Source organism: Streptosporangium oxazolinicum, from assembly GCF_039537505.1.
Lineage (GTDB): Bacteria > Actinomycetota > Actinomycetes > Streptosporangiales > Streptosporangiaceae > Streptosporangium > Streptosporangium oxazolinicum.
Genome location: NZ_BAABAQ010000005.1, coordinates 1 through 115,343 on the forward strand (window position 1 = coordinate 1; position 115,343 = coordinate 115,343).

General features: G+C 71.3%; 92 protein-coding genes, 7 tRNA genes and 1 riboswitch (1 of these 100 running past the window's edge). Of the genes, 48 read left to right on the forward strand and 51 right to left on the reverse strand.

The features are described from left to right. Nucleotides 1-34 precede the first annotated feature (34 nt). The 8 genes from ABD817_RS15485 to ABD817_RS15515 form a co-directional block, all read right to left on the reverse strand. Nucleotides 35-430: a CHAP domain-containing protein gene (locus tag ABD817_RS15485; RefSeq protein ID WP_344918604.1), complete on the reverse strand. Its 396-nt coding sequence runs from the start codon at nt 428-430 to the stop codon at nt 35-37. A gap of 103 nt (nt 431-533) precedes the next feature. Continuing rightward, on the reverse strand, nt 534-851 hold the full coding sequence (locus ABD817_RS15490) for a hypothetical protein (RefSeq protein ID WP_344918605.1): 318 nt from the start codon (nt 849-851) through the stop codon (nt 534-536). Further along, complete coding sequence (locus ABD817_RS39580; protein ID WP_425583376.1) at nt 848-985, reverse strand: HNH endonuclease signature motif containing protein; 138 nt, start codon at nt 983-985, stop codon at nt 848-850. The genes ABD817_RS15490 and ABD817_RS39580 overlap by 4 nt, the downstream gene beginning before the upstream one ends. Before the next feature lie 720 nt (nt 986-1,705). Further along, nucleotides 1,706-1,780 (reverse strand) — tRNA-Val (locus tag ABD817_RS15495). A 14-nt stretch (nt 1,781-1,794) separates the two neighbouring features. Next, nucleotides 1,795-1,866, reverse strand: a tRNA-Gly gene (locus ABD817_RS15500). Between the two features lie 74 nt (nt 1,867-1,940). Next, nucleotides 1,941-2,011: transfer RNA gene (locus ABD817_RS15505), tRNA-Cys, on the reverse strand. Between the two features lie 25 nt (nt 2,012-2,036). Continuing rightward, nucleotides 2,037-2,108, reverse strand: a tRNA-Gly gene (locus tag ABD817_RS15510). A gap of 89 nt (nt 2,109-2,197) precedes the next feature. Further along, nucleotides 2,198-4,390 (reverse strand): N-acetylmuramoyl-L-alanine amidase, encoded by a 2,193-nt coding sequence (locus ABD817_RS15515; protein ID WP_344918606.1) that lies wholly within the window; start codon nt 4,388-4,390, stop codon nt 2,198-2,200. A 153-nt stretch (nt 4,391-4,543) separates the two neighbouring features. Between ABD817_RS15515 and ABD817_RS15520 the strand changes: the two genes are divergently transcribed. The 6 genes from ABD817_RS15520 (at nt 4,544) to ABD817_RS15545 (ending at nt 12,817) form a co-directional block, all read left to right on the forward strand. Then, on the forward strand, nt 4,544-4,819 hold the full coding sequence (locus ABD817_RS15520) for a hypothetical protein (RefSeq protein ID WP_344918607.1): 276 nt from the start codon (nt 4,544-4,546) through the stop codon (nt 4,817-4,819). 43 nt (nt 4,820-4,862) lie between these two features. Continuing rightward, a complete protein-coding gene (gene glmS, locus ABD817_RS15525) occupies nt 4,863-6,683 on the forward strand; it encodes a glutamine--fructose-6-phosphate transaminase (isomerizing) (protein ID WP_344918608.1) in 1,821 nt (606 codons plus the stop codon). Between the two features lie 234 nt (nt 6,684-6,917). After that, on the forward strand, nt 6,918-7,937 hold the full coding sequence (locus tag ABD817_RS15530) for a tripartite tricarboxylate transporter substrate-binding protein (RefSeq protein WP_344918609.1): 1,020 nt from the start codon (nt 6,918-6,920) through the stop codon (nt 7,935-7,937). A 4-nt stretch (nt 7,938-7,941) separates the two neighbouring features. Then, nucleotides 7,942-8,144: riboswitch (cobalamin riboswitch) on the forward strand. 116 nt (nt 8,145-8,260) lie between these two features. Continuing rightward, a complete protein-coding gene (locus ABD817_RS15535) occupies nt 8,261-10,555 on the forward strand; it encodes a ribonucleoside-diphosphate reductase subunit alpha (protein WP_344918610.1) in 2,295 nt (764 codons plus the stop codon). Nucleotides 10,556-10,608: 53 nt separating this feature from the next. Continuing rightward, complete coding sequence (locus ABD817_RS15540; RefSeq protein ID WP_344918611.1) at nt 10,609-11,604, forward strand: ribonucleotide-diphosphate reductase subunit beta; 996 nt, start codon at nt 10,609-10,611, stop codon at nt 11,602-11,604. Nucleotides 11,605-11,665: 61 nt separating this feature from the next. Next, on the forward strand, nt 11,666-12,817 hold the full coding sequence (locus ABD817_RS15545) for a mechanosensitive ion channel family protein (RefSeq protein WP_344918612.1): 1,152 nt from the start codon (nt 11,666-11,668) through the stop codon (nt 12,815-12,817). 195 nt (nt 12,818-13,012) lie between these two features. Here the strand turns inward: ABD817_RS15545 and glgC are convergent, their stop codons facing one another. After that, entirely contained in the window at nt 13,013-14,239 is a 1,227-nt protein-coding gene (glgC, locus tag ABD817_RS15550; RefSeq protein WP_344918614.1) for a glucose-1-phosphate adenylyltransferase, read from the reverse strand. Nucleotides 14,240-14,287: 48 nt separating this feature from the next. Between glgC and glgA the strand changes: the two genes are divergently transcribed. Continuing rightward, nucleotides 14,288-15,478 (forward strand): glycogen synthase, encoded by a 1,191-nt coding sequence (gene glgA / locus ABD817_RS15555; protein WP_344918615.1) that lies wholly within the window; start codon nt 14,288-14,290, stop codon nt 15,476-15,478. 28 nt (nt 15,479-15,506) lie between these two features. Here glgA and ABD817_RS15560 read toward each other — a convergent pair whose 3' ends face one another. After that, nucleotides 15,507-15,872 (reverse strand): PH domain-containing protein, encoded by a 366-nt coding sequence (locus tag ABD817_RS15560; RefSeq protein ID WP_344918616.1) that lies wholly within the window; start codon nt 15,870-15,872, stop codon nt 15,507-15,509. Nucleotides 15,873-15,968: 96 nt separating this feature from the next. Here ABD817_RS15560 and pgeF point away from each other — a divergent pair, with 96 nt between their 5' ends. Beyond that, nucleotides 15,969-16,655 carry a peptidoglycan editing factor PgeF gene (pgeF, locus tag ABD817_RS15565; protein ID WP_344919031.1) on the forward strand — a complete coding sequence of 229 codons (687 nt, stop codon included), beginning with the start codon at nt 15,969-15,971 and terminating at the stop codon, nt 16,653-16,655. A gap of 58 nt (nt 16,656-16,713) precedes the next feature. Here the strand turns inward: pgeF and ABD817_RS15570 are convergent, their stop codons facing one another. From ABD817_RS15570 to ABD817_RS15590, 5 genes are all read right to left on the reverse strand, one after another. Continuing rightward, entirely contained in the window at nt 16,714-17,121 is a 408-nt protein-coding gene (locus ABD817_RS15570; RefSeq protein WP_344918617.1) for a nitroreductase family deazaflavin-dependent oxidoreductase, read from the reverse strand. A gap of 66 nt (nt 17,122-17,187) precedes the next feature. After that, entirely contained in the window at nt 17,188-18,003 is an 816-nt protein-coding gene (locus tag ABD817_RS15575; protein ID WP_344918618.1) for a sirohydrochlorin chelatase, read from the reverse strand. 283 nt (nt 18,004-18,286) lie between these two features. Beyond that, complete coding sequence (locus ABD817_RS15580; protein WP_329083457.1) at nt 18,287-18,844, reverse strand: GNAT family N-acetyltransferase; 558 nt, start codon at nt 18,842-18,844, stop codon at nt 18,287-18,289. 225 nt (nt 18,845-19,069) lie between these two features. After that, the gene (locus tag ABD817_RS15585) at nt 19,070-20,098 is read right to left on the reverse strand and encodes an SPFH domain-containing protein (protein WP_344918620.1); all 1,029 of its coding nucleotides are present in this window, start codon (nt 20,096-20,098) and stop codon (nt 19,070-19,072) included. 240 nt (nt 20,099-20,338) lie between these two features. Continuing rightward, entirely contained in the window at nt 20,339-21,697 is a 1,359-nt protein-coding gene (locus ABD817_RS15590; RefSeq protein WP_344918621.1) for an MFS transporter, read from the reverse strand. 124 nt (nt 21,698-21,821) lie between these two features. Here ABD817_RS15590 and ABD817_RS15595 point away from each other — a divergent pair, with 124 nt between their 5' ends. Both ABD817_RS15595 and ABD817_RS15600 read left to right on the forward strand, forming a co-directional pair. Further along, nucleotides 21,822-22,508 (forward strand): GntR family transcriptional regulator, encoded by a 687-nt coding sequence (locus ABD817_RS15595; RefSeq protein ID WP_344919033.1) that lies wholly within the window; start codon nt 21,822-21,824, stop codon nt 22,506-22,508. 28 nt (nt 22,509-22,536) lie between these two features. Then, the gene (locus ABD817_RS15600) at nt 22,537-23,850 is read left to right on the forward strand and encodes an alpha/beta hydrolase (protein WP_344918622.1); all 1,314 of its coding nucleotides are present in this window, start codon (nt 22,537-22,539) and stop codon (nt 23,848-23,850) included. Between the two features lie 167 nt (nt 23,851-24,017). On the opposite strand, the gene ABD817_RS15605 is transcribed toward ABD817_RS15600, so the two are convergent. Continuing rightward, a complete protein-coding gene (locus ABD817_RS15605) occupies nt 24,018-24,443 on the reverse strand; it encodes an Lrp/AsnC family transcriptional regulator (RefSeq protein WP_344919034.1) in 426 nt (141 codons plus the stop codon). Between the two features lie 149 nt (nt 24,444-24,592). On the opposite strand from ABD817_RS15605, the gene ABD817_RS15610 reads away from it, so the two are divergent. Further along, nucleotides 24,593-25,447 carry a tryptophan 2,3-dioxygenase gene (locus ABD817_RS15610; RefSeq protein WP_344918623.1) on the forward strand — a complete coding sequence of 285 codons (855 nt, stop codon included), beginning with the start codon at nt 24,593-24,595 and terminating at the stop codon, nt 25,445-25,447. 166 nt (nt 25,448-25,613) lie between these two features. On the opposite strand, the gene ABD817_RS15615 is transcribed toward ABD817_RS15610, so the two are convergent. Continuing rightward, entirely contained in the window at nt 25,614-26,423 is an 810-nt protein-coding gene (locus ABD817_RS15615) for an Fpg/Nei family DNA glycosylase (RefSeq protein ID WP_344918624.1), read from the reverse strand. Nucleotides 26,424-26,456: 33 nt separating this feature from the next. Next, complete coding sequence (locus ABD817_RS15620) at nt 26,457-26,984, reverse strand: ribosomal maturation YjgA family protein (protein WP_344918625.1); 528 nt, start codon at nt 26,982-26,984, stop codon at nt 26,457-26,459. Between the two features lie 189 nt (nt 26,985-27,173). Here ABD817_RS15620 and ABD817_RS15625 point away from each other — a divergent pair, with 189 nt between their 5' ends. From ABD817_RS15625 to ABD817_RS15645, 5 genes are all read left to right on the forward strand, one after another. Further along, nucleotides 27,174-27,875: a response regulator transcription factor gene (locus ABD817_RS15625; RefSeq protein WP_344918626.1), complete on the forward strand. Its 702-nt coding sequence runs from the start codon at nt 27,174-27,176 to the stop codon at nt 27,873-27,875. After that, nucleotides 27,872-29,326, forward strand: a complete 1,455-nt coding sequence (locus ABD817_RS15630) for a sensor histidine kinase (protein WP_344918627.1) — start codon at nt 27,872-27,874, stop codon at nt 29,324-29,326. Before ABD817_RS15625 ends, ABD817_RS15630 begins: the two co-directional genes overlap by 4 nt. A 92-nt stretch (nt 29,327-29,418) precedes the next feature. Continuing rightward, nucleotides 29,419-30,336 (forward strand): polyphosphate polymerase domain-containing protein, encoded by a 918-nt coding sequence (locus ABD817_RS15635; protein WP_344918628.1) that lies wholly within the window; start codon nt 29,419-29,421, stop codon nt 30,334-30,336. 6 nt (nt 30,337-30,342) lie between these two features. Beyond that, on the forward strand, nt 30,343-31,020 hold the full coding sequence (locus ABD817_RS15640) for a DUF4956 domain-containing protein (protein WP_344918629.1): 678 nt from the start codon (nt 30,343-30,345) through the stop codon (nt 31,018-31,020). Between the two features lie 9 nt (nt 31,021-31,029). Next, nucleotides 31,030-32,688 carry a CotH kinase family protein gene (locus ABD817_RS15645; RefSeq protein ID WP_344918631.1) on the forward strand — a complete coding sequence of 553 codons (1,659 nt, stop codon included), beginning with the start codon at nt 31,030-31,032 and terminating at the stop codon, nt 32,686-32,688. Nucleotides 32,689-32,724: 36 nt separating this feature from the next. Here ABD817_RS15645 and ABD817_RS15650 read toward each other — a convergent pair whose 3' ends face one another. From ABD817_RS15650 to ABD817_RS15685, 8 genes are all read right to left on the reverse strand, one after another. Continuing rightward, the gene (locus ABD817_RS15650) at nt 32,725-33,894 is read right to left on the reverse strand and encodes a zinc-dependent alcohol dehydrogenase (protein ID WP_344918632.1); all 1,170 of its coding nucleotides are present in this window, start codon (nt 33,892-33,894) and stop codon (nt 32,725-32,727) included. A gap of 32 nt (nt 33,895-33,926) precedes the next feature. Next, on the reverse strand, nt 33,927-34,571 hold the full coding sequence (locus tag ABD817_RS15655; RefSeq protein WP_344918633.1) for an SRPBCC family protein: 645 nt from the start codon (nt 34,569-34,571) through the stop codon (nt 33,927-33,929). Between the two features lie 534 nt (nt 34,572-35,105). Next, a complete protein-coding gene (locus tag ABD817_RS15660) occupies nt 35,106-35,420 on the reverse strand; it encodes an L-rhamnose mutarotase (protein WP_344918634.1) in 315 nt (104 codons plus the stop codon). Nucleotides 35,421-35,474: 54 nt separating this feature from the next. Next, nucleotides 35,475-36,767 carry a M1 family metallopeptidase gene (locus tag ABD817_RS15665; RefSeq protein WP_344918636.1) on the reverse strand — a complete coding sequence of 431 codons (1,293 nt, stop codon included), beginning with the start codon at nt 36,765-36,767 and terminating at the stop codon, nt 35,475-35,477. Nucleotides 36,768-36,792: 25 nt separating this feature from the next. Then, nucleotides 36,793-41,001 (reverse strand): Pls/PosA family non-ribosomal peptide synthetase, encoded by a 4,209-nt coding sequence (locus tag ABD817_RS15670; RefSeq protein WP_344918637.1) that lies wholly within the window; start codon nt 40,999-41,001, stop codon nt 36,793-36,795. 252 nt (nt 41,002-41,253) lie between these two features. Continuing rightward, nucleotides 41,254-42,018, reverse strand: coding sequence for a HoxN/HupN/NixA family nickel/cobalt transporter (locus ABD817_RS15675; protein ID WP_344918638.1), 765 nt, complete (start codon nt 42,016-42,018; stop codon nt 41,254-41,256). Further along, the gene (locus ABD817_RS15680) at nt 42,015-42,671 is read right to left on the reverse strand and encodes a hypothetical protein (protein ID WP_344918639.1); all 657 of its coding nucleotides are present in this window, start codon (nt 42,669-42,671) and stop codon (nt 42,015-42,017) included. The genes ABD817_RS15675 and ABD817_RS15680 overlap by 4 nt, the downstream gene beginning before the upstream one ends. A 167-nt stretch (nt 42,672-42,838) precedes the next feature. Next, nucleotides 42,839-44,512, reverse strand: coding sequence for a purple acid phosphatase family protein (locus tag ABD817_RS15685; protein WP_344918640.1), 1,674 nt, complete (start codon nt 44,510-44,512; stop codon nt 42,839-42,841). Nucleotides 44,513-44,808: 296 nt separating this feature from the next. Between ABD817_RS15685 and ABD817_RS15690 the strand changes: the two genes are divergently transcribed. Then, entirely contained in the window at nt 44,809-45,330 is a 522-nt protein-coding gene (locus ABD817_RS15690) for a hypothetical protein (RefSeq protein WP_344918641.1), read from the forward strand. A gap of 149 nt (nt 45,331-45,479) precedes the next feature. On the opposite strand, the gene ABD817_RS15695 is transcribed toward ABD817_RS15690, so the two are convergent. The 5 genes from ABD817_RS15695 to ABD817_RS15715 all read right to left on the reverse strand — a co-directional run bounded on the left by ABD817_RS15695 (nt 45,480) and on the right by ABD817_RS15715 (nt 50,320). Beyond that, complete coding sequence (locus ABD817_RS15695; protein ID WP_344918642.1) at nt 45,480-48,665, reverse strand: amidase family protein; 3,186 nt, start codon at nt 48,663-48,665, stop codon at nt 45,480-45,482. Between the two features lie 579 nt (nt 48,666-49,244). Then, nucleotides 49,245-49,319: transfer RNA gene (locus tag ABD817_RS15700), tRNA-Val, on the reverse strand. A gap of 17 nt (nt 49,320-49,336) precedes the next feature. Further along, nucleotides 49,337-49,407, reverse strand: a tRNA-Cys gene (locus tag ABD817_RS15705). A 25-nt stretch (nt 49,408-49,432) separates the two neighbouring features. Beyond that, nucleotides 49,433-49,504: transfer RNA gene (locus ABD817_RS15710), tRNA-Gly, on the reverse strand. A gap of 153 nt (nt 49,505-49,657) precedes the next feature. After that, nucleotides 49,658-50,320, reverse strand: a complete 663-nt coding sequence (locus ABD817_RS15715; protein ID WP_344918643.1) for an ACT domain-containing protein — start codon at nt 50,318-50,320, stop codon at nt 49,658-49,660. Between the two features lie 91 nt (nt 50,321-50,411). Here ABD817_RS15715 and dusB point away from each other — a divergent pair, with 91 nt between their 5' ends. The 4 genes from dusB (at nt 50,412) to ABD817_RS15735 (ending at nt 56,015) form a co-directional block, all read left to right on the forward strand. Continuing rightward, entirely contained in the window at nt 50,412-51,533 is a 1,122-nt protein-coding gene (gene dusB / locus ABD817_RS15720; protein ID WP_344918644.1) for a tRNA dihydrouridine synthase DusB, read from the forward strand. Nucleotides 51,534-51,820: 287 nt separating this feature from the next. After that, nucleotides 51,821-53,782, forward strand: a complete 1,962-nt coding sequence (locus ABD817_RS15725; protein WP_344918645.1) for a TRAP transporter permease — start codon at nt 51,821-51,823, stop codon at nt 53,780-53,782. Beyond that, the gene (locus ABD817_RS15730; RefSeq protein WP_344918646.1) at nt 53,779-54,750 is read left to right on the forward strand and encodes a TAXI family TRAP transporter solute-binding subunit; all 972 of its coding nucleotides are present in this window, start codon (nt 53,779-53,781) and stop codon (nt 54,748-54,750) included. Before ABD817_RS15725 ends, ABD817_RS15730 begins: the two co-directional genes overlap by 4 nt. Nucleotides 54,751-54,950: 200 nt before the next feature. After that, nucleotides 54,951-56,015 (forward strand): sulfite oxidase, encoded by a 1,065-nt coding sequence (locus ABD817_RS15735; protein WP_344918647.1) that lies wholly within the window; start codon nt 54,951-54,953, stop codon nt 56,013-56,015. Nucleotides 56,016-56,138: 123 nt separating this feature from the next. On the opposite strand, the gene ABD817_RS15740 is transcribed toward ABD817_RS15735, so the two are convergent. After that, nucleotides 56,139-58,394 carry an excinuclease ABC subunit UvrA gene (locus ABD817_RS15740; RefSeq protein ID WP_344918648.1) on the reverse strand — a complete coding sequence of 752 codons (2,256 nt, stop codon included), beginning with the start codon at nt 58,392-58,394 and terminating at the stop codon, nt 56,139-56,141. Nucleotides 58,395-58,457: 63 nt separating this feature from the next. On the opposite strand from ABD817_RS15740, the gene ABD817_RS15745 reads away from it, so the two are divergent. Then, nucleotides 58,458-59,420 (forward strand): helix-turn-helix transcriptional regulator, encoded by a 963-nt coding sequence (locus ABD817_RS15745; protein WP_344918649.1) that lies wholly within the window; start codon nt 58,458-58,460, stop codon nt 59,418-59,420. On the opposite strand, the gene ABD817_RS15750 is transcribed toward ABD817_RS15745, so the two are convergent. The 4 genes from ABD817_RS15750 to ABD817_RS15765 form a co-directional block, all read right to left on the reverse strand. Next, nucleotides 59,387-59,905 carry a DUF2087 domain-containing protein gene (locus ABD817_RS15750; protein WP_344918650.1) on the reverse strand — a complete coding sequence of 173 codons (519 nt, stop codon included), beginning with the start codon at nt 59,903-59,905 and terminating at the stop codon, nt 59,387-59,389. The two genes, ABD817_RS15745 and ABD817_RS15750, sit on opposite strands and share 34 nt — an antisense overlap. Before the next feature lie 80 nt (nt 59,906-59,985). Further along, nucleotides 59,986-62,478, reverse strand: a complete 2,493-nt coding sequence (locus ABD817_RS15755; protein ID WP_344918651.1) for a DEAD/DEAH box helicase — start codon at nt 62,476-62,478, stop codon at nt 59,986-59,988. Nucleotides 62,479-62,600: 122 nt separating this feature from the next. Then, entirely contained in the window at nt 62,601-63,341 is a 741-nt protein-coding gene (locus ABD817_RS15760; protein WP_344918652.1) for an SDR family oxidoreductase, read from the reverse strand. Nucleotides 63,342-63,412: 71 nt separating this feature from the next. Next, nucleotides 63,413-64,756, reverse strand: coding sequence for an acyltransferase family protein (locus tag ABD817_RS15765; RefSeq protein WP_344919035.1), 1,344 nt, complete (start codon nt 64,754-64,756; stop codon nt 63,413-63,415). Nucleotides 64,757-64,972: 216 nt separating this feature from the next. Between ABD817_RS15765 and ABD817_RS15770 the strand changes: the two genes are divergently transcribed. The 3 genes from ABD817_RS15770 (at nt 64,973) to rbsK (ending at nt 67,841) form a co-directional block, all read left to right on the forward strand. Next, nucleotides 64,973-66,223, forward strand: a complete 1,251-nt coding sequence (locus tag ABD817_RS15770) for a sensor histidine kinase (protein WP_344918653.1) — start codon at nt 64,973-64,975, stop codon at nt 66,221-66,223. Then, entirely contained in the window at nt 66,214-66,861 is a 648-nt protein-coding gene (locus ABD817_RS15775; RefSeq protein WP_344918654.1) for a response regulator, read from the forward strand. Before ABD817_RS15770 ends, ABD817_RS15775 begins: the two co-directional genes overlap by 10 nt. A 77-nt stretch (nt 66,862-66,938) precedes the next feature. Then, on the forward strand, nt 66,939-67,841 hold the full coding sequence (gene rbsK, locus ABD817_RS15780) for a ribokinase (protein ID WP_344918655.1): 903 nt from the start codon (nt 66,939-66,941) through the stop codon (nt 67,839-67,841). 161 nt (nt 67,842-68,002) lie between these two features. Here the strand turns inward: rbsK and ABD817_RS15785 are convergent, their stop codons facing one another. Then, nucleotides 68,003-68,146: a hypothetical protein gene (locus ABD817_RS15785; RefSeq protein ID WP_344918656.1), complete on the reverse strand. Its 144-nt coding sequence runs from the start codon at nt 68,144-68,146 to the stop codon at nt 68,003-68,005. Nucleotides 68,147-68,288: 142 nt separating this feature from the next. Then, a complete protein-coding gene (locus ABD817_RS15790; RefSeq protein ID WP_344918657.1) occupies nt 68,289-68,708 on the reverse strand; it encodes a GlcG/HbpS family heme-binding protein in 420 nt (139 codons plus the stop codon). 305 nt (nt 68,709-69,013) lie between these two features. Here ABD817_RS15790 and ABD817_RS15795 point away from each other — a divergent pair, with 305 nt between their 5' ends. Then, nucleotides 69,014-69,880: a class I SAM-dependent methyltransferase gene (locus tag ABD817_RS15795; RefSeq protein ID WP_344918658.1), complete on the forward strand. Its 867-nt coding sequence runs from the start codon at nt 69,014-69,016 to the stop codon at nt 69,878-69,880. Nucleotides 69,881-69,989: 109 nt separating this feature from the next. Next, complete coding sequence (locus ABD817_RS15800) at nt 69,990-70,991, forward strand: phosphotransferase enzyme family protein (protein ID WP_344918659.1); 1,002 nt, start codon at nt 69,990-69,992, stop codon at nt 70,989-70,991. 341 nt (nt 70,992-71,332) lie between these two features. Here ABD817_RS15800 and ABD817_RS15805 read toward each other — a convergent pair whose 3' ends face one another. Then, nucleotides 71,333-73,171, reverse strand: coding sequence for a tetratricopeptide repeat protein (locus ABD817_RS15805; protein ID WP_344918660.1), 1,839 nt, complete (start codon nt 73,169-73,171; stop codon nt 71,333-71,335). A 503-nt stretch (nt 73,172-73,674) separates the two neighbouring features. On the opposite strand from ABD817_RS15805, the gene ABD817_RS15810 reads away from it, so the two are divergent. The 8 genes from ABD817_RS15810 to ABD817_RS15845 all read left to right on the forward strand — a co-directional run bounded on the left by ABD817_RS15810 (nt 73,675) and on the right by ABD817_RS15845 (nt 81,127). Further along, complete coding sequence (locus ABD817_RS15810; RefSeq protein WP_344918661.1) at nt 73,675-74,601, forward strand: Ppx/GppA phosphatase family protein; 927 nt, start codon at nt 73,675-73,677, stop codon at nt 74,599-74,601. A 43-nt stretch (nt 74,602-74,644) separates the two neighbouring features. Continuing rightward, nucleotides 74,645-75,463, forward strand: a complete 819-nt coding sequence (locus ABD817_RS15815; protein WP_344918662.1) for a DUF1206 domain-containing protein — start codon at nt 74,645-74,647, stop codon at nt 75,461-75,463. Between the two features lie 164 nt (nt 75,464-75,627). After that, nucleotides 75,628-76,068 carry an ATP-binding protein gene (locus ABD817_RS15820; RefSeq protein WP_344918663.1) on the forward strand — a complete coding sequence of 147 codons (441 nt, stop codon included), beginning with the start codon at nt 75,628-75,630 and terminating at the stop codon, nt 76,066-76,068. Nucleotides 76,069-76,083: 15 nt separating this feature from the next. Next, nucleotides 76,084-76,890, forward strand: coding sequence for an STM4013/SEN3800 family hydrolase (locus ABD817_RS15825; RefSeq protein WP_344918665.1), 807 nt, complete (start codon nt 76,084-76,086; stop codon nt 76,888-76,890). Further along, nucleotides 76,887-78,173, forward strand: a complete 1,287-nt coding sequence (locus tag ABD817_RS15830; RefSeq protein ID WP_344918666.1) for an STM4012 family radical SAM protein — start codon at nt 76,887-76,889, stop codon at nt 78,171-78,173. The genes ABD817_RS15825 and ABD817_RS15830 overlap by 4 nt, the downstream gene beginning before the upstream one ends. A 34-nt stretch (nt 78,174-78,207) precedes the next feature. After that, nucleotides 78,208-79,176 (forward strand): STM4011 family radical SAM protein, encoded by a 969-nt coding sequence (locus ABD817_RS15835; protein WP_344918667.1) that lies wholly within the window; start codon nt 78,208-78,210, stop codon nt 79,174-79,176. 194 nt (nt 79,177-79,370) lie between these two features. Continuing rightward, nucleotides 79,371-80,321: an ATP-binding cassette domain-containing protein gene (locus ABD817_RS15840; RefSeq protein ID WP_344918668.1), complete on the forward strand. Its 951-nt coding sequence runs from the start codon at nt 79,371-79,373 to the stop codon at nt 80,319-80,321. Next, nucleotides 80,318-81,127 (forward strand): ABC transporter permease, encoded by an 810-nt coding sequence (locus ABD817_RS15845; protein WP_344918669.1) that lies wholly within the window; start codon nt 80,318-80,320, stop codon nt 81,125-81,127. The genes ABD817_RS15840 and ABD817_RS15845 overlap by 4 nt, the downstream gene beginning before the upstream one ends. Before the next feature lie 115 nt (nt 81,128-81,242). Here the strand turns inward: ABD817_RS15845 and ABD817_RS15850 are convergent, their stop codons facing one another. The 11 genes from ABD817_RS15850 to ABD817_RS15900 form a co-directional block, all read right to left on the reverse strand. Beyond that, nucleotides 81,243-84,494: an AfsR/SARP family transcriptional regulator gene (locus ABD817_RS15850; RefSeq protein WP_344918670.1), complete on the reverse strand. Its 3,252-nt coding sequence runs from the start codon at nt 84,492-84,494 to the stop codon at nt 81,243-81,245. A 174-nt stretch (nt 84,495-84,668) separates the two neighbouring features. Next, nucleotides 84,669-85,949 (reverse strand): DegT/DnrJ/EryC1/StrS family aminotransferase, encoded by a 1,281-nt coding sequence (locus tag ABD817_RS15855; protein ID WP_344918671.1) that lies wholly within the window; start codon nt 85,947-85,949, stop codon nt 84,669-84,671. Further along, nucleotides 85,946-87,037: a GNAT family N-acetyltransferase gene (locus ABD817_RS15860; RefSeq protein WP_344918672.1), complete on the reverse strand. Its 1,092-nt coding sequence runs from the start codon at nt 87,035-87,037 to the stop codon at nt 85,946-85,948. Before ABD817_RS15860 ends, ABD817_RS15855 begins: the two co-directional genes overlap by 4 nt. 283 nt (nt 87,038-87,320) lie before the next feature. Further along, nucleotides 87,321-88,475, reverse strand: coding sequence for a DegT/DnrJ/EryC1/StrS family aminotransferase (locus tag ABD817_RS15865; RefSeq protein WP_344918673.1), 1,155 nt, complete (start codon nt 88,473-88,475; stop codon nt 87,321-87,323). A 75-nt stretch (nt 88,476-88,550) separates the two neighbouring features. Beyond that, nucleotides 88,551-89,918 (reverse strand): lipopolysaccharide biosynthesis protein, encoded by a 1,368-nt coding sequence (locus ABD817_RS15870; protein ID WP_344918674.1) that lies wholly within the window; start codon nt 89,916-89,918, stop codon nt 88,551-88,553. A 493-nt stretch (nt 89,919-90,411) separates the two neighbouring features. Further along, nucleotides 90,412-91,692 (reverse strand): M20/M25/M40 family metallo-hydrolase, encoded by a 1,281-nt coding sequence (locus ABD817_RS15875; RefSeq protein WP_344918675.1) that lies wholly within the window; start codon nt 91,690-91,692, stop codon nt 90,412-90,414. Nucleotides 91,693-91,838: 146 nt separating this feature from the next. Continuing rightward, nucleotides 91,839-92,222 carry a histone-like nucleoid-structuring protein Lsr2 gene (locus tag ABD817_RS15880; protein WP_344918676.1) on the reverse strand — a complete coding sequence of 128 codons (384 nt, stop codon included), beginning with the start codon at nt 92,220-92,222 and terminating at the stop codon, nt 91,839-91,841. 1,011 nt (nt 92,223-93,233) lie between these two features. Then, a complete protein-coding gene (locus ABD817_RS15885; RefSeq protein ID WP_344918677.1) occupies nt 93,234-93,545 on the reverse strand; it encodes a hypothetical protein in 312 nt (103 codons plus the stop codon). Then, the gene (locus ABD817_RS15890) at nt 93,538-93,981 is read right to left on the reverse strand and encodes a DUF1622 domain-containing protein (protein ID WP_344918678.1); all 444 of its coding nucleotides are present in this window, start codon (nt 93,979-93,981) and stop codon (nt 93,538-93,540) included. The genes ABD817_RS15885 and ABD817_RS15890 overlap by 8 nt, the downstream gene beginning before the upstream one ends. Nucleotides 93,982-94,045: 64 nt before the next feature. Further along, nucleotides 94,046-95,167, reverse strand: a complete 1,122-nt coding sequence (locus ABD817_RS15895; RefSeq protein ID WP_344918679.1) for a DUF5925 domain-containing protein — start codon at nt 95,165-95,167, stop codon at nt 94,046-94,048. A gap of 173 nt (nt 95,168-95,340) precedes the next feature. Then, nucleotides 95,341-96,222 (reverse strand): LysR family transcriptional regulator, encoded by an 882-nt coding sequence (locus tag ABD817_RS15900; protein WP_344918680.1) that lies wholly within the window; start codon nt 96,220-96,222, stop codon nt 95,341-95,343. A 106-nt stretch (nt 96,223-96,328) separates the two neighbouring features. On the opposite strand from ABD817_RS15900, the gene ABD817_RS15905 reads away from it, so the two are divergent. Further along, nucleotides 96,329-97,258 (forward strand): DMT family transporter, encoded by a 930-nt coding sequence (locus tag ABD817_RS15905; protein WP_344918681.1) that lies wholly within the window; start codon nt 96,329-96,331, stop codon nt 97,256-97,258. On the opposite strand, the gene ABD817_RS15910 is transcribed toward ABD817_RS15905, so the two are convergent. Beyond that, the gene (locus tag ABD817_RS15910) at nt 97,224-98,708 is read right to left on the reverse strand and encodes a serine/threonine-protein kinase (protein ID WP_344918682.1); all 1,485 of its coding nucleotides are present in this window, start codon (nt 98,706-98,708) and stop codon (nt 97,224-97,226) included. The two genes, ABD817_RS15905 and ABD817_RS15910, sit on opposite strands and share 35 nt — an antisense overlap. A 360-nt stretch (nt 98,709-99,068) precedes the next feature. Between ABD817_RS15910 and ABD817_RS15915 the strand changes: the two genes are divergently transcribed. The 12 genes from ABD817_RS15915 to ABD817_RS15970 form a co-directional block, all read left to right on the forward strand. Further along, nucleotides 99,069-99,839: a peptidoglycan recognition protein family protein gene (locus ABD817_RS15915; protein WP_344918683.1), complete on the forward strand. Its 771-nt coding sequence runs from the start codon at nt 99,069-99,071 to the stop codon at nt 99,837-99,839. Between the two features lie 111 nt (nt 99,840-99,950). Continuing rightward, nucleotides 99,951-101,804 carry a methylmalonyl-CoA mutase family protein gene (locus tag ABD817_RS15920; protein WP_344918685.1) on the forward strand — a complete coding sequence of 618 codons (1,854 nt, stop codon included), beginning with the start codon at nt 99,951-99,953 and terminating at the stop codon, nt 101,802-101,804. Continuing rightward, the gene (scpA, locus tag ABD817_RS15925; RefSeq protein WP_344918686.1) at nt 101,801-104,014 is read left to right on the forward strand and encodes a methylmalonyl-CoA mutase; all 2,214 of its coding nucleotides are present in this window, start codon (nt 101,801-101,803) and stop codon (nt 104,012-104,014) included. The genes ABD817_RS15920 and scpA overlap by 4 nt, the downstream gene beginning before the upstream one ends. Beyond that, nucleotides 103,998-104,984: a methylmalonyl Co-A mutase-associated GTPase MeaB gene (meaB, locus tag ABD817_RS15930; protein WP_344918687.1), complete on the forward strand. Its 987-nt coding sequence runs from the start codon at nt 103,998-104,000 to the stop codon at nt 104,982-104,984. Before scpA ends, meaB begins: the two co-directional genes overlap by 17 nt. Nucleotides 104,985-105,488: 504 nt before the next feature. Next, nucleotides 105,489-106,883 carry a cytochrome P450 gene (locus tag ABD817_RS15935; protein WP_344918688.1) on the forward strand — a complete coding sequence of 465 codons (1,395 nt, stop codon included), beginning with the start codon at nt 105,489-105,491 and terminating at the stop codon, nt 106,881-106,883. Next, complete coding sequence (locus tag ABD817_RS15940; protein WP_344918689.1) at nt 106,880-107,854, forward strand: terpene synthase family protein; 975 nt, start codon at nt 106,880-106,882, stop codon at nt 107,852-107,854. Before ABD817_RS15935 ends, ABD817_RS15940 begins: the two co-directional genes overlap by 4 nt. Then, nucleotides 107,851-109,536, forward strand: a complete 1,686-nt coding sequence (locus ABD817_RS15945) for a prenyltransferase/squalene oxidase repeat-containing protein (protein ID WP_344918690.1) — start codon at nt 107,851-107,853, stop codon at nt 109,534-109,536. The genes ABD817_RS15940 and ABD817_RS15945 overlap by 4 nt, the downstream gene beginning before the upstream one ends. Nucleotides 109,537-109,749: 213 nt before the next feature. Next, nucleotides 109,750-112,440, forward strand: a complete 2,691-nt coding sequence (locus ABD817_RS15950) for a sensor histidine kinase (RefSeq protein WP_344918691.1) — start codon at nt 109,750-109,752, stop codon at nt 112,438-112,440. A 99-nt stretch (nt 112,441-112,539) separates the two neighbouring features. After that, entirely contained in the window at nt 112,540-112,971 is a 432-nt protein-coding gene (locus tag ABD817_RS15955; RefSeq protein WP_344918692.1) for a roadblock/LC7 domain-containing protein, read from the forward strand. Further along, entirely contained in the window at nt 112,968-113,354 is a 387-nt protein-coding gene (locus ABD817_RS15960) for a DUF742 domain-containing protein (RefSeq protein ID WP_344918693.1), read from the forward strand. The genes ABD817_RS15955 and ABD817_RS15960 overlap by 4 nt, the downstream gene beginning before the upstream one ends. Further along, the gene (locus tag ABD817_RS15965) at nt 113,335-113,976 is read left to right on the forward strand and encodes a GTP-binding protein (RefSeq protein WP_344918694.1); all 642 of its coding nucleotides are present in this window, start codon (nt 113,335-113,337) and stop codon (nt 113,974-113,976) included. The genes ABD817_RS15960 and ABD817_RS15965 overlap by 20 nt, the downstream gene beginning before the upstream one ends. A 295-nt stretch (nt 113,977-114,271) precedes the next feature. Continuing rightward, nucleotides 114,272-115,343, forward strand: partial view of a CehA/McbA family metallohydrolase gene (locus ABD817_RS15970; RefSeq protein WP_344918695.1) — the 5' portion only. 929 nt of this gene lie beyond the right edge of the window; the window shows 1,072 of its 2,001 coding nt (coding positions 1-1,072); its start codon is at nt 114,272-114,274; the stop codon falls past the right edge of the window.

Consider the following 115,343-nt stretch of genomic DNA (forward strand, 5'->3'; position numbering starts at 1 on the left):
ATTGCTGCTGAGACTGAGTCCAGGAGTAGGGGACTCAGGCCCAATATCCGTAGCCGACGATGCTGCTGGTCCGGTGGACCCGCTGCACCCGGCCGCTTGAGTTGCCCTCGATCGAAGTGATCGAGCCGTCGCTGTGGACCTTCTCGACGATGCCCGCGTGGTCGATCCTGCTGCGGCTCTTGCCGCCGCTCCAGTCGAAGAAGACAATCGCCCCCGGCCGGGGCGCAGTGCCCCAACGGCCCCTGCCGGCATACCAGGCGGCCCAGGTGGGCGTGTAGGCGTCGGTGCCAACCTTGGCCCGTACACCGGCCCGCTCCGCGACCCAGGCAACATAGATGGCGCACCAGGGCGCGGTGAGGAAGTAACTCCCCTTGCCCAGACTGGAGGCGTACCACTGCGTGTACTTGTTGGGCACCCCGGAGATGCCCATCTCCCCAGCGGCGATGCGGAGAAAGGCGCTGACGCTGCTCGTCGCCGTAGTCGGCCTTGGCGTTGGCGTTGGCGTTGGCTTGGGCGTCGGCTTCGCGGTCGGCTTAGAAGTAGGCGTCGCCTTCGGCGGCCCAGGGGTCGCCTTCGAGGTCGGCGTAGCTGGAGTACTTCTCGAAGCAGAAGTAGTTGCTGATGCAGGACTCGATGTCGCACGTGGCGCGGGAGTCGTCCCAGCGCGCACAGCCGAGCGCGACGGCGTCGGAGTCGAACTGGGCGTCGGCGAGGCCGACGTAGTCGAAGTCGAGCGGGCCGCGAGCGACGAGGGCGTCGAAGGAGTCTGAATCAAGAGGCTGGCAAGGAGCGGCACAAGAACCGCAACTGCTGCTTGGGCAGTTGCCCGAGGGGTAATTTCCATCGCTCATCGGTGACGCGCCCTCCCCCGCGCGGCCTCCTCACTGGATTTCAAGTTGTGGCAGGCGGGGCAGATGCAGGCGAGGTTCGACAGCTCCCAGGAGCCACCGTCAGCGACGGCTTTGACGTGGTCGACTCTGCCCAGGGCCGCCGCAGACGTAGCAGCGGTCGTGGTCTCGGCGCCTCGCGCGGCGCATCAAGGTCGCGGCGTTACTCGGCCGCGTGAGGTTGCGGGGGCTCGTCTGTGCCCAGGGCACGTAGTGCCCGTCGCACCGCCCCTTGGTGATGGCTGGCCTACGGCAGCCATCCTCCAGGCACTTCTTGGGAGCCCTGGGCATGGTGAAGCACCCCCAGGAGTCGGAGACGTGGTGGGGGTGAGAAGGAAGAAGTATCTCTAGGGGGCCTGTATGGGCCCCCCGATTCCTTCAGAGGATCGGCCTATAGGCCGATCCGTAGGAGTTGGTAGTTGTCGACTAGAGCCGCTTCAAGGCGGCTCGTAGGACTAACCAGGTCGGTAGGAGTCTTGGGGACTCCTGAACCGGTAGGAGCGGGACCCCAACCCCCTCTACCCCCTTCCCCGCAGGTATCGGGCGGACTTTCCTGGAAGGGTCCGGGCAGGGGCCGGGATGAGTCGAGGGAGGGAGAGATCATACTTCCCCTCCCCGTTCACCCATCTATCGGGCGAACTCTCAGGTCCGGTCTGTGCGCTTGCAGGGGCGTCGAGGGTCAGCACAATGTCAGCACCGGTACTGACAACAACCCGGAACAACCGACATCAACCCGGAAAGCCAGAAGGCCGCCAAGGCCCCTGAGCTGGGACTTTGGCGGCCGTTTGACCTGGTCAGCCCATAAGTGCTATGGACGGTGGTGGACGATACAGGGATTGAACCTGTGACCTCTTCCGTGTCAGGGAAGCGCTCTCCCGCTGAGCTAATCGTCCTCGGGTGGAACCAGAGCGGAAGACGGGATTCGAACCCGCGACCCTCACCTTGGCAAGGTGATGCTCTACCACTGAGCCACTTCCGCGTATTCGCTTCGGGTTTCCCCTCGGCGCTCGCACCACTTTACCGGATCCCGGAGGGTCCGATGGTCGTGCAATGAGGTGGAGACGGGATTTGAACCCGTGTAGACGGCTTTGCAGGCCGTTGCCTCGCCTCTCGGCCACTCCACCGGTCAGGCCCCTGCGGGCCCGCCGGAGCGGAAGACGGGATTCGAACCCGCGACCCTCACCTTGGCAAGGTGATGCTCTACCACTGAGCCACTTCCGCGTGAACCCCGGAAACGACTCCGGGGCACGTGAAAACTCTAGCGCCTCCGCGGGGCGGATGTGCGCAACGAGCCGGACCGCCGGAGATCCTCACCTGGTGACCGGCTGGACGTCGGAAGCCCGGACGAACATGATCCGGTGCCCGAACTGGATCTGCCGGTAGTGGATCCCGCCCGTGACGACGCGGTGTTCCGACGGGTCGAAGGCGGACGCCCTGAGGTACGAGGCCCGGGTCGACGGGCCGGAGCTGTACGCCTGCCCGGCGGGTATCGAGTACTGCAGCGGGGTCAGGGCCTGCACGGGAACGCCTCCCGGGTAGGCGGGTGCCTTCGGGTAGGCCCTGCCGTACACCCTGACCGGGGAACGGCCCGGCCTGGGCGTCACCAGGGGGCCGGACGCGCGCACGGAGGTGGGGGCCGCGGCCGGGTCGTGGAACCACGCCTTCTGGCCGAGGTACCAGATCGCGGTCCAGTCGCCCCTGCGCTCGGCGAGCGCGTACCGCTGGCCGGTGGAGGCGCGGGCGGCGTGGTCGTAGACGCTGTACGTGGAGTCGCCGGTGGGGTGCTTGCCGGCGTCTTTGACCAGCGGCGCGGTGACGGAGGGGCGCGTGCGCAGCCAGACCGAGGCGGCGCCCAGGTTGCGGCACCCCCCGGTACAGCCGGTGAAGCCCGGCCGGTTGGTGCCGTAGTCGGGCCTGATCAGCACCGAGAGCGCGGCGTCGCCGCCCGAGGGGCGCAGCGGCCTGCCGAGCAGTTCGAAGTAGTGGGCCCAGTCCCAGTAGGGGCCGGGATCCTCGTGCATGCCGCCCACGGTCTCCGGGGTGGTGCCCGGCACGTTGTCGTGTCCCAGGATGTGCGCCCGGTCGAGGGGGATGTCGTACTTGGCCGCGAGGTGGCGGACCAGCCTGGCCGAGGCCAGGTACATCGCCTCGGTGAACCAGGCGCCGCCCCTGGCCAGGTAGCCCTCGTGCTCCAGGCCGATGGAGCGGGAGTTGACGTACCAGTTTCCCGCGTGCCAGCCGATGTCCCTGGCCCGCAGGTGCTGGGCGATGTGGCCGTCGGCGGAGCGGAGGGTGAAGTGCCAGCTCAGATAGGCGGGATTTTTGACCAGGCGGGTCATGGCGTCGTAGCTCGTCTCCCCGTCGTGGATCACGATGTAGTCGATCTCCCGGGGGCCGTCGGAGCGGTCGTGGTTGCCGTACCCGCCGCCCGGGAGTCGCTTGTACGCGGCGGGGAGCCACTCGCAGGAGACGCTCTTCGGGCAGTCGGGTCCCGGCGCGGGGGCGGGTCGCTTGGCGCGCATCATGGGGATCTTCTTGGCGGGGGTGGGCGTGGGAGCGGGCGCGGGCACCGGGGTGGGGGTGGGTGCCGCGAGGGGTGGTTCGGAGGGCGAGGCGCGCCGTTCCAGGGGGAGCGGTCCCCGCGGCCCGGACGCCTCGGACGGCCCGGACGGGCCCGAGGATCCAGAGGGTTCCGGGCGCCCGGACGGGCCCGAGGGGCCATGGGGGTCTGAGCGTCCGGACGACTCGGACGGCCCGGAGGGTTTGGGCACGTCCGGTGTGGCGGGGAGGGTGACCCGCTCGCCGTCGTCGGTCACCCGGGAGGCGCCGGTCCTCATCGTCGCGTAGACCTCGTCGGCGAAGGACAGCGACGCCTCCTTCCCCGCCGCGCCCCTCTCCCAGGTGCCGGGGTAGCGGGCCACGGCGTCGTACCAGCTCGCCGGGTCGTCGAGGGGGCCTCCGCCGGTGCGGCGCCGGTGGTCGGCGAGCAGCGCGGCGCCGCCCATGATGTTGGCGGAGGTGTCCTCGCGCAGCCGGACGGGGGACAGGCCGGTCAGCTCCGAGGCCCGTCGCAGGGTGTCCTCCGGCGGGTCCGCCGCCATGGGCGGGAGGGCGATCACGCGAGGCCGGGTCTCGTCGCCGCGTGGATCCTCCCCGGCGCCGTGGGGCCGTCCGGGTTCGGCCCGGCCGTCGACCAGGTGCATCGGGCCGTATCCGGCGGAGACGCTGGGCAGCCCGTCGTGGCCCTCCCAGCGGGATTCCAGGTAGGAGACCGCGAGCAGCACGCTCTCCGGCACCCCGTACGCCCGTGCCGCCTCGGTGAAGGCGGCCTGCCTGCCGGACCGCGGCCCCGTCACCGTACCGGGTGGTGCCGTGGTCCCGGAGAGGGCCGGGGGCGTCCGGAGCCGCGCCGGGCGATCCCCGGGACGGGCCGCCTCCGCCGGGACGACCGAGGCCAGGACGGCGAGAGCGGCGACGACGGTGATCCCCGGCAGGCGGCGCATAGCGGTTCCTCCCCCTCTGGTAACTACCTAGAGTTATCAGAGATTACCGACTGTCGCGCATTGCGGCGGGGTTGAGATGTTGAAGAGATTCTCTGCCCGAAATCGGGCAGGAAACTTGGTGTGTTCTCTCCTGGATGCGTATGGTCCTGCTCTGTGTCCACGGCGCGGAATCCGCATGAGGATCTGATCACCCACCTGACCCGGACGAGCGCGCTCGGTCCCGGCGAGGCGGCACGGGTCGTCGCGGACGTGCTGGCCTACTTCTCCGAGCCCGTCGACGAGTTCGTCCGGCGGCGCCACACGGAGCTCAAGGCCAGGGGGCTGGTCAACGACGAGATCTTCCCCAGGATCGCCGCCGAACTGGCGGTACGCCGTGTCGCGGCACCCGAACTCTCCCTGCGACAGCTTCGCCGGATCGTCTACGGGTAACAGACGACGGCACCTCGATCATTTATGGATAAGGAGTGGCTACATGTGCGGAATCGTGGCCTATGTAGGGCCCAAGGACGCGGCACCCATCCTGCTGGAGGGCCTGCAGCGTCTTGAGTACCGGGGCTACGACTCGGCCGGTGTGGTCGTCTCCAACAAGGGCCTCAGGATGCGCAAGGTCAAGGGCCGGGTGGCCGACCTGGCGGCGGTCGTGCCCGCGCGGTTCAAGGGCGGCCTGGGCATCGGCCACACCCGCTGGGCCACCCACGGCGCGCCCAGCGACATCAACGCCCACCCGCACCTGTCCGGTGACGAGCGCATCGCCGTCGTGCACAACGGCATCATCGAGAACGCCGACGAGCTGCGCGCCAAGCTGGAGGCCGACGGCGCGATCTTCCTGTCGGAGACCGACACCGAGGTGCTGTCACACCTGATCGCCCGTACGGTCAAGGAGGCCGACTCGCTGGAGGAGGCCGTCAGGACCGCGCTCAAGCGGGTCGTCGGCACCTACGGGATCGCGGTGATCGACTCCGAGCGTCCCGGCGAGGTGGTCGTGGCGCGCAACGGCAGCCCCATCGTGCTGGGCATCGGCGAGAAGGAGATGTTCGCCGCGTCCGACGTCGCCGCGCTGGTCCGCTACACCCGCCAGGTGGTCCACCTGGAGGACGGCGAGATCGCCGTGCTGCGAGCCGACGGGTTCAACACCTTCGCCAGCGACGCGCGGGAGACGGCCAAGGAGACGCTGACCGTCGACTGGGAGGCCGGGCACTACGACACCGGCGGCTACGAGCACTACCTGCTCAAGGAGATCTCCGAGCAGCCCGACACGGTGGCCAGGACGCTGCGCGGGCGACTGGACGACCGCTTCCACATCGCCCACCTGGGCGGTCTCAACATGGACGCGCGGGAGACCCGCTCGTTCCGCCGGGTGAAGATCATCGGCTGTGGTTCCGCGTACTACTCGGGCCAGATCGGCGCGCAGCTCATCGAGGAGCTGGCGCGCATCCCGGCCGACGCGGAACCGGCGAGCGAGTTCCGCTACCGCAGCCCGGTGGTGGAGGCCGACACCCTCTACGTGGCGATCAGCCAGTCGGGGGAGACCTACGACACCCTCGCCGCCGTCCAGGAGCTCAAGCGCAAGGGCGGCAGGGTGCTCGGCATCGTCAACACCGTGGGCAGCGCGATCGCCCGCGAGTGCGACGGCGGCGTCTACCTGCACGCGGGCCCCGAGGTCTCGGTGGCGAGCACCAAGGCGTTCACCTCGACCGCCGTGGCCTTCGCGCTGCTCGCGCTGCACCTGGGCCGGGTGCGTGACCTGTCTCCCGCCGACGGCCGCAGGATCTGCGACGGCCTGCGCAGGCTGCCGGACCAGATCAAGGAGATCCTGGCGCTGGAGCCGCAGATCAGGGAGCTGGCGGGCAAGTACGCCGAGTCGCCGAGCATGATGTTCGTGGGCCGGGTCAGGGGCTATCCGGTGGCCCGCGAGGGCGCGCAGAAGCTCAAGGAGATCTCGTACGTGCACGCCGAGGCGTACCCGGCGAGCGAGCTCAAGCACGGGCCGCTGGCGCTGATCGGCCCGGACATGCCGACGGTGGCGATCGTCCCCGACGACGAGCTGCTGGACAAGAATCTCACCACGCTGGGCGAGATCCGTGCCCGGGGTGGCCGGGTGCTCATGGTGGGCCACCGCACGACGGACCCCAAGCTGGCCGACGACTGCGTCGTGGTGCCCAAGAACGAGACCGAGCTGGACCCGATCCTGCTCTCGATCCCGCTCCAGCTCTTCGCCTACCACGCCGCCGTGGCGCTGGAACGGGACGTCGACAAGCCCAGGAACCTGGCCAAGAGCGTCACGGTGGAGTGAGGCCCCGCAGCTCCTGACCCTCAGCCCCTGCCTCTCGCCCCCGCGCCCCCGGTGCCCCGGCCTCGCTCCGGCCTGCCGGGGGCGCTGTGGGCACCGGGGGGCTCTTCGGGCTCCCGCGCGGTCCGATGACTCATGTCCGAGTGCGGGCGACATTTCCACATACCCCCGCTTCGTCACAGAAAGTGAGTAAGAAGTAACCTTTGGTGTGAGGGTTTCCTGGGGGAAGGGGCGCTTATGCGCCGCAGGGGGTTTTTCGCACTGGCGGCGGGGGTCCTGGTCGCCGCGGGGTGTGACGCGGGCGGCGGTGCCGGTCCGGCGGTGAAGCGCCTGTTCATCCTCGAACCGACCGCCGACGGCCACGGCTGGGACGGGATCGCGGGCAGGCTGGCGACCGTCCTGGTCCAGTCGGGACTGGCGCGTACCGCCATGGCCGTCGAGCGGCGGGGTGCCCTGGGCTCCGCCCCGCGCGACGCGTTCGGCGCCTTCCACGGCCCCTTCGCGCGCGAAGGCAGGCTGCTCGTCACCGCGATGCCGATGGTGGCCGCCGCGGAGATCGCCAACACCACCGCCGTGGTGAACGCCGCCACCCCCATCGCCCGCCTGGTCGGCGACTGGGCGGTCCTGGTCGTCCCCTCCGACTCCCGCCTGCGTACCTTCGAGGACTTCGCCGCGCGGCTGCGCGGGAACCCGGCGGGGCTGACGGTCGGCGGCGGGGCGGAGGGCGGCTCCGACCACGTGCTCTACGGGATGATCGGCAAGTGCCTCGGGGTGGACACCCGGCTGCTGGAGTACGCCGGATACCTCGCCCCCGAGGATGCCGCCGAGGCGCTCCAGGTCGGCCGGGTGGCGGCCCTGCTGGGATCGGCGCGCGCCCTGCGGCCTGAAATCAGGGCGGGCCGTCTGCGGCCCCTGGTGGTCTCCTCCGGCGGCCGGATCGACGGGATCGACGCGCCGACGCTCATGGAGGTCGACGTCCGGCTGGAGTACAGCGACTGGTGCGGCCTGCTGGGCCCCAAGGACATGAGTCCGGGGGACCGGGACGCCGCGATCGACCTGTGTGACAGGATCGACGCCGCGCCGCGCTGGCGTTCCCTGTGCGCTGCCCACGGCTGGAGCCGGGTCTATCTCAGTGGCGACGAGTTTCGCCAGTGGCTCTTCACCGAGACGGCACGCACCCGCGGTGTCCTCCACGAGCTCGGGCTGTTGAAGTCCTCCGACACAACCTGTTGGGGTAGTTGCGTCAGACGCCCCTAGATGTAGGATCCTGCTCGTTGCTGGTTCGCCCCGCGAGGGGCGAGGCAAGAGGGAACCCGGTGAGATTCCGGTGACTGCCCCGCAGCGGTGAACGGGAACGAAAGCCGTCAGTCAAGCACTGGGCGAACCATGCCTGGGAAGCGACGGCCGGTAGGCATGTGCGGTGCGCCCGTGAGTCCGAAGACCTGCCGGTGACGTGACTGTCCAGGGCCTCGTGGGAGGGCCCGCGGAACGAGGCGATCCGGCGTGCCCGGGATCGCTCGCGGACGCGTGCCCCTCCGGCGGAGCCGTACGGGGAAGTTCGAGCGAGCGAGGGGCACTACGTGACACAGGCATTGGCGGAGACCACCACGGGGAGCGCCGGAACCACCGGGAACACCGGGAACACCGGGAACGCGGCGGCGGCCACGATGGGCACCGGGAGCACCGGAAACACCGGGAGCGCGGCGGACGATCGCAGGCTGGCCATCGACGAGGCGGCCGCCCGGGTGATCACCGATCCGGAGAACTCCAGGGTCGCCGCCGCGATGCTGGCCGAGCTGATCGCCGACGAGGCCGCCGAGCACGGCGTCCGCCGCTTCTCCGAGTCCGTCGCCGCGACCCACGAGGCGGGGCTGATCCAGGACGGGCTCGCGGAGTTCGTGGCCGCCCACGCCGGGGTCCTGGACGCGCTCGTCGACCCGGAGGCCGACGCCAGGTTCGAGTACTTCGGGCTGCGTACCGTCTACGACCGCTACCTGCTGCGCCACCCGCGAACCCGCAAGGTCCTGGAGCGCCCGCAGCACTTCTTCCTCCGGGTGGCCTGCGGCCTGTCCGAGACCGTCGAGGAGGCCGCCGAGCTGTACGCGCTGATGGCCACCCTGTCCTACCTGCCCAGCTCGCCCACGCTGTTCAACTCCGGCTCCCGCAGGCCCCAGCTCTCCTCGTGCTTCCTGCTCGACTCGCCCCGCGACGAACTGGAGTCCATCTACGAGCGCTACGGGCAGGTCGCGCGGCTGTCGAAGTACGCGGGGGGCATCGGGATCGCCTGGACCAGGGTCCGCTCGCGGGGCTCGCTGATCCGGGGCACCAACGGCCACTCCAACGGCATCGTGCCCTGGCTGCGCACGCTCGACTCCAGCGTCGCCGCGGTCAACCAGGGAGGCCGCCGCAAGGGCGCGGCCTGCGTCTACCTGGAGCCCTGGCACGCCGACGTCGAGGAGTTCCTGGAACTGCGCGACAACACCGGCGAGGAGGCCCGCCGCACGCACAACCTGAACCTGGCCAACTGGATCCCCGACGAGTTCATGCGCCGGGTCGAGGCCGACGGCGTCTGGTCGCTGTTCGACCCCAAGGAGGTCCCGCACCTCACCGACCTGTACGGCGCCGCGTTCGACGACGCCTACCGGGCCGCCGAGGCCGAGGGCCGCTTCACCCGGCAGATCCCGGCCCGCACCCTGTACGGGCGGATGATGCGCACGCTCGCCCAGACCGGCAACGGCTGGATGACCTTCAAGGACGCGGCGAACCGGACCTCCAACCAGACGGCCAGGCCGGAGAACGTCATCCACCTGTCCAACCTCTGCACCGAGATCCTGGAGGTCACCGGCGACGCGGAGACCGCCGTCTGCAACCTCGGCTCGATCAACCTCGCCGCCCATCTGTCGGCGGAGGCCGGGGACGGGGTCGACTGGGCACGGCTGCGCGCGACCGTCCGCACCGCCGTGCGCTTCCTCGACCGCACCATCGACCTGGGCTTCTACCCGACCCCCGAGGCGGAGGCCGCCAACCGCAGGTGGCGCCCGATCGGGCTCGGCGTGATGGGCCTGGCCGACGTGCTGTTCACGCTGCGGCTGCCGTTCGACTCGCCGCGCGCCCTGGAGCTGTCCACCAGGATCTCCGAGGAGATCGCGCTCGCCGCCTACCGGACCTCCTCCGACCTGGCCGTGGAGCGGGGCCGCCATCCCTCGTACGAGGAGACGAGGGCCGCCGCCGGGGTGCTGCACCCCGACCACTACGGGGCGGCGGGGTCGGCGGAGTGGGCGGAGCTCAGGGAGCGGATCGCCGGGACCGGCCTGCGCAACTCGCTGATGATCGCGATCGCGCCGACGGCCACGATCGCCTCCATCGCGGGCTGCTACGAGTGCATCGAGCCGCAGGTCTCCAACGTCTTCAAGCGCGAGACCCTCTCGGGGGAGTTCCTCCAGGTCAACCGCTATCTCGTCCGCGACCTCCAGGCCCGTGGCCTGTGGACCGCGCAGATCCGCGACGCGATCAAGCGCGCCGACGGCTCCGTGCAGGACATCCCCGAGATCCCCGCCGACCTGAGGACGCTCTACCGGACCGCCTGGGAGCTGCCGCAGAAGGCACTCATCGACCTGGCCGCCGCGCGCACCCCGTACATCGACCAGTCGCAGTCGCTGAACCTCTTCATGGCCACGCCGACCATCGGCAAGCTCTCCTCGATGTACGCCTACGCCTGGAAGTCGGGCCTCAAGACCACCTACTACCTGCGCTCGCGCCCGGCCACCCGGATCGCGCAGGCCACCGTGGCGGCGCCGGTGGAGCGGGCCGTCCTCGACCCCGAGGCCGTCGCCTGCTCCCTGGAGAACCCCGAGTACTGCGACGCCTGCCAGTAGCCGTCCCAGTCCCTCGGAAGCCCCGCCGTGACCACCCAGAAAGGCATTTCCCGATGTTGCTCGACCCCGGCATGGACCTCACCCTGCGGCCGATGCGCTACCCCGAGTTCTACGAACGCTACCGGGCCGCGATCCGCAACACCTGGACCGTCGAGGAGGTGGACCTCACCTCCGACCTGGCGGACCTGGCGAGGATGACGCCCGAGGAGCGCCACCTGATCAACCGCCTCGTGGCGTTCTTCGCCACCGGCGACTCGATCGTGGCCAACAACCTCGTCCTCAACCTCTACCAGCACCTCAACGCCCCCGAGGCGCGCCTGTATCTCAGCAGGCAGCTGTTCGAGGAGGCGGTGCACGTCCAGTTCTACCTGACCCTGCTGGACACCTACCTGCCCGACCCGGACGAGCGGGTCAAGGCCTTCGCCGCTGTCGAGCACATCCCCTCGATCCGGGACAAGGCGGAGTTCTGCTTCCGCTGGATCGACTCGCTCGGCGGGCTGACCCGGCTGGAGACGCGGGAGGACCGGCGGGCGTTCCTGCTCAACCTGATCTGCTTCGCGGCGTGCATCGAGGGGCTGTTCTTCTACGGGGCCTTCGCCTACGTCTACTGGTTCCGGTCCCGGGGTCTGCTCGGCGGCCTGGCCACCGGGACGAACTGGGTGTTCCGCGACGAGTCCATGCACATGGAGTTCGCCTTCGGCGTCGTGGAGACCGTACGGGCCGAGGAGCCGGACCTGTTCGACGACAAGCTCACCGAGCAGGTCACCCGGATGATCGAGGAGGCGGTCGCGGCCGAGCTGGCCTTCGCGGCCGACCTGTGCGGCGACGGCCTGCTCGGGATGAGCGTGGACCAGATGCGCCAATACCTGGAGTACGTGGCCGACCAGCGCCTGGTCAGGCTCGGGATGCCCGTCCGGTACGGCACGGCCAACCCGTTCGCCTTCATGGAGTTGCAGGACGTGCAGGAGCTGGCCAACTTCTTCGAACGGCGGGTTTCGGCCTACCAGATAGCCGTCGAAGGGAATGTCACATTCGACGAATCCTTCTGATTAGCTGGTGATCCAGGCAAGAGAACGACGAGGATGAAAGACGTCGAGGGGGACGCCTTCAGTGTCCAGCTGGATCACGATGATTGTTTCCGTGGTGGCCGCCGTCGTGGCGGTGGAGGTGGTGCGAAGGGTGCTGCGCTCACGACTGATCGGCGAGAAATGGGTTCTCGCCGGTCCGCTCGTGCGCCGCTGCACCTGGCCGGGGTTCGCCACGGCCGCCGTGGCGACGGCCCACACCATCTACGAGCCGGCCATGGCGACGGCCTCGGTCGGCCAGATGATCGATCGCGGTCTCAGCCTGGCGATGATCGGGTGCGCCACCTGGCTCGTCATCCAGGCCGCCTACGCGGTCACCGACGTGGTCCTGGAACGTCTGATCACCGTCGAGGGCGAGGGCAACCGCAGGGCCCGCCGCATCCGCACCCAGATCACCCTGGTCCGCCGGGTCGCCTCGGCGGTGATCATCGTGGTGGCGCTGGGCGCGATGCTCTTCACCTTCCCGCAGGTGCGCGCGCTCGGAGCCGGGCTGCTCGCCTCGGCCGGGATCGCCGGTGTCGTCGTCGGTATCGCCGCCCAGTCGACCCTGGGCAACATGCTCGCCGGGCTCCAGCTGGCCTTCAGCGACGCGCTGCGCCTGGACGACGTCGTCGTGGTGAAGGGGGAGTGGGGCCGGATCGAGGAGCTCAGCCTCACCTACGTGGTGCTGCGGCTGTGGGACGAGCGACGGCTCGTCCTGCCGGTCTCCTACTTCACGGCCAACCCGTTCGAGAACTGGACCCGGCACAGCAGCCGGGTGATCGGCCACGTGATGTTCCGGGTCGACTGGTCGGTACCGGTGGATGAGCTGCGCGCCGAGCTCTACCGGGCGCTGCGCGAGCACCCGCTCTGGGACCAGAAGGACTGGACCCTCCAGGTCACCGACACCCTTCCCAACGGGCTGCTGGAGCTGCGCGCCCTGATGAGCGCCGCCGACTCCGCCAGCGCCTGGGATCTCAAGTGCGACATCCGCGAGCACATGGTGGCCTTCGTCCGCGAGAAGTATCCCGAGGCGCTGCCCCGCTTCCGGGTCGAGACCCCGCCCCCGTCCGCGACCGTCCCCGGGACGCTCACCGGGCTGATGGGCGCGGGCCTGATGTCGCGCGGCCTGGGCGGGGACCCCGGTGACCGGGACGGCTCCGCCGTGCGGGACGGCGACCAGCCGGATCCGGTCTGAGGCGACGGGCCCGCGCGTCCGTTCCGCGCGCTTCGGGATCTCGGACGACCCCCGCGGTGCCCCGGACCGGCCCAGCCTGGAGGGCGGGGCCGGGAACCAGCGGTGAAGCGGATCGGGAACCGGCGGCGGGCCGGGGCTCCGGGACGGTGCCCGACGACGCGGGGCCCGGGTGGCGTCCGGCCACGCGGGGCCGGGTCAGCGTTCGACGATCTCGTTCTTGCCGATGACGACGATGCCGCCGCTGGTCACCGCGAAGCGGCTGCGGTCGTACTCCAGGTCGAAGCCGATCCTGGCGCCGTCCGGGATGATCACGTTCTTGTCGATGATGGCCTTGCGGACGATGGCGCCTCGGCCCACCTTCACGTTGCCCATCAGGACCGAGTCCTCGACCTGGGAGTGGGAGTGCAGCACCACGCCGGGGGAGAGGATGGAGCGCTCCGCCAGCCCGCCGGAGACGATCGCGCCCGCGGAGACCAGGGAGTCGATCGCCCTGCCCACCCGGTCGCCGTCGTTGTGCACGAACTTGGCCGGGGGAAGCGGGTCGTGGCCGGTGTAGATGGGCCACCGGCTGTTGTAGAGGTTGAAGACCGGGTGCGCCGAGATGAGGTCCATGTGGGCCTCGTAGTAGGCGTCGAGCGTCCCGACGTCCCTCCAGTAGCCCCGGTCGCGCTCGGTGGAGCCGGGCACCATGTTGTCGGCGAAGTCGTAGACCTCCGCGCTGCCCGACTTCACCATCATCGGGATGATGTTGCCGCCCAGGTCGTGCTTGCTGGTCGGGTCGAGCGCGTCCTCCCGGAGCGCGTCGATCATCGACTGGGTCTTGAAGACGTAGTTGCCCATCGACGCGTAGACCTGGTCGGGCGCGTCGGGCAGGCCCACCGCGTCCTTCGGCTTCTCCCGGAAGGCCGTGATCTTGCGCCCGGCCGGGTCGGTCTCGATGACCCCGAACTGGTCGGCCAGCGAGAGCGGCTGCCGGATCGCGGCCACGGTCACCTCGGCCCCGCTCTCGATGTGCTGCTGCACCATCTGCCGAGGGTCCATGCGGTAGATGTGGTCGGCGCCGAACACGATGACGTGGTCGGGCATCTCGTCGTAGATGAGGTTCAGGTTCTGGAACAGCGCGTCGGCGGAGCCGGAGAACCAGTGGGGGCCGAGGCGCTGCTGGGCCGGGACCGGCGTGACGTAGTTGCCGAGCATCGCCGACAGGCGCCATGTCCGGGAGATGTGCCGGTCGAGACTGTGGTTCTTGTACTGCGTCAGCACGACGATCTGGAGGTAGTGACCGTTGGCGAGATTGGACAGTACGAAGTCGACGAGCCGGTATATCCCCCCGAAAGGCACCGCAGGCTTCGCTCGATCAGCTGTCAGAGGCATGAGCCTCTTACCTTCTCCACCGGCGAGCACGATCGCGAGGACTCTCATAGATGGACCCTAACCTGATGAACAGGGATGAAACACTAGGCTGAGCGCATGCGAGTGGATCTACTGACCCGTGAATATCCCCCCGACGTCTACGGAGGGGCGGGAGTTCACGTCGAATACCTCGCCCGGGAGTTGCGCAGGCTCGCCGACACCCGGGTCCGCTGCTTCGGAGCGTCACGGCCGGAGGAGGGCGTCGCGGCCTACCGGGTGCCCGGGGGCCTGGAGACGGCCAACGCCGCGCTGCAGGTGCTCGGCGTCGACCTGGAGATGGCGGCCGGGTGCGAGGGCGCCGACCTGGTCCACAGCCACACCTGGTACGCCAACTTCGCGGGTCACGTCGCCAAGATGCTGTACGGGACGCCCCACGTGGTGACCACGCACAGCCTGGAACCGCTGCGGCCGTGGAAGGCCGAGCAGCTGGGCGGCGGTTACACGCTGTCATCGTGGGCCGAGCGCGGCGCGCTGGCCACCGCCGACGCGATCATCGCGGTCTCCGAGGGAATGCGCCGCGACGTGCTGGCGAGCTACCCGGAGATCCCGCCGGAGAGGGTCACGGTGATCCACAACGGGATCGACACCGGCGAGTACGCCCCCGACCGGGGCACCGACGTCCTGGAGCGGCACGGCATCGACCCGAGCAGGCCGTACGTCGTCTTCGTGGGCCGCATCACCCGGCAGAAGGGCCTCGTCCACCTGCTCCACGCGGCGCGCGACTTCCACCCCGACGCCCAGCTGGTGCTCTGCGCGGGCGCGCCCGACACGCCCGAGATCGCCGCCGAGGTGACCGCGCTCGTACGCGGGCTCGACCGCGAGGGCGTCGTCTGGATCTCGGAGATGCTTCCCCGCCCCGAGGTGATCCAGATCCTCACCCACGCGACCGTGTTCGTCTGCCCCTCCGTCTACGAGCCGATGGGCATCGTCAACCTGGAGGCGATGGCCTGCGAGACCGCCGTCGTGGCCACCGCCACCGGCGGCATCCCCGAGGTCGTGGCCGACGGGGCGACCGGCCTGCTGGTCCCGATCGACCAGGCCGCCGACGGCACCCCGCACGACCCCGACGCCTTCGCCGCCGCCCTCGCCGAGCGGGTCAACCGGCTGCTGGCCGACCCCGCCCTCGCCACCAGGATGGGGGAGGCCGGACGGATCCGCGCGGTGGAGCACTTCTCCTGGGAACGCATCGCCGAGCGGACGATGGAGCTCTACCGGAAGGTCGCCCGCGAGAAGACGCCGGTCTCCTGACGGTTTCCGCTTCCGCGAGGGGGAGTTCCTAGGCGGTGATGAAGTGCAGGATCACGTTGTGCACGTGATGCGCCTTGTTGTCGCCCCGGAACTCCACCTCGTAGGTGTGGGTGCCCACGTGGATGGCGATGGCGCCCGAGGAGAAGAACGAGCCCGCGATCGACTTGTTGCTCACCACGCTCACCGCGGAGACCTTGCCGTAGGGGATGCTCGTGATCGCGATCTTCTTGCCGACGAACGACTTGTCCTGCACGATCACCCGCCGGTCGGTGAGTCCCAGGAAACCGGTGCCCGCGCCGATGGCGTCGTAGACGGCGATGATCTGCTCGCCGGGCATGAGGCCGCTCTCGATCTGCTGGTACTGCTCCTTGCGGTCGTACACAACCTGAGCCATGACGCTCGCAATCTCTTGGGGGATCTGTGTCTTTGTGAAACGAACGTCCCGGGGACCGGGTTCCTGGGCGGGTAAGGTCGGCCCGTGAACTTTCAGATGAGGATCACCGATCGTCATGGCGGCGTCAGCGCCGGACCGTACGACAGCCGCAACCTCGGAGGCATGTGCGGCGACGAGCCGGACGCGGTCGCGGCGAACAGGGCCGGGACGGCCGCCGAGTTCGGCCTGGAGCGGGTCGTGTTCATGCGGCAGGTCCACAGCGCCGACGTCCGTTACGTCAGGGAGCCGTTCGGCGACGACCCGCCGCCGCTGGACGGGGTCTGCACCGACGTGCCCGGCCTCGGCCTGGCCGCGCTCTGCGCCGACTGCGCGCCCGTCCTGCTGGCCGAGCCGGAGGCCGGGCTCGTCGGCGCCGCGCACTCGGGCCGGGTCGGCACCATGTCCGGTGTGGTCACGGCCCTGGTCGAGGAGATGGCCCGGCGCGGCGCGGACCCGGCGAGGATGACCGCCCTGATCGGCCCGATGGCCTGCGGCACCTGCTACGAGGTCCCGGCCGGGATGCGCGACGAGGTCGCGGTGATGCTTCCCGAGGCGTGGTCGATCACCCGCCAGGACACCCCGGCCCTCGACCTGCGGGCCGCGATCACCTCGCAGCTCGGCAAGGCGGGCGTCGGGGAGATCACCCACGACACCCGCTGCACCATCGAGAGCGCCGACCTGTTCTCCCACCGCAGGGAGGGCACGACCGGCAGGTTCGCGGGCTACGTCTGGCTGGAGCCCTGACCGGCCCTCACCCCGGTCCGGGCCCGCGTACGGAGTCCGGCCTGACGCGTGGCACCGGTCACGACGTGACGGGCTCCAGCACGATCACGGGGATCTCCCGGCTGGTCTTCTGGGTGTACTCGTCGTAGGCGGGCCAGGCCGCGGTCATGATCGACCACAGCTCCGGCTTCTCCTCGGGCGTGGCGGTGCGGGCCCTGGCCCTGAACCGGTCGCCCAGCACCTGCACCTCGACCTCGGGGTTCTCCTGGAGGTTGAGATACCACAGCGGCGGCTCGTCGGAGCCTCCCTTGGAGGCCACGACGAGAAGGTCGTCGCCGTGGCGCTGGTAGATGAGCGGGGTGGTCCGCGGCTCGCCGGACCTGCGGCCGGTGGTGGTGAGGAGCAGGGCGGTGGTGCCCTGCCACTCGTGTCCCTCGGCGCCGTCGGTCGCCCGGTATCTCGCGACGTGCTCTTTTCCGAACAGCATGATCTATCCCCTCTGACAATTACGCAGGTCATTACCCGTCAGAGGGGACTCGTCACCCTGAGTCGATCAATCCGCCGACAGGATGCTCCCGTAGGCGCGGGCGGCCAGGTCCGCGATCAGATCGTGCGCGCCGAGAACGTCGGCGCACTCGGCCCCGATCTCCTCGGCCGCCGCGCTCGCGAGCCCGGGGGGCGCCTCCGGGCCCAGGACGCAGGGGGACAGGGCGATGCGCTGGGCGCCGATGTCGCGAAGCCGCCCGGCCGCGTCGGCCACGGCGGGCGCGCTGTCGAGGGAGGCGACCAGGACGGGCAGGGTGAGCCGCGAGGCCAGCAGCACCGCCGTCGGCTGTGCCTCCGCCGCCGCGGCCTCGCCGCCGACGGTGGCGAGAATGACCGCGTCGACCGGGCTGGAGACGTTGAGCAGCCGCATCCGGTCGGCCCGCGCCAGGCTTCTCTCCGACAGGCGGATGTGCAGGGCCTCGGCGAGCAGCGGGTGCGGCCCCAGGGGGTCGGTGACCGTCACCGAGACCTTGCCGGCGGCGACCGCCGCGGCGATCAGCCGGTCGGCGACCGGGTGCGGGCCGGTCAGCAGCGGCACCACGATGGCGGCCGTGGCGTCCTCGGGACGCTCCCTGGCCGCCGCCTCCAGCTCGGAGGTCAGCTCCTTGCCGTCCTCGCCGAGCGCGGCCAGACGGACCTGGATCTGTGGATTGTCCCCCCGGATGAGGGCCGCGAGCTCCGCGGCGGTGCCGGAGGCGTCGCCGAGCGCGGCCAGCACCAGCGCTGGTGCCTCGGGCGGGAGCTGGGAGGGCACCGGCCTGCGGTGCCTTCCGGAGGGCCGCACCGGGCGCCCTCGTACGGGGAGGATGGGACTCTCGCTCACATGCGCGGACTCTAGGGCCATTTGACACTTCCCGTGACCGGAAACGGCAGCATTTCCGTCACAACATTCTGAAAAGGGGAGCCTCGGAGGTGGGGGTCCCGGCCTCCGAGGGCTGGTTCACGACTGGTACGCGGCCGGATCAGGGCCGGTACGTGGCTGGTTCGCGGCCGGTGTGCGGTCGGGTCACGGCCGGTACGCGTCCGGGTCACGGCTGGTTCGCGGCTGATGCGCGGTCGGGTCGTGGCCGGTGCGCGGGTGGTTCGCGACGGGGAGACCTGTCGGATCAGACGTCACGGTGGCCCTCCCACTCGTCTTCCAGCGCCGAGTGCACGATGGAGTCGCGCCAGGCCCCGCGAGCCCGTACGTGGTGCCTGATCCTGCCCTCCTCGACCATCCCGGCGACCAGCATCGCCAGCTGGGCGGCGGTGTTGGCGGGGGAGCGGGCACCCCAGATGCGGTGCAGGCGCAGGTCGCGGAAGCCGAACGTCAGGATCAGCCGGATCAGGTCGGTGCCGATGCCCCGGCCCCAGTGGTCGGGGCGGAGCCCGAGGCCGATCTCCGCGCTGTGCGGGTGGTCGGCCTCGATGTGCAGCCGGGCGACACCGAAGGCCTCGCCGTTGTCGAGGTCGGTCACCGCCAGCACGTAGAGACGCCGAGGCTCGACCTCCGAGCACTTGATCGCCTCGATGATCGTTTCTTCGACCTCCTCGCGCGTGCGGGGGTCGAACGGCAGGTGCTCGGTGGCCGTCGGGTCACCGTATACGGCATGCAGGGCGTCCACGTCGTCGATGGTGATTTCCCTGAGCCGGAGTCTCTTGCCCGAGATCTCAACGTGGCGCATGCGCAGACGCTAACGTCTCGGAGGTCCCACGGCTAGAGATCTTTCCGGTAAGCGGACATACCATCATTTTAGTGATCTTATACGCACGGCTCCGTGCGTGCCCAGGCCCTGTGATCCTGTACTCCTGTGCCCCGACTCAGGCGGGCACGGCTTCACCTGCGCACGGGCCCGAACGGGGGTACCGGCTCCGCGTACGTCCGGCCCCGGGTGCGCGCGGGGCCGGGTTCACTTCGCCGGGACGACGAGGTCGGAGTTGCCCGGAGCGTAGACGGTGATGCCGTCGGGGAGGGCGTTCAGCTTGTCGATCTCGACGCAGGCACGGCACTTCCGGTAGCTCTCCTGGAGCTCCCTGTTCGCCTCGGCCTCACCCTTGGCCAGCGCGACCGACGCCTTCGCGTCCGCCTCGGCCTGCCTGATCTTCGCCTCGGCCTCGACGTCGGCCTGCGAGGCCCTCGCCGCGGCCTCGGCGATCCCCGCCTGGGCGACCTGGGTCTTGTTCACCGCGGCCTGGATCTCGGGCGGCAGCGTCACCCGGACCAGCGTGAACCGCAGGCCGGTGAAGAAACGGCCGCCGAGCAGCTGCTCCAGGTCGCGCTCCAGGAGCTGGTTGATGCCGTTCTGGGCGCGGGTGATGGAGGCGTTGCTGTCGATGACGGCGGGGGTGGCGGGGGTGGTCTTCTTGTCGGAGGTCGTCTGCACCAGCGAGCAGGAGGAGAGCAACTCGGCGCATCGGGCGGCGCCGATCTGGCTGCGCAGGGCGTTGTAGATCACCGGCCGCACGGACTGGATGAAGAACGCGTTCCATCCCTCGTCCCCGTCCCACGCGTAGCGGGACTCGCCGTCCTGGCCCAGGTAGGTGCGGGTGCCGTACCTGTCGTCGAAACGCTTGAGCGTCTCCTGGTCGAGGTTGAGCGTGAAGTAGAGCGTGCCCTCGATGCCGAGGTTCACCCCGTCGGAGCTCGGCACGGTCACCTCGTCCACGCCGCTGGCGCTGGCCCGCTTGGCGTCGGTGGTGATGGTGTAGATCCGCTGCTGGGAGGGATAGGAGTGCACCGACGACCACAGGCCGACCCAGGTGAGTCCGGAGTCGGGCGGGATGACCTGTCGGATCCCGGAGTCGTCCAGCGGGCCGCCGTCCCTGACGACGGCCACCTGGCCCGGTTCGGTGCGTTCGAAGCCGCCTCCGACGCTGATCAGGACGATCACCGCGATGACCGCGAAGACCACGGCGGCGACGCTCTTTCCGATGGGCATGTCGATCCTCCTTGGGGGGGCGGGGGACACCGGAGGCCGGTGGGCCGGGGATGGCCGTCCCCGGCCCACCGGCCCGCCCGGTTTCCCTTCGTGGCGGGCTCTGGCGGTTCCTCACGTGCTCCAACGGACTTTGACGAGCCAATGGGCCGGTGAGTTCGGTGAGATGTCCGAAAAACCGGGTTGTTCTGGACTTCGGGGAAACCGCGGCCGACCGGGGAGGGCCGGTGGCCGCGGAGGGGCTCAGGCGTCCCGGGAAGCGGTCCCCGTGCGCGTTCCCAGGTCGCCGTCGCCGTCACGGGCGCTTCCGGCGATGTCTCCGGCGGGGGTGCCGGGGAGGTCGTCGTCACGCGTCCCGGGAGCCATGGCCAGGCCCACCGCGGTGACGGCGAGCGCGGCGACGACGTAGAGCGAGATGGCGAGGGTGCCGCCGAACCGGTCGAACAGCCACAGCGCGACGATCGGGGCGAGGGCGCCCCCGAAGATCCCGGCGACCTGGTAGCCCATGGAGGCGCCGCTGTAGCGCAGGCGGGTGCTGAACAACTCGGCGATGAAGGCCGCCTGGGGCCCGTACATCGCGGCGTGGCAGGCCAGGGCAACGACCGAGGCCAGCGCGATCACCGGGAAGGACCGGGTGTCGAGCAGGGGGAAGAAGGCGAACACCCAGACCGCGGCCCCGATCACGCCCGCCAGATAGACCGGGCGGCGGCCGATCCTGTCCGACAGCGCGCCGAACAGCGGGATCAGGAAGAGCTGGAAGGCGGAGCCGATCAGCACCGCGTTCAGCGCGACCCCGCGTTCGAGCCCGAGGGGACCGGTGACGTAGGCCAGGACGTAGGTCACGAAGATGTAGAAGGCGACGTCCACGCCGATGCGGGCGAGGCCCGCGGAGACCAGCGCGCGCGGGTGCGTGCGCAGCACCTCCACCAGCGGCATCCGCGCCTTCGCGCCCGCCCGCTCGACCTGGGCGAACAGCGGAGACTCCACGATCCGCAGGCGGATCCACAGCCCCACGACCACCAGCGCGCCCGACAGCAGGAACGGCACCCGCCATCCCCACGACAGGAACGCCTCCTCGGGAAGCGCCGCGGACATGACCCCGAGCACGCCCGCCGCGAGCAGGTTTCCCGCGGGGACGCCGACCTGCGGCCAGCTCGCGTTGAACCCGCGCCGGCGAGGGTCGCCGTGCTCGATGGACATCAGCACGGCCCCGCCCCACTCGCCGCCCAGGCCGAGCCCCTGCACGAAGCGCAGGGTGACGAGCAGCAGCGGAGCGGCCACGCCGATGGTGGCGTAGCCGGGCAGCAGGCCGATCAGGAAGGTGGCGACCCCCATCAGCAGCAGGGTCGCCACCAGCACGTTCTTGCGGCCGACCCGGTCGCCGAAGTGGCCGAACACGATGCCGCCGAGCGGCCGCGCGACGAACCCGATCGCGTAGGTGAGGAACGCCAGCAGCGTGCCTGTCAGCGGTTCGAAGGTGGGGAAGAAGAGCTTGTTGAAGACCAGCGCGGCGGCCGAACCGTAGAGGAAGAAGTCGTACCACTCCAGGGAGGTGCCGACCAGCCCGGCCACTATGACCCGCCTGGTCTGGGAGCTTGCCATCGCGTGCGCTCCTTAGCTTCGTGTGGGGGATGTCCCGTGAGCCGGATGCTTGCCGTGATCCCTATCAACATAAGAATCGTTCAACAATTCGACAATAGGTTTGTTTGATGATTTCTTGAGGGACGTGGAAAACGTCACCGCGGCGCTACAGCGCGATCGCGGCCGTCTCGGGCGCAGCAGTGCGGCGGAGGTGGTCGCCGACATCCTCCGTGACCGGATCGCCGAGGGGCTCTTCGTCCCAGGTCAGCGCCTGTCGGAGGAGAGCATCGGCGCGGCTCTCGAGGTCTCCCGCAACACCCTGCGCGAGGCGTTCCGGCTGCTGGGTCACGAGCGCCTGCTGGAGCATCGGCTCAACCGGGGGGTGTTCGTGCGCGTGCTGTCGGCCGAGGACGTGGCCGACCTCTACCGGATGCGCAGGGTGATCGAGGGCGCCGCCGTGCGGAACAGCGCGCACGCCCCCCGTGACGCCCTGGCCGCCATCAGGGAGGCCGTCACCGAGGCGTCCCGCGCCGCCGACGAGGGGCGCTGGGGGGACGTCGGGACGGCCAACATCCGCTTCCACCAGAACCTCGCCGCCCTGAACGGCAGCCCCCGCCTGGACGAGGTGATGCGCCAGCTGCTGGCCGAGCTGCGCCTGGTCTTCCACGTCATGAAGAACCCCCGCGCCTTCCACGAGCCCTTCGTGCTCCGCAACCTGGAGCTGGTCGAGCTCATGGAGGCCGGACGCGCGGCCGAGGCCGGGCAGGCACTGGAGATCTACCTGGACGACGCCGAGAAACTACTGATCCAGGCATATATCCCCGAGCCGTAAACACGACGTAATGGGGCAGAATAAGCGGATGTTTCCTCCGAATCCGCATGTGATGGTGCTCACCGGTCCCGGTCTGGTCGCGGACCTCCGCCTGCTCACCGAGGTGGCCGATCGCGAGTTCGCGGCCCTCGGTGTCGGCGGTACGGTGTCGGCGACCTCCGATCTGCCGGGTTTCCGGGCGGCGCTGGAGTCGCCGGACGTCCTGGTCGTGCTGCCGGGCCCGGATCCGGAGGTCCGCCGCCTGTTCACCGAGCGTCCCGACGCGGTCTGGCTCGACCTGACGAAAGCCGACGCCCCCCTCCCGGCGCTCGCGGAAAGCGCGGCGGCGGCGGGTGGTACGGCGTTCGTGGACGGCGTGGTGTCCGGGGGTGGTGAGGCGGGCGCGGGTGGCACGGTGTCCGTGAGTGGTGAGGCGGGCGCGGGTGGCGGGGGCGGTATGAGGGGCACGGTGGGCGTGGCGGGCACGGTCGGTGTGGCGGGCACTCACCTGCACGGGCGGGGGATCTGGGGGCTGACCTGGGCGATCAGGCACGCCGTCCATCGCCTGCGCAGGCCCGCGCACCGGGTCGCCTACGGCGACCATCCCGACCAGTGGGCGGAGGTGCGGTCCCCGTACGGGATCGTCGGGCAGGCGCCCGCCGCGATGCCGCCGTACGAGGGCAACGGACAGGCGCCCACGGCGGCGGTGCGCGAGGACGGGGAAGTGACGCCCACGGTGGTGCTGCTGCACGGTGGTTTCTGGCGCTCGATCTGGGGCGCGGACCTGATGGACGCGCTCGCCATCGACCTCGCCGAGCGCGGGTTCACCGCCTGGAACCTCGAATACCGCCGCCCCGACCTGCACGGCTGGGACGCGACCACCGAGGACGTCGCCCGGGGCGTCGCCCTCGCGGCGCGGAGCGCGCGCGGCCCGCTCGTGGTGATCGGCCACTCGGCGGGCGGGCAGCTCGCCCTGCGCGCCGCCGCCGACGACCACCGGGTCACCCTGGCCGTCTCCCTGGCGGGGGTGCTCGACCTGGCCGAGGGGGACCGCAGGCACATGAGCTCCGGCGCGGTCGCCGTCGCACTCGGCGGGTCCGCGGCGGAGGTGCCCGGCGCCTACCGGCTTTCGGGGCCGCTGGAACGGCTTCCCCTGGGGGTGCCCCAGCTCATCGTGCAGGGCGGCGGGGACGATCTGGACCTGGTCGACTTCGGCCGCCGCTACGCGCGAGCCGCCCAGGAATCAGGCGATCAGGTGACATATCTAGAAATGTCGGGCGATCATTTCGACGTCATCGACCCCGCGTCACCGATCTGGCGAGCCACCGCCGGGGCGGTCGCCGAGCACCGCAAGCCCTCCTGACGCGCTCCCACCGACGGTGACGGGCTCACCGGGCACGAACACCCATCTAAAGATCAACCCTCCCGGTCATCAGCCAGGGGTACGGTCCGACCTCAGGGCTCAAGGACCCGGAGCCGGTCAGTGCCCACCTGGCGTCGGCTTACCGAAACGCTCTCGATTCACCCCCATCAGAGGGAGGACAGGGGACGCCAGGGGACGGGGCTGGACAGCACCATCATGCTCGACGGGTGGCCGTACGGAGCGAGCCGGTCGATCATCTCCTCGAAGGCCGTCATCGAGGAGGCGGCCACCCGCAGCAGGCAGCACGCGTCACCGGTCACCCGGTGCACCTCCAGGATCTCCGGCCAGGCCAGCGCCTGCTCGTCGCGGAGCACGCACCGGGACCCGTAACACGACATCCTGATCAGGGCGGCCACCCCGCGCCCGGCCAGCGCCGCGTCCACCCGGGCGTGGTAGCCGGTGATCACCCCGGTCTCCTCCAGCCGCCGTACCCGCTCCGCCACCGCCGGAGCCGACAGGTGCACCCGGCGCGAGAGCTCGCTGTACGACAGCCGCGCGTCGTCCTGCAACTCGGCCAGCAACGCCCAATCCATCGTGTCCACGGTCACGCTCCGTCACGTCGTAACTTGATCCGCTCGATGCCTTCCGTTCCGAAGGCCCAGTCCGATAATCGCCTTTCTTTCATTATTTCCGTACAGACCGCTACAGACCACCATGGAGGCGTACGGACGAAGGAGAAGCGATGACCGGCATCAAGCAGCTCACGGAGCAGGACCGCAAGGCGCGCGCCGAGGCGAACGAGGGGCTGCCGACGCTGGGCTTCGACGCCGGAACGCCCTACGACGACTACGTGGGCACCGCCACCCTGCGCGGGCTCCAGCGCACCCTCACCGACGTCCCGGAGGAACTGCCGTTCCTGGTCACCACCCAGGTGATGGAGCTCTATTTCGGACTGCTCCGCACCGAGTGGCGCCTCGCCCAGCGGCAGCTCGACGGGGACGACGTCTCCGCCGCGACCCTGACGATCAGGCGCACCGTACGGCACTTCGAGGCGCTCAACGCCGCCTGGGCCGCGCTGAGCTGGCTCACCCCGGCGCAGTTCAACTCCTTCCGCGACGCCCTCGGCGAGGGTTCCGGCTTCCAGTCGGCCCTCTACCGCCACGTGGAGTTCCTGCTCGGCAACAAGTCCGAGGCGCTCATCCGGCCGCACCGCCGCAACCCCGAGGCGTACGAGGAACTCGTGGAGGCGCTGCACCGGCCGAGCCTCTACGACTCGGTCCTGGCCTTCCTCTCCCGCGCGGGCCACGCCGTCCCCCGCTCGGCGCTCGATCGCGACCTCGCCACCGAACACGAGCCCCACCCCGAGGTCGAGGCGGTCTGGGTCGAGGTCTACGGCGGCCCGCTCGCCCCGCTGGCCGAGGCGCTGACCGACCTGGCCGAGCAGTTCTCCGAATGGCGCTACCGGCACCTGATGGCGGTACGCCGCTCGATGGGCGCCAAGCCGGGCTCCGGCGGGTCGAACGGCCTGAGCTGGCTCGAGCGGAGCATGCGACGGGAGATCTTCCCCGAACTCTGGACGGCCAGAACCCTGATGTGAGGCGCTCCCCGGGGCTCCCCGGCGTCTCGTACGCCACTTCCTTGTCCCCGCGCCTCGTACGCCACGGCCGAGGTGACGCCCCTGCCGGTCGGGTGCCGGTGGCGGTGGCGTCCCCATCCCGGTGTCTCCGGCCGTGAGCGACCCGCTCCCCGCTCCGGCGCGGAGACTAGCCGACCTGGCAGACCGGGCACCAGAAAAGGTTGCGCCCGGCGAGCACCTCCGTGCGGACCTCGGTGCCGCACAGGAAGCAGGGCATGCTGGAGCGCCGGTAGACGTAGACCTCGCCACCGTGGCCGTCGACGCGGGGCGGGCGGCCCATCGCCTCCGGCGTGTGCTCGGGCCTGACCGTGTCGATGTGGCCCACCCGGACGCCGTCGGCCATCAGGAGCACCAGATCCTCCCAGATCGCCTCCCACTGACCGTGGGTGAGGTCGCGGCCGGGCCGTGACGGATCGACCCCCTGGCGGAACAGCGCCTCGGCCCGGTAGATGTTGCCCACTCCCGCGACGACCGACTGATCCATCAGCAGGACTCCCACGGAGACGCGGCTACGGCTGATCCGCCGCCAGGCGACCTCGGGATCGGCGTCCGCGCGCAGCGGGTCGGGCCCCAGCCTGGCGTGCAGCGCCGCCTTCCCCGCCGGGTCGAGCAGCTCGCAGGTGTTGGGGCCGCGCAGGTCGGCGTACTCGCCCGCGTTGCTCAGGCGCAGGCGCACCATCCCCGTCGGCGCGGGCACGGGGACCGGGCCGAAGGCGTACTTGCCGTAGATGCCCAGGTGGACGTGGAGCCACCGCTCGTCGTCGAACCCCAGCAGCAGGTGCTTGCCGTGGGCGTCGGCCTCGGTGAGCACCCGCCCGTCGATCCGCAGGGCTCCGGCGGCGAACCGCCCCTGGGGGCTCTCCGCGTGCACGACCCGCCCGCCGAACGCCCGCCGGTGCTCTCCGGCGAGGCGGTGAATGGTGTGTCCTTCTGGCATGGTCTGAAAATCATACGAGCCGCGCGGTGATGCTCAGGGCGCGGCTGGTGCCCGCTCCGGTCGCTGCCGGGCGCGGCGCCCGAGCAGGGTGTGGGCCGACGCGGCGAGGACGGCCCCGGCCGCGTACGCCACGAGGTCGGCCGCGCCGAACGTGCTGCCGAGCACCAGCCGGGCCACGACGCTCACCTCGGAGAGCGCGGCGGGGACGGGCGTCAGCTGGGCCAGCTCGACCGCCCAGCTGAACGCCAGCGCGCCGATCGCGGCCCGCACCGGTGTGACCCGGGGCCACACCAGCACCACCAGCGTGTACACGAGCACGGTGTAGAGGGCGTCGCCCGCGTACTTGCCGAACCAGCCGCCGACGACCGCGCGGACGGTGAGCCCGGCGGCGACGGTCACGGCCGCCGCGAGCGCGGCGAGCAGGCGCGTGCGGCCGGAGAGGCGCGTGCGGCCGGAGAGGCGCGTGCGGCCGGAGAGGCGCGTGCGGCCGGAGAGGCGCGTGCGGGGGGAGAGGCGCGTGCGGCCGGAGAGGGGCGGGCGGGAGCCGGGGACGGGAGGCACCCGCCCACGATAGCGATCGCGCCGATCCGTGAGCCGCGCCTGGGATCCCCGCCGTCGGCACTCCCGGCCGAAGTACGCGGTCGCCTCCGCCGTCCACCATCGGCACCTTCGGACAGGGGTCGGCAGGGCCGTCCGTGCTCGGCCGGTCGCTCTCATCGTTCTCTCACCACGGGCAGGTAAAACGATGTCGTGAACGAACAACCCGCCGTGAAGGTGCTGGTCGTCGATGACGAGCCGAACATTCGCGAGCTGCTGTCCGAGGCCCTGGAGTTGAACGGCTTCGCGGTGCGGACCGCTGCGGATGGTCGCCGGGCGCTGGAGGCGGTGGCCCGGGAGCGGCCCGACATCATCGTGCTGGACGTGATGATGCCCGGTCTGGATGGGTTCGTGGTCGCGCGCAGGCTCCGCGAGGCCGGTGACAGCCCCCTGCTGCTCTTCTTGACCGCCAAGGACGCGGTCTCCGACCGGATCGCGGGGCTGACCGCCGGTGGTGACGACTACGTGACCAAGCCTTTCAGCCTGGAAGAGGTGGTCCTGCGGCTGCGGGCGATCATGCGCAGGATGCGGCCCGCGCGGGAGCAGGTCGACGACGGGGTGCTGCGCTACGCCGACCTGGAGCTCGACGAGGAGGCCCACACCGTAAGGCGGGCAGGGCGGGCGATCCACCTGTCGCCGACGGAGTTCAGCCTGCTGCGCTACCTGATGATCAACGCCGGGCGGGTGGTCAGCAAGGCGCAGATCCTCGACCGGGTGTGGGACTACGACTTCGACGGCGAGAGCAGGATCGTGGAGTCCTACATCAGCTACCTGCGGCGGAAGATCGACGCCGAGGGGCCGCCGCTGATCCACACGTTGCGTGGCGTCGGCTACCGGTTGCAGGTGTTCCCGTGAGACGGGCCCGGCCCCTGCGGCATCGGCTGCTGGCCGCGCTGCTCGGCCTGTGCGCGGTCGGGCTGGCGGCGTTCGCCACCGCGAGCGTGCTGCTGCTGGAGCGTTCGCTGCTGTCCAGGGTGGACGCCCAGCTGACCGAGACGGCCGTCACCTTCGGCCGGCGCCCTCTCCCGCCTCCGCCACCGGTGAACAGGGGACAGTCCGTTCAGATCCCGACGCAGTTCAGGATCGCCTTCTACGCCCCCTCCGGGATTCTGCTGCGTAGCCTGCCCGCCGAGAACGGTGACGGACCGGCCGTTCCCGCCGAGGCGATATCCGCCATCCCTCAACGCCCCATCACCGTGCCCGCCACGGGGACGGGTCAGTGGCGGGTGCTGGTGAGGGGCCTGCCCGACGGCACCAGGCTGACCGTGTCGATGTCGCTGGAACCCAACCGGGCGACCGTGCACCAGATCCTGGTCATCGAGGCGGCGGCGGGCAGCCTGGTACTGCTGCTGCTGGGCACGCTCGCCTTCGCCGTGGTACGGCTGGGCCTGCGCCCGCTGACCCGCATGGAGCAGACCGCCGAGGCCATCGCGGCCGGGGACGTCGACCTCAGGGTCGGTGACACCGACCCCGACACCGAGACGGGCCGTCTCGGCGCCGCGCTGAACACCATGCTGGAGCGCCTGGCCACCGCGCTCCGCGAGTCCGAGCGCTCCGAACGGCGGCTGCGGCACTTCGTCGCCGACGCCTCCCACGAACTGCGCACCCCGCTCACCTCCATCAGGGGATTCGCCGAGCTCTACCACCACGGCCAGGACGCCAGGGACCCGGCGGCCGAGCGGCTGCTGCGCAGGATCGAGGCCGAGGCCGAACGCATGGGCGTCCTGGTGGAGGACATGCTGCTGCTGGCCAGGCTGGACCGGGAGCCCACGCTGGAGCCCGGCGTCGTGGACCTGCACGTGCTGGCCGGAGACGTGGTGCACGCCGCCCGCGCCCGCGATCGCGAGCGGCCGATCCGGCTGGTCATCTCCGACGGGCCGGTGTTCGTGCGCGGCGACGAACGCCGCCTGCACCAGGTCATCGCCAACCTGGTCGGCAACGCCATCCAGCACACCTCGCCGGGCACCGAGATCGGCCTCACCGTCGGTCCGCGAGCGGTCGCCGGGGTTCCCGCCCCCGGCGTCGTGTACGCCGGGGCCGGCCCCGGCCCCCACCTCGGAGCCGCGCTGGTCGAAGTGCGAGACGAGGGGCAGGGCATCGATCCCGAGCACCTGCCGTACCTGTTCGACCGCTTCTACCGGGCCGATCCGGGCCGCTCCCGCGACAGCGGCGGAACCGGGCTCGGCCTGGCGATCGCCGCCGCGCTCGTGCGGGCGCACGACGGCCGGATCGAGGTGACCAGCGTCCCCGGCCGAGGCACCACCTTCCGCGTGCTTCTCCCGCTGGAGCGGCCCCAGGACGGCTGAACATCCACCGGCGGTTCATCTTCACGTCGGGCGCGGTTCACACATTGTTCCCAGCTTGGTGCTGTCAGATGTGTGCTGACGAAGGGAGGAACATGCTGGCAAGGTTCCGCAAACCAGCCGTCTCCGCGGCTCACGACGGCGATCGGAGCGTGTCCGGCGCCGAAACCGGTGCCGGACCGGCCGGTGACCAGGGTCACCGGCTGCGGGCGCCGAGCAAGCTGCACGCCTTCAACCGGTATGAGATCAAGTACCTCGTGAACGTGTCGGAGGCGGCCGCGCTCAGGGAGGAGATCGAGCAGCGGCTGGATCGCGACCGCCACAGCGGCGACGAGGGGTACGGCATCTGGAGCGTCTACTACGACACCCGGCAGCTGCGCTTCTACTGGGAGAAGATCGAAGGGCTGAAGTTCCGCAGGAAGCTGCGGGTGCGCCACTACGGCGACCGGTTCGCCGTGCGGGACGACACGCCGGTGTTCGTCGAGATCAAGCAGCGGGTCAACCGGGTGACGCAGAAGCGCCGGGTGAGCCTGCCCTACCGGGACGCGCTGCGCCTGTGCGGCGACCGGCGGATGGTCGAGCACGAGCCGTCCCAGCGCGCGTTCCTTCAGGAGGTGCTCGACCTCGTCCTGCGCCTGGACCTGCGAGCCGTCGCGATGACCGGCTACACCCGGCACGCCTACGTGGGCCGCGACGCCGACGTGGGCCTGCGCGTCACCTTCGACCACCGGGTCCGGGGCCGCGACCGTGACTTCCACCTGGGCGCCGACGCCGAGAACAGGCTCATCGTCCCCGCTCGCATGTCCATCGTGGAGGTCAAGGCCAACGAGCGGGTGCCGTACTGGCTGACCGACCTGACCGCCAAGCGGAACCTCCAGGTGGTCCGGGTCTCCAAGTACTGCCAGAGCGTGGAGGCGCACGGGCTGGCTCCCCGCTCGGTCTTCCACATCCCCGACCACGACCTCGACCACGATCCCGGCCGCCCCAGGCCGGCCGTTCTCTCGGAGGCATGACCCCCCATGGACTTCTCCTTCCAGGATCTGTCCGGCACGTTCAGCGTGGCCGACATCGCGATCGCGATGTCGCTGTCGTTCGTGCTCAGCGCGATGATCGGCTGGGTGTACCGGGCCACGCACCGCAACGTGTCCTACAGCCAGTCCTACGTGCAGACGCTGGTCATCCTGGGCATGCTGATCTCGCTGATCATGCTGGTCGTCGGCTCGAACATCGCCCGTGCCTTCGCCCTGGTCGGCGCGTTGTCGGTGGTGCGGTTCCGCAACGCCATCAAGGAGACGCGCGACGTCGGGTTCATCTTCCTCGTCATGGGCGTCGGGATGGCCGTCGGGACCCGCTTCTACCTGCTGGCCGTCGTCGCCGCCGTGGCGATCTCCCTGATCATCATGATCATGCACCGGTTCAACTGGTTCCAGCTCAACGTGCGGCGGCAGGTGGTCAAGGTGCAGGTCCCCGCGGACGAGGACTACACCGCGGTCATCCAGGACGTGCTCATCCGGCACACCGAGGAGTTCGAGCTGGTCAGCATGGAGTCCATCCGCGGGGGCGCGCTGACGGAGCTGATGTACACCGTGAAGATCAAGAAGGGCAGCGAGCCGGCCGACGTGATGGCCGCGCTGCGCGAACGCAACCACGGCCAGTCGGTCACCGTCCTGACCGGGTACGACCAGAGCGACCTGTAGGCAGGCACCATGGCGCACCTCAAACATCGCATCCCGGTCAAACTCCGGCACAACTGGAAGCTGGTCGCGCTGTGCGCGGCGTTCCTGGGCCTGTGCTGGGGGGTGCTCGGCAGCGGGATGATCCGCCCGTACGTCACCGTCTCCCAAGCCGCCACGGCCCAGACCGTCATCACGGACCTGACCGGCACCAAGGACCTGTTCGACACCTCCGTGGCGCACGAGGTGAGGCTCACCTTCACCGACGCGGCCTACGAGGACATGCTGAGCGAGTATCTCAAGGACGGCGAGAAGAAGTACCTCGAAGCCGACCTGACCATCGACGGCACCCGCGTCCCCAGCGTGGGCGTCCGGCTCAAGGGCAACTCCACCCTGTCCGGGCTGACCTGGAAGGGACAGTCCAGGCAGCGAGGCATGCCCGGCGGCGGGCAGCGGCGCGGAGGCATGCCCGGCGGCTTCCAACCCCCCGAGGGGTTTCAGCCACCCGAGGGCTTCCAGCCACCCGAGGGCTTCCAGCCGCCCGAGGGTGGCGGGGCGCCTGAAGCCGCCCGGTCACCGGGCGGTGAGCCGCCGCCAACCGGGCGGCAGGGCGACGGCGAGCGGCCCGGAGGCGGTGGGTTCGGCGGGTTCGGCGCGTCCCTGAAGGGTGAGGAGCCGGAGAACCTGCCGTGGCTGATCAGCTTCGACGAGTTCGTCGAGGGCCGCCGCTACCAGGGGCACAGCCAGGTGGCGGTACGGCCGGCCGCGATGGGCTCGACGACGATGCTGAACGAGGCACTGGGCATCGCACTGGTCGGCGCCTCCGGTGAGCCCACCCAGCGTTCGGCCCACAGCGCCTTCACCGTCAACGGCCGCGCCTCGACACCGCGCCTGCTCGTGGAATACCTCGACGAGGGCTACGCCGAAGGTCTCGGCGAAGGCGTACTGTACAAGTCGCTGGCCAGCGGCTCCTTCAGCTACAAGGGGGAGGACCAGACCGGGTACACCAACGACTTCAAGCAGATCAACAAGGTCGGCGGCCAGGATCTGCAGCCGGTCATCGATCTGGTCAAATGGGTGAACCAAGCCTCCGACCCCGAATTCGCCGCCGGTCTGGGCGAGCGTTTGGACGTCGAGTCGTTCGCCCGCTATCTGGTCCTGCAGAACCTCATGGTCAACTTCGACGACATGGCCGGGCCCGGACGCAACTACTACCTGTGGTACGACCTGGGCACCAAGAAGTTCAAGGTCATCACCTGGGACCTCAACCTCGCCTTCAACGGCGACGCCAAGAGTGGTGTGAACGACACGGTCACGATGGGCTTCGGCCGGGGACGCCCCCGGCAGGACGGGCAGGCCCAGCCGCCCCGGGGTGAGACCCCGCCCCAGGACGTCCGGCAGCGGCCTCAGGAAGGCGGCGCCATGGCGCGCATGGGCCATCCTCTGAAGGAGAGGTTCCTCAAGGACGCCACCTTCAAGAAGGTCTACCAGGAGCAGTACCGTGCCCTCTACGCCAAGCTGCTCGGCGACGGCACCGCGTCCGGCCTGCTCGACGAGCTCACCGCGTCCTACAAGCTGAACGAGAAGGCCGACATCGCCAAGGCCGACACCGAGGCGCGGAACCTGCGCACGTTCCTGCAGACCCGCACCCGGACACTGCGGTCGGACAAGGCGATCAGCGGCGCCGCGTGAGCGTCACCGGCGGGAGTCCTCGCCCCCGGGGGCGCCTCAGGGGGTGAGGACGATCTTGTTGCAGTCGTCCATCTTGTTCTTGAACATCTCGTAGCCGCGCGGGGCGTCCTCGAGCGCCATGCGGTGGCTGATGACGAAGCTGGGGTCGATCTCGTCCTTGCGGATCTTCTTCAGCAGGGGCTTCAGGTATCGCTGGACATGGCACTGGCCGCCCCTGAGGGTGAGTGACCGGTTCATCAGGGAGCCCATCGGGAACTTGTCGATCAGGCCGCCGTAGACGCCGATCACGGACACGATCCCGCCGTTGCGGCAGGCCAGGATCGCCTCGCGCAGCGCGTACGGCCGTTCGGTCTCCAGGCGGGCCGCCTGCTTGGCCCGGTCGTAGGCGTACATGGCGGGGACGGGGTGGTGGGCCTCCATGCCCACGGCGTCGATGCACGCGTCCGGGCCGCGACCGGCGGTGATGTCCCGCAGCGCGTCGAGGACGTCGACCTCCTGGTAGTTGAGCGGCTCCGCGCCCGCGCGCTCGGCGGTCCTCAGCCGGTAGGGGAAGCGGTCGATGCAGATGACCCGTTCGGCGCCCATCAGATAGGCGCTGGCGACCGCGAACTGGCCGACCGGACCGGCTCCCCACACGGCGATCGTGTCGCCGGGCTTGATGTCGCACATCTCCGCGCCCATCCAGCCGGTGGGCAGGATGTCGGACAGGAACAGCACCTTCTCGTCCGGCAGGTCGTCCTCGATCTTGATCGGTCCCACGTCGGCGAAGGGTACTCGCGCGTACTGGGCCTGACCTCCCGGATAGCCGCCGAGCATGTGGGAGTAGCCGAAGACGCCCGACGGGGTGTGACCCATGAACTTCTCGGCCAGGCCCGCGTTGGGGTTGGAGTTCTCGCACAGCGAGTACAGGCCGTGCTCGCAGGAGGTGCAGTTGCCGCAGGCGATCGGGAAGGGCACGACCACCCGGTCGCCGACCTTGAGAGTGGACACCTTGGAGCCGACCTCCACCACCTCGCCCATGAACTCGTGGCCGAGGATGTCGCCCTTCTCCATGGTCGGCATGTAACCGTCGTAGAGGTGCAGGTCGGAGCCGCAGATCGAGGTCGAGGTGACGCGGACGATGGCGTCGCGGGAGTTCAGGATCACGGGGTCGGGAACCTCCCGGACCTCGACGGTGTTGCGGCCCATCCAGCAGTTGGCCTTCATGGGATTCTCCTCACGTCACGGATGTCACGGCCTCACATCGGCACGGGCTGGGCGGGGCGCTGCATGGCCTGCCGCAGCGCGCGGGTGCCCTCGGGGCTGCCTTCCGAACGGACCACCTCGCCGGTCTCCACGACCTGCTTGAACCGGCGCAGGTCGTCGCGCACCTGCTGTTCCGGGTGCTCGCCGAGCAACCTGGCGAAGACCAGTCCGGCCCTGCCGCCCGGCGGGTCGTAGGCGAGGTTCACCCGTACCTCCGTGCCACGCCCGCCGGGGGCGTCGGAGAAGCGGACGGAACCGCTGTTGCCGACCAGGGCGCCCGGGGTGGAACGCCAGGCGATCAGCTCGTCGCGCCTGTCCTCGACGATCTCCGCCTCCCACTCGACGGTCTTGATGGGGCCTCTCGCCCTCCAGCGCGAGTACCCGTCGCCGATCGTCTCCACCGATTCCAGGTGCGCCATGAAGCGGGGGAGGTTCTCGAAGTCGTGCCAGTACCGGTACACCTCCTGGCGCGGGCGGTTGATCGTGACGGCCGTGCGCAGGCTCAGCGGGCCCTCGTGTCCTCGATCCGAGCGGTGCCGGTTCATCCGCACCGCGACGTACATCACGCCCAGTCCCAGTCCGGCCCAGCCCAGGGCGTGGGCGAGCCGGTTGGTCGTGCGATCGTTCCTGCCGCTCATCTCGCCTCCGTACGGTTGGTCGCCTCTCGATCCCGTGCCACGGGCCGGTGCTTTCCGCCGGGGTGCGGAACGGCCCTCGTCCAGCCGCTGTCACGCTCGCGTCCCCAGGCGGTACGTCGTGCACGAGAGTCCTCATCCGCTTCTCCCCGGCGCCGAAGTGCGTAGTGACGGCTCCACGCGCTCTCGTGGCGCGCCGCCGTCCCGCGCAGCCGGGGGAGGATCTCGCGGGTTGCGGGAATCCATGGGGCCGTTCCGGCTGCGGAGGGCCTTCCCGGCGTGCGGTTCCGCCGCGACCTGTGTCCGGGCGTAGTCCGGTGTGCCGGTGAGAGACCCTGCCTTCTCAGGCTGTCATCAATGCCGGGCACGGAAAACAGCCGGGAGGAAATGTCTGTTCAAGTTCTCCACCGCCGATTCCATCCCGGTCATCGACCGGCCGTTATCGTCAAAACATTGCTTTGCGGCCATTCAGGGGTGAATCGCCGAAGAGGTCACCGTCATCGCGGATGGACGATCACGGGTCTCTCCGGGGAGGTCTCAGGGCAGCCACCACACCGCCGGGAGGCCCTTGCCCGCGCCGTCCTCGGAGTAGTCGTGCACGACCTCCAGCAGCTCGGCCATCCGGGCCTGCCAGGTGATGTTCACCGGCAGGTCCGCCAGCGACGACAGCAGCGCCTCGTAGTCGTCGCAGTCGATCACGTGGAACAGGTCCTGGCCGCTGCGCCAGATCGTCCACTCGTGCGCGCCGCCCCTCCTGATGGCCTCGGTCAGCTCGGCGGGCACCTCCCGGTGTGCCTGGTCGTACTCGGACTCCCTGCCGGGCTTGACCCGGGTGTGCAACGCGACGCGCATGCCGTACCTCCACGACGTTGTAGACCGTTATAGCAGTCATCCGATGTATGAGGGTCAGGGCAGGGCAGGCAGGCGGCGATCGTGCAGCCAGTCGGCGAACAGTTTGTCCAGCGGCAGCGTCGTGCGGCGCGCGGCCAGCGCGGTGAAGGCGCCGGTGGTGACCGTCCCGTGGCGGTGCCCGGCCGTCCACTCCCTGAGCAGGGCGAAGAAGGGTTCGTCGCCGATGGTGCGCCGGAGCGCGTGCAGGGTGAGCGCGCCGCGCTTGTAGACGCGGTCGTCGAACAGCCGCCGGGGGCCGGGGTCGGCCAGCACGAAGTCCTGGGGGAGCGCGGAGAGGCGCCGGTGCCAGCGCTGCGCGTGATCATCGGATGACAGGCCGCCGGAACTCTCCGACCAGATCCACTCCGCGTACGAGGCGAACCCCTCGTGCAGCCAGATGCCGCTCCAGTCGGCCACCGTGAGGCTGTTGCCGAACCACTGGTGGGCCAGCTCGTGGGCGACCAGCCGCTCCTCGCCCCGCCTGCCGTCCACGTGGTTCACCCCGAAGATCGACATGCCCTGCGCCTCCACCGGGATCTCCAGCTCGTCGTCCACGACCACCGCGGTGTAGGAGCCGAACGGGTAGGGGCCGAACCGCTCGCGGAAGACCTCCATCATCCGGCCCTGGCGCTCGAAGTCGTGGCGCACCCGCGAGGCGTACCTGACGGGGAAGAACAGCCGCGTCCCCGGGCTCGGCTCGGCCTGCTGGTAGCGGCCGATCTGCACGCTCGCCAGGTAGGAGGCCATCGGCTCGGCCTGCTCGTACACCCACGTGGTCGTCGAGGCCGCCCGCCGCTTCGAGACCAGCTCCCCGTTGGCGACCACCTGGTACGCGGAGGCGGTGGTGACCGAGATCCGGTAGGTGGCCTTGTCGTCGGGCCGGTCGTTGCACGGGAACCACGAGGGCGCCCCGATCGGCTGGCTCGCCACGATGACGCCGTCGGTGAGCTGCTCCCAGCCGAGCCCGCCCCAGTGGCTGCTCACCGGCCGGGGGGTGCCCGCGTAGCGGATCTCCACGGTGAACCGGCCGGGCCGCAGCCCGGCGGGCGACAGGTGGAGCTTGCCCCCGCGGTGGGTGAAGCGCACCGGCGCGCCGTCGACCAGCACGCCGCTCACCCGGAGGGCGCCGAGATCGAAGGCGACCCGGGTGAGCCGCCGCAGCGCCACCGCGGAGATCCGGGCCACCCCGCCCAGGCGGTTGGGACCCACCCGGTGGTCGAGGGTCAGGTCGTAGTGCTCCACCCGGTAGCCGTCGTCGCCGTGCATGGGGAAGTACAGCTGAGGGATGGAGGTCGTGCTCAGAGCCACACCGGCTTCCTCTGTTCTTCGCGCGCTATCTTCGCCGGGCCCACGCCGCGATCGGGTTGCCGAACCAGCGGGTCCCGGCGGGCACGGACTCGCCGCGCATCACCAGGGACGCCGGGCCGACCGTGGTGTTCTCCCCGATCGTCGCCGCGGGCAGGACCACCCCGTGGGGTCCGAGGGTGGAACCGTCCCGCATGACGACAGTATCGATGCTCATCACGCGGTCGTGGAACAGGTGTGTCTGCAACACGCATCCCCGGTTCACCGACACCCCGTCCCCCAGGCTGACCAGGTCGACCTCGGGCAGCCAGTAGGTCTCGCACCACACGCCCCTGCCCACCCGCGCCCCCAGGGAGCGCAGCCACAGGTTCAGCGGCGCCGTCCCCAGCCAGCGCTGGGCGAACCAGGGCGCGGCCAGCATCTCCACGAAGGTGTCGGCCAGCTCGTTGCGCCACACGAACGAGCTCCACAGCGGCCGGTCGCCCACCGAGATCCGGCCCACCAGGACCCACTTGGCCACGGTCGCCGTCGCCGCGGCGAGCACCCCGGCGCCCAGCACCGCCACGCCCGACAGGGCCGCCGCCACCGCGAAGCCGTACGCCCCCGCCAGCCAATCCACGGCCGCCGCGACGAGCACGGCCACCGCGACCGTGCACATCACCGGCACCACGCGGCACACCTCGACCGCGGCGCGGGCGAACCTCAGCCTCGGCGGCGGGTCGTAGGTGCGGCTGCGGTCGCCCTCCTCCGCGGCCCTGCGCAGCTCCACCGGGGGCATCCCCAGGTACGACGAGCCCGCCTTCGCCTTCTTCGGCGCCGCCGACAGCACCGCGACCAGCCCGTCCTTGGGCACCTTGCGCCCCGGCGCGGTCATTCCCGAGTTGCCGAGGAACGCGCGCTTGCCGATCCGCACGTGGTCCACCCGCAGCCGCCCGCCCTCCAGCTCGTACGGCGCGACCATCGTGTCGTCGGCGAGGAAGGCGCCGTCGCCGACCGAGGTCATCGAGGGCAGCGCCAGCACCGTCGACAGCTCCACGTCCCGGCCGACCTTCATGCCCAGGGCGCGCAGCCAGGCGGGGGTGACCATGCTCGCGTACAGCGGGAACAACCAGACCCGCGCCGTCGACATCAGCAGGCCCGTCGCCCACGCCTGCCACGCCTGGCGGCTGTGCACCGGGTGCTGCCCGGCGTGCAGGCCGATCGACAGCAGCCGCACCGAGAGCACGGTGAGCAGGGCGAGGGTGGCCATCGAGACGACGGTGGCCAGGGGCACCCCGTACAGGACGGAGGCCAGGGAGGGCGCGCCGTCGCGCAGCAGGACGGCGAGGCCGGGCAGCGCGGCGATCACCGGGAAGGCGCTCAGCACCAGCGCGGACAGCCCGTAGGCCGTCGCCCAGTGCCGCGAGCGCGGCGGGCGGTCGGCGGCCGGGGGCCGGGCCTTGCCCATCCGGCTCGCGGGCGCGCCCGCCCAGCGCTCCCCGGACGGCACCGAGCCCGCCACCGCGGAACCGGGGGCGACCTGGGCGTTCTTGCCGATCTTCGTACCGGGGAAGAGGGTCGTGCGGGCGCCGACCGTGGCGGAGGCGCCGATCTTGATCTCGCCGACGTGTACCTGGTCGCCGTCGATCCAGTAGCCGTTCAGGTCGACCTCGGGTTCGACGGCCGCGTACCTGCCCAGCTTGAGCATCCCGGTGATCGGCGGCATCGAGTGCAGGTCCGCGTCGTCGCCGACCTGGGCGCCGAGCGCCCGCGCGTAGTGGGTGAGCCACGGGGCGGTGGACACCTCGCCCACGCCGAGCCGTTCGGAGAGCTGCTCGGCGAACCACAGCCGCAGGTGCGTGCCGCCGCCCCGGGGATACGTGCCGGGTCTGAGGTCGCGCAGCAGCAGCCGGGCGCCGCCCGCGGCCAGCGCGATCCGCCCCGCGGGGCTGACGAACAGCAGCGCGCCCGCGAGCACCCACCACCACGAGACGACCGGGGCCCAGGGCAGGCCCACCAGGTTGTTCAGCGCGGCCAGCGCCACCACCCAGCGCAGCGCGCCGACGCTGAGCAGCGGCACGGTGAGCGCCGCCTGCGCGAGCGCGGCGCGGCGCGGCATCGGCGTGACGATCCGGTCGGTGGTCACGATCTCCGGCGCGTCGAGCGCCGACAGGTGCCGGGCGAGCCGGGGCAGCGTCGGGTTGTCGTAGACGTCGCCGACGGTGACCGCCGGGTAGCGGGTCCGCAGCGTGGAGACCAGCCGTGCCGCCGCGAGGCTGGTGCCGCCCTCGGCGAAGAAGTCGCCGTCGGCGCCGCCCAGGATGTCCGTCCAGCACTCGGCCACCCACGGGTCGACGTCCGGGACCCCGGCGTCGGGCGTGCCCGTCTTCTTGGGCAGCGGCCAGGGCAGGGCGTCCCTGTCGATCTTCCCGGAGGTACGCGTCGGAAGGTCGTCCACCAGGGCGATCCTGGGGACCAGCGCGGCGGGCAGGGAGTGGCGGAGACGCTCTCTGGCGTCCTCCTGGTCGAACCCCTCGCCGGGCACGACGTAGCCGACGAGCAGCTGGTGCCCGCCGCCGGTCGTGCGGACCGCCGAGGCCGCCCCGGCGACCCCGGGCAGCGCCTGCAGCGCCGCGTCCACCTCGCCCAGCTCGATCCTGCGCCCGCCGAGCTTGATCTGCTCGTCGGCCCGTCCGACGAAGATCAGCCCCTCGGGCTCGGCCCGCACCAGGTCGCCGCTGCGGTAGGCGCGCTCCCAGCCGAGCGACGCGAGCGGCGCGTACTTCTCGGCGTCCTTGGCCGGGTCCAGGTATCTGGCGAGCCCGACCCCGCCGATGACCAGCTCCCCGGTCTCGCCCATCGCCACCGGCTCGCCGTCCTTGCCGACGACGGCCAGGTCCCAGCCCGCCAGCGGCAGCCCGATCCGCACCGGGCCCTCCCCGGTCAGCGGCGCCGCGCACGCCACCACCGTCGCCTCGGTCGGGCCGTAGGTGTTCCACACCTCGCGTCCCGGCACGGCCAGCCGCTCGGCGAGCTCCGGTGGGCACGCCTCGCCGCCGAAGATCAGCAGCCGTACGTCGTCGAGCGTCTCGACGGGCCAGAGCGCCGCCAGGGTCGGTACGGTCGAGACCACCGTGATGCCCATGTCCAGCAACCACGGCCCCAGGTCCATGCCGGTGCGCACCAGCGCGCGCGGCGCCGCCACCAGGCAGCCGCCGTACCGCCAGGCCAGCCACATCTCCTCGCAGGAGGCGTCGAACGCCACCGACAGCCCCGCCAGCACCCGGTCACCGGGCCCGATGGGCTCGCCGGTGAGGAAGAGCCGCGCCTCGGCGTCCACGAACGCCGCCGCGTTGCGGTGGGTCACCGCCACGCCCTTGGGCCTGCCGGTGGACCCGGAGGTGAAGATGATCCACGCGTCGTCCTCGGGCCCCGGCCGCCCGCTGCCCCGGCTCCGGTCCCGTCCCCTGTCCCTGCCCGTCACCGGGTCCTCGATGTTCTTGGCGTTCTTGGCGCGGGCCGTCGGGAGGAGGGATATGGCGGTGCTTCCGGCGGCACCGCCGACGCCGGGCCCGCGCCCGCTGTACGGGCCCGTGCCGTGCAGCTCCGCCGCGTAGTCGAGTTCCGACCCGCCGGTGCGCCTGGGCTTCGGGACGGGACGATCGAGGCCGGAGCCCGGGGTGCCGGGATGGCCGTCGGGGGGGCCGTCAGGGCGGACGTCGGGGTGGCGAATCTCACATTCGACGTCGTGCCCCCCTCCGGGTGCGCCGACGTGCTCGCCGTGGCCGGTCCCGCGTGCCGCGTCGTCCCCCGGGGAGGTGGTGACCAGGTGCTCGTACGGGTCCCCGTAGGGGGTGATCTTCCCGCCGTCACCGATGACGGCGCGGACGCGGGCCTCGCCGAAGACCAGGTCAGCCCGCTCCTCGGGGTCGTCGGCGTCCACCGGGACGTAGGCGGCCCCGGCGGTGAGCACGGCGACGATCGCCACGTACAGGCCGACGGTGCCCGACGGGATCCGCACCCCGACCCGGTCGCCGCGCCCAACTCCGGCCGCCCGCAACTCCAGGGCCATCCGGCCCGCCTCGGCCCGCAGTTCGGTGTAGTCGAGACGGCTCCGCCCGTCGTCCAGGGCGAGCGCGTGAGGATGACGTCGCGTGGTCCGGTCGAGGATGTCCAGCAACGTCCTGGCCTGCGGCGCGGGCCCTCCCGGCAGGAGTGCTCGCGACGGCATGCCGGTGTCGGCTGGTAACGGAATCACTGTCTCCCCCATGTGTACGGCGCCCCTGTGGGCCCGGAACAGCCTACGTGCATGGGGTTAACGCGTTTCGCCCGTGCGGCCGTACCCCGGATGAATCTTCCCTTTAAGGCATCTTTCCCCCGTATGACGACGAGAGAGGAAGGTCGGTACGGAAGCGGAGTAAAAGGTCGGTCAGCGCGTCGCGCCTTCCCGCTGTCGACGACCTTCCGGTCCGAACGCAAACTCAATACACAATGAACCAGCCGCGACCGGTCAACCGGTCAAGACGCCTATCGCCGCGGCGAGATAGAGGCCACCCGCCGTGGAGACCGCGACTCCGGCGGCGGCCGGAGCCCAGGCCAGCGCGGTGGAGGCCGGTGACCACCGGCGGGTCAGCAGCGCGTACCCCCGGATCGTCACGACGCCCACGCCGGTCAGGGTGAGGGCCATCCCCAGGCCGAAGGCGGCGACGAGCACGACGGCGTCGAAGGCCCGGCCGGTGAGCAGCCCGCTCATCAGGACGACGAAGGCCGACGGCGAGGGCAGCAACCCGCCGGAGAGGGCGAGCGCGAGGAGGCCCCGGCGTGACCAGGGGTCTGTCCCGTCCTCGACCTGATGCCCGTGGCCATGGCCGTGCCCATGCCCGTGGCCGTGGCCGTGTCCGTGATGGGTCTGTCGCAGGTGGCGGTAGGTGAGATGGGCGCCGACGCCGATCGTGATCAGTCCGGCCGCGACCTGCATCCAGGCGGTGACGTCCTTCGTGCCGAAACTCGCGGCGCCGCTCAGCCCCACCCAGGCGAACGCCAGCATCAGCACCGAGAAGGTGTGCATCAGCGCCACGATGACCCCTAGGCGCAGCGCGTCGCGGTAGCCGCCCCGGGTGCCGGCCAGGTAGGCCGCCGTGACGCTCTTGCCGTGGCCGGGGGCGACCGCGTGCAGGGCTCCGGCGACGAGCGCGACGGCGAGGATCGCCCAGAAGACGCCCCTGTTGTCGAAGAGCGCGACGAACCGGCCCTCGAAGCCGCCGACCCCCGTCACGACCGCCCGCCCGTCCCGCGCCGCCTCCACAACGCGGTGGACACCCCCGCCCCGGCCAGCAGTACGGCCGCCGAGACGACGACCGTCGTCGTTCCCGCGGGCAGGCCACCCCCGCCCGCGCCGGAGAAGGTCAGGCGCCGGGTGCTCTCGGCCCCGGTGAGAAGCGTCTGACCGGGGGTCGCGGGGGTCTCGGCGACGAGCATCGTCCGGTACGCCTCGTTGAGGTCGGTCAGGGCGGCGACGGTGACGTCCACCTGCGTGACCGGGCTCCGGCAGTCGAAGACGAACCGGGCGCCCTCGGTGACCAGCGCCCGGAGCTCCTCCAGCCGGCTCGCGCACCGCCGGCCGCCCTGTGCGACCGTGATCCGGTCCAGCAGGTAGTCGCGCACGGCCGGTGACCGCTCCAGTTTCTGCTCACCGGTCAGCTCCGTCGAGACGGTACCGGTGGCCGGGTCCTCGAACGCACCGACCGACTGACCGAGGGCGACCCAGTCGTCCTCGGCCGCGAACCACGAGATGGTCACGCGCGAGCCATCGGCCCCGATCCGCGCGGTGGACGGTGGCCCGAAGGGGTGGGCGGCGGCCGGTGCGGCCCAGCCGCCCAGGGCGCAGACGAGCAACGCGCCCGCCAGCACACGGGTGTGGATTCTCAACGGATCTCCTGTCCGGCACGGCTCCGGTGTGACTCCGGCTCGATTCCGGAATGACTGCGGCATGACATCGGCACGACTCCGGCACGGCCACGGCATGACCCCGGCGTGGCGCCGGTACCTCCGGGCGCGGGGCCGCCGGTACGGCCGCCCCGCGCCCGGAGAGGTCACTACCTGGTGACCGTGATGACCGGACTGGTGATCTTCTGGTTGGCGCTGTCCAGGTACACCACGTAGGTGTCGCCCCTCTTCACCCTGCTCGGCAGCCTGAAGGTGTAGGTCAGGCGGCCCAGCTCGTCGGCGGTCCGCACGCCGACCAGGTGGTCCCTGTCGTGCCCGTGACCCCTGTCGCGGTCGTCGGCCTCCTTCAGGAAGACGGACACGCGCTCGCCCGGGTCGTAACCGTACGCGGAGATCTTGAGCTCACCACGCGTCCCGACGGTGGTCCTGTCGACGGTGACCTGCTCGCCGACGGTGTTCTCCGGGGTACGGACCTCGTTGACCGTGCGCTCGCCCGCCCTGTTCTTGCGGATGACGAAGCCGTCGTGGTGCTCGCCGTTGGCGTAGCGGGCCTCGAAGGTGAGACGGTCGGCCTCGACGTCGATCAGCTGGTAGAGCTGGGTGTTCTCGCTCCGGCTGACGACCTCGGCGCCGTTTCCGGTCCAGTTCTCGCCGTTGTTGAGCTCGTACATCTTGCCGCCGGAGACCGACACGACGTAGGCGACGCCGTTGTTGACCGTGACCGACTTGCGGGCGGTCGCCACGTTGCCCCGGCCGTAGGAGTGGTCGTGGCCCTGCAGGACCAGGTCCACGCCGTACTTCTCGAACAGCGGGCCCCACTGGGCGCGTACGACGGGGTTGTTGCGGGTGCCGGTGGTGGAGTAGACGGGGTGGTGGAAGGTCACCACCGTCCACCTGTTCGGGTTGTCCTTGAGCAGGCCCTCCAGCCAGGTGGTCTGCGCGGCCATCAGGGCCGGGGTGCCCTGCACGTTGGAGTCCAGGCCGATGAAGCGCACGCCCTGGTAGTCCACCGTGTAGGCGGTCTGCTTCAGCTCCGGGTTACCCGGCCCGTTGTCCGGATAGGGGAACTGCGGCCGCCAGAAGGTGGACAGCCCGCCGCTGTACTCGTGGTTTCCCGGGATCGAGATGTTGTTGACCTGGCTGTCGATGAAGCCGGCGGCCTTGTACCACTGGCCCCACTGCTCCTCGCTGTTCGCGGAGTCGATGAGGTCGCCCGCGTTGACGATCACCTTGGCCCGAGGGCGGTCGGCGAACGCCTGGCGGAAGACGCGCGGCACCGCCGAGTCGATGTAGTTCTGCGCGTCGCCGTAGTAGATGAACGAGAACGGCTGCAGGCCGGCCGCCGCGGTCGTGAAGTCGCTCCACTCGGCCCAGTTGGTGCCGTCGCCGACCCGGTAGGTGTACCGGGTGTTCGGCTTCAGGCCGGTGAACTCCACCGTGTGGTAGGTGGAGGCGTACCCCAGGGTGGTGTTGACCGGGGTGCTGGCGGACGCCTTGACGTTGACGACCGCGCCCGCGGCCGGCGCGACCTGGCCGAGCGCGCGCGGGGCCTCGAGGATCTCCGCCTGCGCCGACTCGGCGTCGGCCACGGCCCGCCAGGTGACCTTCTGGCTGGTCGAGGGGGTGGTGGTCGGGGTCAGGATGACACGGTCGGGCATGGGGGAGGGCTTGTGGATGTCGGCGGCGGGATATTTCGGCGGCGCGGCCGCGCCGAACGCCACCGGGCCGAACGCCAGGCCGCCGAGGAGCAGCGCGCCCGCGCCCGCCGCGGTCAGCTTCGTTCGCCGGGATCCGGTACGTCGGGGCACGTTGACTTCGCCCATCATGAGCTCTTTTCCGGGGGAGGAATCACATTCCACCGAGGGAGTGCGGTGGCCGTCCGTATTGAGCCAGAAAAGATCATCAAATGCCTGGATAGCGTGTTGCGTCCGGATGAACATGTTCCCTCGGAAACCTGGGAACCCGGCCGCACCGCCGATGTCGCCGGAAGTCCGCGTGTTCGCCACCCTCCGTTGCCCGCGCGTTCCGTGGCCCACGCCTATGGTGTGGCCGACCAGCCGTCGAACAGCGGAGTCGCTCCCCGGGTGAAGAGCCGCTTCCCGAGGAACAGGATGTCCCGTTGACCGTCCCCCGCCAGGCCGGTGACCGGCGGCCCGCCCGCCGCTGGACCCTGCTCCTCGGCCTGGTGGCGCTCGGGACGCTGTTCCCGCCGCAGGCCCCGACGGGGACGACGGGGGCGACGGGGGCGACGATCAAGGACGAGACCTTCGTCACCGCGCGGACGAGCGGGATCCTGCACATCGAGGCGGGGGAGTGCTTCACCGACCCGGCCTACTCCGGGGAGGCGGCCGAGGTCGTCGTGCTGTACACGCCCTGCCACGAGCGGGCGGCCAACCAGTCGTACGGCTTCGTACACGCCCCCGAGGGCGAATGGGATCCGGCCGCGCTGAGCGCGTTCGCGTGGCGGAGCTGCCGACGGGGATTCGACAGTCACTGGAGCGGCGAGTCGGCCTCGGGACTGAACTTCTACCCGGTCCTGCCGACCCGGGAGACCTGGGCCGACGGCGACCGCGACGTCATGTGCGTCGTCTACAGCCCCGGCGGCCCGATGGACGGCTCGGCGCTCCCCCCGGCGAGGTGAACCCCGCCCGTACCGGAGCCAGGGCCACTGCCCGGAGCCGGGACCGAGACCGTTCCTCTCGCGGACGCGCTGGTGTAGCCGTCACTGGAAGGCCGCGACGAGAGAAGGGCCCGCGGGGGAGACCGCGGGCCCTTCTTCTCAACCGGTGGTCAGCCCTTGTAACGAGGGGCCAGGCGGTCGCCCGGCAGGCAGAACTCGCCCGTGAAGAAGGTGCTCTCCGGGACGCAGCGCCACATGCTGGGGTTGGTGTAGCTGGGGGCGAGGCGGTCGTCGATCGCCTGCTCCAGCGCGTAGCCGCCGGCCAGCAGCTTCGCCTCCGAGAGGGCGCCGCCGATCAGCGTCACACCGATGGGGTTGCGGCCCGACGAGCTCTGCTGCGCGCCGTACCCGGCGGGGATGGTGAGCGCGGGGTAGCCGGCGCGGTCGGCGTAGCCGATCACGTTGCTGCCGCTCGGGACCAGGATCAGGTCATACCCGCTCAGGACGCTGTCCAGGACGGCCTTGTTGGCGGCCTTGCCTGCCTCCAGGTCGGCCGTGTACTTGGCGTTCGTCGCGGGGTCGGACAGGTCGATCGCCTGGGCGGCCAGCAGTTGACCCTGCTGGTACTTCAGGCCCTCGACCGGGTTGGCGTCGTTGTAGTCGATGATGCTCTGCAGCGTCGTGCCGGGCTTGGCCGCGCCGAGGTAGGCGTTCAGGTCACGCTTGAACTCGGTGGCGACGACGCTGTCGGTCGCGGCCGGTGTGGCGATCGAGACCTGGGTGACGGTCGCGCCGAGGCCCTGGAGCTTGGCGATCGCCTCCTGGTAGGGGGCGCTCGTGCTGGACACCACGGCGATCTTCTTGCCCGCGAGGGCGTCGGCCTTGAGGTCCTTCGTGTAGTCGACCGGGCTCGCCGGGTCGGCGATCACGTTGAGGATCGTCGCGGCGTCGCCGACGCTGCGAGTGATCGGGCCGGGGGCGTCCTGCGACGTGGCCACAGGGAGCACACCGGTCGTGCTGACCAGGCCGACGGTCGGCTTGAGGCCCACCACACCGGCCGCGTCGGCCGGGGCGAGGAGCTGCGCCGAGTCGGGTGAGGTCTCCATGCCGATCGTGATCGCGGCCAGACCCGAGGCGGTGGCCGCCGCGGCGCCGGCCGACGAACCCGCCGGGGTCTTGTCGGTGTCGTTCGGGAGCAGGACCTGGCCGCCGAGCGAGGAGTAGCCCTTCGGCAGGTTGGCGTCGAAGACGCCGTTCAGCTCGGTGACGTTGGTCTTGCCGAGCACGATCGCGCCGGCGGCCCTCAGCTTCGCCACGAGGGCGGAGTCGTTGGCCGGCCTGAGACCCTGGAGGGCGATCGAGCCGCCCGTGGTCGACAGCGACTTGGCATCGATGGTGTCGTTGACCAGCACCGGCAGGCCCCAGAGGGCGGGACGCGGCGGGCGCGTGTCGTTCGGGCTGGTGGGCTCGCCGGTGCGGTACTTCCACCGCTCCTGGTCGAGCTTGCGGGCTTCCTTGATCGCGTCGGCGTTGATCTCGCGGACGGCCTGGGTGGCCGGGCCCTCGGCGTTGGTCAGCGCGATGCGGTCGAGGTAGGCGCGGGTGAGCTCCTCGGCCGAGACCTCGTCCTTGTTCAGCTTCTGGATCAGGCTCCGCGCCGTCTCGGTCTCCAGCGAGAAACCGAGCGGCCGGGAGTCGTAGCCGGTCACCTTGAGGACGGCGTCGTAGTCGGGGTTGCAGGCGCCGCGCCCGGCGAACGGCGGAGCCGGGGTCGTCTTCGCGCAGCGGTACATGCTCGGGTTCACGAGGCTGGCAGGCTGGCGCAGCTTGGTGGCCTGCTCGATGACGTAGGCGACGCCGAGCAGGTTGAACTCGCTGTAGGCGTTGCCGTGGACCTGCACGTTCTGGGCGCGCCGCTGGGTCGCGGTGTAGCCCATCGGGATCGTGATCGACGGGTAACCGGCCTGCGGGGCACTCGGCGCGCCGCCCAGGATGGCGATCACCGGGTCGGCCGGCTGCGCCGGGTCCGAGTTGGTGTACGTCACCATGTCGTCGATGGCCTTGTGCCAGGCGGCCTTACGGATCACGAGGTTCGTCCGGTACGCCTGCTCGTTGGCCCCACCCGGGGTCACGTCCGCCTGCGACGAGTTCAGGTGGTTGACGTTGCCGAACTTGAGCGCCTGGTGAGCTTCGGCCTGGTTGACCTGCACCTCTTCGACCAGCGAGTTGATCGGCGCCTGCGGGCCGAGCCGCTCGTAGTAGGAGTCGATGCTCTTGTGCTGCTCATAGCCGCTGGGCAGCGCGGGCAGCGAGGGGATCGTCGCCTGCGGGCGAGGCACCAGGATGGCGCCGGCGGCGGCCAGGGCGTCGTACGCGATCTTGAGCGGGCTGCCCTCGGTGAGGGTGCCGTTGTACCCGATCTTCTTGCCGCGTACGAAGTCGAGGTCGATGGCCTTGGTGTAGTCGGGCAGCGTCGCGGGGAGCGGCGGGATGATGCCCTTGGCGATGTAGTCGTCGCCGAACATGGCCTTGTACCCGGCGTCGGCCACCGGGTCGGGCCCGGCGATCGAGGCCAGTGTGAGCGCGGCGTCGGAGACCGTGCGGACCATCGGACCGGCGATGTCCTGCGAGGCCGAGATGGGCGCGATGCCGTAACCGGGTACGAGACCCACGGTCGGCCGCAGACCCACGAGCGACTGCGCGTTCGACGGCGAGATGATGGAACCGGAGGTCTCCGTCCCGATGCCCAGCGTCGACAGCGCCGCGGCCATGGCCGCGCCGGTGCCCGACGACGACCCGGAGGGGTTCTGGTCGGCGTCGATGCCGTTGATGACCTGGCCGCCGTAGTTGCCGAACCCGGAGGGCTGCGAGCCGAAGCTGTTGGCGTACTCCGACAGTCCCACCTTGCCGAGGATCACGACGCCGCGTTCCTTCAGCTTCTTGGTGATGCCGGCGTCGGAGGCCGGGAAGGACTGGCGCAGCGACCAGTTGTTCGCCGTCGTGGGCATGCCCTCGACGTCGATCAAATCCTTGAGCAGTATCGGCAGCCCCATGGCCGGGCCGAGCGACCTGCCCTTCTTACGCAGGCGGTCGTACGCCTCGGCCTCCTTCAACGCGTTGGGGTTGAGGTCCGTGACGGCGTTCAGGCCGGGCCCGCGCTTGTTCAGCGCGGTGATCCGGTCGATGTACGCCTTGGTCAGGTCGACCGAGGTCAGCTTGCCGGCGGCCATGAGGGAGATGGCCTCGGCGCCGGTCAACGTCTCAAGGTCGAGTGCGACCTTGGCGTTGGCCTGCTGGGGTTGCACGGCGACGAGAGTGAGGGAGAGGGAGATGAGGGATATCAGGACTTTGCGCACCACGTGCTCCTTGAGGAACCCGGTATTGCGCGTGACGCTATAGATCACCCGTTACGGCGATATGTCATATATGTTCCCTGGGAGAAACCTGCCGTACTGACTGGTTTATTACGGTGTCCGCATACCTGGAACCTTCCATTGGCTACGAGGCTGACAGCGGGTGAGCCTGACCGCGAGGTCACCGAACAGGACGTGCGCCAGAAGTGGGTGTCACGCGCGGATCTCGAGTAGGTGATCCTGCGCGGAAAGATCACCGACGTCTCGTCCGTCGCCGCCTACGGCCTCCATCGGCTGCGGCCTCAGTGCCGCGTTCCTCACTGGAAGTGCGGATCCCCACCGGCCCGGGAGGTTATAGACGGGAAGTGTCACCCCAGCGACCTTGGGTTCTTGACCACCTGTTCGCGACCTGCTTCGAGGAACGTCGCACTAGGACTTCTCGGACATGACTGGTGCGATGGGGACGGATGTCCGAGGTCAGCACAACGTCAGCACCGAGACCAGAGAAGCCAGAAGGCCGCCAAGGCCCCTGGGCTGGGACTTTGACGGCCGTTCTCGTTCGAGCTACCCGTGGACGGGCGGTGGTGGACGATACAGGGATTGAACCTGTGACCCCTTCCGTGTCAGGGAAGTGCTCTCCCGCTGAGCTAATCGTCCGCATGGGGAAAGACCAGAGGTGGAGACGGGATTTGAACCCGTGTAGACGGCTTTGCAGGCCGTTGCCTCGCCTCTCGGCCACTCCACCGGAGTGAGAGCCCGAAGACCCTTCGAGCGGAAGACGGGATTCGAACCCGCGACCCTCACCTTGGCAAGGTGATGCTCTACCACTGAGCCACTTCCGCGTGTTTCCACCGGGTTTCGTACCCGGTGGCGACGAGAGAACTCTAGCGGGTTTTCCCGGCGGTTGCGTAACCGCGCGTTCAGCCGCCGGTCCCGTGGCCGTCGGGTGAGTCCGCCCGCCGACACCGGCGAGGTGGGCTCAGCCGGGCGAACGTTCAGCCGTCCTGTTCGGCCGGGCGGCGCAGCTGGCGGGTGACGACGCGCTCCACGGCGGGAAGGGTGAGGAAGATCTCCAGGATGCGGGTGAGGCGGTGCACCTCGATGCGGTGGAAGGCGGGGCCGTCGGCGCGGGCCAGCAGGAAGGTCAGGGCCAGCGGGGGCAGTGGGGCGGCGATCACGTGCAGGCCGGAGTCGAGGGTGAAGGCCGTCGGGCGGACGGGGGTCTCGTCGGGGAAGGGCACCTGCTCGGGGGCGCGCCAGCTGGAGTGGACGACCGTGCGGGGGTCCCTCTCGGTCGCCGCCGCCGCCCAGTCGGCGCTGAACAGCACGGGCATGGAGTCGAGCAGGGTGGCCAAGGCGCGGTCGCCCGCGGTGGTGATGTATTTGAGGATCTCCAGCTCAGGGTAGGTCCCCGGCGCCTCGCGCGTGCCCCAGATGCCCTCGATCGTCACCCCCGGGACGCTCTCCAGCCCCTCGATCAGGCTCTCCCTGGAGGCGGAGTCCGGCCAGTAGACGGTGATGTCGTCCAGCGCCCGGCCCTCGCCTCGGTCGAGGACGACCACCTGGGTGATGTCCGCGCCCGCGACACCGAGGACACGGGTCACCTTCCCCAGGGAGCCCGGCTGATCGGGCAGCGCGATCCGCAGTCGCAGCAGCATCCGCGGCCTCCCATGTCACGTTGATCTACGTCAGGGTCACCATACCCAGCGATGATTCGTCCTGCTCGTCGCAGTGCGGTAGAAAAGCCAGGTGGAGTCGTTGAAGCTGGGATCGCTGGAAGTGTGGCCGCCGGTCGTCCTCGCCCCGATGGCCGGGATCACCAACGCGCCCTTCCGGACCCTCTGCCGGGAGCAGGGCGGCGGGTTGTTCGTCTGCGAGATGATCACGACGCGGGCGCTGGTGGAGCGCAACCCCAAGACCTTCAAGATGATCCGGTTCGAGCCCGAGGAGAGCCCCCGCAGCATCCAGCTGTACGGGATCGACCCGGTGACCGTCGGCAGGGCCGTCCGCATGATCGCCGAGGAGGACCTGGCCGACCACGTCGACCTCAACTTCGGCTGCCCGGTGCCCAAGGTGACCCGCAAGGGCGGCGGCTCCGCGCTGCCGTACAAGCGGAACCTGTTCCGGGCGATCCTGCGCGAGGCCGTGGGCAACGCCGGGACGCTGCCGGTGACCGTGAAGATGCGCAAGGGCATCGACGACGACCACCTGACCTACCTGGACGCCGGGCGGATCGCCGTCGAGGAGGGCGTCTCCGCGATCGCGCTGCACGGCCGCACCGCGATCCAGCACTACGGCGGCACCGCCGACTGGGAGGCGATCGCGCGGCTCAAGGAGAGCGTGACGGAGATCCCGGTGCTCGGCAACGGCGACATCTGGAGCGCCGCCGACGCGCGCCGCATGATGGACGAGACCGGGTGTGACGGTGTCGTCGTGGGCCGGGGCTGCCTGGGGCGCCCGTGGCTGTTCGCGGACCTGGCGGCCATGTGCGAGGGCGGCGGCGAGCTGCGCCGCCCGCTGCTGGGCGAGGTCGCCGCGACCATGGACCGGCACGTGACCCTGATGGCCGAGTGCTTCGAGAGCGAGCGGCACGCCGTGGTCGACTTCCGCAAGCACGTCGGCTGGTATCTCAAGGGCTTCACCGTCGGCTCCGAGCTCCGCCGCCGCCTGACCGCCTCGGAGAGCCTGTCCGGCCTGCGGGAGGGCTTCGCCGAGCTCGACGCCGCCCAGCCGTGGCCCGACGGCGTGGACACCCCCCGGGGCAAGACCAACCCGCGCGACCGCGTCCAGCTGCCCGCCGGATGGCTGGACGACCCCTACGACCTCGCGGTTCCCAGCGCCGACGCCGAGACCGACGCCTCGGGCGGCTGACGGTGACTGACGGCGCCTGACGGTGACTGACGGTGGCCGACGATCCTCGGGCGGCCTCCGGGGTGGTCCCCGCACGATCCCGGGGCGGCTCCGTGCCTTCCGTTCCCCGGTCATTCCGGTTTCGGCCCTCCTCTGCGGACATTTCGCCCTCTTCGTACGGTCCGTGCGGGCCGGTGCCGTCCCGCACAGCAGGCGTGACGCGAATGTGACCGTGCCCTGACGGACGGGCGTCAGTGATCTATGTAATGTGCGGTCAAGGGTCGCGGCTCACACGTGGAGACGGCGGTTTGACAGGCACCACATCAGCGGGATCAGCGGACGCTACGACAACGGACACCGCGTCGGCGGACGAGCTGATCGCGGAGTTCGACGCGGAACGGCCCGCCCGGCGGCTGTCGGGCCTGCTGGCCGGGGTCGTCACGCTGGTCGCCCTCGGGCTGTCGCTCTACGTCCTGTACCGGGCCTTCCGGCCGGGCGCCGTGCTCCCGTACCGGATGCTCTTCCTCGCGGTCGTGCTGCCGCTCACCTTCGTCTGCTACAAACCGGGGCGGCGGGGCACCGACCGGCCGGGGGTCGTGGACTGGGCGGCGGCCCTGCTCGCGCTCGCGGCCTGCCTCTACCCGCTGGTGGTCTTCGACGACTTCATCCGGCGCGCCTTCGAGCCGACGACCCTCGACATGGTGGCCGGGACGGTCATCGTGCTGCTCGTCCTGGAGGCCTGCCGCCGCACCGTCGGATGGATCCTGCCCGCGGTCTGCGTCGCGTTCGCCCTCTACGCCTACTACGGCGGCTACCTGCCCTTCGACTGGGGCATCGGGCACCGAGGCTACGACCTCGACCGGATCGTCGTCTCGTTCGTGATGGGCACCGACGGCGTGTACGGGGTGCCGCTCGACGTGGCGGCCACCTACATCATCCTGTTCACCGTCTACGGCGCGGTGCTCGACCACTCCGGCGCGGGGAAGTTCTTCGTGGACGTCTCCATGGCCGCGTTCCGCCGCTCACGCTCCGCGCCGGGCCGTACGGTCACCCTCGCCGGGTTCCTGCTCGGCACGGTGAGCGGCTCGGGCGTCGCGACGACGGTGAGCGTGGGCAGCGTCGCCTGGCCGATCCTGCGCAGGGCGGGATACCCGCCGGAGCAGGGCGGGGGAGTGCTCGCGGCGGCGGGCATCGGGGCGATCCTGTCGCCTCCCACGCTCGGCGCGGCGGCGTTCATCATCGCCGAGTACATGCGGGTGAGCTACCTCACGGTGCTGCTGTACGCCACCATCCCCACGGTCCTGTACTACCTGGGCGTCTTCCTGGCCATCGAGATCGACGCCCGCACGTACGGGACGCGGGCCGTCGAGGTGGACGCGCCGAGGTTCTGGCCGCTGGTCAGGCGGTTCGGCTACCACTTCAGCTCGCTCTTCGTGATCGTCGTCCTGATGGCGCTCGGCCAGTCGCCGTTCCGCGCCGTGGTGTACGCCACGCTGCTCGCCGTCGCGCTCTCCTTCCTCGACAGGGAGCACGCCCTCACCCCGCGCAGGGCGGCGAGGGCCCTGGCCGCGGGGACGACCGGGGTGCTGCCGGTCGCGGCGACCTGCGCCGCCGCCGGGCTGATCGTCGCCGTCGTCACGCTCACCGGTCTCGGCCTCAAGGCGAGCTCGCTGATCGTCGGCGCCTCGGGCGGGATCCTGGCCGTCACCGCGCTGCTGTGCGCGGTCGCGGTGCTCGTGCTCGGCCTCGCCGTGCCGGTGACCGCGTCGTTCGTCATCGCGGCGGTCATCATCGGGCCCGCGCTGACGGATCTCGGCGTCAGCCAGGCCGAGGCCTATATGTTTATTTTCTACTACGCCGTGCTGTCGGAGGTCAGCCCGCCCACGGCGCTGTCGGCCTTCGCGGCGTCGGCCATCACCGGGGGCAACGCCTACCGGACCATGATGGCGACCTGGAAGTACACGTTGCCCGCGTTCCTGGTGCCGTTCGCCTTCGTGCTGACCCCCGGCGGGGCCGGGCTGCTGGCCCAGGGCACGATCGGGGAGATCCTGGCGGCCACCGGGGTCTCGGCGCTCGCGGTCGCCGCGCTGGCCGCCGCCACCGGCGGGCGGCTGCTCGGCCCGGCCGGGCCCGTCGAGCGGGTGCTGTGCGCGGTGGCCGCGGTGCTGCTGCTGTTCCTGGCGCCGCTGCCCGCCCTCGCCGGGGCGGGTCTCCTGATCGTGGCCGTCCTCCTCCATCTGGTGACGCGCGAACGAGAGGCAGTGCATTGACCGTCAAACGTGTGGCCGTCCTGCTGGCGGCGGGGGTCCTGTTCCTCACCGGTTGCGGTGGCGACCGGTCGGCCGATCGGGGCGCGGGCCAGAGCGGCGCCGCGGGTGAGCGGCTCTCGATCGCCACCGGCAACACCACCGGCGTCTACTACGTCCTGGGCGGGGGCCTGGCCGACCAGATCGGCAAGAACCTCCCCGGATACCAGGCCACGGCCGAGGCGACCGGCGCCTCGGTGGAGAACATCCAGCGGGTCGTCAGGGGCGACTCCGACATCGCCTTCACCCTCGCCGACTCCGCCGCCGACGCCGTCGCGGGCAAGGGCGCCTTCACCGCGCCCCAGCCGATCCGCGCCGTCGCCCGCCTGTACGACAACTACACCCAGGTGGTCGCCACCACCGGCTCCGGGGTGAGGTCCGTCGCCGACCTCAAGGGCAAACGGGTCTCCACCGGCTCGCCCAACTCCGGCACCGAGGTGATCGCGCTGCGCCTGCTGAGGGCCGCCGGTCTCGACCCGGACAAGGACGTCACCAGTCAGTCGCTGGGCCTGCCCGAGAGCGTGCAGGCCGTCAAGGACGGTGACCTCGACGCGCTGGTCTGGTCGGGCGGGCTGCCCACGCCGGGCCTCACCGACCTGCTGACCTCGCTCAAGGGCCAGGTCGCCTTCGTCCCGCTGGACGGGGTGCTGCCCGCGATGCGGGCCGAGCACGGCCAGGTGTACGCCGAGGGCACGATCGCCAAGGACGTCTACGACACCCCGGCCGACGTGTCCACGATCTCGGTGCCCAACCTGCTCGTCGTGAACGAGAAGATGGACCCCGCCCTGGCCGGAAGCCTGACGAAGCTGCTCTTCGACCACAAGGCGGACCTGGAGAAGGTCCACCCCGCGGCCAGGGACATCACCCGCGACACCGCGCCGAAGACCGAACCGGTGCCCCTGCACGACGGCGCGAGGAAGTACTACGGCTGATCGGCGGTCCACGGTCCCGGGCCCGGACGGGCTCCCCGCGCCCGGCCCGCCGGAGCGGCGGGCCGAGCTGCTCAGGGCTGGGCGTGCCGGGCGCGGAACCCGGGACTCCCAAGGTTGTCCACCGTCTTGACCGGGGCCGTGTCGTGTCCCCGTCTTCGGGTACCCCGAGTCATGTGAACACGTGGGGCAAGAGAGATGACATGGTGGTCCACGGGATCGAGCCGTACAACGCCGAGGCTCCGCCGTGCGCTTTGGCCGATCACATCCTCACCCCGCTCGACACCTTCTACAGCCGCAACCACGGCCCCATCCCCGACCTGGATCCGGGGTCCTGGCGGCTGACCGTGGACGGCCTGGTCGAGCGCCCGCTGACGCTGTCCTTGGAGGACCTGCGTTCCGGGTTCCCCGAGCGCACCCTGGTGGCGACCCTGCAGTGCGCGGGCAACCGCCGCGCCGGTCTGATCGAGGTCCGCGACATTCCCGGTGAGGACCCCTGGGGGCCCGGCGCCACCTCCACCGCCCGCTGGAGCGGCGTCGGCCTGGCCGAGGTTCTCGCCCGCGCCGGGCTGCTCCCCGAGGCCGCGCACATCGCCTTCACCGCTCCCGACGTCTCCGAGCTCGCCGATCCGGTCCAGCCCTACGGCGGCTCGGTGCCCGTGGACAAGGCCGTCGGCGGGCAGGTGCTGCTGGCCTGGGCCATGAACGACCGGCCGCTGCCCCGGGTCCACGGCGCCCCGCTCCGCGTCGTGGTCCCCGGCTGGATCGGCGCCCGCAGCGTCAAATGGCTCCAGCGCGTCACCGCGCGCAGGGAACCCTCGGACAACTACTTCCAGGCCACCGCCTACCGCCTCCTGCCCCCGGAGGCCGACCCCGCCAAGGCGGGGCCCGGCGACGGCATCTCCCTGGGACCCGTCGTCCTCAACACCGCGATCCTGAGCCCCGGCGACGGTGCCCGCCTCCGGCCCGGCCTCACCCGGATCACCGGCTACGCCTACGCCGGGGACGGCCGTACCGTGGCCCGCGTCGACGTCTCCCTCGACGGGGGCGACAGCTGGATCCAGGCGGACCTCGGTGAGCAGGTGGGCCCCTGGGCCTGGCGGCACTGGCACGCCACCGCCGACCTGGGGGAGGGCGAAACCGTGATCGTCGCCCGCGCCTGGGACAGCGGCGGGGCCACCCAGCCGGAGTCACCCCGGCACGTGTGGAATCCCAAGGGGTACGCCAACACCTCCTGGTCTCGCGTCCGCGTCACCTGCGGCCCCTGAGAGGACACCGAGGGGACACCGCGGGGACGCGACGGGCACGCGGTGGGGGTACGAGCCTCGCTGGAGGCTTCTCGGTGTTCCGTCCCGGATGTCGCCGCCCTCCCGGCACCTCGGCCGGACGGGTCAGGGGCGGGCCAGGTCGCGGCGGAGGTGCTCGGCGGTGAAGGAATCCCGCTCGTCGAGGAGGCGCAGCGGCGTGCCCTCGAAGATCACGGCGCCGCCCCGGTCACCGCCGTCGGGGCCGAGGTCGACGACCCAGTCGGCGTTCTTGATCACGTCGAGGTTGTGCTCGACGACGATGACCGTGTTGCCGCCGTCCACCAGGCTGTCCATGATCTCGATCAGGTGCTCGACGTCCGACATGTGCAGCCCGGTCGTCGGCTCGTCCATCACGTAGACGCTGCCCCTCTTGTGGAGTTCCCCCGCCAGCTTGATCCGCTGGCACTCGCCTCCCGACAGGCTGCCGAGCGGCTGGCCGAGCCTGAGGTAGCCCAGGCCGACCTCCTTCAGCGTCCTCAAAACGCGCAGCGGCTTCGGCTCGGTGAAGAACTCCGCGGCCTCGTCGATCGTCATCTCCAGCACGTCGGAGACGGACCTGCCGCGCAGCGTGTGCCGCAGGACCTCGGGCCGGAAGCGCCGCCCCCGGCACACCTCGCACACCGACGTGATCCCGTCCATGAACGCCAGGTCGGTGTGGATCACCCCGAGGCCCTGGCACTCCGGGCAGGCCCCCTTGGAGTTGAAGCTGAACAGCGCGGGGCTCACCCCGCCCGCGGCGGCGAAGAGCCCGCGGATCTCGTCCATCAGCCCGGTGTAGGTGGCCGGGTTGGACCGGGTCGAGGTGCCGACCGCGGCCTGGTCGATCACCACCGCCTCCGGGTGCGCGGCCAGGAACGCCTCGTTGACCAGGGTGCTCTTGCCCGATCCCGCGACCCCGGTGACCACGGTGAGCACCCCGGTGGGGAAGGACACCGTGACGTTCCTGAGGTTGCGCGCGGTGGCCCCGGTGACGGCCAGCGCGCCGGTCGGTTCCCTGAACGACGTCTTGAGCGGCGGGTTGCGGCGCAGGTGCCGCCCGGTGAGGGTGCGGGCCTGGCGCAGGCCCTCGACGCCGCCCTCGTAGACGATCTCGCCGCCGTGCGTCCCGGCGCGCGGCCCGACGTCCACCACGTGGTCGGCGATCTCGATGACGTCGCGGTCGTGTTCGACGACGAGCACGGTGTTGCCCTTGTCCCGTAGCTCGCGCAGCAGCTCGTTCATGCGCGTCACGTCGCGCGGGTGCAGCCCGATGGTCGGTTCGTCGAAGATGTACGTCATGTCGGTGAGGCTGCTGCCCAGGTGCCTGACCATCTTGATCCGCTGCGACTCCCCGCCGGAGAGGGTGGGCGTCGGCCGGTCCAGGCTGAGATACCCCAGGCCGATGGTGACCAGGTGCCGCAGCCGGTCCACGATCGCCGGGACCATCGTCGCCGCGACGGGGGCGTCGATCGCGGCGACCACGTCGACCAGGTGCCGCACCTCCATCGCGGCCAGGTCGGCGATGTTGCGCCCGTCGATCCGGCAGGCCAGCGCGGCCTGGTTGAGCCTCGTCCCCGCGCACAGCGGGCAGGGCCGCACCGAGACGAACCCCATCACCGCGTCCCGGTTCGCCCTCTCCTCGATGTCCCGTTTGATGTGGAGCCGGTCGAACCTGTCGAGCACTCCCTCGTACTTCTGCGGGGCCGCCATCCTGCCCCGGACCTCGAAGGAGACGTCGGGCCCGCTGCCGCGCAGCAGCGTGTTCCACTCGGCCTCGGTGTAGTCGGCGAGCGGTTTGTCGTTGTCGAACAGGCCCGAGTGGGCGTACAGGTTCCAGTGCCAGGTGCCGACCCGGAAGCCCGGCAGCAGGATCGCGCCCTCGTTGAGCGACTTCGACCGGTCGAAGGCCCGGTCGACGTCCAGGGCGATCCTCCGGCCCACGCCCTCGCACTCCGGGCACATCCCGGCCGGGTCGTTGAAGGAGAACGCGTTGGAGTATCCGGCGAACGGCGTGCCGACGCGCGAGTAGAGCAGTCTCAGCAGCGGGTGGATGTCGGTGACGGTGCCGACGGTGGAGCGGGAGTTGCCGCCCAGCCGCCGCTGGCCGACGACGACGGCGGCCGAGAGGTTGCCGACGGCGTCGGCGTCCGGCCGGCCGTAGTGGGGCAGGCGGTTGCGGGCGAACGAGGTGAAGGTCTCGTTGAGCTGGCGCTGCGACTCCGCGGCGATCGTGTCGAAGACGATGGACGACTTGCCCGACCCCGAGACACCCGTGAAGACCGTGATCTGCCTCTTGGGGATCTTCAACGAGATGTTCTTGAGGTTGTTCTCCCGGGCGCCGGTTATCTCGATGTGGCTCATTCCGAGCACGCTAGCCACGGTTTAGGTCAGATCCTGGCCGCGATCGGTGGCATCGTGGACGGCATGGCGGACACCACGGGACGGGTGCTGAAACTGCTCTCCCTGCTGCAGGCCCACCGGGAGTGGCCGGGCCCCGAGCTCGCCGAGCGGCTGGAGGTGAGCCCGCGCACGCTCAGACGTGACATCGACCGCCTGCGCGAGCTGGGCTACCCGGTGCACGCGACCACCGGCCCGGCCGGGGGATACCGGCTGGAGGCGGGCACCGCCATGCCACCGCTGCTCCTCGACGACGAGGAGGCCGTCGCCATCGCGGTGGGCCTGCGCACGGCGGCGAGCGGCACGGTGGCCGGGATCGGGGAGACCTCGGCCCGCGCCCTGGCCAAGCTGGAACAGGTCCTGCCCTCCCGGCTGCGCCTGCGCGTGCACACCCTGCAGACGCAGACGCAGCCGGTGGCGCCGATCGGGGCGGCGCCCACCGTCGAGGCGGCCACCCTCGCGCTGCTCGCCCAGACCTGCCGGGACCGCGAGCGGATCCGCTTCGGCTACCGCCGCCGCGACGGGCGGGAGAGCGGCCGGGTCGCCGACCCGTACCGGCTGGCCAGCACCGGGCGGCGCTGGTATCTCGTGGCGTGGGACACCGGCAGGCAGGACTGGCGGACCTACCGGGTGGACCGGCTGACCTCCCCGCTGGGCACCGGCGTGCGCTTCCCGCCGCGCGAGCCGCCCCCCGGCTACGTCGAGGAGTCGATCGTCGCCCCGATCAGCCGCCACCGGGCGGTGGTCGTCGTGTACGCGCCCCTGGCCGTGGTCGCCGAGCGCTTCTCCGGACCCGGCTGGGTGCTGGAGGAGCTGGACGGGCGCAGCTGCCTGCTGCGCACCGGCGGCGACTCGCTGGAGTGGCTGGCGCTCACCATCGGGCAGCTCGGCCTGGACTTCACCGTACGGGAGCCGCCCGAGCTGATCGACCACCTCCGGACACTGGCCGCCCGCCTTCAGGCCTCGACGGAGCCGCCGCTGCGCCAGTAGACGTTGCTCGCCCTGCTGAGCATGCCCTCGTTGACGAGATAGCGGCGCAGCGCCGCGTAGTCGTCGTGGAAGGCGCGCAGCGCGACGTTGACCTCCTTCTCGGAGTAGCGGATCCCCGGCTCGAAGACCTGGACCACGTAGTCGAGCACGACGAGCTGCTTGTCGCGCTTGGTGGGGATCGCCCGCAATCGTCCCTCGACGAGGAAGGACTGCAGAACCCTCTCCTCGGGGGAGGCCGGGGTGGCGGGCCTGGCCGTGGCGTGCAGCAGCTCACGGAAACGCTCGCGCCGCGCCTCCCACTCGCCGCCCTCTCCCCGTACGGCCAGTCCGCCGCGTTCCAGGCGCTCCAGCGCGCGCCTGACCGCCTCCCCGTCGAGGCCGGACTCCTCCTCCGGCTTGCCGCCCAGCACCAGGGCGGCAAGCACCTTCAGCGTGTCCTCCTGGTACAGCAGGCCCAGCACCTGCCTGATCGTCTCATCGCTCATCCCGCCATTCTTGTCGGTCCCGGCTGATATTTCCGCACCCGAGGGCGGGCGGCGGGGACGTACGGGGACACGCCGGGGCGTCAGAGACGGTTCAGGCCGATGACGTGGACCACCGCGCGGCCCTCCTCGTCGGAGGCGGCGAGGTCCACCTGGGCGTCGATGCCCCAGTCGCCGTCGCCCGCGGGGTCGGAGACGACCTGGCGGACCCGCCAGAACTCCTTCTCCTCCTCGATGCGCAGCAGGCCGGGGCCTCGGGCGTCCGGGCCGGTGCCGATCTCCTCGTGGTCGTCGTAGTAGGCGTCGAGCGCGGCGCCCCAGTCGACGTCGGGGGCGAGCTGCTCCAGCTCCTGCTCGTTCTCCACGGAGGCCAGCTCGATCAGGCGGAACATCGCGTTGCGGACCAGCACCCGGAACGCGCGGGTGTTGGCGGTGACCGGCCTGGTGCTTTCCTCCAGCGAGGGCGCCTCCAGCTCCCCGGTCGGGTTCTGCAGCTGCTCCCACTCGTCCAGGAGGCTGGAGTCGACCTGGCGGACCAGCTCGCCGAGCCACTCGATGAGGTCGACCAGGTCCTCGGTCTTGAGGTGCTCGGGGATGGTCCGCGACAGGGTGCGGTAGGCGTCGGCGAGATAGCGCAGCACGGTGCCCTCGGAGCGGGTCAGCTCGTAGAACTGCACGTAGTCGGCGAAGGTCATCGCCCGCTCGTACATGTCGCGGACGACGCTCTTGGGGCTCACCGTGTAGTCGCCCACCCAGGGGTGGCCGCGCCGGTAGGTCTCGTACGCGCCCAGCAGCATGTCGGCCAGCGGCATCGGGTGGGTGACGTCGGCCAGGAGCTCCATCCGCTCCTCGTACTCGACGCCGTCGGCCTTCATCAGCGCCACCGCCTCGCCGCGCGCCTTCTTGAGCTGCGCCGACAGGATCTGGCGGGGGTCGTCGAGGATGGACTCGATGATCGAGACCATGTCCAGGGCGTAGTTCGGCGACTCCATGTCGAGGAGTTCGAGGGTGGCGAGCGCGAAGGTGGACAGCGCCTGGTTCAGCGCGAAGTCCTCCTGGAGGTCGACGGTGAGGCGGGCCATCCGGCCGTGGTCGTCGGGCTCGCTCAGCTTCTCCACCACGCCCCCGGCCAGCAGCGACCGGTAGATCGCGATGGCCTGGCCGATGTGCCGCCGCTGCCACTTGCGGTCCTCGTGGTTGTCGGTGAGCAGGTGGCGCATGGCCGCGTAGCAGTCGCCGGGACGGTTGATCACCGCGAGGAGCATGGCGTTGCTCACCTTGAACCGGGAGTTCAGCGGCTCGGGCTCGGCGGCCTGCAGCTTCTCGAAGGTCTCCTCGCTCCAGCCGACGAAGCCCTCCGGCGGCTTCTTGCGGGCGAACCCGCGCCGTCTCTTGGGATCGTCGCCGATCTTGGCCAGGGCCTTCTCGTTCTCCACGACGTGGTCGGGGGCCTGGCAGACGACGTAGCCGATGGTGTCGAACCCGGCTCGTCCGGCCCGCCCGGCGATCTGGTGGAACTCGCGGGCGCGCAGCCGCCGCACCTTGTTGCCGTCGTACTTCGACAGCGCGGTGAACAGCACGGTCCTGATCGGGACGTTGACGCCGACGCCGAGGGTGTCGGTGCCGCAGATGACCTTGAGCAGGCCCGCCTGGGCGAGGCGCTCCACCAGGCGGCGGTACTTCGGGAGCATCCCGGCGTGGTGCACGCCGATGCCGTGCCGCACCAGCCGGGAGAGCGCCTTGCCGAACCGGGTGGTGAACCGGAAGTGGCCGATCATGGAGGCGATCGCCTCCTTCTCGGCCTTGGTCGACATGTTGATGCTCATCAGCGCCTGCGCCCGCTCCATGGCCGAGGCCTGGGTGAAGTGGACGACGTAGACGGGGTACTGGTTGGTGGTGAGCATCTCCTCCAGCGTCTCGTGGAGGGGGGTGAGCCGGTAGGAGTAGACGAGCGGGACCGGGCGCTCGGCGTTCTTCACCACCGCGGTGGGCCTGCCGGTGCGCCGCGTCAGGTCCTCCTCGAACCTGGTGACGTCCCCCAGGGTCGCCGACATCAGGATGAACTGGACGTTCGGCAGCTCCAGGAGCGGCACCTGCCAGGCCCAGCCTCGGTCGGGCTCGGAGTAGAAGTGGAACTCGTCCATCACCACCTGGCCGATGTCGGCCTTGGCCCCGTCGCGCAGCGCGACGTTGGCGAGGATCTCCGCGGTGCAGCAGATGATCGGCGCCCCGGGGTTCACGCTCGCGTCGCCGGTCATCATCCCGACGTTCTCGGTGCCGAACACCGCGCACAGGTCGAAGAACTTCTCCGACACCAGCGCCTTGATCGGCGCGGTGTAGAAGGTGCGCACGTCCCTGGTGAGCGCGGTGAAATGGGCTCCGGCGGCGACCAGGCTCTTACCCGAGCCGGTCGGGGTGGCCAGGATCAGGTTGTTTCCCGACACCACCTCGATAAGAGCCTCCTCCTGCGCCGGGTAGAGGGCCAGCCCCCGCTCGGAGTTCCACTCGACGAAGGCGTCGAAGATGGCGTCGGGGTCGGCGTCGATCTCTTCTGGCAGGCGGTCTACGAGGCTCACGGTTCAATACTGCCGAAGAACTGGAGGTGGTCGGACCGAAGGCGGCTCTGGATCACCTTACATTCCCGGTAAAGTGCGTGACTTTGTGTAGTTATGGCTGCTCTTTTCGATGTAAATGCTGATCAGATGATTCCGCCGTTGACGCGAAGTACCTGTCCGTTGACCCAGCGGGCGGGACCGGCGAGGAAGGACACCGCCTCGGCGATGTCCGAGGGCTGGCCCAGCCGCTCCAGCGGTGGCTGGGCGGCCAGCTTGGCGATGGTCTCCTCGTCCTTGCCGTCCAGGAAGAGCGCGGTGGCGGTGGGGCCGGGGGCGACGGTGTTGACGGTGACGTCCCTGCCGCGCAGCTCGCGGGCCAGGATGAGTGTGAGGCCCTCGACGGCGCTCTTGGAGGCGACGTAGGCGCCGTAGCCGGGAAAGGCGAGCCCGACGACCGAGGTGGAGAAGGTGATCAGGGCGCCGCCCCGGCGCAGCCTCCTGGCGGCCTGCTGGGCGACGGCGAAGGTGCCGCGTACGTTGACGCTCAGGATGCGGTCCAGTGTCTCGAAGTCGAGGTCGGCGACCGGGACGGGCGGCCCCATGATCCCGGCGGCGTGGACGACGACGTCGACGCCGCCGAAGGCCTCCTCGGCGGTGTCGAAGAGCGCGGAGACCGCGGCGGGGTCGCTGACGTCGGCCCGCACGGCGAGGCTCCTGCCCCCGGCGGCGGAGACCTCCTTGGCCGCGGCCCGGCCCTCGGTGTCGTTGCTCGCGTAGTTGACCACGACAGCGTGACCGTCGGCGGCGAGCCGCTCGACGACCTGACGGCCGATGCCTCGGGAACCTCCGGTGACGACGGCGACGCGGGCCGGTGCGGTGCTCATATCGATCTCCCTCCGCGAACGTGTGTACAGCATGTACATATACACTTTTATGAACACACTGTCCATATATTCTACAGGGGAGACGCGACGCGGAGCCGTCCGGCGGGCCCGCCCGCCCCCGACACGGGCGAGGTACGGCGGGGGGAGCCGGTGAGCGCCAGGCCCGCCACGATCGCGCCCGCCCCGAGCAGGGGCGCCGCCCCCGGGACGAAACCGGCCACCGTGAGCGCGAGCAGGCCCAGCCCCACCAGCGCGCAGGCCGTGAGCACCCGGGCCGTCCCGCCGGTGTACGGCCCCGTCGCGGGAGGCGTCTCGAACCGGGCGAACCCCCGCAGCAGCGGCCACATCGCGAGGGCGAGCATGAGCAGCCAGTGCGGCCAGCCGGACAGCCAGGCCGAGGTGCCCGGCTCGGGGGTGGAGATGCCCAGGCCCACCACGACCACCGAGACGATGACGAACAGCGCGCTCATGTGCCACAGGTAGAGGGTCATCATCCGGCCACCGGCCCAGCCCAGCGCCCGCGAGACCCCCGGCCACCCCGCGAGGGAGACGATCCACCGGCGCAGCGCCAGCGCCAGCCCGATCTGGCCCACCCCGATCGAGAGCAGCGCGACCGTGGGCGGCGCCATGTTGGAGACGGCCCCCGGCATCCCGATCATGCTGAGCGGGTAGGGGCCGAAGGCCGTCAGCGCCGCGCCCAGACCGTACCCGCCCAGGGCCAGGACCCAGGGGCGGCCCAGCCGGCCGTCGGCGTACAGGAAACCGAGCTGGTGCACCGCCAGCCAGACCAGCACGATGTTGGGGAAACCGGCGACGTCCAGGCCGCCGGTGAAGCGCAGGACGTCCACCGCCACGGCCCCCGCCGCCAGCACGGCCGGCACCCGCCAGCCGTACGCCATGTTGAGCCTGAGCATCGGCGTGGTCACCGCCACCGCGACAAGATAGATCGCCAGGAACCACAGCAGCTGCCCGGCCAGCCGCGAGGCGGTCATGACCGGCTGCTCCGGCACGCCGAGCGCGAGGAGCAGGTGGGGGAGGGGCAGCCAGACGGCGGCCAGCGGGACCACCGGCCAGGCCAGGCGGCGCAGGCGTCCCGCGAGCCAGGCGGGGGTCGTCTCGCCGCGCCGCGCCGCGCTCCGCCGGCTGATCGCGTTGGCCGCGCCCCCCGCGAGGAACACCAGCGGCATCACCTGGCTGATCCACGTGATCATCCACCCGTTCCCGATGGCCAGCGCGTTGCCGGTGGAGATCCGGCCGTCGGCGAAGGAGAGCAGCGGGATGCTCCAGTGCTGGAGCACCACCAAGGCCATGCCGAACACGCGGAGCATGTCGATGAACGGGTCGCGCCCGGCGGGCGCGGGTGCCGTACGAGGTCGTGGAGTCGCTGCCGGGCGCACTGCCGGGCCGGGGATCACGGCGGTCAAGGGGGTCTCGATTCTCAGGGAGTTCCCGGGGAGGGAGAGCGAAGATCTCAGGTGTGAAGAGCCTCCCTCCGGGACGGCGGCGGCACAGTGACGCGGGCAGCAGTCTTCTCACCCGATTCCCCCACCGGCCGGGGTAGTGCTGACCCCACCCCGGTACGCGGGCACGCAGGGTCGATCAACGGGGCCGGTCCTCGTAGCGTGGGCGGCATGAGAACCCTCCTCAGCCGCATCGGCACCGACACCCGCTACCTGGTCGTGGGCTTCCCGCTCTCCGTCATCTGGTTCGCCCTGATGGTGGCGGGCTTCGCGGCCGGGGCCGGCACGGCCGTCGTGTTCGTGGGACTGCCCATCCTCGCGACGACCCTCCTGGTCGCCCGGGGCTTCGCGGACGTCGAGCGCCGATGGCTGCCCGAGGTGCTCGGCCGTCCCGTGGCCCGGCCGAGGTACCGGCCCGCCCCGGAGAGGGCCGGATGGTTCCGCAGGATGGTCAACCCGTTCACCAACGGCCAGTCGTGGCTCGACCTGCTCTACGGCATCGTGGCCTTCCCGATCTCCATCGTCACCTTCGTGCTGGCGGTGGTCTGGTGGGCCGGGGCGATCGCCGGACTCACCTACCCGCTCTACGGGTGGATCGTCTACGCCATCCCCGGCAGCGACGGGGGACTCGCCAAGCTCCTCGGCCTGGGCACCGGCCTGTGGGTCGATGTGATCATCAACACCACCATCGGCGTGCTTTTCGCCCTCACCCTCCCGCTGATCGTGCGGGGCGCCGCGCTCGTCCAGGCCGGGCTCGGCAGGGCGATGCTGACCGGGGTGGCCGAGCTGCACGACCGCATCGACGACCTGGCCGAGGGCCGGGCCGCCGCGGTGTCGGCCGAGGCCAACGCGCTGCGCCGGTTGGAGCGCGACATCCACGACGGGCCGCAGCAGCGCCTGGTCTCCCTGGCCATGGACCTGTCGCGGGCCCAGCGCCAGCTCAAGCGCGACCCGGGGGCCGTCGAGCGGATGCTCGGCGAGGCGATCACCTCCACCCGCGAGACCCTGGACGAGCTGCGCGCCCTCTCGCGCGGCATCGCCCCGCCGATCCTCAGCGACCGCGGCCTGGCCCCGGCGCTCGCCGCGCTCGCCGGTCGCTGCACCGTCCCCGTCGAGCTGGACGTCCAGGTCGTGGGGCGGTTCCCCGCCGCCGTGGAGAACACCGTCTACTTCGTCGTCGCCGAGTCCCTCACCAACGTCGCCAAGCACAGCCAGGCCACGGTCTGTACCGTGACGCTGAGCAGGACGGGGGACTTCCTTATGCTGACAATCGGGGATGATGGGGTCGGTGGCGCCCATGTCGCCAAGGGGCATGGCCTGTCGGGTCTCGGCGACCGCCTGAAGGCGGTGGACGGCGAGCTGGCGGTCGACTCACCCGTCGGAGGGCCGACGGTCATAGTGGCGGAGGTTCCGTGCGGGTAGTTGTGGCCGACGACGCGGTGCTCATCAGGGAGGGCCTGATCAGGCTCCTGGAGGAGTTCGGCTGCCAAGTGGTCGCGGCGGTGGGGGACGGCGACCGGCTGGTGGAGGCCGTCGCCGAGCACCGGCCCGACGTCTCGGTGGTGGACGTGCGGATGCCGCCCGGCTTCACCGACGAGGGGCTGCGGGCGGCGGTGGAGGCGCGCCGGAGGGTTCCGGGCACGCCGGTGCTGATCCTTTCCCAGTACGTGGAGGTGTCCTATGCCGACGACCTGCTCGCCGACGCCAGGGGCGCGGTGGGATACCTGCTCAAGGACCGCGTCGTGGACGTGGACGACTTCATGGGGGGCCTGCGCACGGTCGCGGCCGGAGGGACGGTCTTCGACCCCCAGGTGGTGGCACAGCTGATGGTGCGACGCCGCCGCGACGATCCCCTCGCCCAGCTCACCCCGCGAGAGCGCGAGGTGCTCGGCCTGATGGCCGAGGGCAGGTCCAACCCGGCCATCGGCCGCCAGCTGGTGGTCAGCGACGGGGCCGTGGAGAAGCACATCCGCAGCATCTTCGCCAAACTCGGCCTGTACGCCGAGGACGGCGACCAGCACCGCCGCGTCCTCGCGGTCCTGGCCTACCTGCGCTCCTGACCCGCGCTCCCACCCGTTTTCCCGCACCCGCGTTCCCGTACCGGCGCACGCCCGCGCTCCGACCGCGAGGAGGAACAGTGATCTCGGTCTTCGGCAGTGCCAACATGGATCTCGTGGCCTACGTCGACGTCGCCCCCGCGCTCGGCGAGACCGTGACGGGCCGCGCCTTCGGCACGGTCCCGGGGGGAAAGGGCGCCAACCAGGCCATCGCCGCCGCGCGGGCGGGAGCCAGGGTCGCCTTTCTCGGGGCGGTGGGCGACGACGACTTCGGGGCCGAGATGCGGCGTACGCTCACCGAGGCGGGCGTCGACGCGACGCGCCTGCGCACGGTCCCCGGCCCCTCCGGCATCGCCCAGATCGTGGTGGACGGCGACGGCGGCAACTCGATCGTCGTGGTCCCCGGTGCCAACGGGACCGTGACCGCCCCCTCCGAGGCCGAGATCGAGGTCATCTCCCGCTCCGACATGCTGCTGTTGCAGCTGGAGCTCCCCATCGAGGCCGTCACCGCCGCCGCCAGGGCGGCCCGCGCGGCCGGGACTGTCGTGGTCCTCACCCCCGCGCCCGTCCAGCCGCTCCCCGCGGAACTGCTGGAGGCCGTGGACATCCTGGTGGCGAACGAGCACGAGGCCGCCGCGATCACCGGCCAGGGCGATCACGAGCGCGCCCTGGAGGAGCTGAGGGGCACGGTCGGCTGGGTGATCATCACCCTGGGGTCGCGTGGCGCGCTCACCGCCTCGGGGGACGGGCCCGCCGTGCGCGTCGAGGCCCCCAGGGTGCCCGTGGTGGACACCACGGCCGCGGGGGACACCTTCGTGGGCGCCCTCGCCGCGGCCCGTGTCGAGCGGCAGCCCGCCGACCGGGCCGTCCGCTTCGCCACCGCGGCCGCGGCGCTCTCCGTCCAGCGCGCGGGTGCCAGCACCTCGATGCCGACCCGCGCCGAGATCGACCGGAGCCTCGCCGAAGCCGAAGCCGAAGCCTGAGCTTGAGCCTGAACCTGAGGCCGGTGTGCCGGTGAGTCCTCTCCGGCCGGGTCACGGGCGCGACGCCCCTCGGCCGGGACCTCGGCGCGCCGGGGCGCGCGCGCCGGTGACTCGAAGGGCCGCTCGCGGGCGGCCGCGCCCCGGTGGCCGGAGGATGTCGCCTAGCCGTTGACGAGGGACGTCTCCGACAGCGTGAGCAGGAACGCCCCCGCGGCGAGCAGCGCGATCGGCCAGGACCGGCTGATGGCGGACCAGATCGTGGCGGCCAGGAAACAGACCAGGGCGAGCAGCACGAGAACGTCCACGAGAATCCTCCAAGGGGTCATCCCCAGACGATCATCGTCGGGGCAAGCCCTCACTGCCCCGCGTCCAGCGGAGGTAACACGCGACCCTCCTGTTTCACAGGAGGACGATTTTCACTCGCCCTCTTTTTGCCGATATATCCGTCTATGCACCTTCCCAGACGGCCGCGGCGGCCTCGGCGCAGGCGATGTCCTGGGAAACGGTGCCGCCGCTGACACCGACCGCGCCCACCACCCGGCTCGCCCCGCTCGCCCCGCGCCCGCCGCCGGACTCCCCGAGCGGCACACCACCGCCGGAGCACACGTACCGGTCACCGGCCAGGCCGTACAGCTCGCCCCCCGGCAGGACCAGCGGCGCGAGGTCGGCGGTCGCCATGCGGTGGGCCACCGCGGTGTAGGCCTTGCCGGGGGCGAGGACGGGCCCGGTGATCCGCGCGCCGTCCATCCGCTGGAACGCGACCAGGTGCCCGCCCGCGTCGACCACGGCGACCGAGATGAGGGCGCCCTCCCGCCCGGCCTGCCGCACCGCGGCCTCACACATGCGCAGCGCGAGCTCCAGGTTCACCGGTCTTCCCACCCTTTCGAAACCGTCCCTCTCGAAACCGTCTCCTTCGAAACCGTCCCTGGGGTCGTCGGCGTGGGCGGCCGGGTGCGCGTGCGCCGCTCGGGTGCTGCGAGGTGTCATAACGATGCGACGCCCGCGCGGCCCCTCCGGAGGACCGGCGCGAGCCGGGACCGTCGTCCCGCGAGGGAAGTGGCACCGCGAGGCGACATTCCGACGGTCATCGCCAAGAGTGATGTCGTCGTCGCTCCGGGCTACGATCTCGTCTGGCGGGATCGTCGAGGTGCCGTCCCGACGTGGGGAGAGGCATGCACAGTCACAACCGCGCGAGCGTCGTTCACCAGATCAGGTACGCCCTCGGCCATCCCGGGCGGATCCCCCGGCACCTGAGACGGCTGACCAGGGACGCGTGGCTGCGTCTGGGCAACCGCGGCCACGTCGCCTACTACCGGGCCGTCATGAGGTCCGACACCGCGCGCAACCCGCGAGGGGCCGTGGGCAGCAGGTCGTACCGGCGCTGGACCGCCCTGGGGAAGATGCAGTTCGACTATCTGGTGCGGCACGGGCTGAGGCCCGAGCACCGCATGCTGGAGATCGGTTGCGGCAACCTGCGGGCCGGGCGCCTGTTCATCGGCTACCTCGACCCCGGAAACTACTACGGCATCGACATCTCCCCGGACATCCTGATCGCCGCCCAGGAGACCCTGGTCACCTACGGCCTGCGCGACAGGTTCCCCCACCTCCTGCCGGTCGGTGACCTGCGCTTCACCGCCCTGCCCGACCAGGCGTTCGACGTCGTCCACGCCCACAGTGTCTTCTCCCACTCCCCGCTCCCCGTGATCGAGGAGTGCCTGTGGAGCGTCGGCCGGATCGTGCGGCCGGGAGGCTGGTTCGACTTCACCTTCGACCGCACCGAGGGCAGGGAGCACCACGTCCTGCGCGAGGACTTCTACTACCGTGCCGAGACCCTGCTCGACCTGGCCGCCGACTGCGGGCTCCGGGCGACCCTCATGGACGACTGGGAGCGGCTTCCGCACCGGCAGTCCAAGATCCGCATCACCTTCCCCGGGCCGGGGACCCCCGGGGAGCAGGCCGTACGGGAGCTCGACCGGCGCGGCGAGGTCGTACGAGACCCCGCGCGACCCGGCGCCGCGCGCGACCCCGCCCTGTCCTGAGCGGGGAGTCGGGGAGATCCCGGCCGCGAGGCCGGGCGGGCGGCGCCGGATCCCGCGCGGGAATCTCGGATAGGATCTGGCGCCTCTCGCGACCGATCTGGAGGAGCCGATGCGGGCCCACGACCTGTCCGCCGGGGGCGACGTGCTGGCCCGCGTGCACGACGTGGCCCGCGCGGCGACGCGGATCCACGGCCTGCCCGACGCCGAGGTCACCCTGATCAACGTCTCCGAGAACGCCACCTACCGGGTGGACGACCCGGCCACGGGGGCGCGGTCCATCCTGCGGGTGCACCGGCTCGGCTACCACTCCACCCCGGCGATCCTGTCCGAGCTGGCCTGGCTGGAGGCGCTCCGCGAGCAGGCCGGGATCCGCACCCCCCGGGTGATCCCGGCTCCCGGCGGCTCCCGGGTGCTGACCGTCCCCGGCCCCGAGCCGCGCGACTGCGTGATGTTCGAGTTCCTGCCCGGGGCCGAGCCGTCCCAGGACGACCCGGTGCCCGGCTTCGAGCGGCTCGGCGCCCTCACGGCGCGGATGCACCGCCACGCGCGCGGGTGGTCCCCGCCCGAGGGGTTCACCCGCTTCCACTGGGACCACGAGGCCGCTCTCGGCGCCGAGTCGCGGTGGGGCCGCTGGCAGGACGGCCTGGGGATGGACGCCGAGGCGCGGGCCGTGCTGGGGCGGCTGGACAAGGAGCTGCGCGAGCGGCTCCACCGCTTCGGCCGAGGTCCCGGACGCTACGGCCTGATCCACGCCGACCTGCGCGCCGCCAACCTCCTCGTGGAGGGCGAGGACCCGCCCGGCGTCATCGACTTCGACGACTGCGGCTTCGGCTGGCACCTCTACGACCTGGCCGCGGCGGTCAGCTTCGTCGAGCACCACCCCGAGGTCCCCGGGCTGCTCGACGCGTGGGCGCGGGGCTACCGCACCGTCCTGGACCTCCCGGCCGTGGACGAGGCCGAGATCTGGACGTTCGTCCTGTTCCGCCGCCTGCTGCTGGTCGCCTGGATCGGCACCCACACCGGCGCCGACATCGCCGCGGAACTCGGCTCCGGCTACACCGAGGGCACCTGCGAGCTGGCCGAACGCTATCTCGGCGGCTCGCTCCGCTGACCCTGCTTGCCGGGTGCCCTCAGCTGTTCGCCGCCCGCCGCCCGTCACTCTCCGTGCCACCCGTCCCACGCGGGCGCGACATTCGCGTACGGGATGTCCGGCGGCGTGGCACGCGGTGACCGCGCATCGGGAAATCGCTCCTACCCGCCCTCGATCCCGGGGATAACCGGAGGGCGAATACGAAACGGCACGCGCGCATCACCGTGTGTATGACGAATATTCGGATAACGAGATTTTCCCGGACGGGTACCCCGCATTACCGAGCGTGACTTTCCCGATCCCGGATCCGAATCCGGAATGTTTTCCCGCGCCTTCGCCGCGCTTCGGCCGGGGCCGTACGGTCAGGACTTCAGCTCGCGCCTGATGTCCTCGTCGTCCGGGGCGAGTGCCAGCGCGTGGGTGAGATCGGCGACCGCCTCCCCGTCGCGTCCGGCGGCGCGCAGCGCCATCGCCCGGTTGAACAGCAGGGCGGGGTCCTCCCCGGCGTCGAGGGCCCGGGTGAAGTCCGCGACGGCGCCCTCGGGATCGCCGGTCTCGAACGCGAGCAGCCCCCGGTTCGCCCAGGCCGCCGCCAGCGAGGGGGCGAGCTCCAAAGCCCGGTCGAAGGCGGTGCGCGCCCTGCCGTAGTGGCCCTCGGCGGTCTCCACCTGGCCCAGCGCGCACAGCAGGTACGGGTTGGCGGGATCGATGGCCAGCCCGCTCTCCGCGTCAGCCCTGGCCGAGGCGTACTCGCCGAGCGCGGCCAGCAGCCCCGCCCGGTTGGCCAGGCCGTCCACGAACTCCGGGTCCAGCTCCAGCGCGTGGTCCAGGTCGGCGAGCGCGCCCCGGTGGTCACCCGCGGAGAAGCGGATCTCGGCCCGGTTGTAGTAGGGCTCGGGGAAGGGCGGGCCGACCCGTGTGGCCGTCTCGTAGTCGGCGACCGCCGCGTCCATCCGGCCCAGCCGGTGCAGCAGGTTGCCCCGGTCGATGTAGTAGTCGGGATAGCCGGGGTCGGCCGCGATCACCGCGTCCAGGTCCTCCAGCGCCTCCTCGGGGCGGCCCAGCATCACGGCGAGCTGCGCCCTGTTGGCCAGCAGCACCAGCCGGTGGATCGGGTGCTCGCCGGGCCGCAGGTCGCGGTCGGCGAGGGCGACGGCCTCCTGGACCAGCTCCAGCGCCTTGGCGGGACGGTCTCGCCGCACCTCCACCAGCGCCCGGCCGTTGAGGTCGAATCCCAGCTTGAACGCCCGCTCGCGCGGGTCGGGCAGCAGCGAGGAGATGGCGATCGCCTGGTTCACCAGCGCCAGCGCGGCCTCGGGGTCGCGCCGGGCCCGGTCGCGGTGGCGGACCTTCAGCATCCCGGTGGCGTAGGCGGCCGAGGCGTGGACGACGGGGGAGACGCTCTCGCGCCTGGCCAGGTCGAACAGGGCCTCCGAGTCGTCCTCGCGGCCCAGCGCGGCCAGCGCGGTCGCGGTGCTGTGCAGGAGCCGCCACCACGTTCCGGGGTCGTCGCCGGGGTCGGCGAGGCGCAGGGCGCGCTCGCCGAGATCCACCACGGCGTCGTGGTAGCCCTCGTCCAGGCACCACTGCACCGCGAACAGGAACGCCTCCACCGCCTTCGACGGGTCGCCGCCGCGCTCGCGGTGGTACGGGATCGCTCCAAGTCGCGCGCCGACCGTGCCCTCCCGCTCCAGCTCGTCGGCGAGGGCGTCGTGCCGTCCGGCGCCGAGCGTCTCCTCGGGGGCGCTCCGCTCGCGGGTCACCACGGTCAGCAGCTCTCCGGGGACACGGCGTCGCAGCACCGTCAGGAGCTCCAGATCGGTGGGGTCGGCCAGGTCGGCGTTCTCGACGACGAGCGTGCGGGGGCCGGTTTCGGACAGGTGCTCACGGACGAACTCGGCCAGGCCGTTAGCCAGGCGCAGCGTGCGACGCGGCGCGTGCACCAGGATACGTTCCGCACTGGGCAGGGTCGCGGCCACCGACCGGCGCCGGGCGGGGATCAGGTCGCGCAGGTCGGGTGCGACGGCGCGCAGCTCGATGTCGTAGCGGGCGACGAGCTCGGGCCGGGCCGTGGGCAGCAGGGCGGAGACGATCGCGCCCCCGGCGGTGTACGGCCCGCGCAGGCGCCGGTCCGCGTCCACCGCGGGCAGCGGTGGTGCGGGAAGAGAGGGGCTTTCCTGCGGGTGCGATCCCCGGCTCACCGGACTCCTTTAACTCGATTAGCCGATATTTGATGATATGGCGCTGCCGGGCAGCCGGCGCCCATCGCTGGACGCCGGTTCTGCGATTCTGTCTCAGCCGACGTGCTTAGGGCTGGCGGTGCCACTGAGTGCGATGGTGCCAGGCTTGTGAACAATGACGCGCTTCATTATCAGCCTTCCTCGCGAATAAGAACAAATTGCAAGTATTCGCAGCAGTCGCCCATACTGACAAGATCTATTTCTTATCGTGGCCGGATCCGGACAAGCCTCTGGACAGGCGCCGCGCGGTGGTGTTGGCCGAACCGCGGTGCCCCGCCCGCGAGGGGCGGTGCGGATCACGCCGCCTTTCCGGCCCCCGGTGCCCCTGGGCGCCGCGCGAGGGAGTGATCCCGTGGCGCCCGGCCGCGTGGGACGGCGTGCCCTGCGACGGCGGCGGATACGCGGTGGGCGTCCACCCGCGGACCCCGGGCTGACGGGGCTCGCGGGAGTAGTAACTTCATCCCATGCGACTGGGCGTTCTCGACATCGGTTCCAACACGGTCCATCTGCTGGTGATGGACGCGCACCGGGGAGCCAGGCCGCTGCCAGCGTACTCCCACAAGGAGGACCTGAGGCTCTCCGAGCACATGGACGAGGGCGATCGCCTGTCCGCGCGGGGCGCCGCGCGGCTGCGGGGATTCGTCGAGGAGGCGCTGCGGCTCGCCGAGGACAAGGGCGTCGAGGACCTCATGGCCTTCGCGACGTCCGCGGTCAGGGAGTCGGTGAACGGCGAGGAGGTCCTCGCCGGGATCAGGGCCGACACGCAGGTCGACATCGAGGTGCTGTCCGGCCAGGACGAGGCGATACTGACGTTCCTGGCCGTGCGCCGCTGGTTCGGGTGGTCGTCCGGGCGGCTGCTGGTGCTGGACATCGGCGGGGGGTCGCTGGAGATCGCCACGGGCATCGACGAGCAGCCCGACGCGGCGGTGTCGCTCCCGCTGGGGGCGGGCCGGCTCACCCGCGACTGCTTCACCGCCGACCCGCCGCCCGCCGACGAGGTACGGGCGCTGCGCAGGCACGTACGGGCCGAGATCGCCCGCACGGTGGGCAACGTGTCCCGGTACGGCCAGGCCGACCACGCGGTGGCGACGTCCAAGACGTTCCGGCAGCTCGCCAGGATCGCCGGGGCGGCGCCCTCGAACGAGGGGCAGTCCGTGCGCCGGGTGCTCAGGCACGCGGACCTGGTCGAGTGGACCGAGCGGCTGAACAGGATGAACACGAGGGAGCGGGCCGCGCTGCCCGGCGTCTCCGAGGCACGTGCGCCGCAGCTGCCGGCCGGGGCGATCGTCGCCGACGCCGCGATGGACCTGTTCGGGGTGACCCAGCTGGAGGTGTGCCCCTGGGCGCTGCGCGAGGGAGTGATCCTGCGACGGCTGGACGCGATGCCCTGATGTTGAGGTTTACCAGGGCGTTCACCGGTAAGAGCGGGTAGTCATGAACAGCCCTCAGGCTCACGTGGAAGGTGCCGCTCGCAGAGCGGCCAACAGTCAGACGCTCGACAGGCTGGCGCGAGTCGGCTTGGCCTGCCGGGGTGTCCTCTACGGTTTGATCGGATTCCTCGCCCTGCAGATCGCCTTCGGCGGCGGAAGCGGTGGCAAGGAGGCCGACAAGACCGGCGCGATCGAGATGGTGGCCGAGCAGCCGTTCGGCACGTTCCTGCTCTGGCTCATGGTCGTCGGGTTCGTCGCGCTGGTCGTCTGGCAGCTGTCGGAGGCCATCATGGGCCGTGGACAGACCAAGGACCGGGTGGAGTCGGGCGCGCGGGTGGCGGTCTACGCGCTGATCGTGGCCACCCTGCTCGGCGTGCTGCTGCGCGGCGACTCCGGTGCCTCGATGGACAGCCAGTCGAAGGACATCACGGCCATGCTGATGGACCTGCCCCTCGGGCAGTTCATCGTGGGCCTGGTGGGCCTGGGCCTGATCGGCCTGGGCGCCTACTGGATCCGCCAGGGCTGGAAGAAGGAGTTCCTCAAGGACCTGCGCACCGGCGAGATGTCCGCGAGGTCGCGTCAGCTGGCCGAGAAGTTCGGCATGGCGGGATACATCGCCCGCGGTGTGATCGCCGCGGTCGCCGGTGTCTTCGTCATCCAGGCCGCGGTCACCTACGACCCCGACAAGGCCAAGGGCATCGACTCGACGCTGCGTTCACTGGCCGAGACCCCGGCCGGTCCGTGGCTGCTCGGCGTCGTCGCGATCGGTCTGCTGCTGTTCGCGGTCTACTGTTTCTTCGAGGCTCGCTGGCACCGCGTGTGACGGAAGGAACCGCACGGTACGCCAGGTGCGGACACGCAGGTGAAAGGCCCTTTGGCAAGCCCTACCTGTCTATCCGGTAAGTGATCGCATTCCTACTTTTCCGCGACATCTTCCCCGCCGAGCTCCGCGTCTTCCCACCAGTGAAACGGTATCGGAGGGGGCGTATGGACGTGTCGGAGTACGACGGCGACGAATGGGTTCTTCGCCTGCCGGGGTCCCCGGACCAGGTGGTCAGAGCCCGCCGCCTGGTCTCGATGACCCTGGGGCGAGACCACCCCCTCCATGACGACTGCGTCCTGCTGACCAGTGAGATCGCCACCAACGCGGTGATCCACTCCAGGTCGGGGGACGGCGGGGCGTTCACCGTCACGGTGGCCTACTCGGCGACCGGTGTGCGCGTCTCCGTCCAGGACGAGGGTTCCTCAGAGGCCCCCTGCGTGTGCCGTGCTTCGGCCGACGCGACAGGGGGCCGAGGACTGCCCCTGCTGGAGGCGCTGTCCCACCGCTGGGGCATGGTCAGGGAGGCGGGCTCCAACAAGGTCTGGTTCGAGCTGGTGCTGGAGATGGCGGGAATGCGCGCGGGCAGCCTGGCCGGCGCCCGCTGAGTCCTGGGGCACGGCATGAGAGACATGGGCGCGATCATCGGTACGCACGACGTGCTGCTGCTCACCCTCGACACCCTGCGCTACGACGTCGCGGCCGAGCTGCTGGCGCGGGGACGGCTCCCCACGCTCGCGGGCGTGCTGCCGGGCGGCGAGTGGGAGCGGCGGCACTCGCCGGGCAGCTTCACCTACGCCGCGCACGCGGCGATCCTGGCCGGTTTCCTGCCCACCCCGGCGGGCCCCGGCCCGCATCCCCGGCTGTTCGCCGCCGCCTTCCCCGGCAGCGAGACCACCACCGAAGGCACCTGGGTCTTCGACGCCGCCGACCTGCCGGGCGGGCTGGCCGGGGCGGGCTACCACACGGTGTGCGTCGGCGGCGTCGGGTTCTTCAACAAGCTGACACCACTGGGCACGGCGCTGCCCTCGCTGTTCGCCGAGTCGCACTGGCGGCCGGAGTTCGGCGTCACCTCGCCGACCTCGTTCGAGGAACAGATCGGGTGCGCCGAGCGGTCGGTCCGCGACCGTACGGAGCCGGTGTTCCTGCTCGTCAACGTGTCGGCACTGCATCAGCCGAACCACTTCTACCTGCCCGGGGCGTCCGGCGACACCCACGCGACGCACGCCGCCGCCCTCGAATACGTCGACCGGCACCTCGGCCGTCTCTTCGCGCTGATGAGCGCGCGACGGCCATGCCTGGTCATCGTCTGCTCCGACCACGGCACCGCGTACGGTGAGGATGGGTATGTCGGTCACCGCCTCGGCCACGAGGTGGTGTGGACGGTTCCCTACGGAGAGTTCGTCCTCCAGCCGGGAGAGTGGTCGTGAGACCTTACGAAGGGTACGTCTACGCCTATCCGCACAAGACGGCCTACCGCCCGCTCGACCCTCGGCCCCCGCTGCGCGAGGTCTGGGCGAAGGAGCGCACCGACGCGCTCTCCCTCTACCTGCACGTGCCCTTCTGCGAGATGCGGTGCGGCTTCTGCAACCTGTTCACCAGGACCGGCGCCCCCGCGGAGCTGGTGACCTCCTACCTTGACGCGCTCGGGCGCCAGGCGGAGGCCGTGCGGCGGGCGCTGCCGGACGGCGCGCGGTTCGTCACCACGGCGATCGGCGGTGGCACCCCCACCTACCTGGAGGCGGCCGAGCTGGCCAGGCTGCTCGACCTGGCCGAGCGGACCATGGGGGCCGACTTCTCCGCCACCCCGCTCGGGATCGAGACCTCTCCGGCGACCGCCACGCCCGACCGTCTCGCCGTGCTCGCCGAACGCGGCACCACCCGCGTCTCGATCGGGGTGCAGAGCTTCGTCGACGCCGAGGCCAGGGCCGCCCTGCGACCGCAGCGCCGCGCCGAGGTCGAGACCGCGCTGACCGCCATCCGCGAGGCCGCGTTCCGCACGCTCAACATCGACCTGATCTACGGCATCGACGGCCAGACCCCGGACACCTGGCGCCACTCCCTCGACGCCACCCTCGCCTGGCGCCCGGAGGAGATCTACCTCTACCCGCTCTACGTCCGGCCGCTCACCGGGCTGGGCGTCCTCGGCCGCGACTGGGACGACCAGCGGCTCGGCCTCTACCACCAGGGCCGTGACCACCTCCTGGCCGCCGGGTACGAACAGGTGTCCATGCGGATGTTCCGGCTGCCCGGCACGGAGTCGGACGGCGAGTACTCCTGCCAGAGTGACGGCATGGTCGGTCTCGGCTGCGGCGCCCGTTCCTACACGTCGCGGTTGCACTACTCCTTCGAGTACGCCGTGGGGGTGCGACACGTGCGCGCGATCATCGACGACTTCGTCCGGCTGCCGCGCGCCGCGTTCGGCGTCGCCAACGTCGGTTTCGCGCTCGACGACCTCGAACAGCGCCGGCGCCATCTCATCCAGTCCCTGCTGCGGGCCGAAGGGCTCGACAGGGCCGCCTACCGGACGCGTTTCGGCGGCGACGTCCTCGACGACTTCGCCCTCGACGCGTTCGCGGAGCGCGGCTGGGTGACGGACGACTCCACCCGCGTACGGCTGACACCCGAGGGGCTCGCCCGTTCCGACGCCGTCGGGCCCGCCCTGTTCTCCAGCCGGGCCCGCGACCTGATGGACTCCTATGATCTCCGCTGATCCTCCGGCCGGGCCCGCGACCTCATGGACTCCCATGATCTTCGCTGATTTTCCGGCCGGGCCGGTGACCGGCTCCGGGCGGGCGCCGCTGTCGATCTGGGACATCACCCCGCGGCACGTGGAGGCGTCCCCGGAGGGCGACGTCCCGAGGCCCGAGGAGCTGACCATCCTCTACCGGGGCCCGCTGGCCAGTTGCGACTACGACTGCGCGTACTGCCCCTTCGCCAAGCGGCGCGAGGGCCCGGACCGGCTGCGTGCCGACCGGGAGGCGCTGGCCCGCTTCACCGGCTGGGTCGCGGCGCGCGACTTCCCCGTCTCGGTGCTGTTCACGCCGTGGGGCGAGGGGCTCGTCAGATCGTGGTACCGCACCGCGATGGTGGAACTGAGCCACCTGGCCCACGTACGCAGGGTGGCCATCCAGACCAACCTGAGCACCCGGCTGGGATGGCTCGCCGAAGCCGACCTGGACACGCTCGCCCTCTGGGCCACCTACCACCCGGGCCAGGTGACGCACGACCGGTTCCTGACCCGATGCCGGGAGCTGCTCGCCCACGGGGTGCGCTTCAGCGTCGGCGTGGTCGGCCTCCCCGAGCACGCCGAGCCGGCCAGGCGACTGCGGGAAGAGCTCCCCGACGACGTGTACCTGTGGGTCAACGCCGCCGAGGGACGTGCCTACACCGAGCGGGAGGCGGCCGTCTGGACCGGGATCGACCCGCTGTTCGGCTACAGCAGGAGGCCGCACCACAGCCTCGGACTGCCCTGCCGTACCGGCCATAGCGTGGTGTCGGTCGACGGCGAGGGCACGGTGCGGCGGTGTCACTTCGTCGCGCGGCCGATCGGCAACCTCTACGACGGGTCGGCCCTGCGCGCGCTCGCCCCACGCCCGTGCCCGCTTCCCGTGTGCGACTGCCACATCGGATATGTGCATCTCGAATCGCTCGACCTCTACCACGTCTTCGAGGGCGGCCTGCTCGAACGCATCCCGGCCCGCTGGCCGCACTGACCAGGTCCGTCTTCGCGGTTCGCACCGCTCGACGGGCGGGCGTGTCCCCGATCACCGTCGCGGTTCGGAACGCGACGACCACGCCTTGTGAAGGGGCCGCGCACGGAGCGTCGCGTCGCGGGTGACAGCGATATGTGCGCCGTCTGACAGCGGCCCGGGGGAGTGTGCACAGGTCACCACCATTGGAGGAACCAGTGCTTCACGCTTTCGAGGCCGAAGGGCTCGTCAAACGCTTCGGCGGGACCACCGCGCTCGCCGGGATCGACCTGGCCGCCCGGCCGGGCACCGTGCTCGGGGTCCTCGGGCCCAACGGGGCCGGAAAGACCACCGCCGTGCGCGTCCTGGCCACGCTGCTGCGCCCCGACGAGGGCAGCGCCCGCGTCGGCGGGCTCGACGTCGTACGGGACGCCGCCAGGGTCCGCCGGTTGATCGGGCTGACCGGCCAGTACGCCTCGGTCGACGAGGATCTCACCGGCACCGAGAACCTCGTCCTGATCGGGCAGCTGCTCGACCTGCGCAGGGCCGAGGCCGGGGCTCGCGCGGCCCGGCTGCTGGAGGAGTTCGGCCTCGCGGACGCCGCGGGGCGCCCGGCCAAGACGTACTCCGGGGGGATGCGCCGCCGCCTCGACCTGGCCGCCAGCCTCGTCGGGCGTCCCGACGTCATCTACCTCGACGAGCCGACGACCGGGCTCGACCCGGCCAAGCGCGAGGACGTGTGGAACATCGTCCGCTCCCTCGTCGCCGGCGGCGTCACCGTGCTGCTCACCACGCAGTACCTGGAGGAGGCCGACGCCCTCGCCGACGACATCTCGGTCGTCGACCACGGCAGGGTCATCGCGCACGGCACCCCTGCCGAGCTGAAGCGCGTCGTCGGCGGGCAGACGATCATGGTGAGACCCGCGGACCAGGCCCGGCTCGCCGACGCCGCCGCCATCGTCGGCGCGGTCGCCGGGCGGGCCCCGGAGTCGCCCAGCCGGGGCGTGCTGACCGTGCCGGTCGACGGCGACACGGCCTTCACCGAGGTGGTGCGACGGCTGGACCGCGAGGGCGTCGGCGTGACCGAGCTCTCCCTGCGCCTGCCCAGCCTCGACGAGGTCTTCTTCACCCTGACCGGACGCCACACCGCCGAGGAGAGCGCGGCATGACCCTCACCGACAGCCCCGCCCTGACCACCGCGCGCACCGCCGAGCGGCCCTTCGCCCTGCTGCGGCACAGCCTCGCCCTGGCCAGGCGCAGCGTGGTCAAGACACTCCGCACCCCCGAGCAACTGCTCGACGTGACACTCCAGCCGGTCATCTTCGTCGTGGTGTACGTCTACCTGCTCGGCGGCGCGGTGGCGGGCTCCACCGAGGAGTACCTGCGGTTCCTGCTACCGGCGATCATGGTGCAGACGGTGATGTTCGCGGGGATGGCCACCGGCGTCAACCTCAACACCGACATCGACAAGGGCGTCTTCGACCGGTTCCGCAGCCTGCCGATCGGCCGCTCCGCCCCGCTGATCGGCTCGGTGCTCGGCGACCTCATCCGCTACGTGCTGGCGATCGTCGTCCTGCTCGGGTTCGGCCACCTGCTGGGTTTCCGCGTCCAGACCGACCCGCTGTCGGCGCTGGCCGCGTGCCTGCTCACGATCGTGTTCGCCTTCTGCGCGAGCTGGGGGTTCGTGCTGCTCGGCATGCTCATGCGGAGCCCGGGGGCGGTGCAGGGCGCCTCGTTCCTCGTGCTGTTCCCGCTGACCTTCGGCACCAGCATGGTCACCCCGCTGGAGACGCTGCCCGGCTGGCTGCAGGCGTGGGTGAGGGTCAATCCCGTCGCGGGCATGATGGACGCGGCGCGCGGCCTGATGCTGGGCGGGCCCGTGGCGGGGCCGGTCCTCAGGACGCTGCTGTGGTCGGCCGGTCTCCTCGCGGTGCTCGCGCCGCTGGCGGTCCGCGCCTACCGCCGCCGCGCCTGAGGGCCCGCGCCGGGGGAGCACCGCTCGCGGTCCCGGCCCGGCGGCCGGGGGCCCGCCGCCGCACTCGCCGGTCCGCACTCGACGGTCCGTGCCCGACGGGTCCGCGCCCGCCGTTCTACCGGATTTGCACGCGGTCGAGGGCGGCGTCGCGGTCCAGCCCTCGGCCGTGGCCGTGGCGGGCCTCGTACCCGACGTCGCCCAGCTCCCCGCGTAGCCGCCGGGCGAGCCGGGCGGTGTCGGGGTGGTGGTCCGGCGCCCCCCGCAGGACGTCGGTGGCGCCGAGGGACTCCGCGGCCCCGGCCGCGTCGCCGAGACGGGCCCGCAGGGTGGCGGAGGCGACACCGACCCTGGCCACGACCGGCATGTCCTTCGCGTCGAGCGCCTCGGCGAACGCCTGCCGTATCCGCCGCCCGGCGGTCGCGGGATCGTCCAGCTCGATCGCCAGGTACGCCATCGCGGTGAGGAAGAGGGCGCGGAACTGCGGCGGGACGAACGGCATCCCCTCAAGCGCGGTCCCGGCCGCGTCGTACTGCAGCGCGGCCTCTCCCAGGTCACCATCGTGACGCGCCATGTCTCCCAGGCTGAGCCGGGCGAACGCGACATTGCGCATGGACCAGTCGTAGGATCCCGGCTCGGTCATCTTCCACAGCTCGGCCCGCGCCCGCTCCGTGTCGCCCTGCCTCATGCGCGCGGTGGCGAGCCAGACCCGCTGGTGGCCGGCGTCGTCGTTGGCGTTCAGCTCGCGCAGGAGCCGGATCGACTCCTCCAGCGCCGCCACGGCACCGTCGAAATCCCCGAACGCCATGTTCGCCTCGGCCAGCGGGCTCAGCGCGGTGGCCAGCCCCCACCGGTCGCCGATCTCCCGGAACGCGGCGACGGCGACGGCGAGATCCTCGTGCATCCCGGTCATGTCGCCGTCGTTCTCCCGGATGGAGGCGCGGATCGACAGTAGCATCGCCCGCGTCCACGGGTCGGGGTGCGACAGGCGCCGCTCGATCGCGGCCAGGCCCGCCTCGGTGTCGTCGGTGAACAGAGCCAGGGCGGGTTCGAGGAGCGCGAGCACCGGGTGCTCGGCGTGACCGGCGGTCGCGCGGGAGATCTCCTCCAGCTGCTCGATGCCGCCCTCCAGCTTGGCGTAGCCGCCGGAGGTGGCCCGGTTGAGCAGGTACACGGCCGACACGATCCCCCGCGCCACCTCCGGTGACTCGCCGGGGACGTCGAGCGCGAGGCGCAGCCACCCGACGGATTGCGCGCCGTTGCCGAGGATCGTCCAGAAGACGCTCAGGGCGGCGGCGAGCCGCATCGCGGTGTCGGCGTCACCCGAACCGGCGGCGAAGTACAGCGCGGCGAGGAGGTTGTCCCGTTCCGCCACGAGCCTGCCGATCCAGAACAGCTGGTCGGGGCCCCGAAGGTGTGGTTCCGCCGTCTCGGCGAGTTCGAGGAAGTAGGCGGCGTGCGCCCTCCTGAGCCGGGTGACCTCCCCGGCCTCGGCCAGGCGTTCCAGCGCGTACTCCCTGATCGTCTCCAGCATGCGGTAGCGGGGGCCCTCGGCGAACTGCAGCAGGGACTTGTCCAGCAGGGCCGCGAGCCGGTCCAGGACCGGCTCGCGGTACGCGGCCGTCCGCTCGACACCGGGTGCCGGAGCGGGGGCGGATTCCGAAACCGCGGATCCTTGCTCGACGGACGGCTCCGGGGGAGCGCACACCCGTTCGGCGGCCTCGGGCGTGACACCCGCGGGGAACACCGCGAGCCGCTCCGCGAAGCGGCGCTCGTCGTCGTCGAGCAGGTCCCAGCTCCAGGCGACCACCGCGCGCAGCGTCCTGTGCCGGGGCAACGCCACCCTGCTCCCCCCGGTGAGCAGGCGGAAGCGGTCGTCCAGCCGCGCGGCGAGCTGCTCGACGGTGAGGGAGCGCAGCCGGGCGGCGGCCAGCTCGATCGCGAGCGGCAGCCCGTCCAGCCTCCGGCAGATCTCCGTCACCAGGTCCACGTTGCCGTCGGTGACGGCGAACCCCGGGCGCACGGCGGCCACCCGGTCGGCGAAGAGCCGCACCGCGGAGCCCGCCAGGGCCTCCTCGGCCGTGGCGCCGGGCTCGGGCAGGCCGAGCGGGGGCACCGGGCACAGGGCCTCCCCGGGGATCCCGAGCGGCTCCCTGCTCGTGGCGAGGATCCGCAGCCCCGGGCAGCGCCCCAGGAGGTCGTCGGCCAGGCGCGCGGCGCCCTCGACCAGGTGCTCGCAGTTGTCGAGCACCACCAGCGTCTCGGCGGACGACAGCAGCTCCGTCAGGCGGGCCATCGTGTCGGCCGGCCGGGCCCGTACGTCGGCCGGGGCCGGGGCGGGGAAACCGAGCGCCCCGAGCACGGCCTGCGCCACGTCGGCGGGGTCGGTGACGGACGCGAGCTCCACCAGCCACGCCCCGCCGGGCATCCGGCCGGAGATCCCGGCGGCGACGGTGGTCGCGATCCGCGTCTTGCCCACGCCCCCGGGGCCGACCAGCGTGACCAGCCGCCCCTCGTCCAGCCGCGCGCCGATCCGCTCGATCTCCTCGGCCCGGCCGACGAAGGTGGTCAACGCGGCCCTCAGGTTGCCGCGCGCCCCCGTACCGGCCGATGGCTCGTCGCGGGCGGCGCGCAGGGCCGGGTCGGCACGGAGCACGGCGAGGTGGATCTCCCGCAGCTCCGGCCCCGGGTCGGCGCCCAGCTCGTCGGCGAGCCGGCGGCGGAACTCCTCGTACGCGGCCAGCGCCTCCGCCTGGCGCCCGGCGGCGTAGAGCGCCCTGACCCGCAGGCCGTGCAGCCGCTCCCGCAGCGGGTGGCGGGCGGTGAGCTCCTGGAGCTCGGTCACCAGCGGGAAGTGACGGCCGCAGCCCAGCTCCGCCTCCACCCGGTCCTCGGTCGCGGCGAGCCGGGCCTCCTCAAGGCCCGCCGCGTACGCCACGGCGAACGGGGCCGTGGCGACCTCGCCCAGGGCCGGGCCCCGCCAGAGCCCGAGCGCCTCGCGCAGCCGGTTCGCGGCGGCCACCGGATCCCCGTCCCCCAGCGCCCGCCGCCCCTCGCGCGCCAGCCGCTCGAACCGGTGGGCGTCGACGGCGTCCGGCGGCACGTCGAGCAGGTACCCCCCGTGGTCGGAGCGCAGCGCCGACGCGTCGGGCAGGATCCGGCGTAGCCGGGAGACCAGTGACTGGACCGCGTTCACCGGATCCCCGGGCCTGTCGTCGGGCCAGAGCGCGTCCGACAGCTCCTCGACCGTGACGACCCGCCCGGCACCGAGGGCCAGCCTGACCAGCAGCACGCGAAGCCGCGTCCCCCCGATCTCGACGGCCTCGCCGTCGGCCACGACCCGTAGCGGCCCCAGAATGCTCACGCGCACGCAGCCACTCTGCCACCTGTTCCGGCATGTCCGGGCACGGGGAGGCGCGAGCCGGGCGTCGTCCGCCCAGGGTGCTCCCCGCAGAGACCCGGCCCCGCCCGGCCCCGCTCGGACGGCGCGCGGGGGCCCAGTCGCTCAGCCGGGCCGCTCAGCCCGGCCGCTCAGCCCGGCCGCTCAGCCGGGCCGCGACGCCGTGGCCGGGCGGGTGGCCGGGCGGACGTCCAGCTCGGCCAGCAGCCCGGCCATGCGGGCGGCGCGGAGCGGGTCGACGGGCAGGACGTGGCCGGTCCACCAGCGGGCGATCTCCGGGGTCGGCCCCGCGGGGACCAGCTCCAGGTAGTCGTCCAGCGGCGGATCGTAGATGAAACCGGGCACCACGCCCCGGCTCTCCAGCCGGGCGACGACCTCGTCACGGTCCTCCACCAGCAACGGCACCCGCAGCAGCGGCTGCGGCTCCGCGTCGCGGACCCCCTCGGCCGCCCAGGGCAGGGTGCGCAGCAGCTCGACCCCGGCCACCCGGCGCTCCCGCTCGCGGTCGATCACCCGGAACCGGGAGCGGTGGTAGCCGCGCAGCAGCGGCCCCTGGCGCATCCGCCAGTCGTCGAGGTCGATCCGCAGCCAGTGGTCCATGGCGCGCGGATCGATCGGATCGGCGGCGACGATCGCGCGCAGCTCCTCCTCGCGGGGCGGGCAGCGGTGACCGGTCCAGCGCACGAGACCCAGCGCCTTGAGGGCGTGCCACATCGGCCTGACCAGCCCGGTGCGGTAGATCGTCTCGCGCAGCACGGGCCGCAGCGTGCCGAGCAGCTGGGCGCGCGCCCCTCCGGGGAGCAGCAGCTCGTCCCTGGCCCGCGCCAGCTCGGGCAGCGCGGCCGGGTCCTCCGCGGTGAGGAACCCGCCGGACATCGCCCGCCCGTGCTTGGCGAGGCTGAACACCCCGGCCGTGCCGAACGTGCCCGCGGGGCGGCCGTCCACGGTCGTCTGCATGGCGTGCGCCGCGTCGTCGAGGAGGATCACGCCGCGCCGGTCGCACTCGGCCCGCAGCTCGGCCACCCGGTCGGGCTGGCCGTACAGGTGCGTGGTGACGACACCGGCGAGGCCGGTCCAGTCGACAGCCGGGACGTCGATGTTGCCGTCGCGCCAGGAGACCGGGGCCATCACCGGCTCCAGCCCGGCGGCCAGCACGACGAACAGCACCGTCTCGCAGTTCGTCGGGGAGATCAGCACCCTGTCGCCGCGCTCGAACCAGTGGCGCAGTGCCAGGAGCAGGCCGAACCGGGCGGACGGCACGTGGAGGCACTCCTGGCCGATCCGGTCGCGCATGGCCGCCTCAAGCGCGCGGCGGCCGTCAGCACGGCCATCAGCGCGGCCGTTCACGCGGCCGTCAGCATGGCCGTCAGCGCGGCCGGGAGTGGCGGGGCGCCCGCCCATCGGGTCCTCCTTCGGCCGGCTCATCGGCTCTTCCCCCGGGTGCGCAGCCGGCCGTACCGCTTCATGGCCCGGTCGGCGGCGCCGTACAGGACCGGGCTGTCGAGGATGAACCGCCGCGCCCGGCGGACCGGCTCGGTGCGCAGCCAGTGCGCCGCCGCGCCCGCCGACCGGCGGCGCACGATGCCCTCGGTGACTGGAACGGTCCTGCTGCACAGCGCGTCCTTGTACTCCGAGCCGTTGCTGATGCCCAGGTCCAGCGAGGTGATCCCGAGCTTCGCGGCGGCCTCGACCATGTGCAGGTGCTGGATCAGGCCGGGGGAGTACTTGGCGTACTCGGGATCGTAGGCGGGAAACCAGCCGATCATCGTCGTGCCGGTGCGCAGCCCGAAGTGGCCCGCGACGGGCCTGCCGCCCGCGTACAGCATCGACAGCGGCCCGGCGAAGTCGTCGGTGTCGACGGCGTGCAGGCGCTCGGCCAGCTCCACGACCCACGCCTTGCCGAAGCGGTCGGGGCGGCCCATCCGCCGGTACTGGGCGGACTTCCACTCGCGCAGCAGCCGGAACCGCTCCGGGTCGCCCACCGCGAACTCGGAGGTGACCTCGCCCACGTCGCGGCCCAGCTTCCGCTCCTTGTACAGGGTGGACTTGAGGAACTTCGGGGAGCGTACGCGCAGCTCGTCGAGGAAGGCGTGGTAGCCGCCAGCGAAGTCGAGGACCACGGCCTCCTGCCTGAGCGTCTCGAACGGCTGGAACCACGGCTGACGGTCGACCATGCAGCCGAACTCCCACACGCTCAGACCGCACGCCTTGAGCAGCGCGTCGGAGTCGAACTCGGCGCCGGGCCGGTGGACGACCCCCTGGGAGAGCGAGACCCACCCGCCCAGGGCGGCACTCACCCCGCCGCCGTGCAGCTCGAAGGGGAAGAACCCCACGGGCCCGTCCGACTCGGTGATCACCGCCACCCGCGCATCCGCGCGGACCTCGCCCATCGCGATCGTGAAGTCCGGGCTGAGGAAGGGGTTGTCCAGGTGCGGGCTGGAGCGTTGCATTCCCCGCCACGCCGCGATCTCGGCCGGACCCAGCTCCGCGGGCCGGATGACGCTGACTCTCATGCGCGACCCCCCGCGCCGGGGCGACCGGCGGTGTGCGCAAACCTACCGTTCACGAGACGGTGGTCCTTTCTCGAAGCCTGGCCCCCAAGCTGGACGTCGTCGGAGCGGGGGAGATCCAGTCGGCGGGCACGAGGTGTTATGCGTCACGGCACGTGAAAACCCTCTCAGAACCAGGTGGCGACTGATCCCCCGATCCCCCGAATCGCCACCCGATACGCCAAATGTATCGGGGTATTGTCCTATTCGCTTGGTTATGCGACAGGTTCGCTCCGCGACGGGCGCGCTACGCGACGCCGAAGGACGCGGGCCCCGGGGGCACCCTGGGCGGCATCGGGGGAACCGCGGGGATGAGCCGTTCGATGACCGGCAGGGCGCGGTGGGCGTACAGCGGGTCGACCGGCAGCACGTGCCGGGCCCACCAGCGCGCCACCTCGGGCTCCGGCGAGGGGTCGGTGAACTCGGGCAGGTAGCCGTCGTACGGCGGGTCGTAGAGGTATCCGGTGGCCACCCCGTGCCGCTCCAGCTCGGCGATGGCCCCGTCACGGCCGTAGACCAGCAGCGGGACCCGGAACAGCGGCTGGTCCAGGTGGCGGCGGACGGCCGGCGCCACGGTGGGCAGCGCGGCCAGCGCCGAGACACCGGCGATCCGCCGCGACCGCTGCCGGGGCAGCGCGTGCAGGCGCCTCGACTGGTACCAGCGGGAGAGGTGGCCCCGCCTGGCCCGGTAGTCGTGCAGGTCGGCCTGGACCCAGGAGTCGAAGGCGGGCAACTGCTGCGGTGCGTACTCCATCGCCCTGAGCAGGTCCGCCGGGCGCGGGGCGATGCGGTATCCCTCGCGCTCCTCCTCCATGCCGAGCGCGCGCATGGCCCGCAGCGCAGGGCGGACCATGTTCAGGCGCAGCGCGGCGTGCCGGCCCGCGGAGGTCAGCACGCTGTGGATCTCTTTCCTGAAGACGCCCGGCTGCAGCAACCGGTCGCGGTCGCGCTCCAGGGCGCGCAGGTCCGAGAGGCGCTCGACCGCGATCACCCCGCCGGAGCCCGCTCCCGCGTGCTTGGACAGGCTGAACACGCCGGCCACCCCGAAGGTGCCGATCGGCCTGCCGTGCACGCTCGTCTCGATCGCGTGCGCGACGTCCTCGATCAGGATCTTGCCGCCGAACGCGGCCACCCGGTCCGGCAGGCCGTACAGGTTGGTGGTCAGCACCGCGTCGACCGTGTCGAGATCGACGGCGTCGGCGTCGATGTTGCCGTCGTCGAGGGAGAGCGGGGCGATGACCGGGCGCAGCCCGGCCGCGAGCACGAGGAAGAGGATCTCGTCCGCCGACAGCGGTGACATCAGCAGTCGCTGGCCGGGACTGCACCAGTGCCGCAGGGCCAGATACAGGCCCAGGCGGTTGGAGGGCAGCGGAAGGCAGAGGCGATGTGTCCGCTTCGCCACAATGTGCTCAGGAGTCACTGGAGACCGTCTATCACGGACGACACGATGGCCGCAAACCCGGGAGCGCGTGTCGTTCTAGCCGACGGTCGCCTGCGATGATTTGCCATGGTTGATCACCCTGCGCATATTCGGGAAGATCAGCAGCGCCACCAGGAGCTGGCTGCCGAGCATGGCGTAGCCCACCGCGGCGATCCCGAAGTGGGGGAAGAGCACCACTATCGAGGTGAGGACCAGGACGGCCATCCCGATCTGGACGAGGGCGAGCTTGCGCGCCTCGCTCTGGGCGCGCAGCATGCTCAGGCAGATCTCGATCACCGTCTGGGGGAGCACGGCGATCGCCATCAGGCGCAGCAGCGGCGAGCCCGCCTCGGCGAACCCCGGGCCGAACACGCTCAGGATCAGCGGCGCGCCGATCACGACCACCGCGACGACCGGCCCGACGATCAGGAAGGTGCGCCGCAGCGCGTTGCGCACGCTCTGGGCCAGCTGGGCGGCGTTGAAGGACCCCTCGACGGTGAGCGAGACCGCCATGTTGGCCGCGAGCAGCCCGACCATGGAACCCAGCGTGTGGGCTATCGAGAAGTAGCCGAACGTCGGCGCGTCGTCGAGCCAGCCCGCGACGATGACCGGGACGAGGTAGAGGATCAGCAGGATGGAGAACGCGCCGGGGAAGTCTCCGGCGAGGAAGCGGCCCACCTCGCGCAGGCGCGGCGGGTTCGCGGCGCTCACCTCGGTGTTCTTGACGTGCTTGGGGATGATGACGCCGAAGATGAGCCAGCTGATCGGGATCAGCGCTATCGCCGTCGGCAGGATCCACGAGACGAAGATCCCGCCGAAGACGCCGCCCTGCGGCAGCGCGTACGCCAGCGCGACGAGCAGGCCCATCTTGACCAGGCCGAACGCCATGCTGTTGACCGGCACCCAGACGGCGTTGCGCAGCCCGGCCAGCGTCACGTCCTGGAGGGTGAAGATCGTCCACACGAGGACCGAGGCGAGGAAGAACAGCCCCGGGCCGAGCCCGCCGAGGTCGGCGTAGACCGATCCCCACAGCGGCAGCGTCAGCAGGAACCCCAGCGCCGCCACCAGGCCGGCGGCCCCGGCGACCGCGTAGCCGCGCAGGACGAACTCGGCGGTGCGGCGCCCGGCCACCGGGATGAACCTGGCCATGGCGCCCGCGAAGGCGAGCCCGGTCAGGGAGGAGAACAGCCGCATCGCGCTGATCTGGGCCTGGCCCTCACCGAACGCGGCGGCGGTGTAGAGGTGCGTGGCGAGGAACCAGTAGCCGAGACCCAGCACGGCGGTGATCCCCGTATTGATCATCAGCGCGTAGCCCTGAAGGAACAGCGGGTTTCTCAGATCCTTGCGCAGGCGGTCCATCAGACCGGCCCCGCGCCCCTCGGTCGCCGTCCGGCCCGACGCCTGGTCGCTCCCGTCGCGCGTCACGCCGCCATCGTCGGCCGGACCGCTTGCATCGGCCTTGCCACCGGCTGTACGGAGCCCGGTGGCCGTGTTCGCCGGGGACCCGGGAACGTCCGGCCGGGGGCCCGGCGCGGGGACGCCGCTCCCAGGTCTGGCGTGCCGTCCGGTGCCGTGCTCACCCACCCCGGTGCTCCCGCTCCGCGCCGTTCCCGGAGAGGGCGCGGGAGTGCCGCGGATCGCCCGGGTGGGATGGAACGATGGCCTCGCCGGTGGTCCCTGAGGGGGGTGTCACCGGCGTTCGCGTCTCGTCACGAGACCTGCCGGTCACCGAGGGGTTCATGAGAATCGGCACGTGAGTCATGATGCCCCAGTTTCAGGCGGGCCGTGTCCGGCATGTATCCGGAAGTCCCCGGCAGGGCCTGATTGTGATGGAGGGTGCCCTGTTTTCGTAGGAGTTGGGGCGCCTCGGGTCTCGGGCGATCCGGAGGTCGGGAGGCTGTGAGGTCGGGGGACGGGCTCAGGACGCGGTACCGGAGGAGGTGAGGAGGCGGTTCAGGACGCGGACACCGAACTCCAGGCCCTCGACGGGGACGCGCTCGTCCACGCCGTGGAACATGCCGAAGTAGTCGAGGTCCGGGGTGAGCATCAGCGGGGCGAAGCCGTAGCCCCTGATGCCGAGCCCCGCGAAGGACTTCGCGTCCGTGCCGCCCGACATCACGTACGGCACCGGTCGGGCCGCTGGGTCCTCGGCCATCAGGGCGGTACGGAGCCGGTCGAAGAACGGCGCGTCCATCGGGGCGGAGGGGGCGTCCTCGATGTTGACGAACTCCCGGGTCACCCGGGGGCCGAGCAGGCGGTCGATCGTCTCCAGGAACTCCTCCCGGTGTCCCGGCAGGAACCGCCCGTCCACGTGGCCCTCGGCGGTGCCGGGGACCACGTTGACCTTGTAGCCCGCCTGGAGCATCGTCGGGTTCGCCGAGTTGCGGATCTGCGCCTTGAACAGGTCGCCGATCCGGCCGAGCCGCCGCGCCTCCTCCTCCAGCCGGTCGAGGTCGATGCGCTCGCCGAGGATGGCCGACAGGTCCTCGATCAGCGCCGCCACCCCGGGGGTCAGCCGCACCGGCCAGCGGTGGGAGGCGATCCTGGACATGGCGTGGCAGAGCTCGGCCACCGCGTTGTCCACCGGCGGGCGGGAGCCGTGGCCCGCGACGCCGGTCGCGGTGAGCCGCATCCAGGCGGTGCCGCGCTCGCCCACCGCGACCGGGTAGATCCGCGCGCCCCGGGCCTCGACGCTGTAGCCGCCGGACTCGCTGATCGCGTCGGTGCAGCCGTCGAACAGCTCGCGGTGGTGGCGCACCGCGTATCGCGCGCCGTACTCGCCGGTGGCCTCCTCGTCGGCGAGGAAGGCCAGCACGACGTCCCGGTCCGGCCGCACCCCGCGCCGGGCCCAGTCGCGGACCAGCGCGAGCGTCATCGCGAGGGTGCCCTTCATGTCGACCGCGCCCCGGCCCCAGACGCATCCGCCGGAGACCTCGCCGGAGAACGGGTGGATCCGCCAGTCGGAGGGCTGGGCGGGAACCACGTCGAGGTGGCCGTGGATCAGCAGGGCCTCGGGTGAGCCGCCCGGGATCCTGGCGACCACGCTGGTCCTGCGGCTGGCCGACTCGAACACCACCGGCTCGATCCCGGCGTCGGACAGCAGGGTGGCGACGTGCTCGGCCGCCGGGCGCTCGCCGGGGCCGGGGTTGGTGGTATCGAACCTGATCAGATCCGAACAGATCTGCGCGACCTCACTCATCGACGAACGCTCCCCGGAGCCAAGAACCCAAATCTGGATCAAAGGTGCATACCCCTCCGGGTTGGAAATAGCACCTCGGGTGTTCGTCCGGAGCACTCCCGGCCGGCTACGACGCCGCTACCCCTCCAAGGGCCCGGGAGCTTGTCTCACTCGCTGAGCGCGCCCTGCGGGGTCTTTTTGGTCGAGCCCTTGGCAACGCTGGGGTCGCCCGCGGCGAACGCCTCGGCGACCTTTCCCCCGATGCGCCCGCGCTCGCTCACCTCGATCCCGTGGGACTTCGCCCACGCCCGGATCTCGGCGCTCCGCTCACGGTTGCCGCCGGAACCCTTCGCTCTGCCCTTGCGGCCCAGGGAGGTGCTCGCCTTGCGGGCGGCGGACTGGAACGGTTTGAGGGCCTCGCGAAGTTTCGTGGCGTTCCTCGAGCTCAGGTCGATCTCGTAGGCGGTGCCGTCGAGGCCGAACGAGACGGTCTCGTCCGCCTTCTTGCCGGTGATGTCATCGGTGAACGTGACGACTTGCTGACGTGCCATTGTGTGACTCCTTAATCTCGGCGCCGGAGCGTGCGGCTGTGAACCCGGCCGACGATGGTTCCCGCGTCTCTTCCCCGCGCGCAAAACTCTAGTCCCTTCTTTCACCGTCGCGCTCGGGAAACCTGTGTCCGCCGGAGATCCACCCTCTCAGGTTAATTACTCAAGACCGAACTCCGGCGTCTCCACGTCATTGGGAAATGCTTCCCGTTCGCGGGGGATTAAAAACGACGGCGGCGCCGGGGCCCCTTGGCGCCCTGTATGCCGAGATCTGTCGGTTACCCCCGGCGGGTTTTCCTGAAGGGACGGCGGGGCGCTTTGAAGTTTCATGACCTCCGGGTGGTTTCCGTGTCGGCCGTCCCGAAAAGAATCGACTTCCGCCACTTGGGACCACTCCGGTCCGTCGGTCCACTGCCGTTCGTTTTCCCGGTGGCGCCGTGCCGGGCGCGTCGGCTTCACGCCACTGTCCCTCCCGGCCGCGAACTGGGCTCTTCGTCCTCTTTTTACTGTTCACAATACCCGCAGGGACGAGATCGCACGCGGGGAACGGGCGGCCGGGCCGGGTTCGGGGCGGGGTGGGGAGGAGGGGTTCCGCGCGTGCCGTCCCGGGGCGCTCGACGGACAATTCACGCACGCCGGATGTCCGTAACCGAACGCGTTCCGGGATTCCGGAGGACAAATGACTTCCCCGTGCCCGGAATGTGCGCCGCCCGTCCACGTACCGGCATCCGGTGCCTTCGAAGGGACCCGCCGGCGCGCGGACGGTCACATTGGGGTGCGGTCTCGATACTCTCAGGTAAGGCAAGACTCGCCTTGCGGACCGTATGATTCCGGACGTCTCGCATTGTGGGGGACGGTGGACGGGGGTGTCGTTTGCTCCTTGGCGGTCATTGGCCCGTTCCATCACCCGTCCGGATCAATCAACCGGCGTTCCGCGAATTGTTCGAGAGCCGGTGGGAGATCGGATAGGGGCATTGACCGGATCGGGCGCGCGGGGCCCGGACACCCGCGCGACTATCCCGTGCGGTCCTGATCCCAGCCGCTCGGGGTGGGGGCGCCGGGGCGGCGGCCGGGGGGTCGCCGTCTCGCCGTGTGCGCGGAGAACCCGGCGACGGCGAGCTTGCGGACCAGCACCGTGAGCGCCGCCGTGGCGATCGCCGCCCAGGTCTGGGCCTGGGAGAGGCGGAGGAGCCCGGCCGCGAGGAGGAAGTCGAGCAGCACCGCCAGGGCGCCGACGGCACCGCCGCCGGAGAGCAGGACGGCGAGCGCGGCGACCAGCCCCATGACGACGATCAGGGGGACGAGCGTCCGGACGAGCTCAGCCATTCCCGCTACCGGGCGGGACGCGCCCGCCGGGGTCGTCCGATGAGCCGTGCCCGCCCGGGGCGTCCAGCGAGCCGCGCCCGCGAGCGTCGTTCACCGTGCGCCCCTCCCGCTCGATCTCCCTGTTGAGGAAGAAGTTCAGGGCGGTGCGGATGGCCGCGATCGCCGCGAGCTGCCCGATCTGCGTGAAACTCGGCGCGATGGCCGTCCGCAGCACGTCACTGGCCAGCTGGAACTCCAGACCGAGCGCGAGGAACCGTCCCAGGAACAGCCGTACCGCGATGAACCCGTCGTCGTGCCGCCGTGCGGCCACCAGCACGAACCGCACGAACGCGATCGCGGCGCCGACGAAGATGACGGCGGCTCCGGCCGCCTCGACGAGGCGGACCAGGAGGTTGACGAGCTGCCGGAGGGTCTCCTCCGGTAGGAGATCAAGCATGCGCTGCTGTTACCCGGTGGCCTCCCGCCCATGCGCCCGCGGTCGCCGCCCTGCCCGCGGCAGGTCAGAGGTAGAGGCCGGTGGTCTCCGGGGCGGCCGACGTGCGGTTGAGGACGCCGTCGCGGAGGGCGAAGAGCTCGGCGAGGGTCGCGCCGGAGGGGGAGAGCCCCTCGGTGGTGCCGAGCCAGCGGGCGGCCTCGTCGTAGGGGAAGGCACCGACCTCGACCTGCGCGAGGCAGCGCCCGGGACGGATGACGGCGGGGTGCAGGTGGGCGAGGTCCTCGTTGGTGGTGATGGCCACCAGGACGTCACGCCCCTGGCCGAGGAGCCCGTCGGTCAGGTTGAGGAGGCGCGACAGGCCCTGCCCGGTGGCCTCCTTGGCGCCGGACCTGATCAGCTCGTCGCAGTCCTCCAGCACCAGGAGCCGCCACCGGTCACCGGCCTCGTCGCCGTCATCGTCGTCGAAGCCGACCGCGACCTCCATGAGGTAGCCGGGGGAGTGGAACAGCTGCTCCGGGTCCAGCACGCAGTCGACCTGGCACCACGACCGCCACTCGTGGGCGAGCGTACGCAGCAGCGTCGTCTTGCCGGTGCCCGGCGGGCCGTGCAGCAGGATCAGCCGGCCGTGCGCCTCGGAGGGGGTGACGGACATCAGCCGCGACAGCGGCTCGCCGACCGACCTGGCGTAGTTTCCGGAGAGCTCCGCCCAGGGGGAGGCGGTGATCGGCTTCTCCGAGCGGTGGCTGCCCCGGGGGCCCTGCCACCAGAAGCCCATCTTGACGTGGTCGCTCTCGGGGGCGGGCTCCTCGGCGTCCCTGGTGACCTCCTCGATCACCGAGCGGGCCAGCGCCTCGTCGACCGCGGTCACGCTGACCGTGGCGGCGCGGTTGCGGTAGCGGACCACGCGCAGCGTCCAGCCCTCCCCGCGCAGCAGCCGCGAGTCGCGGCCGTCCTTCTCCGAGGCCGCCCGGACGAGCGTCCCCGAAGCGGGGGCGAGGGCGGCGTCGGGACGGACCCGCTCCAGGCTCGCGGTGCACGACCAGGGCTGGGCCCCGGTGGCGAACGGCGACAGCGCGAGCGCGTCGATCACGTCCACCGCCGCGTCACCGTCGTCGAGCCAGACATTCATCGGCAGCTCCACCGGGCGCGGCTCCGGCTGGAAGTCGACCTCCCTGAGTACGGACATGGCGCCAATGATCCTCGCGGGACGCCCGCCGGTCGAAGGGTTTTAACCCGCCCCGCCCGGCACACCCGCCCCGCCCGGCAGGGTTCGGGAGAGAGGGAGCGCGCGGCCCGTGGGGATCGGGAGCAACGGGGACTCACTGTGGCTCACTGTGGCTCACGGGGGTTCACGGGGGCTCAGGGGAGAGGGAGCGGGACGGGCACCTCGGGGGCGACGCGGAGCAGGGCGTCGACCAGCGGGCTCGGCGGACGGGTCAGCGGGCCGGTGAGGACCAGGGCACGTTCCAGGGAGGGTTTCAGCGGGATCATCACGAGCCCCGGAGGCAGGAGACCGCGGCCGAGGTCGGGAACCGCCGAGACGCCGATGCCCGCGGCGATCATGCCGATGAGCGTGCCGAGCTCGCGTACGTGCTGGGCGGGTGTGTAGGGGACGCCCGCCATGGAGCACAGGGTGCGGGTCTGGGGCTCGCAGCCACCCTTGGAGACCAGCAGCGGATCCTCCACCAGCTCGGCCATCGTGATGTGTGCCTGCCCGGCCAGGGGATGGTCGGCGCGGACCACCGCGTGGAAGGCGTCGCGGCCCACCACCACGTGCGCGGGCGGCGGCACCGGGTCGACGAGGATCGCGGCGTCGACGACGCCGGTCTCCAGCCAGGGGGACAGCTCGTCGTCGTCGCCCTCGAAGACCTGCACCTCGACGCCGGGGAGCTCCGCGCGCCACGTCCGCATGAGCTGGGGCAGCAGCCCGCAGCAGACCGTGGGCGGGGCGGCGACGCGGACGGTCCCCGCGTACTGTCCCAGGTGCGAGGAGACGACCTCGTCGATGGCGGTGACCGAGGCGAGCGCGGCCTGGGCGTGCGGCAGGATCGCCGCGCCCAGCGCGGTGGGGCGAGCGCTCCCGTGCCGCAGCACCAGCGGGGCGCCGAGGACGCGCTCCAGGGCGGCGAGCGCGTGGGAGACCGCCGACTGGGACATGCCCAGCTCCTCGGCGGCCACGCCGAAGCCGCCGTTCGCGATCACGGCGGTGAAGACGCGGAGTTGCGCGACCGTCGCACTCATGAGGACATCTCATCACACCTCGGAGACAACTCATTGGACACATGATCCGGGTGGTGACGAGACTGCTCCCGTGACCCGTGAAGGAACCGTCTCAAAGCCCCCACCTGTGCCGACGACGGACACCACGCCGCCCTCCACGGGACGGTCCGTGCTCGTCCCGTACCTGGCCCTCGCCCTGACGTGGGGGGCCAGTTTCCTGTTCATCAAGGTGGCCCTCAGCGGCCTCTCACCCGCCCAGACGGTGCTGGGGCGCCTCGCGCTGGGGGCGCTCGCCCTCAACGCGATCATGCTGGTCACCCGCCGGAGGTGGCCGAGGCGGCCGGTGTTCTGGGCGCACATGGGGGTGGTCGCCCTGTTGCTGTGCGTGGTGCCGTTCCTGCTGTTCGCCTGGGCCGGGCAGTACATCCCCTCGGGGCTCTCCAGCATCTACAACGCCACGACGCCCCTGATGACGATGCTCGTGACCCTGGCCGCGCTTCGGCAGGAGCGCCTCGGCGCGACCGGGGTGCTCGGCCTGCTGCTGGGCGCCGCCGGTGTCGTCGTCGTGCTGGCCCCGTGGAACCTGGACGCGGAGACCGGTCCCTGGTGGGCGCAGGCCGCCTGCCTGGGAGCGACGTTCTGCTACGGCCTCTCCTTCGCCTACACGCGGCGCTTCGTCCTCGCGTACGGCCACGACGCCCCCACCATCGCCGCCGCCCAGGTCAGCGTGGCCACCCTGATCATGCTCGTGCTGAGCCCGCTGCTGGCCACCGGTCCCGTACGCCTGGACCTCCCCGTCGTGGCGAGCGTGGTCGCCCTGGGCGTCCTGGGCACGGGTCTCGCCTACGTGTGGAACACCTCGGTCATCGCCCGCTGGGGGGCGACGGCCGCCTCGTCGGTGACCTACCTGACCCCGCTGGTGGGTGTCGTCCTCGGGGTGCTCGTCCTGGGCGAGACGCTGACGTGGAACCAGCCCGTGGGGGCGGTGATCGTCGTCGCGGGCATCATGACCGGCCGGGGTGTCATCGGTTCCTGGTCAGGTCGCCGGTCTCCGTGACCAGTTCGGGGCCGGGGACGTCCTTCCAGGTGTAGGTCAGGGCGTCACCCTTGCGCTTGAGCCACACGGTGCCGGGCACGCAGCCGGTGCCGGAGCCGAGGGTGAAGGTCAGCTCGTCGGCGGTGACCTTGGTCAGGGTGATCCGCCCCCTGCAGCCGTTGACCGGCTCCGCCCACTCGGCTCCGTCGTCGCCCTCCCTGAGCGTGACCTCGATCCGTTTCTCTCCGGGGGAGAACGGGTTGGTGGAGGTGACGCCGTCACCGGCCCACGCTCCGGCGAAGGAGGCGGGGACCTCGTCCCCGCTCCCCGGTGGGGCCGACCTCTCCGTGCCGGAGGGCTCCGGGGTGGGCGGGACGTCGCTCATGGACGGGGACGGCGAGGGTGTCGAGGGCGGCGGGGACGAAGGTGACGTGGGCGAGGACGTCGCCCGGTCGGTGTCCCCGACGACGGTCTCGGGGGAGCCCAGGACGAGCCAGGCGGCGATCCCCGCGGCGATCAGCAGTGACACCGTGACGAGGACCGCGCCGGTGACGATCCCCCGAGGGCCACGACGGGACTCCTCGGTCGTGAGCGCGGACCGTCCCGGAGCCGACTGTCCCGGAGGGGCGGCGATCCGGCTGCCGATCCTGGCCAGGTCCTCGGTGGAGGGGTTGGCCGCGCCCGGGTCGACGAGGCCGACCATCAGCGCGCGGGCCGTCGGGCGGCGGGCGGGATCCTTGTCCAGGCAGGAGGCGATCAGCCCCGCGAAGGCGGGGGGCAGGACCGACAGGTCCGGATGGTGGTTGACGATCCGGTTCAGCACGGCCGGCACGGTGTCGGCGCCGAAGGGAGGTCTGCCGCTCGCCGCGCAGAGCATGGTGGCCGCCCAGCCGAACACGTCGGAGGCGGGCGAGGCGGGTGCCCCGTTGATCTGCTCGGGGGACAGGTAGGCGGGGGTGCCGATCAGCCCGGAGGCGGTGGTGGCCGCGCCCTCCGCCCTGGCGATGCCGAAGTCGACCACCCGGGGGCCGTCGGGGCCGAGCAGCACGTTGGCGGGTTTGAAATCGCGGTGCACCACCCCGGCGGCGTGGATGGCCGCCAGCGCGGTCGCCGTACCGACCACCAGGCGCTCCAGCTCGCCGCCGCGCAGCGGGCCCCGCTCGCGGATCCGCTCCTCCAGGGAGGGGCCGTCGACGAACTCGCTGACCACGTACGGGAGGAAACCGTCCACGGAGGCGGTCAGCACGCGCGCCGTGCAGAAGGGGGCGACGTTCTCCAGGGCGGACAGTTCGCGGGCGAGCCGCGCCCGCGACGCGGTGTCGCCGCGGAACAGCACTTTCACCGCGACCCGCTCGCCGCTGGGCGCGTGCGCGAGGTAGACGACGCCCTGGCCGCCCTCGCCGAGTCTTCCGGCCAGCTGGAACGCGCCGAGCCGGACCGGGTCGTCAGGAGTGAGGGGGGTCGCGACCATGGAGGCAAGGCTATCCGTCCCATCCGTGATGGGGGGTGTCGTGGGGAAACGCGTGGTATGCCAGGGGGCGCGGACGGGGCTGAGGCTCCGGCCGGGGAGAACGCCGCCGCGACAATACGGCGGCTCGCCGCCCCTCACGGAGAAGCGGAGAAGCGGAGAAACGGGGAAACACCGGGAACCGGCGGACGGTTTACGGCGTCCTGCCGTGGTTAGAGGGGTGGCTTCGCCGCCCGACGACTATCCGGAGTGCTTCCGTGTCACCGTGTGACAAGGGATCAGTTGGTTTAACAGCCTCATATGGTGCCGTGCCAACCATTACCCTCCGATAGGGCAATATCGCTCAGACAGTGGAGACGTTCCGTGGCCATCGATCTCGTTACTCGCCGTGAGTGGGGCGCCCGCCAGCCGCGCGGTTCCTACAGCAAGCTCAACTCCACCAAGGGAGTGAAGGTCCATTACACGGGTGGCCAGGTCAGCCCGGACATCGTGAACGACCACGCGAAGTGTGTCGCGCTGGTGAAGTCCATCCAGAACCACCATATGGACGGCAACGGCTGGATTGATGTGGGCTACTCCATGTTGGTATGTCCGCATCGGAAGGTCTTCGAGGGCCGCGGCGTGCACAACGTCCCGGCCGCCAACGGCGCCGGGCTCAACAGCGACCACTACGCGGTGCTCGGCCTGGTCGGCTCCTCGGGGTTCACCAAGCCGACCGACAACGTCCTGCACGGCATCCTCGACGCCATTGAGTACCTCAGGGACAAGGGCGGCGCGGGCAGGGAGATCAAGGGCCACCGCGACGGCTACTCGACCAGCTGCCCCGGCGAACCCCTGTACGCGTGGGTCAAGCGGGGCGCCCCCCGCCCCGGCGGAGGTCCCGCCGAGCCGCCGGAGCCGCACCCCTCCTTCCCCGGCCGCACGCTCAAGCAGCCGCCGGTGATGAAGGGGGAGGACGTCCGCACCTGGCAGCGGCGGATGCGCGACCGGGGCTGGGCGATCGACGTCGACGGTCTGTACGGCCCCGGCTCCAGCGAGGTCTGCAGGAAGTTCCAGAAGGAGAAGGACCTGCCCGTCACCGGCGCCGTCGACCGTGCCACCTGGGACGCCGCCTGGCAGGAGCCCGTCACCTGACCCTCCTCCCCTCCTCGAACTCCCCCGCCGATCCCCCTATTGACCCCAGTGTTGGTATCCGCCCGCGACCCGGGGGGAGTTATCGGCGGGGCGGAGCTTAGGATCCGGTGCATGACCGTGCCGCCTGAGGAGTCTCGATCGGCCGCCGAGTTCCCACCGGTCACCCGTGACCGGTGGCGGGAGCTGGCGCTCGGGGTGCTGCGCAAGTCCGGGGTGGAGACCGGCTCCCCGGAGGAGGCGCTCGCCTCCACCACCTACGACGGTGTGACGATCGCGCCGATCTACGACGCGTCCGACCTGCCCGGCGACCCCGGCCTTCCCGGAGCCGTACCCTACGTCCGCGGCTCCCGTCCCGAAGGTGGCTGGGAGGTGCGGCAACGCCACGAGGTGCCCGATCCCGAGGCAATCCTCGCGGACCTGGAGAACGGCGTGAACTCGCTGTGGCTCGCCCTCGACCCCGAGGACCTGCCCCGCGCCCTGGAGCGGGTCCACCTGAACCTGATCTCGGTCACGCTCGACGCGGGCAAGCGGACCCGCGAGGCGGCCGAGGTGCTCCTCACACTGGCCGGGGAACGGGGATCCACGGCGTCCGGCGGACCCGAAACGCACGAAACGCACGAAACGCCTGGAACACAGGGAACGCAGGGAACACCTGGAACACAGGGGACCTCCGGGGGGCTCACCGGGAACCTGGGCGCCGACGTCCTCGCCGACGCGCGGACCGCGATCGAGCTGGCCCGCCGCTGCGTCAGGGACCACCCTGGGCTCAGGGCGGCCGTCGTGGACGCCACGCCGTACCACGACGCGGGCGGCGGGGACGCGGAGGAGCTCGGCTGCTCCATCGCCGCCGGGGTCGCCGCGCTGCGGGCCCTGACCGGCGCGGGCCTCACGATGGAACAGGCGTTCGGGCAGCTGGAGTTCCGGTACGCCGCCACCGCCGACCAGTTCCTCACCGTCGCCAAGCTCAGGGCCGCCCGCAGGCTCTGGGCGCGCGTCGCCGAGGTGTGCGGTGTCTCCGGGGTTCCCGGCGCGGCGCAGCGGCAGCACGCGGTGACCAGCTCGGCCATGATGACCGCCCGCGACCCGTGGGTGAACATGCTCCGTACCACGCTCGCCTGTTTCGCGGCCGGGACCGGCGGGGCCGACGCGGTGACCGTGCAGCCCTTCGACGCCCGCCTCGGCCTGCCGGACGCCTTCGCCCGCCGCATCGCGCGCAACACCCAGTCGCTGCTGGTGGAGGAGGCCGGTGTGGCCCGGGTGATCGACCCGGCCGGAGGCTCCTTCTACGTGGAGCGGCTCACCGAGGACCTGGCGGTGCGGGCCTGGGAGTGGTTCCAGGAGATCGAGCGCGCAGGGGGCATGGCCGAGGCCCTCGCCTCCGGATTCGTCGCGGGACGGCTCGCCGCCACCTGGGAGCGGCACTCGGACGGGATCGCCACGCGCCGCGACCCGATCACCGGCGTCAGCGAGTTCCCCGACCTGGCCGAGAGGCCGATCGGCAGGCGGGCCAGGCCCGGCAGGAGCACCGAGGAGAGCGCCGGGGTGCACTACGCGCAGGGGTTCGAGGCGCTGCGCGACCTGGCCGACGCCCAGGAGAGTCGGCCCAGGGTCTTCCTGGCGACCATCGGCCCGGTGGCCTCGCACACCGCCAGGGCGTCGTTCGCGGCCAACCTGTTCCAGGCGGGCGGCATCGCCACCGTGACCGGCGGCGCCGTCACGGATCCCGGCGAGATCGCCGCCGCGTTCGCCGCCAGCGGGGCGAGGATCGCCTGCCTGTGCTCCAGCGACCGGCTGTACGCCGGGCACGCCGAGGCGGTGGCCGCCGCGCTGAGGGGCGCGGGGGCGATAAAGGTGTGGCTGGCGGGGAAGGGAGACTTCGAGGGCGTGGACGCCAACCTCCACGCGGGGTGTGACGCGCTCGCCGTGCTCCGGACGACCTTCGAGGACCTGGGGGTGGCTCGATGATTCCCGACTTCTCCGACATCGAGCTCGGCGCGCGACCGGCCGCTCCCGGCCCCGGCCTGGAGGGCTGGGCGCGATCCGTACGGGAGGCCACCGGGAGCGATCCCGCGGACCTGGTGTGGGAGACGCCCGAGGGGATCGGCGTCAAGCCGCTCTACACCGCCGCCGACCTGGCCGGGCTCGACTTCCTGGAGACCTACCCCGGCGCGGCCCCCTACCTGCGCGGGCCGTACCCGACCATGTACGTCAACCAGCCCTGGACCATCCGCCAGTACGCCGGGTTCTCCACCGCGGCCGAGTCCAACGCCTTCTACCGGCGCAACCTGGCCGCCGGGCAGAAGGGCCTCTCGGTCGCCTTCGACCTGGCCACCCACCGGGGCTACGACTCCGACCACCCGCGCGTGGCCGGGGACGTCGGCATGGCGGGCGTGGCCATCGACTCCATCTACGACATGCGGCAGCTGTTCGACGGGATCCCCCTCGACAGGATGAGCGTGTCGATGACCATGAACGGCGCGGTGCTCCCGGTGCTCGCGCTCTACGTCGTGGCCGCCGAGGAGCAGGGGGTGGCCCCCGAGCAGCTCGCCGGGACCATCCAGAACGACATCCTCAAGGAGTTCATGGTCCGCAACACCTACATCTACCCGCCGGGTCCCTCGATGCGGATCATCTCCGACATCTTCGCGTACACCAGCGAGAGGATGCCGAAGTTCAACTCGATCTCGATCTCCGGGTACCACATCCAGGAGGCCGGGGCCACGTGCGACCTGGAGCTCGCCTACACCCTCGCCGACGGGGTGGAGTACCTGCGGGCGGGCGTCGAGACGGGCCTGGACGTCGACAGGTTCGCGCCGCGCCTGTCGTTCTTCTGGTGCATCGGCATGAACTTCTTCATGGAGGTCGCCAAGCTGCGGGCGGCGCGGCTGCTCTGGGCGCGGCTGGTGGCCGGGTTCGGGGCCAAGAACCCCAAGTCGCTCTCGCTGCGAACCCACTCGCAGACCTCCGGCTGGTCGCTCACCGCCCAGGACGTCTACAACAACGTCGTCCGCACCTGCGTCGAGGCGATGGCCGCGACCCAGGGCCACACCCAGTCGCTGCACACCAACGCCCTCGACGAGGCCCTCGCCCTGCCCAGCGACTTCTCCGCGCGGATCGCCCGCAACACCCAGCTGCTGCTCCAGCAGGAGTCGGGCACCTGCCGGGTGATCGACCCCTGGGGCGGCTCCTACTACGTCGAGCGGCTCACCCACGAGCTGGCCACCAGGGCCTGGGGCCACATCGAGGAGGTCGAGGCCGCCGGGGGCATGGCCAGGGCGATCGACCAGGGGCTGCCGAAGCTGCGCATCGAGGAGGCCGCCGCCCGCACCCAGGCGCGCATCGACTCCGGGCGCCAGCCGGTCATCGGCGTCAACAAGTACCGGCCGGACGCCGACGAGCCCATCGACGTGCTCAAGGTCGACAACACCTCCGTACGCGCCCAGCAGCTCGACAAGCTGCGCCGCCTGCGCGAGGAACGCGACCCCGAGCGGGTGACCCAGGCGCTGGAGGCCCTGACCAAGGGCGCCGCGGGCGACGAAAACCTCCTCGCGCTCTCGATCGAGGCGGCCCGCGCGATGGCGACGGTCGGGGAGATCTCCGACGCGCTGGAGCGGGTGTTCGGGCGGCACGCGGCACAGATCCGTACGATCACCGGGGTCTATCGCGAGGAGGTGGGATCCGGCGTGGACGCGGTCCGTGCGGCCTGCGCCGAGTTCGAGCGCCTGGAGGGCCGCCGCCCCCGCATCCTGGTGGCGAAGATGGGCCAGGACGGCCACGACCGGGGCCAGAAGGTGATCGCCACGGCCTTCGCCGACCTCGGCTTCGACGTGGACGTCGGCCCGCTGTTCCAGACGCCCGACGAGGTCGCCCGCCAGGCGGTCGAGGCCGACGTACACGTGATCGGCGTGAACTCGCTGGCCGCCGGGCACCTCACGCTCGTGCCCGCCCTCCGGGAGGCGCTCGCCGCGCTGGGCGCCGACGACATCATGATCGTGGTCGGCGGGGTCATCCCGCCGGGCGACTTCGACGCGCTGCGCGCGGCGGGCGCGAGCGCGATCTTCCCGCCCGGCACCGTGATCGCCGACGCCGCCCGGGGGCTGCTGGCGGACCTGCTCACCCGGCTGGGCCACGACGCGGACGCTCTCACCCGGCCGGGCCATGACGCGGACGCTTGACGACTACGTCCAGGGGGTGAAGGAGGGGTCCAGGGCGTGGATCGCGCGGGCGATCACGCTGGTGGAGTCGTCCAGGGCCGACCACAGGGAGCTGGCCCAGCGGCTGCTCGCCGAGCTGACCCCGCTTGGCGGCGCGGCGCGCAGGGTCGGCATCACCGGCGTGCCCGGTGTCGGCAAGTCCACGTTCATCGACGCGCTCGGCACCCGGCTGACCGGGGAGGGGCACCGGGTGGCGGTGCTCGCCGTCGACCCGTCCTCGACGCGTACGGGCGGGAGCATCCTGGGCGACAAGACGCGGATGTCCCGCCTGGCGGTCGATCCGGCCGCCTTCATCCGCCCCTCGCCCACCTCGGGCACCCTGGGCGGGGTCACCAGGGCGACCCGTGAGGCGATGGTCGTGGTGGAGGCGGCCGGATACGACGTCGTCCTCGTGGAGACCGTCGGCGTCGGGCAGTCCGAGACCGCCGTGGCCGACATGGTCGACACCTTCCTGCTGCTCACCCTGGCCAGGACGGGCGACCAGCTCCAGGGCATCAAGAAGGGGGTGCTGGAGCTGGCCGACGTGATCGCGATCAACAAGGCAGACGGCTCCGAGGGCAGCTCCCACGAGCTGGACGCGCGCAGGGCCGCCAGGGAGCTCGCGGGAGCGCTCCGCCTGCTGGGCGCGGAGCGGACGCCCCCGGTGCTCACCTGCAGCGGGCTGACCGGCAACGGGCTGGACGAGCTCTGGCGGCAGGTCGTCCTGCACCGTGACGCCCTGGAGGCCTCGGGGGAGCTCGCCGAGCGCCGTCGCCGCCAGCAGGTCCGCTGGACCTGGGCCCTGATCACCGACAGGCTGCTCACCCGGCTCCGCGAGCACCCCGAGGTCGCGGCGATCGTCGCCGAGGTCGAACGCGAGGTCCAGGAGGGCACCCTCACCCCGTCGCTGGCCGCCGACCGCATCCTCGCGGCCTTCGCCAAGGGCGGCTGACGGTCCTTTCGGCCTTGACCAAGAGCGGCCGGGAGCGGCCAGGGCCCTCGCGGGGCGCGGCCGATGGCTCCGAGCGCGAGCCCTCCATCACTCTGGGTCACTCCAGGTCATCGCACGATTAGCGGCTGACCCGCCATTTAAGCGCTCATGTTAAGCAGATGTTAACGAGACTCGTGTCCGGAAGTGGCAAGATTTATATTCTATACGCGCTTGATCACTTCTATCGGGTCATGTGATACTTCGTGCGAAGATTAACTAATGTTGTGATGTGATGCGCTTTAGCGTGTAAAACACAGAATGAGACAGGCGAGGAGGCCCGGAGCGTCCCAGAGGGATTGTCGGCCGATCGGTCCTGATCTGTTGGTTGACCAGTCCTGATCCATGCCCCGGGTGGGAGCGGGGCAGGTGGGATGTCCCGGTTTCGAACACCGCCGCGCTTACCCGCGCGGGCGGTTGTCTCGTGCTGCGCGAATTCACGTCACACGAAGTGGGAGACGTTTGCCTATGTCTATGGACGTGCACGCCCGTCCCGGCCGCCGGGTGAGATCCATTCCGCTGCACCGAGCCCTGCCGAAGCTTCTCCGCGAACCGGCGGGCGCGCTCGCCGGGTTCGCGCGGGAGGCGCGGGGAGAGGTCCTCCGACTGGAACTGGGGCCTTTTCGGCCCTACCTGATCACCCATCCCGACCACGTCCAGAAGGTAATGCGTCTCGAGTGGACGAAGCACCAGCGCCTGGGGATGTTCTGGCGTCCCCTGGAGCGGCTCTTCGGGCACAGCATCATGAGCGACGGCGAACACTGGCAGAACAGCAGGAAGGTCCTGCAGCCCCTCTTCACCGCGCGGTACGTCGCCACGATCGCCGAGGAGGTCTCCAGGCGCGTCGCCGGGCGCGTCGAGGAGTGGGACGAGTACGTGCGGTCGGGGCGGGACTTCGACGCGGCCACGGAGATGTCCAGGATCCTCAGCTACATCGTCAACCGGGTGCTGTTCGGGGACAAGCTGAGCCGGGAGGACGGGGAACGCATTATCCCCGCTTTCGAACAGGCGTCCTATTCGCTGGTCTACCGAATTCTCATGCCGTTCATGCCGTATTTCATGCGGATACCCGGCGACCGGACCTTTCTGAAGGCCGTCCAGTCGATCGACGACGTGGTGTTCCCCATCGTGAGAAAGGCGATGGCCGAACCCGACGACAACCTCGACATCATCTCCGTGCTCTGCCGGTCCGTCGACGAGAACGGTGAGAAGCTCACCGAGAAGCAGATCCGCGACGCGCTCGTCAGCGTGTACGCCGCGTCGTCGGAGACCACCGCGATGGTCCTCACCTGGCTGTGGCTGCTGCTCGAGCAGCACCCGGACGTGGCGGCCAGGCTCCAGGCGGAGATCGACGAGGTGGTCGGCGACGGGCCGGCCGTGCCCGAGGACATCCCCCGCCTCGTCTACACGCGCATGGTCCTCCAGGAGACCCTCCGCCTGTACCCGGCGGGCTGGTTCCTCCCCCGCAGGGTCGTGGAGGACGCGGAGATCGGCGGCGTACGGATCAAGGCCGGTTCTTCGGTGCTGGTCACCCCGTACGCCACGCAGCGGCTGGGGGAGTTCTGGGAGCGCCCGGACGAGTTCGACCCGGAGCGGTTCGCGCCCGGGAAGGCCGAGAACGAGGGGCGCAGGCACAGATACTCCTACTTCCCCTTCGGTGGCGGCCCGCACAGGTGCCTGGGCGAGCCCCTCTTCTACGTCGAGGCGCCGCTCGTGGTCGCGAGCATCCTCAGCCGGTTCCGGATGTCGGTGCGCACCCCGGGACCGTTCGACACGGGCTGGGCCGCCTCGCTGCGTCCCCGGAAGAAGGTCGCGCTGGGGGTGTCCTTCAACGGACGTGACCGGAGCGAGGCCCTGCGATGACGCTCCAGCCCGATCCCGGCCTCCGGTCCGGTTCGGACGCCCGGTCCGATTCCGCTGTCCAGCCCGATCCGGATGTCCCGCTTGATTCCGGCGTCCGGTCCGATCCCGGTGTCCGGTCGGACGCCAGGGAGGCCGGGGCGATCTGCGCCCGCGCCGGGCGGTCCCAGCGGGACATGCGCGAGTGGGCGGAGACCTATCCCGGCCTGTTCTCCGCCAAGCCGTTCGACGCGGCCCTGTACAGCACGCTCTCGCTGGCCATGGCGTTCGGCGGCCCCTGGTTCGGCGCCGAGCAGTTGCGGATGGCGAACAAGGTCTCCCTCTGGGCGTTCGGCCTGGACTGGCTCGTCGACTACGTCGCCACCTCGCTGCCCGAGGTGGAGGACATCGCCCGGCGCTGCCTGGACGTGGCCGGTGGGGCCCCGCCGGTCCCCGGTGACGACCTCACCCGCATGCTCGGCGACATCCGCGACGAGCTCGCGGCCTCGCCCGCGTTCCCCGAGCTCGGGCCGGTCTGGCGCGACGAGCTGGAGCGCATGCTGGACGGGATGCTCGCGGAGTGGCGCTGGAAGACCGACAAGGTCACGCCGACCTACGAGGAGTATCTCGGCAACGCCGACAACCTCGGTTTCTCCTACGTGTTCGCCGCCCACTGGATCCACGTGACGGGCCCCGGCGCGGTCGCGGACGTCGGCGCGCTGCGCGAGGCCGGCTGGGCCGTGCAGCGGGTCATCCGCCTCCTCAACGACCTGGGCACCTACGAGCGGGACGTCGCCTGGGGGGATCTCAACGTCCTGCTGCTCGGGGTGGACCGCGCGGAGGTGGAGCGGCGGATCGCCGGGCTCGCGGCCCGCAGCCGGGAGCTGGTCGCCCCGCTGCGGGCCGCCCACCCGGAGCTGGCGGGCTACATGGAACGGCAGATGGACTTCTGTGCTGGTTTCTACCAGTTCGGTGACTACTGGGGGACGTTGTGAGCGTCGACCGCCTGTTCACCCTCACGGAACCCGGCATGGAGACCTACATGGAGACCGGCATGGAGACCGGCGTCGGCGTCCGTACCGAGAGGCGTGCGGAGATCGGCGCCGGGGCCGACGTGGCCGCCGAGGCGCGCGAACTGGTCGCCGGGCTGCTGGCCGAGCCCTGGGGCCGGGTGTCCGCCTCCCCGTACGAGACCGGCCGGGTGGTGAGCCTGGCGCCGTGGCTGACCGGGCACGCCGAGCGGGTCGAGTTCCTGCTCGCCACCCAGCGGCCGGACGGTGGCTGGGGGGCGGCCGGCGACCACGCCCTCGTCCCCACCCTGAGCGCGGTCGAGGCGCTCCTCGCCGAGCTCGGGCGCGGCACCTCCTTCGGCCGCGCCCTCCTCGCCGAGGCCGCCGACCGCGGGCTGAAGGCGATCGGGAACTGGTCCTTCCAGGCCACCTGGCCGCCGGACACGCCCGCGATCGAGCTCATCGTGGCGTCCCTGCTCGCCCTGATCGACGGTCACCTCGACGGGGAGGGGCCGAAACCGCCCCCGGGCATGGGCGGTGCCAAGCTGGCGGCCGTCAGGGCGTGGCTGGTGTCGGGCGCGCCGATCCCGCAGAAACTGGTCCACGCCCTTGAGGTCGCGGGCCCGGAGGCGACGGCCGCCTCCGGGATCCTCCCCACCCCGATGCCCGGCGGGATGGCGGCCGTCGGGGCCTCACCCGGGGCGAGCGCCGCCTGGCTCGCCGCGCCGCCCGATTCCGCACCCGCACCCGGGGCCGGGGACCGCGCCGCGCGGAGGGCCGGGGACGAGGCGGCCGTACGGCGGTACCTGGAGGCCGTCGTGGCCACCTCCGGCGGGCCGGTGCCGTGCGCCCTCCCCATCGCCGTGTTCGAGCGCGGCTGGACGCTGAGCTGGCTGCGGCGCGCGGGAATCGCGGTGGACGTGCCGCCGGAGCTGGTCGCGAGCCTGCGGGACGACCTCGGCCCCGACGGGGTCGCCACGGGTCCCGGCCTGCCCGCCGACGCCGACACCACCTCCGTCGCCCTGTACGCGCTGGCGCTGCTCGGCGAGCCGCGCGAGCCGGAGGGGCTGTGGCCGTTCGAGCTGGAGACCCACTTCTGCACCTGGCGCGGGGAGGAGGGGATGTCCCCGACGACCAACGCGCACGTGCTCGACGCCTTCGGTGAGTACCTGCGCCGGTGCGGGGGAGAGCCCCGCCACGCGGCCGTCGTCGCGAAGCTGGCGGCGTGGCTGCGTGACCGCCAGGAGGTGGACGGCAGCTGGACGGACCGCTGGCACGTCTCGCCGTACTACGCCACGGCCTGCTGCGCGATCGCGCTGCGCGAGTTCGGCGGCGGGGAGTCGGCGGGCGCGGTGGGCGGCGCGGTGGACTGGGTGCTCGGCACCCAGCGCGAAGACGGGTCGTGGGGCCGCTGGGAGAGCACCGCCGAGGAGACCGCCTACGCGCTGCAGACCCTGCTGCTGACCGGCGCGGCGCGGGACGGGCGGTGGCGGGAGGCCGTGGAGCGCGGATACCGCCACCTGCTGGCCGCCCGCGACGGCCGGGCACCGTCGCTCTGGGTCGACAAGGACCTGTACCTGCCGGTGGCGATCGTGAGGGCGGCCGTGCTGGGCGCGCTCCACCTGGCGCGGCGCGCGCTCGCCATTCCCGAGGATGACTCGTATTGAGAATTGACCGTGAATTCAAAACAGGACACCAGGGCGCATCTACTCTATCCGCCTTGAGGGTTTTTAGTGACATTGCTAAGGTTCGGCGGGTGTGATGTGGGATGTCCTGCTGATCCCAGCGACGTGGTGACCGTTTGACCTGCTTTGACCAGTATGTGTCAACCGCCACGAAAAATGCCGTCTATTTTCTTTCTGCTTCCCGGGGTGGATACCATGCGCTTGCGTAACGCGAGCTTGCGGACCAAGGTCACGGCACTTCTGGTGTCGCTCGCCGCGCTCTGGGCGTTCACAGCATGGGTAACGGTCCGTGACGGTCTGAACATGCTGGGCGTGGCGACCCTCAACACCGAGGTGGCCGACCCGAGTGAGCGGCTCATCGTCGAGCTGCAGGCCGAGCGGCGGCTGACCGCGATCACCCTGGGGTCGATCGGCGGGGAACGCCAGCGGCGCGAGGCGATGGCCACCCAGCGGAAGCGCACCGACGCCGCCAACGCGAACTTCCGGCAACTCACCAGTGGCGGCAGCGTGGAGCTGCTGGGAAGTCCCGCCCTGGAGCGCCGCATCGGCGAGACCCGCCGGTTGATGGACAGCCTGCCCGCCGCGCGCAAGGCGATCGACGTCGGCCGGGTCAACCGGTCCTGGGCGGCCACGGCGTTCACCGACATCGTCGACTCGATCTTCCGCGTCTACGACTCGCTGGCGACGCTGGACGACGAGGAACTCGCCAAGGACACCCGCACGCTCATCGCGATGAACCGGGCCAGGGACATGCTGTCCCAGGAGGACGCCCTGGTGATGGGCGCCCTGACGGCGGGAAGGTTCGCCGACGGGGAACAGGTCAGGTTCACGCAGATTGTCGGCACGCGGCGCTTCCTCACCGACCAGGCGGTGGCCGAGCTGCCCGCCGCCGACCAGGAGGCCCACCGGCGGCTGGTCGCCGGCGAGCAGTTCACCCGGCTGCGCGTCATGGAGGACCAGCTGATCGAGGACCCGAACGTGGTGTCGGCCGGGGTTGTCGACACCACGCGGTGGAGCTCCGACGCCCAGCCCGCGCAGACCAGGTTCACCGAGGCCGTGCTCACGGCCGGCAGCGGAGTGGTCGAGCGGTCGGGCCCGGTCGCCGTCGGCGTCATCGTGCGGCTCGCGCTGGCCGGCGGCCTGGGCCTCGTGGCCGTCATCGCCTCGGTCGTCCTGGCCATCACCACGGCCCGCGCCCTGGTCCAGCAGCTGGAGAAGCTGCGCGCCGCCGCCTGGGAACTCGCCAACGAGCGGCTGCCCGCCGTGGTCGAGCGGATCGGCCACGGCCAGGTGGTGGACGTCGCGGCGGAGGCTCCTCCCCTCAAGTTCGGAGACGACCAGATCGGGCAGGTCGGCCAGGCGTTCAACGCCGTGCAGCGGACCGCCATCAAGGTCGCCGTGGAGCAGGCCCAGCTGCGCCGCGACATCGCCGACATCCTGCGCAACCTCGCCCGTCGTACCCAGTCGCTCGTGCACCGCCAGCTGAGCGTGCTCGACGTCATGGAGCGGCGCGAGAACGACCCGCAGGAGCTGCGCGACCTGTTCCGGCTCGACCACCTGGCGACCCGCATGCGACGCTACGCGGAGAACCTCCTCGTACTCTCCGGCGCGTCGCCGGGCCGCGCCTGGCGCGACGCGGTCCCGATGATCGACGTGGTCCGCGGCTCCCTCGCCGAGATCGAGGACTACACCCGGGTCGACGTGATGCCCCTGGGAGAGGTCTCGCTGGACGGCAGGGCCGTGAGCGACGTCATCCACCTGATCGCCGAGCTCGTCGAGAACGCCGCCTCCTTCTCCCCGCCCTACACGACGGTGCAGGTCGGCGGATACCTCGTGGCCCACGGCTACGCGCTGGAGATCGAGGACCGCGGCCTGGGCATGAGCCCCGCGGACATCGCGGAGGCCAACGAGCGGATCGCCAACCCCCCGGAGCTCAAGCTCTCCGGCAACGCCCGCCTGGGCCTGTACGTCGTCAGCCGCCTGGCCGAACGGCACGACATCCGGGTGACCTTCAAATCCTCCCCGTACGGTGGCACGGCCGTCGTCGTCCTCATCCCGCAGGAACTCATCAGCGAAGAGGAGCAGGGGACCTCCGTCGGCGTCGGCGTGCCGCAGCAGGCGCGCCCGGCGAGCACCACCGAGATGAACGGCACCACCTCCGCGGTCGCCGCGGTCCGCGGCCGGGTGGGTGACCCGCTGGGTATCACCGGGGGCCCCGTCCGGGCCACCGAGGCGGAGGGAGAGATCATCAGCGAGCACGTTCCCGGCGCCAGGCCCGAGGCATGGGAGCCCGAGCAGCCCGCCAACGGCCGGTCGCGTCCCTCGGGACCCTCCTCCGGCGGCTTCGCCGACCCCGGGCGTCTCCTCACCCCGCCGCCCGGCCGTTCCACGGACCCGGGCCTCACCGGCGGTCGCGCCGACCAGGCGCCCTCCGGACGGCACTCGGCGGGTTCCACGCCCGCGGAGGACTACACCGACCCGACGTTCCCCGGCCGCTTCGCCGATCCCTCGGCGCTCAGGCAGATGCCCGAGACCGGGACGCCCGGCCGCCTGCCCGACTTCACGAACCCCGGGTCTCCCGTCTCGCAGGGCGCTCCCGGCGGCGGGGCGTCGCTGCCGCCCGTGCTGCCCCCGCCCGACAGCAGTCACACGCCGGGCGGCCTCCCGAGGCGCGTCCCCCAGACCCACCTCGCCGCCCCCTTGCAGGAGGACGAGCCGGAGGTCCCGTCGACCCCGGCCGACGGCGACGCCGACGAGCGCTCGCCGGAGATGATCCGCGCGGCCATGTCGTCCTTCCAGGCGGGTACGCGCCGGGGCCGCGACGACGCCGCCTACCTGCTCGATCGCGACGGCGATCCCGCGGACGAGGGCGGGACCACGGTGTGACCCCAGTGGATGATCTCAGGTCGAGGGTGCCGGGCAGGTGCCGATGAGCCGCCAGGGACCGGCGACGGAACGTCGGCAGGCAGAAGGAGAGGACAACGAGTGGTGCAGGGAACAGGATCTTTCACGGACCTGGCCTGGTTGCTGGACGACCTGGTCGCGCGGGTGGAGGAAGCTCAGCACGGGATCGTGTTCTCCACCGACGGCCTCCTGCTGGCCGCGTCGGCGGGGTTCTCCCCGGCCGACGCCGAGCACCTGGCCGCCGTCGGATCGGCGATCCAGAGTCTGGGCAGGGGAGTCAGCGACCGGGTCGGTGGCGGGCCGATGCGCCAGACCATCATCGAGATGCGGACGGCGTACCTGATCGTCACCGCGGCGGGGCAGGGAGCCTGCCTGGCGGTGTTCTGCAGTGCCGAGGCCGACGTCGGCCTGGTGGCGTACGAGATGGCCATGCTCGTCACCCGGGTGGGTCAGTACCTCACCTCTCCCACCAGGACGGCCGACTCCTCCTTCAGGGGCGACGGCACACGATGAGCATCTTCGACGAGCAGCCAGAGACCCAGTGGGTCGGCGACGAGGCGGGGCCGATCGTCAGGCCGTACGTCCTGACGCGAGGCAGGACCGAACCGAGCCGCGGCAGGTTCGACCTCATCACCCTGGTGGTGACCATCCGGCAGGTCTCGTCGAGGGAACCGGGTCTGGACCCGGAATGCCTGGCCATCGTCAGGCTCTGCCAGCAGGCCCAGTCGGTCGCGGAGATCGCGGCCCATACGAACCTTCCGGCAGGCACGGTCCGTGTCCTGCTCAGCGACCTGCTCGACCAGGGATTCATCGCCATGCAAGAACCGCATTCGGAGACGGACATGCACGACGAGAGGCTGTACAGGGCGGTGCTCGATGGACTCCGTGCGCTCTAGCCGCGACGCCGGGCGCATGAAGCTGCCCAAGGCGATCAAGATTCTCGTCGCCGGCGGGTTCGGCGCGGGCAAGACCACACTGGTCGGCGCGGTCTCGGAGATAGAGCCGCTGCGCACCGAGGAGACCCTGAGCGACCGGGGTATCGGTGTCGACGACCTGTCGGGCGTGGAGACCAAGCAGACCACCACGGTCGCGATGGACTTCGGCCGCATCACCATCGGCGACGACTACCGCCTCTACCTGTTCGGCACGCCCGGCCAGGAGCGCTTCTGGTTCCTCTGGGACGAGCTCGCCCTGGGCGCGCTGGGCGCGGTGGTCCTCGCCGACACCCGCAGGCTCGCCGACTGCTTCCCCTCGCTCGACTACTTCGAGCGGCGCGAGACGCCCTTCATCGTCGCGGTCAACTGCTTCGACGGGGCCCGTCGCTACGAGCTCGACGAGGTCAGGCTCGGGCTGACCCTGCACCAGGACATCCCGATCGTGCTGTGTGACGCCAGGCAGCGGGATTCGGGGAAGAAGGTGCTCATCGCCCTCGTCGAGCACGCGATGCGGATGCGGCTGGGCACGACGTCCTCGACGGCGGACGCCGAACCGTCCTCCGAGCGGACCGCGACCCGCTGACACGCCGGTCTCCCCCGGAGCGAGGCCGGAGCGAGGTGCGACTCGCTGACGCGCCGGTCTCCGGGGACGGACCGCGACCCGCTGACGCGACGGCCGCTCCCGGGGATGGCCTCTCCCGGAGGCGGCCGCTCCCGGGAAGGATGCTCACCGTCCCGGGAGCGTTTTTGTCCCTCCGATAGGGACGAATCCCTCACCACTGGACTTCTACCCGCGACGGTCTGTGCCCGGCGTGCCACGATAGCCGCGATCATCTGGCGTTCCACGTGCGGGGAGACCTATGTGTGACGATCCGACCATGCCGCTCAGCGTCGCCCGAGCGCTCGGGGAATACCGGGCGCTGCTCGACAAGCACGGCGTCACCTGGGGTGAGGATCCCATCTTCTACGTCAAGTCCATGGCCACCGACGCCTACCTGATGGGCACGACGAGCTTCTGGGAGGTCTGTTACGGAATGCTCGGCGCCCGCTACCCCGGGGCGCCGTTCGAGGAGCTCAGGAACCGGCTCGACGAGCTGGACATGGACGAGGTCGTCCGCGGCGTCCTCGCGGGCAGGGTGCTCGACAACCTCGCCGCGCTCCGCCTCACCGAGGAGGGCGCCGAGGTGCGGGCGCGGGCACAGGTCGTGCTGGACGGCAGGCCCCTGCGCACGACGCTGCTGGTCGACTCCACCAGACCCGGGCCCGCCACCGTGCTGGTGGACGGGCGGGCGCACGTGGTCGGTCCCGGCGGCGCCCGGCTCATCAAGATCACGAGCCGGAGCGAGGTGGTCGCCGACGGCGTACCGGTCGACCTGTCGCCCCTGACCCGCACCGCCCCCTCGGCCCGCCTGCGGGTGCGCGCGGGAATGCCGTGCAAGTGGAGCGTGTACGGCGAGCACGGCCAGGGCTGGTACCCCGAAGGCGCCCCCGACCGGCACGACTACCACGTGACGCCCTACTTCCACGGCGACGACCTGGTCCTGGACGTCCCGGCCGAGACGTTGACCGTGCGGGTGTCCAGGGGCATGGAGTACGGCTCCGCCCAGGTCACGGTCACCCCGGAGCCGGGCGGGGAGACCCTCGTCGAGCTGACCCCCGAACGGCTCTACGACGCGGCCGCCCTCGGCTGGTACGGCGGCGACATGCACGTCCACCTCAACTGGGCGGGCGACATGGTCGGCACGCCAGAACTCGCGGGGATCATGCAGCACGGCGAGGACCTGCACGTCCTCAACCTGGTCGCCGGGAACGTCTCCTCCGAGCGGGTCTACGACTCCGAGGCGCTCGAACACTGGGCCGGGCGGGACCTGCCCTGGTCCGACGCCTCCCACGTGGCCAGGATCGGCGTCGAGTACCGCAACGACCTGCTCGGTCACCTCTACGCCTTCG

Coding starts and splice junctions, on each gene's coding strand:
- ABD817_RS15770 (WP_344918653.1), top strand. CDS start 64,973: ATGAGAACCCTCCTCAGCCGCATCGGCACCGACACCCGCTACCTGGTC.
- glgA (WP_344918615.1), top strand. CDS start 14,288: ATGCGAGTGGATCTACTGACCCGTGAATATCCCCCCGACGTCTACGGA.
- ABD817_RS15600 (WP_344918622.1), top strand. CDS start 22,537: ATGTTTCCTCCGAATCCGCATGTGATGGTGCTCACCGGTCCCGGTCTG.
- ABD817_RS15815 (WP_344918662.1), top strand. CDS start 74,645: ATGAACAGCCCTCAGGCTCACGTGGAAGGTGCCGCTCGCAGAGCGGCC.
- ABD817_RS15515 (WP_344918606.1), bottom strand. CDS start 4,390: ATGCGCCGCCTGCCGGGGATCACCGTCGTCGCCGCTCTCGCCGTCCTG.
- ABD817_RS15960 (WP_344918693.1), top strand. CDS start 112,968: ATGAGCATCTTCGACGAGCAGCCAGAGACCCAGTGGGTCGGCGACGAG.
- meaB (WP_344918687.1), top strand. CDS start 103,998: ATGACGCGGACGCTTGACGACTACGTCCAGGGGGTGAAGGAGGGGTCC.
- ABD817_RS15645 (WP_344918631.1), top strand. CDS start 31,030: ATGGCGCACCTCAAACATCGCATCCCGGTCAAACTCCGGCACAACTGG.
- ABD817_RS15490 (WP_344918605.1), bottom strand. CDS start 851: ATGAGCGATGGAAATTACCCCTCGGGCAACTGCCCAAGCAGCAGTTGC.
- ABD817_RS15825 (WP_344918665.1), top strand. CDS start 76,084: ATGAGAGACATGGGCGCGATCATCGGTACGCACGACGTGCTGCTGCTC.
- ABD817_RS15660 (WP_344918634.1), bottom strand. CDS start 35,420: ATGCGCGTCGCGTTGCACACCCGGGTCAAGCCCGGCAGGGAGTCCGAG.
- ABD817_RS15585 (WP_344918620.1), bottom strand. CDS start 20,098: ATGCCCATCGGAAAGAGCGTCGCCGCCGTGGTCTTCGCGGTCATCGCG.
- ABD817_RS15735 (WP_344918647.1), top strand. CDS start 54,951: ATGGTGGTCCACGGGATCGAGCCGTACAACGCCGAGGCTCCGCCGTGC.
- ABD817_RS15570 (WP_344918617.1), bottom strand. CDS start 17,121: ATGCTGTTCGGAAAAGAGCACGTCGCGAGATACCGGGCGACCGACGGC.
- ABD817_RS15880 (WP_344918676.1), bottom strand. CDS start 92,222: ATGGCACGTCAGCAAGTCGTCACGTTCACCGATGACATCACCGGCAAG.
- ABD817_RS15715 (WP_344918643.1), bottom strand. CDS start 50,320: ATGCTGCTGCGACTGCGGATCGCGCTGCCCGATCAGCCGGGCTCCCTG.
- ABD817_RS15610 (WP_344918623.1), top strand. CDS start 24,593: ATGACCGGCATCAAGCAGCTCACGGAGCAGGACCGCAAGGCGCGCGCC.
- ABD817_RS15605 (WP_344919034.1), bottom strand. CDS start 24,443: ATGGATTGGGCGTTGCTGGCCGAGTTGCAGGACGACGCGCGGCTGTCG.
- ABD817_RS15685 (WP_344918640.1), bottom strand. CDS start 44,512: ATGGGCGAAGTCAACGTGCCCCGACGTACCGGATCCCGGCGAACGAAG.
- ABD817_RS15650 (WP_344918632.1), bottom strand. CDS start 33,894: ATGAAGGCCAACTGCTGGATGGGCCGCAACACCGTCGAGGTCCGGGAG.
- ABD817_RS15795 (WP_344918658.1), top strand. CDS start 69,014: ATGCACAGTCACAACCGCGCGAGCGTCGTTCACCAGATCAGGTACGCC.
- ABD817_RS15635 (WP_344918628.1), top strand. CDS start 29,419: ATGCTGGCAAGGTTCCGCAAACCAGCCGTCTCCGCGGCTCACGACGGC.
- ABD817_RS15855 (WP_344918671.1), bottom strand. CDS start 85,949: ATGAGCCGGCCGAAGGAGGACCCGATGGGCGGGCGCCCCGCCACTCCC.
- ABD817_RS15965 (WP_344918694.1), top strand. CDS start 113,335: ATGGACTCCGTGCGCTCTAGCCGCGACGCCGGGCGCATGAAGCTGCCC.
- ABD817_RS15485 (WP_344918604.1), bottom strand. CDS start 430: ATGGGCATCTCCGGGGTGCCCAACAAGTACACGCAGTGGTACGCCTCC.
- ABD817_RS15935 (WP_344918688.1), top strand. CDS start 105,489: ATGTCTATGGACGTGCACGCCCGTCCCGGCCGCCGGGTGAGATCCATT.
- ABD817_RS15900 (WP_344918680.1), bottom strand. CDS start 96,222: ATGAGTGCGACGGTCGCGCAACTCCGCGTCTTCACCGCCGTGATCGCG.
- ABD817_RS15740 (WP_344918648.1), bottom strand. CDS start 58,394: ATGAGCCACATCGAGATAACCGGCGCCCGGGAGAACAACCTCAAGAAC.
- ABD817_RS15615 (WP_344918624.1), bottom strand. CDS start 26,423: ATGCCAGAAGGACACACCATTCACCGCCTCGCCGGAGAGCACCGGCGG.
- scpA (WP_344918686.1), top strand. CDS start 101,801: ATGATTCCCGACTTCTCCGACATCGAGCTCGGCGCGCGACCGGCCGCT.
- ABD817_RS15875 (WP_344918675.1), bottom strand. CDS start 91,692: ATGAGTGAGGTCGCGCAGATCTGTTCGGATCTGATCAGGTTCGATACC.
- ABD817_RS15640 (WP_344918629.1), top strand. CDS start 30,343: ATGGACTTCTCCTTCCAGGATCTGTCCGGCACGTTCAGCGTGGCCGAC.
- ABD817_RS15835 (WP_344918667.1), top strand. CDS start 78,208: ATGATCTTCGCTGATTTTCCGGCCGGGCCGGTGACCGGCTCCGGGCGG.
- ABD817_RS15745 (WP_344918649.1), top strand. CDS start 58,458: ATGGCGGACACCACGGGACGGGTGCTGAAACTGCTCTCCCTGCTGCAG.
- ABD817_RS15760 (WP_344918652.1), bottom strand. CDS start 63,341: ATGAGCACCGCACCGGCCCGCGTCGCCGTCGTCACCGGAGGTTCCCGA.
- glgC (WP_344918614.1), bottom strand. CDS start 14,239: ATGAGAGTCCTCGCGATCGTGCTCGCCGGTGGAGAAGGTAAGAGGCTC.
- ABD817_RS15560 (WP_344918616.1), bottom strand. CDS start 15,872: ATGGCTCAGGTTGTGTACGACCGCAAGGAGCAGTACCAGCAGATCGAG.
- ABD817_RS15950 (WP_344918691.1), top strand. CDS start 109,750: ATGCGCTTGCGTAACGCGAGCTTGCGGACCAAGGTCACGGCACTTCTG.
- ABD817_RS15860 (WP_344918672.1), bottom strand. CDS start 87,037: ATGAGAGTCAGCGTCATCCGGCCCGCGGAGCTGGGTCCGGCCGAGATC.
- glmS (WP_344918608.1), top strand. CDS start 4,863: ATGTGCGGAATCGTGGCCTATGTAGGGCCCAAGGACGCGGCACCCATC.
- ABD817_RS15920 (WP_344918685.1), top strand. CDS start 99,951: ATGACCGTGCCGCCTGAGGAGTCTCGATCGGCCGCCGAGTTCCCACCG.
- ABD817_RS15885 (WP_344918677.1), bottom strand. CDS start 93,545: ATGGCTGAGCTCGTCCGGACGCTCGTCCCCCTGATCGTCGTCATGGGG.
- ABD817_RS15800 (WP_344918659.1), top strand. CDS start 69,990: ATGCGGGCCCACGACCTGTCCGCCGGGGGCGACGTGCTGGCCCGCGTG.
- ABD817_RS15590 (WP_344918621.1), bottom strand. CDS start 21,697: ATGGCAAGCTCCCAGACCAGGCGGGTCATAGTGGCCGGGCTGGTCGGC.
- ABD817_RS15820 (WP_344918663.1), top strand. CDS start 75,628: ATGGACGTGTCGGAGTACGACGGCGACGAATGGGTTCTTCGCCTGCCG.
- ABD817_RS15890 (WP_344918678.1), bottom strand. CDS start 93,981: ATGCTTGATCTCCTACCGGAGGAGACCCTCCGGCAGCTCGTCAACCTC.
- ABD817_RS15895 (WP_344918679.1), bottom strand. CDS start 95,167: ATGTCCGTACTCAGGGAGGTCGACTTCCAGCCGGAGCCGCGCCCGGTG.
- ABD817_RS15530 (WP_344918609.1), top strand. CDS start 6,918: ATGCGCCGCAGGGGGTTTTTCGCACTGGCGGCGGGGGTCCTGGTCGCC.
- ABD817_RS15580 (WP_329083457.1), bottom strand. CDS start 18,844: ATGCGCCACGTTGAGATCTCGGGCAAGAGACTCCGGCTCAGGGAAATC.
- ABD817_RS15655 (WP_344918633.1), bottom strand. CDS start 34,571: ATGAGCGGCAGGAACGATCGCACGACCAACCGGCTCGCCCACGCCCTG.
- ABD817_RS15810 (WP_344918661.1), top strand. CDS start 73,675: ATGCGACTGGGCGTTCTCGACATCGGTTCCAACACGGTCCATCTGCTG.
- ABD817_RS15910 (WP_344918682.1), bottom strand. CDS start 98,708: ATGGTCGCGACCCCCCTCACTCCTGACGACCCGGTCCGGCTCGGCGCG.
- ABD817_RS15750 (WP_344918650.1), bottom strand. CDS start 59,905: ATGAGCGATGAGACGATCAGGCAGGTGCTGGGCCTGCTGTACCAGGAG.
- ABD817_RS15845 (WP_344918669.1), top strand. CDS start 80,318: ATGACCCTCACCGACAGCCCCGCCCTGACCACCGCGCGCACCGCCGAG.
- ABD817_RS15540 (WP_344918611.1), top strand. CDS start 10,609: ATGTTGCTCGACCCCGGCATGGACCTCACCCTGCGGCCGATGCGCTAC.
- ABD817_RS15940 (WP_344918689.1), top strand. CDS start 106,880: ATGACGCTCCAGCCCGATCCCGGCCTCCGGTCCGGTTCGGACGCCCGG.
- pgeF (WP_344919031.1), top strand. CDS start 15,969: ATGAGGATCACCGATCGTCATGGCGGCGTCAGCGCCGGACCGTACGAC.